Consider the following 84,632-nt stretch of genomic DNA (forward strand, 5'->3'; position numbering starts at 1 on the left):
CGCCGGCCGGGCCTGGCCCTCCCCGCCTACTCGGGCCCCGGCCCGCACCGGCCGGGGGGGCGGGGCGCCCCCCGCTTCGCGTTCGGCCGATGCCGCCTGTCACACTGATCCCATGCTGCTTGCCCTCGACACCACGACGGAGATCCTGCACCTGGCGCTGATCCGGGGGGATCAGGTGTGGGCGCGGCGGGTGCTGTCGGGCGTCGGGCGGGGGCACAGCGAGCGGCTGATCCCCACGCTGGATGAGCTCATGGCCGAGGCCGGGGCCGCCCCGACGGACCTGACGGGCGTGGCCGCCTGCCTGGGTCCTGGCGGGTTCACCAGCCTGCGCATCGGCGTGGCCACGGCGGAGGGCTTCGGCCTCACGGGCCTGCCCACCTGGGGCTTCTCCGCCTTCGCCTTGCGGGCCGAGGCCCTGCGCCAGACCGGCGTGGCCGGGCCCGTCTGGATCCTCCTGGACGGCCAGCGCAGCGAGGCCTTCCACCAGCGGTGGGTGGAGCGCGGCCCCACGGAACCCGCCGCCAAGCACCCCCTGGCCACCCTGCCGGAGCGCCTGGGCGGAGAGCCCTGGTGGGCCCCGGAGGCCTTCGCCCCCAAGGTGGAGCCCCTGCTGCCCGCAGCCCCCCGCCTCCCCCTGGCGGACGAGGGCGCCGCCACCCTGGCGGGTCTGGTGGCTCTGGCGCGGCGGGTCTCCCAGGGGCCTTCCGAGGCTCCCCTGGTGCCCTTCTACCTGCGGGAGACCGATGCCGAGGTGAACTTCCCCCACGCCGCCGCCCACCTGCCCGAGGCCCTGCGGAAGGGCGTGGCGCGATGAGCGGGGACCCGGAACCCGAGGTCCGGAGGCTGGCGGAGGGGGCGCCGCTGCCGGACTGGGTGACCCGACTGGATCGCCAGACCTTCGGCGAGGCCTGGCGCGGACTGGCCGCCCATGAGGCCCTGTGGGTGATCCCCGAGCTGGCGTTCGCCCGCTGGTCGCGGGTGCCCGCGGCCGGGGAGGCGGAGCTGCTGCGCATCGCCGTGGCCTCCGAGGCGCGGGGCCAGGGCCTGGGCCGCGCGGTGCTGGAGGCCTGCCAGCGCGAACTGGCCGGGGAGGGACTGGTCCACCTGTTCCTGGAGGTGCGGCCCACCAACCTCGCGGCCATCCGCCTCTACGAACGCTGCGGCTGGGAACCCTGCGGGTGCCGGCCGCGGTACTACAGCGACGGTGAGGACGCCCTGCTGTTCCAGCGCGGGGGCGGAGCGCAGGGCTGATTCAAGTGACCGATGGCTCTCTTAAATTGACGACCAAAGGGTATTGACCAAGGTGACCAGTGGGGTAATGTTATCTCCACGGTCACATTCGAGGTCCCATGGTCGGCATCTCCAGACAGACGGATTACGCGGCGCGGCTGGTGCTCCATCTGGCTTCGCTGCCGGAGGGGACGCGGGCCTCCATCGCGGAGATCGCCGAGGCCCGCCTCCTGCCCGCGCCCTTCGTCCGCCGCCTCATCGGCGGCCTCGCCAAGGCGGGCATCCTGCAGACGACCCGGGGCACGGGCGGTGGCATCGCCCTGGCCCGCCCCGCGTCGGAGATCTCCCTCCTGGACGTGGTGACCGCCCTCGAAGGCCCCATCGTCCTCAACCAGTGCCTGGACGGACACCACCACTGCCCGCTGGCCCACGGCTGCCCCATCCAGGCGGCCTGGGCCGAGGCCGCCCGCACCCTTGAGACCTACCTGGCCGGCGTGCGCTTCGAAGCGCTGGCCCGCTCCCCGGAGACCCACCTCGCCGCCCACCTGCGCTGCCACTCGGCACTCAGGACCAAGGCGGCGTCCAGCTGTTCCTGATCGCTTCACCCCGTTTCCAACCCAGACCTGAAGGAGGAGTCCGTGGACGCCTTGACCTTGTCGCGCCTGCAATTCGCAGTGGCGACCTACTTCCACTTCCTGTTCGTGCCCTTGACCCTGGGGCTGTCGATGCTCGTCGCCCTCATGGAGACGCAGTACGTGCGCAGCGGCGACGAGGACTACAAACGCATGGCGAAGTTCTGGGGGAAGCTCTTCCTCATCAACTTCGCCGTGGGCGTGGTCACGGGCCTCACGCTGGAGTTCCAGTTCGGCACGAACTGGTCGCGCTACTCCGCCTACGTGGGCGACATCTTCGGCTCGCTGCTGGCCATCGAGGCCACGGCGGCCTTCTTCCTGGAGTCCACCTTCATCGCCGTGTGGCACTTCGGGTGGAACAAGCTCTCGAAGAAGGCCCACGTCACCGCCATCTGGCTGGTGGCCATCGCCTCGAACCTGTCGGCCTTCTGGATCCTGGTGGCCAACGCCTGGATGCAGCACCCCACGGGCTTCGTGCTGCGGAACGGCCGCGCCGAGCTGGCGGACTTCTTCGCCGTCATCACCCAGCGCTTCGCCATCCTGGAGTTCATCCACACCCTGGGCGGCGCCTACCTCACGGCGGGCTTCTTCGTGCTGGGCATCTCCGCCTGGCACCTGGTCCGCAAGCAGGAGACGGCCTTCTTCAAGAAGTCCTTCCGGCTGGCGGCGGCCTGGACGCTGATCTTCGCGCTGTTCGAGATCGCCCAGGGCCACATGAACGCCGAGATCCTCAGCACCGCCCAGCCCACCAAGCTGGCGGCCATGGAGGCCCACTGGGAGACTGGCCGGAGCGTGCCCATGCACCTGCTGGCCTGGCCCGACGCGGCCAACGAGCGCAACACCGTCCAGTCGCTCTCCGTGCCCAGCGGGCTCAGCCTGCTGGCCACCTACTCGACCGGCGGCGAGGTGAAGGGCCTGAAGGACTACCCTGCTTCGGAGCGGCCCCCGGTGCTGCCCGTGTTCCTGAGCTTCCGCGCCATGGTGGGCCTGGGCGTGCTGTTCCTGGCCCTGGGCCTCTGGGCCTTCCTCAAGCGCCACCAGATCACGGAGCAGCAGCGGTTCCTGCGGGTGCTGCCCTGGCTCATCCCGCTGCCCTACCTGGCCAACGAGCTGGGCTGGACCATCGCGGAGCTGGGCCGGCAGCCCTGGATCGTCTACGGCCTGATGAAGACCTCCGACGCGGCGTCGCCCCTGGCGGCCTCGCAGGTGGGCACCTCGCTAGCGGCCTTCTTCCTGGTCTACGCGCTGCTGGGCGCCGTGGACTTCTACCTGTTGTTCACGTTCGCCCGCAAGGGCCCTGACGCCGCGACCGCGGCCGCGAAGTGAGGGAGGCGACCATGCTGGAATCCATCTGGTTCGTGATCTGGGGCGTGGCCTGGGCCGTGTACTTCATGCTCGACGGCTTCGACCTGGGCCTGGGCACGCTGTTCCCCTTCCTGGCGAAGGACGAGACCGACAAGCGCATCCTCGTGAACGCCATGGGCCCGTTCTGGGACGGCAACGAGGTGTGGCTCATCACGGCGGGCGGCGTGACCTTCGCGGCCTTCCCGCGGGCCTACGCCATCATGTTCTCGGGCCTCTACACGCCGCTGATGCTGCTGCTCTTCGCGCTCATCCTGCGCGGCGTGGCCTTCGAGTTCCGGGGCAAGGTGGATAGCGCCCGCTGGCGCGCCACCTGGGACGCCTGCCTGGTGGCGGGCTCCTTCCTGCCCGCGCTGCTGCTGGGCGTGGCCTTCGCCAACATCTTCAAGGGCCTGCCCCTGGACGCCGCGGGCCTCTTCCACGGCAACCTGCTCACGCTGCTGAACCCCTACGGCCTGCTGGGCGGCGTGCTCTTCGTGCTGATCTTCGCGGTGCACGGCGCCCTGTGGCTGACCACCCGCACCGAGGGCGAGCTGCAGGCCCGCGCGGGCCGCATGGCCACCTCGCTCTGGTGGGCCGAGGCCGCCGTGGCCGTGGCCTTCCTCGCCCTGACCTGGTTCAGCACGCGGCTCTGGCAGCACGTGCTGGCGAGGCCCGTCCTCCTCGCCCTGCCCCTGCTGGCCGTGGCGGGCCTGCTGCTGACGCGGGTCTTCGCGGCACGGGGCGCCTGGTGGAAGGCCTGGTTCGCCTCCTCGGCCCTCATCCTGGGCGCGGTGCTCTTCGGCGTGGCGGGCCTCTTCCCCGATCTGCTGCCATCGAGCCTCGATCCTGCGGCTTCGGTGACGGCCTTCAACGCCGCCTCCAGCCCGCTGACGCTGAAGATCATGCTGGGCGTGGTGCTCTGCTTCCTGCCCGTGGTGATCGGCTACCAGCTGTGGGTATACCTGGCGTTCCGGGACACGGTGACCGCCGAGAGCATCGAACGCGGACCTTCCTACTGACCTGATCCCTCGCGCTTGAACCGGCTCCCCGTCCCATGGCGGGGCGGGGAGCCTTTGTGTCCCATGCCCCGCTTCCGGGGCGATGCCAAGGAGATGTCCCATGAAGTCCCTCATCCTGCCGGTGGCCCTGGCCGCCGGGTTGCTGAGTTCTGCCCCGCTCCAGGCCCAGGAGGGCCCGTGGATGGTCCGCCTGCGCGCCGTCTCGCTCCAGCCCGCGAACCAGTCCGACGCGGCCTCCGGCCTCCCGGCAGATGCCATCCACGTCAGTTCGAAGACCATCCCCGAGGTGGACTTCAGCTACTTCTTCACGAAGCATGTCGCGGCGGAGCTGGTGCTCACGGTGCCCCAGGAGCACGATGTCACCCTGTCTGGCACGAAGATCGGCACCTTCAAGGAGCTGCCGCCCACCCTCACGGCCCAGTGGCACTTCCTCCCGGGCCAGACGGTGGATCCCTATGTCGGCGCGGGCCTGAACCTCACCTTGATCTCCGACGTGAAGCTGGCGGACGGCGCGCTGGACCTGGACAAGCGCAGCGTCGGCCTGGCCGCCCAGGCGGGCGTGGACTTCAAGGTGGCCCGGAACTGCTACATCAACCTCGATGTGAAATACGTGCAGATCCGGAGCGATGTGAAGACCGCCGCCGGCGCCAAGGTCACGACCGTGAAGGTGGATCCCATGCTCTACGGCGTGGGCGTCGGGTACCGGTTCTGACCGCCTCCGGGCCTGCGGTGGCGATCGGCCTGACACGGGGGCGCTCTGCGCCTCCGTGTCAGTGGACGCCGGTGGGCTCCACCAGTGTCATCGAGAGGGCATTCAGCAGAGACGCGCCATCGCCGCGGAAGGAGCTGCCGTGCATGGTGGCGAGGGTGTGGGGGCGCAGCTCCGCCAGACGGGTCAGGGCGGTCTGGGCTTTGTCCCGACAGGCGTAGTAGTCCATGCCCGCGCGCATGGCCTCGCTGGGACCGAGGATGTCCCCTTCGGTGACCGGCGGGAGCTCCGCGCCGGGCTGGGTGAACAGGTCCCCGCAGAGGAGGGTGCGGGCCGTGGCGACCCAGATGAGGCCCGCATCCCACCCGTGGGGTACATGGGGCGTGTCCAGCCACTGGATCCGGTGGCGTCCCAGGGCCAGTTCCTCGCCGTCGCCCATGGCGCGGGGCGGCCGGTCGGCCATGTCCCCCATGGACACCAGGGCGCTCACCCGGCTGCATAGCGGGACGGCCGCAGGGGCCACGGCGAGGAAGTCATTCATGGCTCCGCACTCGTCGGCTTCGAAGTGGGAGTAGCCCAGGTAGCGCAGCGAGGACACCGGCAACACCCGCTCGATGGCGGTCCGGGTGGCCTCGAAGAGGCTGCGCAGGCCCGTATGGAACAGCAGGGGCGCCTCGTCCCGGATGAGGATCTGGTTGAAGGTGAAACCACCCGGGATGGCGGGGATGGCGACCGAGGTGCTGATGCGGAAAATGCCATCAGCGATTTCATCAATGCGGGTAGTCATGGCAGGCCTCGTGGGTCAGATGGAATCTAATCGGACTATCTGGTTATCGGCCTGACTCAGCAAAAAGAACAAGCCGCCGCGAATGACACGAAGGGACGCGAAACGCGGCGGAGATGGGCCGCCCGGGCCTTCGCCCCCCAGCCGCGCCATGCGCGGCTGGCCACACGCGGGGCGGGCATGCCGGCTCCTGGAGGCCGCCAGGCCCGCCCCGCGCGTGGAGGCGGAAACAGGGTCGTTCGCGCGCCCGCAGGGCGATTCGCGTCATTCGCGGTTCGATCATTCCAGGCGGAGGCAAGCCGATAACCCGGTCGGACTATTTCTTCGCCGCGGATTCGGCTTCTTCCGGCACCACGTCCCACTTCCCGCGGACATCCACGGAAAGCACGCAATCAGCGCCGGGCACGCACTTGGTGATGTGTTCCTTCTTCCCCTTGAATACGAAGAACGAGCCCGCCGGCAGCAGGGTCTCCTTGCCATCGACGGTGAATGACATGGTTCCCGAGAGCACCGTGGCGAAGTGATCGGAGGTGTGGTGGTGCAGGGGTGCGACGAAACCATCCTTGAGCTTGATCAGGAAGTGGCCCGCCCCCTTGGCGGGATCCCCGTCGAGGACCGCCATCTGCACGCCCGGGAAATCAGGCACGTCGGTCCACTTGAGGTCATCGGCGGGCAACAGGACGGCGGTGCCGGCCTTCTTGCCGTCCTTGGCGAGGGCGGGTGGCGCGAATGCGGCAAAGGCAAGCGTCAGGGCGGATACGGCCAGGATGTGTGTCTTCATGGAACCCCTCCTTGCGGATGTTGTGGTTTGGATGGACGGCCCAGGGCATGCCACTATTCGGGGCTGCTACTGCGGCATCAGCACCACCGGAACTTCGATCACGTCATCGGCAGGGATCTTGTTCGCGACCGCCGCGTCCCGGATCGCTTGTTCGCTGGGTGCCTCGTAGATGCAGAAGGTCTTCGTCCTGTCCGCATTGGCGTAGGAATAGACCCAGCGCACTCCGAACGTGGCGTTGCACTTGTTGACAGCCTTCTTGCCATCGGCGTCGAGGCCGGCCAAGGCCCCCGCCGGGAAGGTGCGCACGACGATGAAGCGGCGCAGGCCCGATTCGGGTGCGCGCACAGCCGGCGCCGGATCAGCGACCGCAGCGGGAGTGACCTTGGGAACTTCCCAGGCCCCCAAGGTGGAGGTCAGCAGAGCCAGCGCCGCGAGCACAGGCAAGGTGTTGGGTCGAAACGTCATGAACTCCTCCTTGTGGATGTGGTGATTCGATGGCTGGAGAGGCGAATTGCCTCCAGACACAAAATCTCGACCAGCCGCCCACTCGGGGAAGCTGCAACGCGGCGCCCTTCGAAGGTACGGCCCAGACGAACCTGACCCCCCGGGAGGCGGTCCTCCAACATGGGTTGTTGCGACGGCGAGTCAATGCGTCGAAATAAAATTCAATGTCTGTTTTTTACTTTGTCCATAGGGTTGCGTCGGGCCGACGCGATGCGGACCGCGGTGGCCAGAACCTGCGCAGGGGGATCAGGCGAGTCAGCCCTGGATCGGGACCTCAGGGGCGAAGCGCGAGAGGTTTTCCTCCAGGCTGGCCCGGAAGGCGGCCACAGCGTCGTCGGCGTAGGCGCGGAAATCCCTGGGCAGGCGCTGGTACCGGGCCTGCATCTGGCTCAGCGCCCGGTCGCGGAAGGCCTTCAGTTCGGCCAGCCGCTGCGGGAATTCCAGGGCCGTGACGGTCTGGAGCCGCGCCTCGAAGGCCTGCGCCAGATCCTGGAGGCCGGCCTTGAACCGCTCCAGTTCCAGCAGGCTGCGGGTGATCTTGAAGTAGTGGTGGCCCTTCACGGCCAGGGTGACGGTCTCGGGCACCATGAGGGGCCGGGCGAAGAAGCCCTGGACCAGGAAGCGCCAGTAGGACCAGCCGTAGCGCGAGAAGGTCTGGACGACGAGGGACCGGACGAAAGCGCGGAGCTCCATGATGTGGAGCTTCCGGCGAGAGGTCAGGGGCGGCTTCATGGTCTTCAGCAGCTGCAGGCAGCGCTCGAAGTAGCGGTCGGGGTGGTAGATCTCGGCGAGAATGCGCTTGTAGCCGTCGATGAGCTTCCGCGCGTCCATCCTCGGCAGGAAGTTGAGGCGCAGGTCGTGGGTGTTGTTGCCCCCGCCGGAATCGCCCGTGAGCCGGCCCTCGGCCTCGAGGCGGTGGTGCAGGCGGGTCTTGGGCAGGGCGGTGAGGAGGCCCACCATGGCGGTGGGGATGGCGGCCTCCTGGATGAAGCGCACCTGGCGGTCGAAGATGTCTCCGCCGTCGCTGTCGAAGCCCACGATGAAGCCGCCGGATACCTCCATGCCCTTGCGCTGGATCTTCCGGATGCTGGCGAGCAGGTCGGCCTTGAGGTTCTGCTGCTTGCCCGCGGCCTTCAGGGCGCAGAGGTCGGGCGTCTCGATGCCCAGGAACACCATGTTGAAGCCGGCCTGGACCATCTGGTCCATCAGAGGCTCATCGGCCGCCAGGTCGAGGCTGGCCTCGGTGAAGAATGTGAAGGGATGGTGCCGCTGCTGCTGCCAGGGGATCAGTTCCGCCAGCAGGGCCTTCACCTCGCGGCGGTTCCCGATGAAGTTGTCGTCCACCAGGAAGAGCGGGCCGCGCCAGCCTTCCGCGTAGAGGAGCTCCAGCTCGTGGAGGAACTGCGCCGGGCTCTTGGTGCGGGGCCGGCGGCCGAACAGCTCGATGATGTCGCAGAACTCGCAGTCGTGCGGACAGCCGCGGGAGAACTGCAGGGCCATCTCCGCGTAGTCCTTCCGCCGCACCAGGTCGAAGCGCGGCGCAGGGGTGCGTGCGAGGTCCGGCTTTTCCGGGCTGGTGTACAGGGGCTTGGCCTGCCCCAGAGCGTAGTCGTGCAGGAACAGCGGCAGCGTGACCTCGGCCTCGTTCAGCACGAAATGGTCCACGCCCTGGATCTGGTCATGGCAGCTGGTGGGGTAGGGACCTCCGGCGACCACGGGCGTCCCGAGCCGGTTGCAGAGCCCGACGACCCGCGCCATGGACTCCTTCTGGACGATCATGGCGGAGACGAAGACGAGGTCGGCCTGCGCCACGGCGGCCTCCCGCAGCGGCGCCACGTTCAGGTCCACCAGGGAGACCTGGCAGTCCTCCGGCAGCATGGCCGCCACCGTGAGCAGGCCCAGGGGCGGGAACACCGCCTTCTTGCCGATGAAGGGCAGGGCGTAGCGCATGCTCCAGTACGTGGGGGGCATTTCCGGATAGACCAACAGGACTTTGAGTCCCAATCCCGCCCCCTTCCTGGTTCAGACAGCAGGACAAGGGTCGGTTCTTCTCAGATGGGGACAAGGACCATTTGCTAGGCGCGGACCGCCACCACCTCGAGATATTCCGCCTCGACCTGCGTCGAGCCGTCCCGGGCCTGGTTGTGCTCGGACCAGAGCCGCTCCAGGTCCTGATGCAGCGCCTCCTGCCCGTCGGCCTCCAGGGAGGCGAAGGCCCGGTTGATGGGGCCGTAGTAGGCCTGGAAGAAGTCCACCACGTCCCCGGGCGGGAAGGGGTAGCGCATGGGGTACAGGTGCTTCCGGGTCTCCAGCCCGGCCACGCCGTCCCGGAAGCGGGCGCGGACCGTCGCCTCCTCGCCCCATTGCACGGGGGGCGCCATGAGCGGGGGTGGCGGCACGTGCCGGCCGATGGCCTTGAACATCTCGCCGACGAAGCCTCCGGGGGTCCAGTTCGCCATGGCGATGCGGCCGCCGGGCCGGCACACGCGCACCAGCTCGGCGGCCACCCGCTCGGGGCGGGGCGCGAACATGGCGCCGATGAGGCTCACCACCAGGTCGAACTCGCCGTCTTCGTAGGCGATGGCCTCGGCATCGCCCTCCTCGAACCGTGCCTCCACGCCCTCGGCCCTGGCCCGGGACCGCGCCGCGGCAATGGAGTTGGTGGCGATGTCGATGCCCGTCACGCGCACCCCGGCCCGGGCGGCCGGGATCGCGATCTGGCCGGCCCCGCAGGCCACGTCCAGCATCCGCGTGCCGGGCTCGGGCCCGAGGCGGTCCAGGAACGCCAGGGCGCCCGGCTCCAGGTAGGTGGCGAAGTGCCCGTAGTTGCCGGCCATCCAGACGGCCTTGAGGCGGGCCTTGAGGGCGGCCATCTCGGGGGACGGCGGGGGGGACAGGGTCCGGGTCATGGGAACTCCTCTCTTCAGGCCAGGGCGGGGGTTCGGGTGAACTGCAGGGATACCGCGCCCTCCACCACCTGCGGCGGATGGAGCTTCAGGTCCGGCAGGTTCCGGCCCAGCCACGCCGCCGCGCGCCGGGTGGACTCGTCGCAGCTGCGCGGATCCTCGCAGATGGTGATCGACAGGGCCCCGTCGTCGGTCTTGAGCAGGTAGTAGGCGATGAAGCCCGGCACGGAGCTCAGTTCGGCCTCGATGTCCTTGCCCCGCCGCTTCAATTCGTCGGCAAGCCCCTGATGACCGGCATAGCCGCGGATCACCGTGTGCATGGAACCTCCCTGGAGGAATGGCTTCCTCGTCTGATCCAGACCTTGCCTGCGCGTCCGCCGGACCGGGCGGCCACGGCACCCTTCCGGCAATGGACCAGGAACGCCTGGAATGCCAGGGGCAGACCCCCAAGATGGGATTTCCTGAATCTGAGTCAATGAATCAAATTCATTTTTTATGTCGACTTTTTACCGCGACGGAAGCGGACTCCAGGCCGGGGCCAGGGCGGTCCTCAGGCCTTCTCGAACAGCACGATGCGGTTGCTGTTGGTGCCCTTGCCGTTGTTGTCCACGCCCCAGATGTGGGCGGTCTTGGTGAAGGTCTGGCGGTTCACCAGGACGCCGTGGGCGCGGAAGCCCGCAGCCAGGCCCAGGGGCAGGGCGATCTCATCGAGTTTGAGCCTGCCGCCGCGCACCTCGCCGACCTCGAAGGCCACGAAGCCGCCGGGGCGGGTCACGCGGAACAGCTCGGCGAAGACCTCGCCCATGGCCTGGGACCAGGCTTCCACCGTGCGGTGGGTGCTGAGGCCCCGGCCGATGGCCGCGGCATCCAGGCCGTTGAACCAGCAGCGCAGCCAGTTGTCGCCCACGTAGTCCACCACGTCGAGGAAGGGCGGCGAGGTCACGGTGAGGGCCACGGAACCGTCCTCCAGGTCGGGCGTGATGCGGGCGTCCCCGGTGAGGAACCGGGCGTCTTCGGCGGCCTCGGCCAGATTCCGCAGGGCCAGGGCATCCAGGCCCGTCAGCAGCTGCCGTGTCTTCTTCAGGATGAGGGCGCGGGTGTCCCGGTAGGTGGGCGTCTGGTTCCGCTGGGCATTGATCAGCCGCTGCTTGTCGGCGCTCACCGCCTGGTTGGGGGGCAGGGTGTAGACCGAGAAGAAGCCCGGGCTGTGCCCCGTGAGGCGGTTGGTGGCCACCATGCGGATCCAGGCGTCCAGGGCGTCGAGTTCGCCCGAGGCCTCGCGGTCGAGGCACCACTGCCGGAGGCCGCGGATCTCCGCCTCCGTGTCGGGGTGGAAGAACATGGCGAGGTCCAGTCCGTCCGAGGGGGCCGTGCGCGGGATCTCCGCCAGGCGGCGGGCCACGGCGGCGGGATCGGGCGGCGTGAGCCGGGGTTCCGCCAGCAGCCGCGACAGGGGGTTCAGGTCGTTGGCGGCCACGCGGCGCCCCATGAGGGCCGCCTCCAGGGCGGTGGTGCCCCGGCCGCTGAAGGGGTCGTAGACCCGCTCGCCGGGCAGGGTGAGCCGCTCGATGAAATGCCGGGGCAGCTGGGGCTTGTAGCAGGCCCGGTAGGAGATCTCGTGGAGGTTGGCGGCCTGCCGCTGGCGGGAGGTCCAGAACTCCGCCGACAGGCGGGGGTGCCGCCCCGAGGCGGTCTCGACCTCGTCCCAGGCCGCGTCCTCCACCGGGGCGAGGTCGGCCAGGAAGGCCCGGCTCGCGGCTGTCTGGGCGTCCATGCTCTGCCTTTCGGGGAACATCCAGGATAGCCTGCTGGGAATGGTTCCCTCGCCCCCGAAACGGCATCCCGAACTGACCCGCCTCTACGTGGCGGTGGCCCTGGGCGTGGTGATCATCATGATCATCCTGGCCTACAAGGCCGTGGGGAACCGCATCGCCGAGGGGGGGCTGGACGCGCCCACCCGCTGGGCCCTCATCGCCGTGGGAACGGCCAACGTGCTGGCCATCGGCGCCCTGCTCTTCATCGTGGCCCGCAGCCTGGCCAAGCTCTACTTCGAACGCAAGAGCGGCATCCTGGGCTCGCGCCTGCGCACCCGCATGGTGCTCACACTGTTCATCGTGGGCATCGTCCCGAGCCTGATCCTCTTCCTGGTGGGCCGGAACTTCATCAACAAGAACGTGGAGCGCTGGTTCAGCCCCGAGACCGAAGTGACCATCCGGGACGGGCAGAAGGTGGCCGGGGACCTGCGGGCCGCCGCCAAGGCCCGCCTGGACTTCGGCGCGGGCCGTCTGCTGGCGTCGGCCTCGGCCGAGGCGCCGACCATCCGTGCCGCCTCCGACCTGGACCTGGTGGCCTTCCTGGGCGCCAAGGGCGGCGAAGGTCCGAAGGCCCTGGACCTCCGCGCGGGCCTGGAGCCGCCGGACCTGTCCACCCTGGGGGCCGAGGGCACGCAGGAGACCCGGGAGGGCCTCTGGCTGCTCCGCCGGGTGCCGCGCGGGGACGGCGCCTGGGCCGTGGGCATCCTCATGCCGCGGGAGACCCTCGACCGCGTGGTGGCCCTGGAGCAGCGGTACCGGGAGAGCCAGCAGATCCGGTCCGCGCGGGAGACCCTCGAGACCCTGCCTCAGAGCACCTTCCTGTTCCTGACCATGCTGACGCTCTTCTTCGCCGTGTGGTCGGGGCTCGCCCTGGCGCGGTCCCTCAGCGAGCCCATCCGGGCCCTGGCCAAGGCGGCCCAGCGGGTGGGCAGCGGCGACCTGGAGGTGCAGCTGCCGGAGATGGGCGAGGACGAGCTGGCCTTCCTGGCCCGCACCTTCAATGCCATGATCCGCGACCTCAAGGCCAGCCGGGCCGCCATCGAAGCCCAGGCCAGCCGCATCGAGCAGCAGCGCGCCTACCTGGGCCAGATCCTGGCCGCCCTGCCTGTGGGCGTCATGAGCTGGCGGGCCGACGGCGAGCTGCGGACCTTCAACGCCGCGGCCCGGGGCTGGATGGGCCTGGAGTCCTTCGACCCCTCGGAGGACAGCTGGAGTTCCGTGGCCACCCTGCCGCGCCTGGGCCGCCTGCCGGAGCTGCTGGCCGCCGTGCGGGAATCCGGCCGGGGCGTGCAGGAGGAGCTGCGCCTGGGCGGCGAGGGCGAGGGCCGGCCCGTGCGGGCCATCCTCGAACCGGTCCAGGGGGGCGGTGTGCTGGCCGTGCTGGAGGACCTGTCCCTGCTGGCCCAGGCCGAGAAGCGCGCCGCCTGGCAGGAGGTGGCGCGGCGCATGGCCCACGAAGTGAAGAACCCCCTCACGCCCATCCAGCTCACGGCGCAGCGCCTGCTGCGGCGCACCCGCGAGGGGCGCCTGGACCTTGCGGCCGTGCAGGAGGGCGCCGAGACGATCCTCACCGAGGTGGCCAGCCTCTCGCGGCTGGTGGACAGCTTCAGCCGCTTCGCCCGGCTGCCCTCGCCCCAGTTCTCCCCCTGCGACCCCGCCGAGCTGCTGCGCCAGGTGCTGGCCCTCTACGAGCCCAACCAACCCGGCATCCAGTGGTCAATCCGCTTCCAGCTGGAGCCCCTGGGCGTCCTGTGGGACGGCGACATGGTGAAGCGGGCGCTCATCAACCTGGTGGACAATGCCGTGGCGGCCGTGGACGGCCAGGGGGCCGTGTCCCTCTCGCTCACGGGCGAGGACGGCAACCTGCGCTTCGACGTGGAGGACGACGGCACGGGCGTGCCCGAGGCGGACCGCGACCGGCTCTTCGAGCCCTACTTCTCCACGAAGTGGAAGGGCACGGGCCTGGGCCTCGCCATCGTCCGCCGCATCGCCCAGGACCACGGCGGCGATGCCCGCTACCAACCCCTGGCGCGCGGCAGCCGCTTCACCCTCACGCTGCCGAGGGCGCCGAAGGTGTGAGCCGCGATCAGGCCCGGGCGGGAGCCTTCTCCTTGAAGGCCTTCGCGCAATCGGGGCAGATGCCGTGGGTGAACTCCACCGCCGAGTGCTGGCGGATGTAGGACTCCATCTGGTTCCAGGCGCCCCGGTCGTCCCGGATCTTCTTGCAGGTCGCGCAGATGGGGAGGATGCCCCGCAGCACCTGGCATTCCTCCACGGAGTTCTGGAGGTCCCGCTCCACCCGCTGGGCGTTCACCACCATCAGGCCCCCGTAGACGCAGGCCTCGCCAGTCAGGAAGAGGAGCAGGGCCACGACCTGGGACATCGAAGGCGCGAGAAAGTCTTCATGGGGAGGGGGCGCGGCGAGGCTGGCGACTCCGCGCAGCACATAGACGGTCCCCATCACGAACAGGGTGGCGGTCACCAGGACGTTGGCATCCGCCAGAACCACCGGCAGGCGGCGGCGGGCGATCTGCGCGGCGCGGAGGCAGAGCCCGCCGGCGGTGAAGGAGAAGACGATCTGCCGGAACCGGAGGCTGGGGTGGACATAGGCGAAGACCACGATGAGCGCCATGACCAGGCCCACCAGGGCGGCGTACCTCGCCGCCCGCACCCGGGCGCCCGTGAAGGTGACGAGTCCGGTCAGCACCAGGGTGGTGGCGAGGTAGAGCGCCAGATTGGCGATCACGATGCTGAGGACATCCGGAAGGTGGCCCCGCTCGCCCAGCAGGATCGTGCCGAGGCACGCGCTCCAGGCGGAGAGGGTCCATTGCCCGAACCCGGCGTAGGTCCGCCGCTGCCGCCAGACGTAGGTCATGACGAGGGCCAGGGAGAGGACCGCTGCGCCACTCGCAAAGCACAGGGTGCGCACATCGAGGGGCATGGGCATGGGTTGTGTACCCTCCGGTCAGCTTCGGTGGATCCAGTCTACCTGTGGACCGCGGCCCAACCAGGGCCTGGGTTTCAGGCCCCAGGCGCCGGGGCCGCCGCCGGCACGCGCCATCCCGCTTCCGACCGGGAGCCGCTCCACCTGATGGGATCAGGCTGCCCGCCGTCTCCGGCGCCGCAGCCAGAGGCCCACGGGGCCCAGCACCAGCCAGGCCAGCAGGACGATCTTGAACAGCGGGGACACGGGAACTCCGGGCAGGCCTGGGCCTCGAACCAGCCTCTCACGCCCAGGCCCGGGAGCGACACGGCGGTATGCTGGCCCCATGGCGACGGGGGATACGGCTTCGATGGGCACCTGCCTTCTGGCGGGCTGCGGCTACACGGGGGTGCGGCTGGCCCGGCGCCTGATCCCCCGCCGGCCGGTGGTGGCCCTGGTGCGCTCGGCGGCGTCCGCCGCGGCGCTGGCGGCTGCCGGGATTCCGGCCCGCGCCGCGGACCTGGATGGACCGGGGGCCGTCGAGGTGCCGCCCGACCTCGCCGCGGTGGTCTACCTGGCCCCTCCGCCGGCGACGGGAGAGGCGGATCCGCGGTTGCGGCGGTTCCTGGACAGCCTGGCCGAGGCCCGGCCCGAGGTCCTGGTCTACCTGAGCACCACGGGCGTCTACGGGGACACGGGCGGGCGCCCCGTGGATGAGGCTTCACCCACCCCGCCCGCCGAGGCGTCGTCCCGCCGCCGCCTCGCCGCCGAAGGCCTGGTCTCGGCCTGGTGCGGGGCGCGGGGCCTCCGCTGCGTGATCCTGCGCGTGGCGGGCATCTACGGCCCCCATCGGCTGCCGCTGGAGCGGCTGCGGGCGGGCGAGCCGGTGGTGAACCCGGAGGGATCAGGCCCCGGCAACCGCATCCACGTGGACGACTTGGTGGCGGTCTGTGAGGCGGCGCTGGACCGGGCCGTGTCGGGCGTGGTCAACGTGGCGGACGGGGACCACCGCAGCATCGGCGCCTTCCTGGAGCTGGTGGCGCGGCTGGCGGGACTCCCCGCTCCCCGCCGGGTGACGCTGGAGGAAGCCCGCCACGAGTTGAGCCCCGGCATGCTGGCCTTCCTCCTGGCCTCCCGGGAGGTGCTCAACCGGCGCCTGGTGGAAGACCTGGGCGTGCGCCTGCGCTACGCGGACCCGGAGGCGGGCGTGCGCGAAAGCCTGCGGGAGATGGGCCTGATCAGTAGCGCAGCACGCTGAACACGGGCAGCCCCTCGACCTTCTCGCGGCCGGGCAGGGAGGTGAGCTCGATGAAGACGGTGAGCGCCACCGGCTGGGCGCCGGTCTTCTGCACGAGGCGCTGGGCCGCCGCCGCGGTGCCGCCGGTGGCCATCACGTCATCCACGATGAGCACCCGGTCGCCGGGGCCGAAGGCATCCGTGTGGATCTCCAGGGCGTCGCTGCCGTACTCGAGGCCGTAGGCCTCCTTGTGGGTGGCCATGGGCAGCTTGCCGGGCTTGCGGGCGGGCACGAAGCCCACGCCCAGCTTCTGGGCCAGGGCGCTGCCGAAGATGAAGCCGCGGGATTCCAGGCCCAGCACGTGGGTGGGCTGGAGGGTGAGCACGGGCTGCGCCATGGCCTCCACGGCCTCGGCGAACGCCTCGGCGTGGGACAGCAGCGGCGTGATGTCGCGGAAGAGGATCCCGGCTTTGGGGAAGTCCGGCACGTCACGGACGAAGGCGCTGAGGGGAGTCGTAAGAGTCATGGCTACCTGATGATCTGGAAAGGGAAGGGAAGCGAGGATCGCACATCCAGGGGCTCCCAGTCCAGCCGTCGTACGGCGGCGCAGGTCGGGCCCTCCGCCAGCCGGGCCCGGAAGGCTGCCAGGGCGGCCGCGGAACCCTCCACCTCGCCGCTCACGGAGCCGTCCGGCTCGTTGCGCACCCAGCCCGCCAGAGCCAGCGCCTCGGCCTCCCGGGCGGCGAAGCGGCGGTAGCCCACCCCCTGGACCTCGCCATGGACGTGGAACCGGGCGGGCACCGGGCTATCCCCGGGCCGGCCTGTTGAAGGCCGCGTCGAAATCGGCCTGCCGCGCCAGGGTCTCGGGGCAGCCGAGGTCGAGCCGGAGGGGCGTGACGCTGGCGAAGCCCTCGAACACGGCTCCGGCGTCGCTGCCGGGGGCCTTGGCGTAGGTGGGGCCTGCGTCGCCGCCGATCCAGAAGTAGGGGGTGTTCCGGGGATCGGTCCGGCGTTCCACCAGGTCGTGGTAGGCCCGGCTGTCCTGACCCGTGAGCCGGAACCCCTTCGGCTCGCCCTTGGGGAAGTTCACGTTCCAGATGCGGTTGGCGGGCAGCTCCATGGCCTCCCAATGATCGAGGAAGCGCCCGATCCAGGGCTCCGCATCCTCCAGGCGGCCCTGGGGATGGATGGAGAAGGCCGCGGCCCGGGCGCCCTGGAGCCGGCCTTCGAAGGCGGCGCCCACGGTGCCGGAGTAGAACACGTCCTCGCCCAGGTTGAAGCCGTGGTTGATGCCGGAGAGCACCCAGTCCGGCCGGCGGTCCAGCACCTCGCAGACGCCCAGCAGCACGCAGTCCACCGGCGTGCCGTCGCAGGCGTGGCGGTCGGGTCCGATCTCGTGCAGGCGGAGGATGTTGTGCAGGCTCAGGGCCGAGGAGATGGCCGAGCGGTTGCGGTCGGGCGCCACGGTGACCACCCGGCCGAAGCGGGCGGCCACCCGGGCCAGGGCCGCCAGGCCCGGGGCCCAGAGACCATCGTCGTTGGTGAGCAGGATCAGGCGTTCGGGCATGGGGCCAGTGTACCCCGTGGGTCCGGCCTTAGAGTGCCTAACAGAACCCCGACGAGGTCGCGAGAAAGCCAGGTGGGATGCACCGCAAGGAAGGGCCCGCAGGGCGATGCGGGACATCGTTCAAGGGCCGTGACGCCGCGGGGCGCCCACCTGGCTTTCTCCCTCCGGGCGAGGGCCGGCGGGCGTCACGATGCCGCGTCACGCTCGTCGCGCGTAGTACCCGCTACGCATCTCCTCGCGTTCCTCGCCTCGCTCGCCCGGCGGCCCTCGCGCGGCCCCGTGGGGGTTCTGTTAGGCACTCTTAATCGCTGTCAGGATGGAATTCACCTTCCCGTTCCATGGATCCCGACGCCCTGACCCCTCCCGCCCTGCCGCTCCCCCTGGGGGAGGCCTTCGTCGCGGAGGCCGGGATCGGCCGGACCGCCCTCCTCGCGCCCCTCCGTGAAAGGATCGTGGCGTTCGCGGCATCCCGGGGTGCAGGCGCCCATGCGGAGGACCTGGCGCAGGAGGTGCTGGTGCTGCTCCACACGAAGTACGGCCATCTGGACACGGCGGAGGACCTGGTCCCCCTGGCCTTCCAGATCCTGCGCTTCAAGCTGGCGGCCCTGCGGCGCAAGGCGGCCCGGCGGGGCGAGTATGACGCGGTGGACGTGGACGCCTTCCCGCCGCCCTCGGACGCCCCGGATCCCGCCACGGTGCTGGAGCGCAAGGAACTGCTGGCCCGGCTCCTGGGCGGGATCGCCCGCATGGGGGAGCGCTGCCGGGAGCTGTTCCGGCTCAAACTCCAGGGCCGCACCTTCGCGGAGATCCAGGGCCTCATGGGCGCGGCCAGCCTCAACACCATCTACACCTGGGACCACCGCTGCCGGAAGCAGCTGCTGGAAACGCTGGGCGGGCGCTGGGACGGAGCTTCCGGAAGGGGGGCGCCATGAAGCGCGCCGAGGCCGAGAAGCTGCTGGGCGGCCATGCCACCGGGAACCTGACCGCCGAGGAGCGGCGGAGGCTGTTCGAGGCGGCCCTGGCGAGCCAGGACCTGTTCGACGCCCTGGCCGACGAAGAGGCCCTGCGGGAGCTGCTGGCGGATCCGGCCGCCCGGACCCAGGTGCTGGCCGCCCTCGCTGCTCCGGCTGGGCCGAAGGTCGTGCCCTTCTGGCGGCGGCCCGGCCTGATCGGGGCCGCCGCGGGGCTTATCGTGGCCACTACCGCCGGTCTGGCGATCCTGCGCAGCCCCGAGGCCCCACTGCCGGCCGCCAAGGTGGAGGCGGCTCCGGCGCCCGCGGCGGCGCCCGCAGCCGAGGCCAAGCCGGGCCCCGCGCCGGCCGCGAAGACGGCCCGGTTCCGGGAGGCGGCCGAGCCACGCCAAGCGCAGACCGCCCCCGCCTCGGGGAACCTGGCGGCGCCTGCCCCGACCCCAGTCCCATCGTCGGCCCCGCCGCCAGCCCCGGTCCAGGCCGCCGGGGCCGTGGCGCCTTCGGAAGCGGCCCGGCGCCAGCTGGAGGTCCGCGACCAGGTGGCCCGGAAGGAGGTCTCGGTGGGCCAGCGCCGGGCCGCCGCGGTGGCGGAGGTGCTGGGGTCCGTGTCGACCGCGCCCGGCCTGGCCGTGACGGCCGCGCCCGCCGGCGGGCCTCCGGCCTCCCTGACCGTGGCGCCGGTGTGGACCCTCGACCCGCTGCCGGATGGCTCCACCCGCGTGACCGTGCGGTCCGCTCCGACGCCCCATGTGGTCCTGCTCCGACGCGGGGAGGCCGGGGTCGAGGTGCTCGTACCCGCGCCCACGGGCGGCTCAGGCCCCTGGCGGTTCCAGGTCCGCCTGGCGCCCGGCGACGCCTTGGACCTCTACGTGATGAACGATCCGGTGACCGACGCGGCGAAGCTGCCGGAAACGGGGCCTGTGAAGGGCTTCCGGGCCCGGATCCAGCCGCCCGCAAAAAAGGATCCGCCCCGCTGAAAGGGACGGGCCTCCCGCGGCATTCCCTCCTGAACCGCGCCCTCTGGCGCGACCCCTCCGGGAGGAACCCATGCCGCTGCGCCGGTCCACCACTGCCCTGTTCGCCTGCTGCGCAGGTCTCGCTGTGTCCTTCCAGGGGGATGCGCAGGCCCGCAGCCGGCCGATCTTCCATCCCCCGACCCAGGCCGCCGGAGGCGAAGCGCCTGATGCCACCCTCTCGCCCTACTTCTTCGTGAAGAGCGAGGACGCCTCGGTGGACCAGCTCCCGCTGAAATCCACCTCCGCCAAGGTGGCCATCGCCGGCGTGATCGCCGACGTGACGGTGACGCAGGTGTACCGCAACACCGGTACGAAGGCGCTGGAGGCGGTGTATGTCTTCCCGGGCTCCACGCGCTCGGCGGTCTACGGCATGACCATGACCATCGGCGCGCGGGTGCTGAAGGCCCAGATCAAGGAGCGCGGCCAGGCCCGGGCCGACTACGAGCAGGCGAGGCAGCAGGGCCGCAGTGCCTCGCTGCTGGAGCAGCACCGGCCCAATGTCTTCCAGATGAACGTGGCGAACATCCTGCCCGGCGACGAGATCCGCGTGGAGCTGTGCTACACCGAGCTGCTGGTGCCCACGGAAGGCACCTACAGCTTCGTCTATCCGACGGTGGTGGGCCCGCGCTACGCCGGCAAGGCGGGCACGGCGTCGAGCACCGGCGAGCCCTGGGTGGCCAACCCCTACACCCACGCCGGCGAGAAGCCCGCCACCACCTTCGACCTGGAGGTGAAGCTGGCCGCGGGCCTGCCCATCCAGCGCATGGCCTGCGACACGCACAAGACCTCCATCGCCTATGACGGCAAGGCGGACGCCACGCTGCGCCTGGATCCCAGCGAAGCCCAAGGCGGCAACCGCGACGTCATCGTGAAGTACCAGCTGGCTGGGAATGCCGTGCAGTCGGGGCTGCTGCTGGACCAGCGCAAGGAGGGGAACACCTTCCTGCTCATGGCCCAGCCGCCCAAGCGCGTCACGCCCAAGGACCTGCCGCCCCGCGAGTTCGTCTTCATCATGGACGTCTCCGGCAGCCAGATGGGCTTCCCCATCGAGGTGTCCAAGGTGCTCATGAAGGAGATGATCCAGGGCCTGCGGCCCCAGGACCTCTTCAACGTGATGGTCTTTGAGGGCACCTCGGCATTCTGGTCGCCGAGCGGGTCGCAGCACGCCACGCCCGAGGCCACGGCGCAGGCCCTGACCTTCGTGGGCTCCCAGCAGGGCGGTGGCGGCACGGAGCTGGGCGCGGCCCTGCGGAAGGCCCTGGGCCTGCCCCGGGTGCCCGGCATCTCGCGCACCTTCGTGGTCTCCACGGACGGCTACATCAGTGCCGACGGCCAGGTGTTTGACCTCATCCGCCAGAACCTGGGCTCGGCGAATCTCTTCGCCTTTGGCATCGGCAGCGCCGTGAACCGCCACCTCATCGAGGGCATGGCCCATGCGGGGCAGGGCGAGGCCTTCGTCATCACGAAGCCCGAGCAGGCCGCTGCCGAAGCGGAGCGCTTCCGCGCCTACGTGTCCTCGCCGGTGCTCACGAATGTGAAGCTCACCACGATCGGCTTCCGCATCCAGGACCTCGAGCCCCTGCAGCTGCCGGATGTGCTGGCGGACCGGCCGGTCATCTGCCTCGGCAAGTGGAGCGGCGAGGCCGCGGGTTCCGTCACGCTGTCCGGTGTGAGCGGCAGCGGACCCTGGAGCCAGACGTTCGAGGTGGGGAAGGTGAAAGACCGCGACCACGGCGCCCTGCGCCAGCTCTGGGCCCGCCAGCGCATCCAGGCCCTGTCGGACTACGACCAGTTCGGCCAGGACGAGGGCCGCAAGGCGGAGGTCACGCGCCTGGGCCTCGCCTACCACCTGCTGACGGCCCACACCTCCTTCGTCGCGGTGGACACGGTGGTGCGCAACACGGGTGGCGCCAGCACCACCGTCACCCAGCCCCTGCCGCTGCCGGAAGGCGTCTCCGACGCGGCGGTGGGCGGCCTGAATGCGCAGTCCGTGGCCTATGCGCCGGCCCCGAGGATGAAGTACGCCTCGGCGCCTTCAGCCGGAATGGCCGTGGTGACCCAGGACCGCGCGGCCCGGCGGGAATCCAGCCGCGGCGTCCCGGCCGAACCCAAGGCCCGGCTCTCCCTGCGCATCCTCGCCTTCTCGGGCTTCACGGGAAGCTCGGATCCGGCCTCCCTCCGGCGCGAGCTCGAGGCCCGGCTCAAGGACCCGGCCCTCCTCGCCGCCCTGGCCCACCTGCCGGCCGGCACCGAGCTGGAGCTCAAGGTGGATGCCTCCGGTCAGGTGGTGGCGGCGACCTTCAGCCAGGCCTTCCCCGGACTGGCGCAGGCCAAGGCTCTGATCCAGGTCTGGCGCCTGCGGACCTGGACCGGTGGCCTGGGCGGGCAACTCGACCTCACGCTGAGCCTTCTGCCCTGAATCCAAGATTTTACCCTACGCGGATCCCTGGCTTGCCGGGGATCCGCGCTGGCGTGGGGGTCGGTTTGGGGTACCTTCGTACCCATGCGAAAGCATCTGGGAGTGACCTTGATGCTGACCCTCGGGGGCTGCCACCCGGATCCGGCCCAGCCCGCCTCCCCTCCCCCGGTGGCGGAGCCGGTCCTCGTCGAGGCCCGGCTCCGCATGGTGCGGGAACAGATCGTGGCCCGGGGCATCGCCGATCCCCGGGTGCTCGAGGTCATGGGCCGGGTGCCCCGGCATGAATTCGTCCCCGCCTCCCGCCGGGCGGAGGCCTACGAGGACTGCCCCCTGCCCATCGGCTACGGGCAGACCATCTCCCAGCCGTACATCGTGGCCTTCATGACGGCGGTCCTGAACCCCAGGCCCGGGGACCGCGTGCTGGAAATCGGCACCGGCTCCGGCTACCAGGCCGCGGTGCTCGCGGACCTGGTGGCCGAGGTCTACACCATGGAGATCATCGAACCGCTGGCGAAGCGCGCCGAAGCGGACCTCAAGCGGCTGGGCTACGCCAACGTGAAGGTCCGAGCCGGGGATGGCTACCGGGGCTGGCCCGAGGCCGCGCCCTTCGATGCCATCATCGTCACCTGCGCCCCGGAGGACGTGCCGCCGGCCTTGGTGGATCAGCTCAAGGAAGGCGGCCGGATGATCCTCCCCGTGGGCTCCCAGTGGGGGGCCCAGGAACTGTACCTCCTCCGGAAGACGGCCACGGGGATGAAACGGCAGGGGATGCTGCCGGTGCGGTTCGTGCCGATGGTGAAGGGCCCTGGGTGAGGCCGTCTGGCGCGGCCCGATCAGGAACCGGGCGCGGCGGGGGCCTTGGCTGGTGCCGGGGACCGGTCCGTCGGCTGCCAGCCGCCGCCCAGGACTTTATAGAGGCTGACCAGGTTGCCGGCCTTGGCCTGGCGGAGGGCGATGAGGCCCTGCTGCGCGGCGTAGAGGGAGCGCTGGGCGTCGAGCACGCCGAGGTAGCCGTCCACGCCGGCCGAGTAGCGGGCCTGGGCGAGGCGGTAGGTCCCTTCCAGGGCTTGCGTGAGCGTGAGCTGGGCGGCCAGCTGGTCGTCCAGGGTGCCGCGCTGGGCCAGCGCGTCGGCCACCTCCCGGAACGCCACCTGGATGGCCTTCTCATACTGGGCCAGGTAGATGTCGCGGTCGGCCTGGGCGGCCTTGAGGTTGGACCAGCGTGACCCCGCATCGAAGATCGGCAGGACGACCTGGGGCGAGAAGGCCCAGGCGTAGGAGCCGGACTTGAACAGCCCCGACAGCTGGTTGTCCATGGAGCCGAGGCTCGTCGAGAGCGAGATGCGCGGGAAGAAGGCGGCCCGGGCCGCGCCGATGTTGGCATTGGCGGCCTTGAGCTGGTTCTCGGCCATGAGGATGTCGGGGCGCCGCATCAATACCTCGGAGGGCAGGCCGGGGGCGATGTCCCGAAGCGCCTGGATGCCGCCGAGGGCCTCCGGAAGCAGGTCCGCCGGGACGGACGAACCGACCAGGAGGCGCAGGGCGTTCTCGTCCATGGCCACCGTGCGGGTGTAGCGGGCCACATCCCCCCGGGCCGTCTCCACGCTGACCTGCGCCCGGAAGGCGTCGATCTCGGAGGAGGCGCCCACCTCGAATCGGCGCTGGACGAGTTTGTAGGCGGCCTCCTGGTTCACCAGGGTGTCCTGGGCCAGCTTCAGCGCCTCCCGATCGGCCGCGAGGGCGAGGTACACGTTCGCGACTTCGGCCAGCAGGGAGACCTGCGCGCTGTTGCGCGCCTGCTCCGTGGCGAAGTACTGCTCCAGGGCCCGGTTCTTCAGGCTCCGGACCCGGCCGAAGAAATCCAGCTCCCAGGCGGTGATGCCCACGCTGGCGGCATCGGTCTCCGCCACGATCGACCGGCCGGTGCCCGAGACGCTGGCGGGCAGCCGCTGCTTGTTCCCGTAGGCGACTGCGTTGACCGTGGGCAGCAGCTCGGCCCGCTGGATGCGATAGTAGGCCCGCGCCTTCTCGGTGTTCAGCGCCGCGATCCGGAGATCCCGGTTGTGGCGCAGGGCGAGGTCGAGGACTTTCCTCAGGCGCTCATCGAGGTAGAACTCCTGCCAGGCGGTGTCGGCGGCGGCCTGCCCGGAGGCGCCGGCTGGGGCCTTGTACGAAGGTCCTTCAGGCCAGGCCTTGGGCACCGGCGGCTCAGGGGTGCGGTACCTCGGCGCCATGGAGACGCAGCCGGTCAGCGCCAGGGCGAGAGGAAGGATGGACCAGGCTTTGGGCGACATCATGGCTGCCCCTCCTCGGAAACTGCAGCCTGCGCCGGGGCGGGCTCCTGGGCCTTCTTCTTGAACAGCTGACTCACCAGGACGAAGGACAGGGGGATGTAGAAGATGGCGATGAAGGTGGCCGTCAGCATCCCGCCAACCACCCCCGTTCCGATGGCGTTCTGGGCCGCGGCTCCGGCGCCGGTCGTCATGGCCATCGGCAGCACGCCGAAGGTGAAGGCAAGGGAGGTCATCAGGATGGGGCGCAATCGCATTCGGGAAGCCTCGATGGCCGCCTCGACGAGCCCGCTGCCCTGGGAGATGAGTTCCTGTGCGAACTGCACGATGAGGATGGCGTTCTTTGCGGCCAGGCCCAGGGTGGTCAGCAGGCCGATCTGGAAATAGACATCGCTGGACAACCCGCGGCCCCAGGTTGCGGCCACCGCGCCGAACACCCCGATGGGGAGGATCAGCAGGACGGAGAAGGGGATGGACCAGCTCTCGTAAAGGGCGGCAAGGCACAGGAAGATGACCAGGATCGAGAAGGCGTAGAGGGCCGGGGCCTGGGATCCCGCCTGGCGCTCCTGGTAGGAGAGCCCCGTCCACTCGAAGCCGATGCCGGCCGGCAGCTTCGCGGCGATGGCCTCCATGGCCAGCATGGCGTCCCCGGTGCTCTTGCCGAGGGCCGGCTCCCCATTGATGTTGATGGCCGGATAGCCGTTGTAGCGCTGAAGGTTCGGAGAACCCTGGGTCCATTCCCCCTTGGCGAACGCCGAGAAAGGCACCATCCCGCCGGATTTGTTGGGGACGTAGATCCTGTTCAGGTCCTCCAGCTGCATCCGGAAGGGGGCATCGGCCTGCATGTAGACGCGCTTGACCCGGCCCTGGTTGATGAAGTCGTTCACGTAGGAGCCACCCCACGAACTGGACAGGCCGTCGGCGATGGCCGCGGCCGAAACCCCCAGGGCGCCTGCCCGGTCCTGGTCGATCTGGACGTTGTATTCCGGCTGGTCGTCCGCCCCGACGGGCCGCACGCTCTTCAGGTTGGGGTCCTTGGCGGCCATGCCGAGGAGCGTGTTGCGGGCCTCCATGAGCTTCGCGTGGCCGACGCCACCACGGTCCTCCAACTGGAAATCGAATCCGGTGGCGCTGCCCATCTCGAGGATCGCCGGGGGGGCGAACACGAAGGCCAGGGCATCCCGGCGGGCCATCAGCTTGCCCATGGCCCGCTTCACCACGGCGGCAACCCTGAGGTCCTGGCGATTGCGCTGCTTCCAGTCCTTCAGCTTGAGGAAGGCCATGCCATTGTTCTGTCCCACGCCGGCCATGCTGAAGCCGGACACGGACATGATGGAATCCACCGCATCCTTCTCGTTCTCCATGAAGTGCTTCTGGACCTCCTTCATGACCGCTTCGGTGCGCTCCAAGGGCGCTCCCGCTGGAAGCTGGACCATCGCCATGAGGATTCCCTGGTCCTCCTCCGGCAGGAAGGCTGTGGGGAGGCGAAGGAACAGCAGGCCCGTCACCAGGACGATCGCCGCATAGATGGCTAGATAACGAGCGCGCTTGCCAAGCACCCGCTCCAGCTGGCCGGTGAAGATGTCGCGGAATCGGTAGTAGGTCCGGTCGAACCAGATGAAGAAGGGCCGGGTGACCTTCCAGCCACTCTCCGCCGCCTCGTGGCCCTTGGGTACGGACTTCAGGAAGGTGACGCAGAGGGAAGGGGTCAGGATCAGGGCCACCACCACCGACAGCAGCATGGCGGTGATGAGGGTGAGGGAGAACTGCCGGTAGATGACGCCGGTGGACCCTTCGAAGAAGGCCATGGGGCCGAACACAGCCGACAGCACCAAGCCGATGCCGATCAGGGCGCCGGTGATCTGGGCCATGGATTTGCGGGTGGCCTCCTGCACCGGGAGGCCCTCGTCATGCATGATCCGTTCGACGTTCTCCACCACCACGATGGCATCGTCCACCAGCAGGCCGATGGCCAGCACCATGGCGAACATGGTGAGCATGTTGATGGACATGCCCGTGTACTGGATCACGGCGAAGGTGCCCAGCAGCACGACCGGAACGGCGATGGTGGGGATCAGGGTGGCCCTGAAATTGCCAAGGAAGAGCAGCATCACCAGGAAGACCAAGACCACGGCCTCGATCAGGGTCTTCACCACCTCCTCGATGGCCACGCTCACGAACGGGGTGGTTTCGTAGGGGTAGGCCACCGTCACGCCGGCCGGGAAGAACTTGGACATCTCGTCCATCTTGGCCTTGATGAGTTTGGAGGTATCCAGGGCGTTCGCTCCGGAGGCCAGGCGGATGATCATGCCCGCCACGGGCTTTCCGTTCAGGCTGGTCTCGGAACCGTAGTTCTCGGTGCCCAGCTCGATCCGGGCCACATCCCGGAGATGGACCGTGGAGCCATCCGGATTGATGCGCAGGGGGATGTCCCCGAATTGTTCCGGGGTCTGCATGAGTTCCTGGACGTTGACGGTCACGTTCAGCTGCTGGCCCTTCACTGCGGGCAGGCCGCCGGCCTGCCCCGCGGAGATCTGGGCGTTATAGGCCCTGACGGCGGTCCGGACATCGTTGGGCGTGAGGCTATAGCTGGCCAGCTTGTCCTGGTCCAGCCAGAGCCGCATGGCGTACTGGGATCCGAAGGACATGACCTCCCCCACGCCTTCGACCCGGGCCAGCACCGCTTCGATGTTGGAGGACATGTAGTCGCGCAGATCGTCGGAGTTGAGGCTGCCGTCCTCGGAACGGATCGCGACGATCATGAAGAAGTTCCGGGTGGACTTGGTGACCTGGATGCCCATCTGCTGGACCGCTTGGGGCATGAGGGGCTTGGCCGTTTCCAGCTTGTTCTGGACCTTGGCCCAGGCCACGTCCGGGTCGGTGCCCGGCTTGAAGGTCAGGGTGACGGTGCCCCGGCCCGAAGAGTCGCTGGTCGCGGAGAAATAGAGCAGGTTGTCGAGCCCGGTCATCTTCTGTTCGATGATCTGGGTGACGGTGTTCTCCACCGTCTTTGCCGAGGCTCCCGGGTAATAGGCGGCCACCGTGATCGAAGGCGGAGCCACAGGAGGGTACTGGGAAACGGGCAGGGCCCGGATGGCGAGGACTCCGGCCAGCATGATGATGATGGCCACCACCCAGGCGAAGATCGGCCGGTCGATGAAGAAATTGACCATGGTGCGGCTCCTCTACTTCGCAGCCGCGGGGGCGGGGGCCGACGCGGGTACGACTTTCACGGCCACGCCCGGGCGGATCTTCTGCAGGCCTTCCACGACCACGCGGTCCCCGGCGTTGAGGCCTTCAAGGATCAGCCACTTCGAGCCGATGGCGCGGTCCACCTTGAGCGTCCGCTGCTCGATCTTGTCGGACGGGTCGACCACCATGGCGATGGCGTTGCCCTTGGGGTCGCGGGTGACACCTTGCTGCGGCACGAGGATGGCGTGCTCGGCCACGCCCTCTTCCACGATGGCGCGAACGTACATGCCCGGCAGCAGGATGTGGCGGGGATTCGGGAACACCATGCGGAGGATCTGCGAGCCCGTGCTCGGATCCACGGTGACATCGGAGAACTTCAGGACCCCCTGCTGGGCGTAGGGGGTGCCGTCCTCCAGGAGCAGCTTCACGCGGGCGGAATCCGCGCTGCCCTTGATGCGGTTGGCGGCCAGGTTCCGCTGGATGCCGAGCAGGATGGCGCTGGACTGGGGCGAATCCACATAGACCTGGTCCAGCTGCTGGATGGTGGTGAAGGCCGGGCCTTGGTAGGCCGCCGCCAGGGCGCCGGGGGTCACGTTGGACTTGCCGATGCGGCCCGAGATCGGCGCCGTGATGCGGGTGTAGCCGAGGTTGATCCGGGCGGACTCGGCGCCGGCCTTCAGGGCCTGGACCTCGGCTTCGGCCTGCTTCTGGGCGGCGGCTGCGTCCTCATAGTCCTGCTGGCCCACGGCATTGATGGCGACCAGTTCCTTGAACCGCTCGGCGCGCTTCCGGATGGCGGGCAGGTTGGCTTCGGCCCGGGCGAGGGCGGCGGCGGCCGTGTCGTAGGCGGCCTGGTAGGGCCTGGGGTCGATCTGGTAGAGCACGTCGCCCTGCTTCACGTCGGCTCCCTCGGTGAAGAGCCGCTGCTGGACAATGCCGTTCACCTGGGGATGGACCTCGGCCATGAGGAAGGCGGAGGTCCGTCCCGGAAGTTCGGAGGTGATCGCGACCTTTTCAGGCTGCAGGGTCACCACGGAGACCTCAGGCGCGGGCCGCGCCTGCTCCTTCTTGCCGCACCCGACAGTCAGCGCACCTGCCACCAGGGCGCCGGCGACGAAGATCATTCCACCTCGATAGGGGGTCTGCATGGGAGTGCTCCAGGAAGGGCTGAGAAAAATCTGGCGGCCTGAGGGGGGAATCGGGACGACGGACCGTCAGTATCAACGCTGGCGGAGGCCCTGATAAGCGAAATCAGCCAGGCGGTCCGCCATGGCATCGAGGGACAGCGAAGGGTCGGCCGAGGTCCAGGCCAGGCCGTTGATTTCGCTCATCAGGGCGTGGTGGATGCAGCTGCCATGCAGGGTGATGCCCCAGAAGTCGACCTCTTCGGGGGATAGGTCAGGGCGAATGGCGCGGAGGCAGGCGCGGGCCTCCCGGACGAACGGCTCCATGCGCGTCTGCAGGAGATCCCTGACCTCGTGCCTGGGGGACTGAAGCTCGCTCAGCCACAGGCGCGAAGCCGGTTCCCGCAGAGGGTCCGAGCCGTCGAAGTGGGCGTCCACCTCGCGGAGGACCCTGCGGATGTGCGCGCGGAGCCGCGCCCGCCCGTCCATGGGGCTCGCCGCGGCCTGGGGCGGTTCCTGAGCGTCCTCGCCCGCTGTCTTGGCCGAGAAGTGGGTCAGCAGGTAGCGGAAGACTTCCCGGTACAGCCCTTCCTTGCCCTTGAAGTAGTAGGAGATGAGCGAGGAGTTCTTCCCGGCCATGGAGGCCACCAGGCGGATGGAGGTGGCGTCGTAGCCGTACTTGGCGAAGCAGGCCAGGGCCGCTTCGAGCAGTGCCTCGCGGGTATCAGGGGAGAGGGTGGTTTCGGAGGGGCACACGGGATATCCACGCCTTAATCGTTCGACCGAACAATAGAATTGATCGATCGGATGATTCTGGCAATCAATTTTTTTAGATAATATAAATAAAATAAAACATTTTTTATATTATATAAAATGAAATTAATGCAATTAAAAAAATAAACGAATTATAATAAATGGCACTCATGATAGGTCACTCGACCGATGTATCCTGCTGCTTCGGGAGGGATACCCATGAAATCGAGCCTGGGTTTGGTCGAGCTTCCCCCGGCCGGTCCCCCGGTGATCCGGCGTCCACCCTCTGCGCGGCGGCAACCCGAGGCTCTACCCTTCGCGCGGGGGCGGCGTATCGGCCCGCAGTCCGTGCAGGCAGACGTCCACCAGCATCTCCGCCTCCTGGAAATGGCTGCCGAACGGGGGGTACTCGCCCCAGACCACCTTGTTGAGGCCCAGCATCGTACCGTGGCCCGCCACCTGGCCCATGATCGTGGCGCCGAGGAAGGCCACCTGGGCGGCGCTCAGCTCGGGGCGGATGATCTGGATGCACTCCCGGATCAGGTCCGCGGTCGGGCCGAGGTACTGGTGGATGATCGGGTGGAGGCTGGGGCGCGGGGCGCGGAACTCCCGGACCCAGAGGCGGGCCCGGTGATCCTGGAAGGGCCTGGCTTCCGACGCGTCCGGAGCCGCCTGCTGGTACATGAAATGGATCTGCTCGCGCAGCAGGCGAATGGCTCCCAGCCGGTCCTTCGGATCCAGTCCCGAGGCGAGCGAGCGCTGGGCCGCGGGCGGCGTGGAGGTCTCGAAGATGTGCTTGAACACCTCCAGGTACAGCCCCTCCTTGTTCCTGAAGTAGTGGGACAGGAGCGAAAGGGGCCGTCCCGCCTTCTCCGCGATCATCCGCATGCTCGTGCCGTCGAATCCATGGTCGGCGAAGCACACCAGGGCGGCCTGGAGCAGGGAGGTGCGCGTGTCGGGGGTTTTGGCTTCCATGGCGGAACCCAGGATATCCCTACTTGCCTCCGATCCGCGGAGCCGAATGGCGGTGTGCCATGCGGGTTCCCGCCGTCTGCGGGGGATCGCGCCTCCAACGGGGAAGGGGCATGATCCGAAGGCGTGCGCTGTACCTCCTCCTTGCGTTGGCGCCGGCGCTCATCGCGGCCTCGGAGGAACCCTGGCCGGATCCCGGCCCGCCCGCCAGCCGGGATCTCTTCCCGTTGAACCTGGTCCCGCTGAGCTACCGGCCCCTGGGTGCCAAGACCGTGGGTGCAGGCCAGTGGCGCATCTCCCTCCAGGCCACCCGCTCCAACACCTTCGAGTTCTCGGATCTGATCAAGGAACGCCTGCCCAGGGATCCCTCCGGCCGGATCACGGTGGACCGGTCCGGTGCGACCCAGTTCGCCGCGTCCATGCCGAACGAGCCCCTGATCTATTTCTTCGATGCCGAGGTCCAGCGGACCGAGTTCGGCTTCCGGTATGGCCTCACCCGGGACACGGACCTGGCGTTGACGCTGGGCTGGCAGAGCCTCGAGGGCGGCTTCATGGACGGGCTGATCGAAGCGGTGCATCGCCTCGGCTTCGAGCAGGCTGGACGCAGCGCCATCGCCCGGAACCAGCTGACCTTCGCCATCATCCAAAAAGGGCAGGTGATCTACTTCTCGCAGGAGCCGGTCCGGTTCCATGTCGTGGATCCCGTGGTGGCGGTCCTCCATCGCTGCTACGAGGATCCCCGGTTGACGGTCAGCTTCATCGGGGCGGTGCAGATTCCCGCCACCCGCTTCGCGGGGGAGTTCCGTTCGGACTGGGATTCGAGCGCGGGCCTGACCTTCCAATGGGAGCCCTCGTCCGCCCAGGCCATCCATGGAGGCGGCGCCTACCTCCGCCGCAGCATCCGGGGAGGTGTGGGCGCGACCCCCTTCCTCATCAAGGATCAGATCGCCGGGCACCTGGGCTGGGAGTGGCGCGGCTGGTCCCGGGTGCGCCCGTTCCTCGTGCTCGTCTACCACGATGCGCTCACCTCCCAGGGCCCGGGGGCGACCCTGGACAAACCCTCCGTGATCCACGACCTGGGGGTGCACGTCCGGCTGGGACCGCGCACGGCCCTGACCTTCAGCTACCTCAACAACCTCACGCACAACGAGAACACGGCCGACATGGGCCTGGCAGTGCGGCTGGCCGTGAGGCCGTAGGCGAAGGCCCGATGGGCCATTCAGGTCATTCCGCCTCAGGATCGGGACCCGACCGATCAGGAGGATTCGAACTGCGTCTGGCTGCACCAGCCGCCAGTCTTGCTCCGGCCTGCCATCAAGGCACGCCTCGGGCGATCCCACTCGGAGGTTCGCCGTGCTCCGTATTTGGGGCCGACCCATCAGGGCGGGATCCGAACTGCGTCTGGCTGCGCCAGTCGCCGGTCTCGCTTCGGCGTGCCATCAAGGCACGCCTCGGGCGATCCCACTCGGAGGTTCGAATCCTCTCGACCCGAAGGGTCGAAGCACCAGAAAAAGGGGCCCGATTGGGCCCCGTTTTCTGGTGATTTGGTCGGCGCGAGAGGATTCGAACCTCCGACCCCTACCACCCCAAGGTAGTGCGCTACCAGGCTGCGCCACGCGCCGTGAATCATTGACTCTAGACCGGACGGGGCCTCAGGTCAAGGTTTGACTGGATGGGACAGGCGCTCGTACAGGGCCCGCACGGATTTGAGGATGGGTTGGAGGTCGGAACTGGTGCGGAGAAGCCTTGGAATGGTGGGTTTGGGCTTCGCGGCCGGAGCGGCGGGAAGGTCGTCGGCGTCGAGACCCAGGTCCAGGCGCTGCACGAGGTGACCGTGGGCCAGCAGCTCCGCGCAGTCGGCCACGGTGAGGCCTTCGGCCAGCCAGGCCTTGATGCGCTTCAGGCGCGGCAGCTCGTCCACATGGTAGTAGCGGAGGTTGCCCTTGCTGCGCCGCGGCTTGATGTCCGGGATGACGTCTTCCCAGTAGCGCAGATCCTTGGGCCCCACGCCGATGAGGGTGGCGGCTTCACCGATCTTGAACCACTTCTTGTCACTCACGGTCTGCCTCCGACCGTCGCGATTCGCTCCCTGTGGGGACCCCGCTCCGCAGGCTCCCCCGGAGCCTGCTCCGCGACCCACATGGCCGCGAGATCTTGAACCACTTCTTGTCCGCCATCGGGGACCCCGCCTAGCTTTCCCTGGGCTCGATGCCCAGGGCCTTGAGGCGCTTGTAGAGGTTGGAGCGGTCGACGCCCACGCGCTCGGCCACGCGGGTCATGTTGCCGCTCTGGAGCTTCATCTCCCGCTGGAGGTACTGGGCCTCGAACCAGTCGCGGGCCTCCTTGAGGCTGGGGAACTCGGGGAAGGAGAAGGGGTCCTGGTCACCCAGGTGGCGGGCGGCCAGGGCGCCCAGGTCGCGGGGGCCGATCTCCGCGCCGCGGCCCAGGATGACGGCGCGTTCCATGAGGTTCTTCAGCTCGCGCACGTTGCCCGGCCAGTCGTGGCGCAGCAGGGTGTCCTTGGCCTCCGGGCCCAGGTGCTTGGGTGGCCGCCCGTACTGGTGGCCGATGCGGCTGATGAAGGCCTCGGCCAGGGGCAGGATGTCCTCGGGCCGCTCGCGCAGCGGTGGGATGCGCAGGGGCACCACGGCCAGGCGGAAGTACAGGTCCTCGCGGAACCGGCCCCGGGTGATCTCGCCGGCGAGATCCTTGTTGGTGGCGGCGATGACGCGCACGTCCACGCCCACGGCCCCGCCGCCGCCCACGGGCTCCACGCGGCCCTCCTGGAGGGCGCGCAGGACCTTGGCCTGGGTCTTGAGGGACATGTCGCCCACTTCGTCGAGGAACAGCGTGCCGCCGTCAGCCTCGCGGAACTTGCCCTTCTGGTCGCGCACGGCACCGGTGAAGGCGCCCTTCTGGTGGCCGAACAGCTCGCTCTCGATGAGTTCCTCGGGGATGGCGGCGCAGTTCACCTCGACGAAGGGGGCGTCCTTGCGGGGGCTCTGCAGGTGGATGAGCCGGGCGACTTCCTCTTTGCCGCTGCCGTTCTCGCCCGTGAGGAGCACGCGGCCCTCGGTGGGCGCGACCAGGGCCACGTCGGCCATGAGGCGCTTCATGGCGGGGCTGTCCGCGAGGAAGAAGCGGCCGCCCTCGACCTCCGCGTGGAGGCGCTGGTTCTCGCGCTCCAGCTTCGACTGGCGCAGGGCGTTGCCCGTCACCAGCAGGAGGCGGTCCAGGTCGATGGGCTTCTCGAGGAAGTCGAAGGCGCCCAGCTTGGTCGCCTGCAGGGCGGTGTCGATGCTCGCGTGCCCGGAGATCATCACCACCGGCAGGTCGGGCCGGATCTGCTTGGCCTGCTTCAGGGTCTCCAGGCCGTCCTGGCCCGGCAGCCAGACATCGAGCAGCATGAGCTGGATGCCTTCGCCATCGGGGTTGTGGAGCAGGTCGATGGCCTGCTCGCCCCGCTCGGCCTTCACCACGTGGTAGCCCTCGTCCTTGAGGGCTTCGCCCAGGGACCGCCGGATGCCCGGCTCGTCATCCACCAGGAGGATGGTCGTAGGGACAGTCATGAGTCCATGCTGGGCATCAGCCAAGCCTTTGTCCAGCAGGTGGTTGCCTAGAATTCTGCGAGCGCCTTCTCGGTTTCGGGGAGCAGGGCGGCGGCCAACTCCGAGGCGGCCAGGTAGTACGGGTGCGCCTGGACCTGGGGCAGCTGCTCAGCCACCACCTGGAGGAACGGGCGCAGGTGCTCCCGGAGCAGGCGCCGGGCCAGCTCCACGAACCGGTCCCGCTCCGCCAGGTCGCCTTCGATGACCTGGTCCAGGAGGTAGCTCAGGCAGGCGAACTCCAGCCCCAGATGGTCGGGCGGGATGCCCAGGTCCTCCTGGAGGCTGATGTCGGCCTCGTCATAGATGGCTTTGAGGGGTTCCAGCACCTCGGGGGCCATGTGGTGGCCCCGGGCCTGGACGGATTCGAACAGGTGGACGATGTCGGTGTCCCGGGCCTGGAGGAAGAGGCGGGCGTACTCCACCGGCTGGTCCCCACCCGGGAGCGTGTGCTCGATCATCCGGCCCAGGGGCGCCGCGAGCGAAGGGCTGGTGCAGCCGTCCAGCAGCTGCCCCAGCCCCTCCTTGAGGTCGGCATCGGGCTCCAGGAAGGCTTCGGCGAGGATTTGGGCGAGGTCTGCCAGGAGCGCGAGCGACATGTGTGGTCCCTTCAGTGGAGCATCCCCATCTGGTGGAAGCTGCTCACCTGGCCAGCGTAGACGAAGATGTAGCGCAGCAGGAAGCCGCCGATGAGGACCAGGCCGGCCGCGGTGAGGGCCAGGTTGCGGCTGCCGTGGAACTCATGCCCCTTGAAGATGTTGGGGGCGAGTTCGTAGACCTCGATGGCCAGCGGCACCAGGAGGCCCATGACGAGGAAGGGGCCCCAGAAGACGAACGTGTACGGACCGCCCAGGATCAGGCCCAGGGCCTGCTTCACCGCCAGGGACGAGAGCTGCCCGTGGATCAGGTAGGGCAGGATGATGAACAGCTCCAGCGAGATGAACACCACGTCCAGGGTGACCAGGAACTTGATCTCGTGCTTCTCGGCGGGGCTCTTCTTGTTCAGGACCATGGCCAGCATGAGGGCCGCGGCGCCGCTGGAGAGGGCGGAGAACAGGAACATCTGGGCCACCAGGTTGGTGTTCCAGAAGGGGCGCGCGGAGACGGCGCCCAGCAGCACGCCGGTGTAGATGCCCACCCCGATGGAGAAGGGGAAGCCCACCATGGCGATCTTCCCGCGCCAGGAGGAGAGGTCGACGTTCAGGCGGTGGACCTGCTTCCAGGTGGCGGGCACCTTGCTGAAGAGCCACTGCCGCTCGTCCGCGGTGAGCCAGGCGAAGAGGTAGAGGAAGGCGATCACCGTGAAGATCGTGAGGAGGTACGACCCGATGGACATGGGGCTCTCCCACCGGAAGTGGATGAACAGCTTGTAGAAGCGGTACCAGTTCCCCAGGTCGAGGATGAGCAGGCCGGACCCGATGGCCACGGGCCACGGCGCCAGGAAGGCGCCCATGCGGGCCACGCGGGCGTAGACGGGCTTGTCGTCCACGGTCATGTAGTCCGCCAGGCCGGCGGCGAAGAAGAGCCCGGCGGAAAGCCCGCCCAGGAAGAGGTAGACGACGATGAGGAGGCCCCAATTGAACTCGTGCATGTCTTCCTCCTAGAGCAGGTAGTAGAGTTGGGGGCCGTTGCCCGTCTGGGGTTCCTTCACGCGGTAGCGCCGCGTGGAGAGCAGTTCGTGGACCCGGCTGGTCGTGTCCTCCAGGTCGCCGAAGACGCGCACCTTGGAGGGGCAGGTCTCGACGCAGGCCGGAATGTCGCCCTTGTCCACCCGGTGGCGGCACAGGGTGCACTTGTCCACCACGCCCTCCGCCTCGTTGAAGTAGCGGGCGTCGTAGGGGCAGGCCACCATGCAGTACCGGCAGCCGATGCACTCGTCGTAGTTGACGAGGACGATCCCGTCCTTGCGCTGCCACGAGGCGCCGGTGGGGCACACGCGGACACAGGAGGGATCCGCGCAGTGATGGCACTGCTCGGGCTCGAAGTTGATGCTGAGCTTGGGGTATTCCCCCTTCCGCTCCTCATTGATCCGGTTCCTGAAGTTCCCGATGGGGACGTTGTTCTCGGCCTTGCACGCGACGACGCAGGCTTTGCAGTTGATGCATTTCCTGGAATCGATGACGAGGGCGTAGCGCTTCTTCTTCATGGCCATGGTTCACCCCCCTCAGGCGTTCGCGACTTTGACGAAGGTTTCGTGGAAGGCGGCGTTGCCGGACACCTTGTCCCAGGCCGTCTCGAGGATCACCGCATCGCTGGCGCCCACGTTGTAGACCAGGCTCTGCATCTTCGACTTCTTGCCGAAGCCGTGGAGCATGAACACGCAGTCGGGGCGGATCTCCCCCGTGACGCGGGCCTTGAGCTTCACGCTGCCGACGCTGCTGCTGACGCTGACATAGGCCCCATCCCGGATGCCCAGGCGTTCCGCGGGCTTGGGATTGATCCAGAGGTCGTTCTCCTTCATGAACTCGTGCAGCCAGACGTTGTTCGACTGGTTGGCGTGGGTGAAGTAGCCCACGCGGCCGAGGATCAGGCGGAAGCGGTCACCGGGCGGCTGCACCGGCGCGGCGTAGACCGGCAGCGGGTCGTAGCCCGCCTCCTGCAGGCGCTCGGAGAAGATCTCGATCTTGCCGGTCTTGGTGACGAAGCGATGGTCGGGCGTCAGGGTCTTGCCATAGCTGGGCTGGCCGCTGGCGGCCCAGACCCCGTGCTTCTTCATGTGCTCGGAGGCCATGGGGATCGGCAGATCCTTGAACTCCGCCTCGACCCACTGCTCGATGGTGTAGTCGAAGTAGTCGCCGAGCCCCAGGCGCTTGGCGAGGCCCTGGACGATCTCGAGGTTCGGCTTGGTGTCGTGGATGGGCTTCACGACCTGTTGCCGGAAGACCACGGCGGGCCAGATGCCGGGCATGACCTCGACCGGGTCGGTCCGCTCCAGGTAGGCGCTCTCGGGGAAGACCACGTCGGCATACCAGGCCATGTCGCTCATCTGGACGTCGATCACTCCGATGAAGTCCATCTGCTCGATCATCTTCAGCGTCTTGGCCTGGTCGGGCAGGGAGTTCATGGGGTCCTGCTTGTAGACCATCCAGGCCTTGATCGGGTAGGGCTTCCCGCTGAGCACGTTCTCGCGCAGCTTCAGGTAGACGCCGTCGCCGGCGGCGGCCAGGGGGAACTCCTTCTGGACTTCGTCCACCCGGGGCGCCTTCGGCTCGTCCCAGGGCATGAACAGGAACTCGCCCTTGGGGAGCTTGGCGTTCGGCACCATGCCGCCCATCTGGTCCCAGTTGCCCACGATGGCGTTGAGGATGGCCTGGGCGCGGCGCATCTGGAAGTCGTTCTGGTACCAGGAGGACCGGCGCCCGGCGTAGTAGAGGGCCCGGGCGCCGGCGTCGGCGAACTCGCGGGCGATGCGGACGATGTCCTTCGCCGGGATCTCCGTCTCCTTCTCGGCCCACTCCGGCGTGTACTGCTTCACGTGCTCGGCCAGCTGCTCGAAGCCGGTGGTGTAGGTGGCGACGAAGTCCTTGCTGTGGCGGCCCTCCGCGATGATCACGTGGATCATGGCGAGGATGAACGCCAGGTCGGTGCCGGGCTTGATGGGGTACCACTCGTCGGCCTTGGCGGCCGTGACGGTGAAGCGGGGATCGAGGTAGACCAGCTTGGCCTTGCGCTCCATCACGCCGCCGATGAGGTCCATGGTGTCGGGCGTGATGATGCTCTCGAAGCGGTTCGCGCCGGACATGATGACGAACTTGCTGTTCAGCAGGTCGAAGCTCGGCACGGTGCCGAAGGTGGCGCTGTAGGCCAGGTTCACGGAGGCCAGGCAGAGGGTCGGGTGGCGCACGAGGTTGGGCGAACCGAAGGAGAGCCCCAGGTTCTTGAAGAAGACTTCCTGGAAGCCTTCGGTGGAGGACCAGAGCGACGCCTGCGGGCCGTACTTGTCCTTCACTTCCGAGAGCTTCTTGGCGGCGAAGTCGAAGGCCTCGTCCCAGCTCACGGGCTTCCACTTGCCCTCGCCGCGGGCGCCCACGCGGATCATGGGCTGCTTGAGGCGGTCGGGGTCGTAGACCTGCTTGATGGCCGCATTGCCGCGGGCGCAGAGCATGTCACGGGATTTCGGGTTCTCGGGGTTGGGGTTCAGCTTCTTGACGAAGCCGCCCTCGACTACGGCGATGGCGGAGCACTTGTTCGGGCAGAGCTCGCAGGTCGTGGGGATTTCCTTCGTGTCTCCGGCGGAGCTGCGCCCCTTCTTGAAGTATTTGAGGCAGCCCACCTGCAGTGCGGCGACGGCCCCTGCGGTGGCGCCCGCGCTTTTCAGGAACAGCCGGCGATCCATGCGAATCGTACCCATCGAGGTCTCCCTTGGTGATGCGAGGAAGGTTGTAAGAGCCGGGCCGGAGGGTTGCCCCCCCGGCCCGAGTGCTTCAGGAGCTAGAAACGCACTTCGAGGGAAGTGTAGAAATTCTTGACAGTGGCCGGGTAGGCGTACTGGAGCATGGGCGTGTTGGCCAGGTTCATGGCGGACTCCCAGTTCTGGCCAGGCTGCGCGGAGGGGCCGATCTGCCAGCCACTCATCGCGGTGGTGTACTTGTAGTCGATGTAGCCGACCCGGATGGCTGCGTTGTGGGCGAACTTCCAGTGGATGTAGCCTTCCCACACATCGCCGCGGGCGCCGAGCTTGTCGGTGAACTCGCCGGTGGCGGGGGTGTAGGTCCACCAGCGCGGGGAGCCGTGGTTGAACTCCACGCCCATGCCGAAGGTCGAGGTGGGGTCATAGCGCATGCCGGCGTAGTAGGCCGTGGCCGTTTGGCTCTTGGTGGGATCACCCATCAGGCCGCCGAAGCCGGACACCTGGATCTGGTTTCCACCCAGGGCCGCAGGCATGGTCCAGTAGGCGCCATACTGCGAGACCTGGCCGTTCGGGTGGCTCTTGAGGTATCCGCCGCTCACGAAGTAGGTGAAGGCGTCGCCGATCTTGTGCTTCCAGGTGGCGGTGAACTGATCCATGTCGCCGAGGTTGGCGGTGGCGGTGACGTACTGGGTCGAGGGCGTCTGGCCGGGGATCGGGAAGTTGATGGTGTTCCCGAAGGGGATGTCCGTCATGTTGCCCATGCGGTTGTAGCCCAGGTAGAGGTTCGCGCTCTGGACGGACTCGCCGATCTGGAAGAGCAGGGGCATGTCGAACATGGCGCCCAGCACGGTGGTGTCCTTCAGGGGACCGATGTTGCCCACGACCGGCGTGATGGCCGAGGGGTTCGTCCCGTTGAAGTTCGTGAAGTTCATGCCCACGATGGTCTGGTTGGACTTGACGCTGCCGCCGCCGCCGAAGCCGCTCTCGTAGCCCACGCCGTAGCAGAAGCCCAGCAGGGTGCCTTCGGGGAGGCCGAGCTTCTCGAGCTGGAACTTCCAGCCGATGCCGTCGATGGTGGCATTCACGGCCAGGGCCTGCGGGGTGGCCTGGCGCTCGCCGCCTTCGCGGACCTCGAATGGCGGGCCATCAGACGTGTTCTGGCGGCCGATGGACAGGATGCTGGCGACGGAGTTGAAGTGGTAGACCAGGCTGGCCCGCTCCACCAGCAGCGCGTCCGTGGCGGGCGTCTGGCCGGCCGTGAAGGAGGTGCTGATGGTGTTCGGGGTGCCGTTGAAGGTGGGCACGTCCGCCCCGCCATGGACCTTGTACATCACGAGCCGGCCCATGATCTTGGCGTTCTCGTTGATGGTGATGCCCATGTTCAGGCGAAGCCGGGTGGACCACTGGACGGAGTTGGTCCAGTCCTGGGCGCCGACCGACTGGAAGGCGGGCGCGAAGGGGTAGGTGTTGGGATTGGCAGGATTGAAGCCGGCCAGGGTGTAGCCAGGGTTCTGGTAGAACCCCATGAACTGCGTGTAGGGCTTGAAGTGCTCCTGGGTGCTGTCGAAGCGGGTGCGGAGATCGCCGCCCCACTGGATGTTGTCGCCGGCGACCTTGGTCTCGACCTTGGTCAGGCGCGTGTCGACTTCCTGGGCGGCGGCAGCCTTCTCTTCGACGGCCTTCAGCTGGATTTTCAGCTGCTCGATCTGCTTCTGCAGGTCCTGGTTCGACTGGGCGCTGAGGGCCGCGGGCGCCAGCATGGCGACGAGGGCAAGCGCGATTCGGGAGTTCATGGTGTGAGTCTCCGGGGTGGGGGATGAGGGGTAGGGGGTTGAGGGGAGAGGAAAGATGTGGGGAAGGATCAGCCGCCGCAGGTTTCGGGCTGCGGGGAGTCGGACGCGTGGTTCACCAGGAAGGTCTGCACATCCTTGACCTGCTCGGGCTTGATGACGGAGTCGATCTTCTCGGTGCCCTTCTTGTGCTTGCCGGCGGCGAAGTAGGCCTTCCACTGGGCCTGGGTCTTGGAGAGGGGCGTGATCTCCTTGGCGTTGCCGCCGGCCGAGTGGCAGGACTTGCAGGTCTTCTTGAAGAAGAATTTGCCCTTCGTGTCACTGCCGCCCTGGGCGGCCAGCGACGCCGACAGCGTGGCGATCACGGCGAGAAGCTTCAGGGTGTTCCGCATGGAGCACGTCCTTTCTGGGGTTGGGTGGGAGGGGCTGGCGCCGGGCCGGGCAGGCCGAAGGCACCGGATCTTGGGGATCCTGTCGTGGGTGGTACGGGCGCAGAACACGCGCCGCTGGATAGAGGATGAATGGGTGGTCAACGAGGTCAAGTCGTTCGTGACTATGGTCACCAATAATTAAATAACCACTGAGTAATTTGATCTGAAACCCTCGATTGGCATGGATCTGGAACCTTCGAGGGGAGCCCTGAAGGGGCTGCTATCGTGGGGATGGGAGGCTATCCATGGATTTCCCAACCCCCGTACCGACGCCAGAGGAAGACGCCGCGGTGACCCCCGTGATGGGGACCGCCATGAAGCGGCAGGTGCTGGTCTGCACCTCCAAGAGCTGTGCAGCCAATGGCTCCGAGGCCGTGCTGGAGGCCTTCAAGGCGCATCTGATCGACGAGAAGCTGCTCTTCTACAAAGGCAACCGGGAGGGCGAAGTGCAGTGCATCCACTGCGGCTCCGTGGGCTTCTGCGCCATCGGACCCGCCGTGCTCGTCTACCCCGATGGCATCTGGTACGCCCACGTCACCCCGGCTGACGTGCCCGAGATCATCGAGAGCCACCTCAAGGGCGGCGTGCCGGTGGAGCGGCTGGTGCGGAAGCGGCTGGGCTAGCCTTCATCCTCAAACGCCCGCCGTTCCTCCGGCGTGTCCACGTCCCGCCACTCAGGGCCATCGCAGGGCAGGGCCAGATGGGGCAGGGACTCGGCCAAGGCTGTGAGAGCGTGCACGGTCGAGACGGCCAGCCCCGGCCGAAGGGCCGAGGGAAGCCACCCGCCGAGGGGTTGGAGGTGCCCGCCGTGCTGGGCCACGATCCAGCGGTCGGCTTGCGGATCCGCGGCTTCGGCGCGGATGGCCCAGGCCGCCAGGCCCGATGGCGTCCACCGAACCTGGTCGCAGGCGACCACCCACCAGCGGCGCACCGCGGGCGCCTCCAGCGCGGCCCAGGCGCGGAGCGCCTTGGCGGGGCCTTCGCGGGCATCCTCGAGCACGGCGAGGTCGGGGCGGTCCGGCAGTGGCTCCCCGAGCACCTGGATGGGCGCTCCCGGAAACACGGCCTCGAAGACCCGGACGAGGTGTCCGCCCCAGGTGCCACCCGCCGGGTGCGCCAGGGCGTGCTTGGCCGTCCCCATCCTGCGGCCCTGACCGCCGCTCAGGAGCAGCAGGCCGGCGCTGCCGGGGTTCACCCGCCCACCTGCCACATGCCGTTGGCGAGGTCGGGGTTCTGGCCGCGGCGCATGGGATGGCAGTCCAGCTTCTCGGTGAGGGCCTGGCGGATGAGGCGGGCCAAGTCCTCATGGGAGGCGTGGTTCCGCAGGGGCTGCAGCAGGTCCACCGGCTGGTTCCCGAAGAGGCAGGCCTGCAGCTCGCCCCGGCTGGTGAGCCGGACGCGGTTGCAGCGATCGCAGAAATCGGCGCTGAGGGTCGAGATGACGCCGACCTTGCCCTCGCTGCCGGGCAGGCGGAAGATTCGCGCGGGACCTTCCTCCAGGCCGACCACGGGTTCCTCCTCCAGCGGGGCTCCGAGGCCTTCCTGGACGGCACCCAGGATCTCGGCGGCCGGCATGAACTGGTCCTTCCCCCAGCCGTTGCCCTGGTAGGGCATGAACTCGATGAAGCGGACCTGGATGCCCTCGGTCTGCGCGAGGCGGACCAGGGGGAGGATCTGGTCCTCGTTCCAGCCCCGCAGCACGACGGCATTCAGCTTGGTCTTGAGGCCGGCCGAGCGGGCCGCCTCGATCCCGGCCAGCACGCGGGAGAAGCCGTCCTTGCGGGTGAGGCGCTCGAAGGCGCCGCGCTCGGCAGCGTCCAGGCTCACGTTCACGCCGCAGAGGCCTGCGTCGCGCAGGCCCCGGGCGCGGCGGGCCAGGTGGATGCCATTGGTGGTGAGATGCACGCGGCCCTCCACCTCGGGGCTGATGCCGGCGACGATGGTCTCCAGGTCGCGCCGCATCAGGGGCTCGCCACCGGTGAGGCGCACCTTCCGGATGCCCAGGCTGGTGAACACCTGGACGGCCTGGACCAGCTCATTCCGGCTCATGGTCGGCGCCTCGGCGCGCGCCATGGCTCCGGTCCGCGGCTTGCAGTACACACAGGCCAGGTTGCACTGCTCCGTGACGGAGACCCGCAGGTAGGTGATGTTCCGGCCGAGCCCGTCCTTGAGCCCGTCCCGCAGCCTCAGCATGCGGGGCGGCTGGTTGTTGACGGGCATGGGAAAGGAGGAGGACACGGGATCTCCAAGTCCACCCAGGATGCGCGGAATGGCCCGGTCCCGCCCGGGGATTATGCCCTTGGTCACAGCGGCGGTCAGGGCTCCCGCAAGGGCAGTTCCACCCTGAACCGGGCTCCCCGGCCGGGTTCGCTGTCGATCTTCAGCTCGCCCCGATGGGCTTCGATGAGGCTCTGGCAGATGGAGAGCCCCAGCCCCCATCCGTGGGCGGCATCGCCGACCTGGGTCTGCCGGAAGGGCTGGAGCAGCTCCTGGATCTTGGATGCGTCCAGCCCCCGCCCCGTATCCCAGACTTCCAGGCACCATATCCCGGCAGCCCGGTCCACGGTGGACCTGATGCCGACCTCGCCGCCGGTCGGGGTGAACTTCAGCGCGTTCTCGAAGAGGTTCAGCATGACCTGGTGCAGGGTGGCGGTGTCGGCCTGGATGTGCGCCCGCTCGGCGTCCGGTGAGACCTCCAGGTGGAAGGCGATGCCTTTCGCTTCCGCCTTGAGGCGCAGCACCTCCTCGAAACCCTCCGTGACCTCGGCGGGTACGGTGGATACCAGCTTGAGGCTCTGGAGCAGCGCTTCGGAGCGGCTCTGGTCCAGCAGGTTCCGCACGAGGATCTCGATGCGGTTGGCCTCCCGCTCCATCACGTCGAGGAGCTTGATGCTGGCGCTGGGAACCAGTTCGCGCAGCCGGTCGAGGGTGAGGAGGATGGTGGTGAGGGGGGACCGCAGGTCGTGGGTGACCATGTCCAGCAGCTTCAGCCGGCCTTCGAGGCTGCGCTTGATCTGCTGGTGGGCATGTTCCAGGGCGCGGTTCTGCCGGTCCAGCATGAGCGTCCGGCTTTCGATGGTCTCTTCGAGTTCGCGGGAGCGGAGGGCGAGGCTGTGGCCGCGCCACCAGAGCACCCAGGCGAGCAGGCCCACCAGAGCCAGGCTGAGCAGGCTCCGCACCAGCCAGCGTTCATGCCAGGCGGGCCTCACCTCGAGCAGCACGGGGGCCGCCTCGGCCCAGTTCACCCCATCGGTGGAGGCGCGCAAGCGGAAATCGTAGCGGCCGGCCTTGAGGTTCCGGTACTGGAGCGTGAGCCCCTGGCTCACGGGCCGCCAGTCCTCATCCACGCCCTGGAGATAGGCCTGGTAGTGGAGCTGGGAGGGCACCAGGGGGTCGCCCGTGTCGAAGCTGAGGTCGAGGAAATCGGGCCTGGGGGGTACTTCCACACTCTGGGAAAGGGCCTCGGATCCGCCCGGCCAGCGGGCATCCAGCAGCGTGGGGGGGCGCAGGGGCGGGTTGTGGAAGCCCTGGGCATCCTGGAGGATGCAGACGCCGCCGATCATGCCGATCCAGAGACGCCCCTTGGAATCCAGCAGGAACCCGTCGTGGTTGGTCTCCTCCGAGATGAGCCCCTGGCTGCGGCTCAGGTGGTGGAGGTTCCTGCCCTCCAGCAGGGTCACGCCCTTGTTGTGGCCGAAGGCCATGCGCCCGCGCCCCACGTCGGCGATGAAATTGATCCCCTCGTCCGGCAGTCCCTCGCTGAGGCCGAAGGTGGCCCACTGGCCGTCCCGCCAGAGATGGAGGCCCTTCATGGTGCCGACCCAGAGGTGCCCGCGGGCGTCGATGGCCATGGCGGTCACGGTGGAGGTGGCGAAGGGGCCATCCGGGTAGGCCTGCCGGAGCTTGCCGTCGGCGAGCTCCCACAGCCCGAAGCCCGTGGCGAGCAGCAGGCGGCCTTCGTAGCGGACGATGTCGGAAACGGCCTCGCTGCCCGATTCGGGGGGCAGGCGATGGTGGGCCAGGAGACGTCCGCGGGCGTCGAGTTCGAACAGACCCTGGTCGGTGCCCGCCAGGATGCCCGTTCCGTTCCGGACCAGGGTCAGCACCGCGGCCTTCGACATTTCGCGGGGACCGGCCGCGGAGACGCGGCCATCCTTCCACCGGGCGAGCCCGCGGTCCGTGCCCACCCAGACAGTGCCCGGGCCGTCCGCGAGCATGCCCCAGGTCTCGGTGGCCGGCAGGCCCTCGTGATGGGTCCAGCGGCCGACGATGTTGCGACCCTCCTCCACCAGGTACACCCCGGTGCTCGCGGCCAGCAGGTACCGGCCGGGGGCCAGCTCGAGGATGCCCGATACCGCGGCCAGGTCCCTGCCTCCGGTCGTATTGGAGCTGTCCAGGGTGAGCAGCTCCGGCAGGGCCTGGGCTGCGAGCCCGTCGCCGTCGGAACCGACCCACAGCACCCCCCGGCGATCTCGCAGGGCGATGAAGATCCGGTCACGCGGGAGTCCGGTCTCCACGGTGAGCACGCGGGTGCGCCCATCGGGCTCATGCACCAGCACCCCATCGCCACCCAGGGCGATCTGGAACCCCTCGCCCTGGGGATTGAACCGGAGGTTGACCATCCTCGGGATGCGCGGCAGCCCCTTCAGGGGCTCGTTCACCCACCTGCCTCGGTCCATGCGGAGCAGGGCCGCATCGAGCAGCACCCAGGGCAGCCCGTGGGCATCGACCTGGAGGTCGCGGGCGCGGCCGCCGGGGTGCTTCGTGGACAGGGAATACAGGCTGAGTCCGTTCGGGTCCCAGCGGGCCAGCAGGTTGTTCTGCCCGAGGATCCAGACCCCTTTGGCGTGGTCCCGGGCCAGGCGCAGGATGGGTCCTCCCGGCCAGGGCGCCGGCAGCCGGACGGGGACGAACCGCCCGGCCTCCTGCCGGAACAGGCCCTGGCGATTGCCCACCAGCACGCGGTCCTGATCATCCAGGCCGAGGGTCTGGCCCTCGAAGGCGCCCCCATCCTGGTCGAGGCGGTAGTTCAGGACCGTCTCGCCGCGGATCTCGGAGACCCCTTCCTGGCTGCCCACCCAGATGCTGCCGGAGGGGGACTCCATGAGCGCATGGACGAACAGCGCCTTGAGGCCCTGGGGGCCGGCGAAGGTGTGGAATCCGGAGGCTCCCAGGCGGGCGACGCCGCCGGTGGCGGTGCCCACCCACAGAAAGCCGCGCCGGTCCTCCAGGAGGGCCGTCACCTGGCTCTGGGGCAGGCCGTCCCTCAGGCCGAACCGCCGGAACGCAGGCTGCTGCCCCGCGAGCGGCGCAAGGGCGCTGGCCAGGCCCAGCCAGAGCCAGAGCCAGACGAGCATGGAGTGGAGTGGGCGCATAGAGGGCAGAATCCGTCGTCAAGAGAACCATCGGCGCGGTGGGCGCTTACCGTGATCCTTGGGAGGCATGGGACTATGAAAGCATGCTTGTGGACGCGCATTGCCATCTCACGGGGACCTACCTGGCCGGAGACCAGGTCGAGGACACCCTTGCACGCGCCCGCGCCGAGGGCGTGACCGGCTTTATCGCCGTGGGTACCGACCTTGAAGATTCCCGCACCGTGCTCGACCTCGCGCGGCGCCTTCCCGGCGTCCAGGCCAGCCTCGGTGTGCATCCCCATGAGGCCAAGACCTGGTCTCAGGATACGGGCGCGGCCCTGGCGGCCCTGGCGGCCGACCCGGCGGTGCGCTTCGTGGGCGAGACGGGCCTGGACTGGCACTACGACCTCAGCCCCCGGAATGAGCAGGAGGCCGTGTTCCGGGCCCAGATCCGCCTGGCGAAGACCCTGGGCAAGCCGCTCATGATCCACACCAGGTCCGCGCCGGAGGCCACGCTGAGGATCCTGGAGGAGGAGGGCGCCGACGCCGTCCGTGGCATCATCCACTGCTTCAGCGAGGACCAGGCCTTCGCGCAGAGGGCCCTGGACCTGGGTTTCTACCTGAGTTTCTCCGGCATCGCCACGTTCAAGAAGGCCGAGGCCGTGCGGGATGTGGCGGCCTGGGCTCCGGCGGACCGCATCCTGGTGGAGACGGATGCACCCTTCCTGGCGCCGGTCCCCTACCGGGGCAAGCCGAATGAGCCGGGCTTCGTGCGCTTCACCGCCGAGGCCGTGGCCGGGCTGCGCGGGATCTCCTCCCTGAAGCTGGCTGAACTGACCACACGCAATCTGGAGGCCCTGTGCGGCTGGGCGCCCTCTTCCTGACCGGCGCGGCCCTGGCCGCCGCCCCGCCCTTGCCGAGCCCTTCGGCGGCGGCTGCCCAGGGGCACCAGCCCCTGCCCTGGGAGCAGGTCTCTCCCCTTGCCTGGCAGGCGGAACCCTGGGTTCCCCCGGCCGAGGCAGCGGGACTGCCGGCTGCTTCCCAGGGGCCCATGACGGTGCTGCTGACCGGAGATGGCACGCTGCGGGTCAGCGATGCCCGGGGTCTGGTCCTCCTCCTGGCGGGCCTGCCGGGGCGGCCCCTCCGGGCCTGGCGGGATGGCGGGGTGCCGCTGGCCGTCCCCCGCGGCAGCTGGGGTTTCCCCACGGATTCCCCCTTGGCCCAGGGGCTGGGGGGACTCCGCTGGGGCGCGGAGGACTTCCGGCCCTTCCTGCGGGGTCTGCTCTGGGTGCTGGAGGATGGCGAGGGCTTCCTGACCGTGGTGCATCCCGCCACGGCCAGGCTGGTCCACCTGCCGCTGCCGCCGGGGCGCGATCTGCGGATCCGGTTCCTGCCGGACCGCCTGGAAGTGGCCGCCGGGGATGTGGAGAAGGGCGCTCCGCGCCAGTGGTCCATCCCCTGGATGGGCCTGCTGCCGCGCCTGGCGGCCCTCGGCCCCCGGCCGAACCCCCCGAAGGTCGGGACCGCCCTGGCACCCTTTCCCAAGGACTGAAGGCAACCTTTGTCGACCCTGAACGGTCTTTTGGCATGACCCTGGCTGTCTACCCTTCCGGAACCGACCCTAGGGGCACCGGCATCCAATCCAGCGGAGGCCCACCATGAACGCGACCTTCACCCATTCCCGACTGGCTGCGGTGCTCCTGCTGCCCGCGGCGCTCGTGAGTGCCGCACCCCAGGCTCCCGCCGACGATGAGACCTACCAGGGCGAGGCGCCGGAGCGCTACGCCATGGTGCGGGTCCTGGAGGGGGATGTCCGCATCCACAAGGGGGACCTTGACGAGAGCCTGAGCCGCGGCACGCCCATTGCCGAAGGCGATGTTGTGGAAAGCCGCGGTCGTGGCGTTCTGCAACTGGGGGATGGCACCCGCATTGCGTTCGGCGGCGCGACCCGCTTCACGGTGGCGGCCCTCTTCACGAATCAGAAGGGCGAGAAGCAGGTCCTGCTGCGCCTGGATTACGGCCGGCTGCGTGTGCTCCTGGGCGGCCAGTCCGAAGCCCGGTTCCGGGTGGATACCCCTTCGGGCACCGCCACCTGCCTTGACAAGGGCGCCTTCACCATCGAAGCGGAGCGGGACCGCGTGGTGCGCCTCAAGGTGCATAGCGGTCGCGTGACCTTCTCCAACGAGCGCGATGAGAACCGCATCGTCGCCGGGGAGCGCCTGACGGTCTACAGCCCCCAGGACAACCTGGACCGGGTGCGCGGCTTCAACACCTACGAGGGCGATGACTTCGACCGATGGAGCGAGCAGGCCGTGGTGATCCGTCGCGGCGAGAGCTGGGACCGGGTGCCTGCCGAGATCCGCTACTACGCCGATGACCTCGATGGTCACGGACGGTGGGTCCAGTCCTCGGAGTTCGGCTGGGTCTGGCAGCCCGACGGCGTGGCCGAGGATTGGCGCCCCTATTGCGAGGGCCGCTGGGCCCCGTATTCGGGCGGCATGACCTGGATTTCCGACGAGCCCTGGGCCTACGTGGCCTACCACCACGGCCGCTGGCACTGGAGCCTCGGCGTGGGCTGGTTCTGGATCCCCGGCATCTACTACAGCCCCGCCTGGGTGGCCTGGAACTACACCCCCGGCTACTACGGCTGGGCGCCCCTGGGCTACTACAACACCCCCTGCCACTGGGGCTACGGCGCCTGGGGCGGCGGCTACGCCTGGAACGTGGTGTCGGTGAACTACATCAACGTGGGCAACGTCCGCCGGCACATCTATTCCGACGGCACCGTCATCCGCAGCTTCAACGGGGCCACCGGCGCCACCACCTGGACCGGTGGGGGTGGCCGCGACCTCAGGGCGCCCTGGCAGCGGTCCCCGCTGGTCGTCTCCCAGGCCGAGTTCCGCAACCCGGGTCAGATGCAGTCCGCCTTCCAGCGCGACGTGAATCGCCAGCGCCTGGCAGCCTACGAACGCCAGGCCCAGGCCACCACGGGCCGGACCATCATCCGCCGTGAGGCCGCGCCCGTCTCCGCCCCAACCGCCGCCCGCCCCGGCACCCCCGCCGCCGGCCCCGCCCGCATCCCCTTCGAGAACCGGGGCCGGGCCCAGGGTGCGGATCGTCCCGCCGCACCGGCGCCGGCCTCGCCCCGCGAGCGGGGCTTCGAGGATCGGCCGCGAGATCGCGCCCGCGAGCTGCCGTCGCCCCAGGACCGCAAGGCTGATCCGGCCCCCAGGACGCGGGGTGTGGAACCTCGCGGCCAGGTCGAGGATCGCCGTCCGGATCCCGCTCCGCGGGAACGGCCCGTGGAACCCCGCCCCCGGGTGGATGAGCGGCGGGCGGACCCCGCGCCCCAGGAACGCCGCTACGAACCGGCCCCCCGGGAGCGCGCGCCTGAACCGCGGCCGCGGGTCGAACGGGAGGAGCGCCGCCCGGACCCTACGCCTCGGCCCGCGGAGCGGGAATCCCGTCCCGCGCCTCGGGTCGATCCGCCCCGCGAGGAGCGTCGAGAGGAGCGGCGCGAGTCAGCCCCCGAGTCCCGCCCCGCGCCAGCGCCCACCCGGCCGTCCGGCGGTGAGGGCCGGGGTGGAGGCCGCGAGATCCGGCGCTGAATCCACACCCTGACATGCAGAATGGGCCCCAACGGGGCCCATTCTGTGTTGGCCGCCGCGCAGCGGCAGCGCAGGCGTCAGATCACTTCGACCGGGTAGCAGCCCTTCTGGATCAGCTCCGAGGCGATGCGGCCCCGCAGGCGGGCGCTGCTGGTGGGGTGGAACTCGGTGAAGGCCTTCACGCCGGCCAGGGCGTGGCGCAGGGCCTCGCCCTCGACTACGTCCGCGCAGAGCATGCGGGCGTCGCCGTGGACTTTGTGCCAGCTCTCGTTCACGTAGAGCTCGGTCATGTCGCGGGCGATCTGGGCCCAGCGGTGGCCGGACTCCACCATGCGCTCGGCCCGCACGACGGCGCTCTCCATGGCGTAGATCTCCATGAGCATGTTGCTCATGCGGGCCATGACCTCCTGGTTGTCGATGAGCTTCTGGCCCAGCACCTGCACGGCCAGGCCCGCGGCCAGCATGCACTGGCGCTTGCTCAGCTCCACGCCGTGCTTGAGGCGGGCGAGGGGGCCCGTGAAGCTCTCGGCCTTGATCGGGTTGGAGATCTCCTTGGCCACCTGCTGGCCGAACTGCATGAGGGGCAGCTCGCCCTTCATGGCGCGCTTGAGCAGCGTGCCGGCGATGAGGAGCCGGTTGATCTCGTTGGTGCCCTCGAAGATGCGGTTGATGCGGCAGTCGCGCTGGGCCTTCTCGGGCGGGTACTCGGCGCTGAAGCCGTAGCCGCCGAAGGCCTGGACGGCCTCGTCCGCCACCCAGAACAGGGCCTCGCTGGCCCACACCTTGGAGATGCTGCACTCGATGGCGTACTCGTCGATGGCGGCCATCTTGTCGGCGCCGGCCGTGGGGCTGTCCCAGCTGGTGGCGTGGAGGGCATCATCCAGGTAGCCGATGGTGCGGAAGTTGAGGGCCTCGGCCACGAAGATCTTGGTGGCCATGTCCGCCAGCTTCTGCTGGATGAGTCCGAAGGAGTTGATGGGCTTGCCGAACTGGAAGCGCTCACCGGTGTACTTGATCGTGTATTCGAGGATGCGCTTCATGCCGCCCTGGCTGCCCACGCCAAGCTTGAAGCGGCCGATGTTCAGGATGCCGAAGGCGATCTTGTGGCCCTTGCCGATCTCGCCCAGCAGGCGGTCCTTGGGGATGCGGCAGTTCTCCAGGATGACGGTGCGGGTGGAGCTGCCCTTGATGCCCATCTTCTTCTCTTCGGCGCCGGTGCTGAGGCCGGGGTCGGTCTTCTCGACGATGAAGGCGCTGAAATCCTTCCCGTCCACCTTGGCGAAGATCACGAACACATCGGCGAAGCCGGCGTTGGTGATCCACATCTTGGTGCCGTTCAGCACCCAGTGGTCCCCGTCGAGCACGGCGGTGGCCTTGGCGCCCAGGGCGTCGGAGCCGCTGCCCGCCTCGGTGAGGGCGTAGGCCGCCAGCCACTCGCCAGTGGCCAGCTTGGGCAGGTAGGCCTTCTTCTGGGCCTCGGTGCCGAAGTAGACGATCGGCAGGGTGCCGATGCCGGTGTTGGCGCTGTAGCTCACGGCGAAGCTGCCCTGCTTGCTCATCTCCTCGAGCACGAGCATGGCCGTGCGCTTGTCCACGTCCATGCCCTCGAAGGCCTCGGGGATCTCCAGGCCCAGCAGGCCCAACTCGCCGGCCTTCTTCATGAGCTCGATGGTGAGGGGGAGGTCGAGCTTGTCGATCTCCTCGTCCCGGGGGATGACCTCGCCCTCGATGAAGTCCCGGGCGGCCCGGGCGAATTCCTTGGCGTCGTCGCCGAATTCCTCGGCGGTGAACTGGGGCATGGCCCCGATGGGAGTCAAAAGGAAACTGCCTCCCTTGACCTGCTCTGCAGCGGTGGTGCTCATCTCTGTCCTCCAGATTGGGTAGGGATCACGATGGAGGCCCACGCGGCTCTTGCCTAGCCTCTACCTCCGGTCAATGCCGGGGATACCTCAGGTAGGCCTCCTCTCTGGTTCAATGGAGGCTCGGAGTGTGTCCGAGCCACGGATGGAGATTGGATGCCGGAAGGCCGCCAAGTGCAGCAGATGTTCTCGGCCATCGCCGGGAGGTACGACGTCCTGAACCATGTGCTCTCCGGTGGGGTGGACTTCTGGTGGTGGTGGCGCATGGCCCGCCGGTCGGGCGCTGCGCCCGGGAAGCGTTTCCTGGATGTGGCGGCGGGCACGGGGGATTCGAGTCTGGCCCTGGCCCGGCGCGGGGCCGAGGTGGTCAGCACGGACTTCACCCACGCCATGCTGCGCCTGGGGCCGGAGAAGTTCCGGCGCAAGGGCCTGGCGGAGCGGATCTGGGCCTCCAGCGACGCGGACGCCCAGCGGCTGCCCTTCCGGGACGCCAGCTTCGACGGCATCACCATCTGCTACGGCATCCGGAACGTGGAAGCGCGGACCCGCGCCTACGCCGAGTTCCTGCGCGTGCTGAAGCCTGGGGGCCAGCTGACCATCCTGGAGTTCAGCGCCCCGGTCTTCCCATGGTTGAGGGCCTTCTACGACTGGTACAGCCACCGGGTGCTACCCCGCGTCGGCGCCTGGATCAGTGGCGACGCCTCCGCCTACACCTATCTGCCGGAGAGCATCCGGGCCTTTCCGGATCAGCAGGCCCTGGCCGCCGAGCTGGAAGCCGCGGGGTTCCGGAGCGTGGGCTGGACGAACCTCACGGGCGGCATCGTCGCCCTGCACACGGGCATCCGGTAGCTGATCAGCCGATGGGGTACCGCCCCTGCTCCATGAGGGCGAGGGTGATGCGGTGGCGCAGGGTGGAGAGCGGTGCCGGTGCCGGGGCATGCATGGCGAGCAGCTCCGCCATGAGGGTGTCCAGGGCCTCCCCGCTGGCCAGCTCGCCGGCCAGCATGCGGGCCTCGGACTGCACGCGGTTCCAGGCCTCCTGGGCGTAGACCTCGGCCATGTCCCGTGCCAGCGCGGCCCAGCGGTGGCCGGAGGCCTGCATCTTGCCGGCGCGGACCGCGGCGGACTCCATGGCATAGAGCTCCAGCAGCAGGTTGCTGATGTGGGCCGCGGCCTCCTGGTTGTCCAGGATCTTCGGCCCGTGGTCCGTCTGGGCCCGGGCGATCACCTTCAGGGCGCGGGCCTTGGCCAGCGCCACGGTGGCCTGGAGGGAATCCGCTGGAACCTGTGGCGTGGCCGAGGCGGCTTCCGCCAGAGGCAGGCCCTCCGCACCGCTGCACCGCTTCAGGAAGGTCTGGGCGATGAGGAGGCGGTTGATCTCGTTGGTGCCCTCGAAGATGCGGTTGATGCGGCAGTCGCGGTAGATCTTCTCGGCGGGGTACTCGGTGCTGAAGCCGGCTCCGCCGAAGGTCTGCACGGAGTCGTCGGCCGTGGCGAAGAGGGCCTCGCTGCCCCACACCTTGGACATGGAGGCCTCCATCGCATACTCATCGATGGCCTTCATCTTGTCGGCGCCGCCGGTCTCGCTCTCCCAGCTGGTGTGGGCCAGGGCGTCGTCCAGGTAGCCGATGGTGCGGAAGCTCATGCTTTCGCCCACGAAGATCCGCACGGCCATGTTCGCCAGCTTCTGCTGGATGAGGCCGAAGGCGGTGAGAGGCTTGCCGAACTGGGTGCGCTCCCCGGCGTATCTCAGGGTGTATTCCAGCACCCTCTTGCCGGCCCCGACGGAGCTGGCGCCCAGCTTGAAACGGCCCACGTTCAGGATGCCCAGGGCGATGCGGGCGCCCTTCCCCTTGCCGCCCAGCAGCCGGTCCTCGGGGATGCGGCAGTTGTCGAGGATGACGGTGCGGGTGGAGCTGCCCTTGATGCCCAGCTTCTTTTCCTCGGCCCCGGTGCTGATGCCGGGATCGGTCTTCTCGACGATGAAGGCGCTGAGGTGGCTGCCGTTGATCTTGGCGAAGATCACGAAGACATCGGCGAAGCCGGCGTTGGTGATCCAGGCCTTGGTGCCGTTCAGCACCCAGTGGCCGTCCTGCAGCACGGCGGTGGTCTTGGCCCCCAGGGCGTCGGAACCGCTGCCGGCTTCGGTCAGGGCGTAGGCCGCGCACCATTCGCCGCTGGCCAGCCTGGGCAGGTACTTGGCCTTCTGCGCGTGGCTCCCAAAGTAGACGATGGGCATGGTGCCGATGCTGGTGTGCGCGGTGTAGCTGGTGGAGAAGCTGGCGTGCCGGGCCATCTCCTCCAGCACCAGCAGGGCGGTCTTCTTGTCCAGGTCCAGGCCACCGTAGGCCTCGGGGACCTCCATGCCGAGGATGCCCAGGTCGCCGGCCTTGGCCAGCAGGTCGCGGGTGAGCTCCAGGTCGAGACGGTCGATCTCCTCGTCCCGGGGCATGATCTCGCCGTTCATGAAGTCGCGGGCGGCCTCGGCGATGGCGAGGGCCTCCTCGCTGCTCTCCTCGGCGGTGAACTGGGGCAGGGTGCCCGCGGGGTGGAACATGAAGCTGCCGCCGCGCACGGACAGGATGCTGGTCTCGGCCATAACGGACCTCCCGACCTCCTGATCATCTACCCGGAGTCAGGGCCCCTCCAGTGGGGAGTGGGGGATCTGGGTCACATTCTGCTTAAAGCAGCCGTTTCTGCCCCTTGGGATGGTTCAGGACGACCTCCTTGACCCGGTGGATCCAGTTCGGCCGATCCTTCGGATCCAGCCGCTCATGGGCCAGGTGCCGCTCCTCCAGCAGCTGGTCCACCAGCTGGTCGATGGATTCGGCGAAGAAGGTATCCGTATCCCGGACGCCATCCGCCGCTAGGTGGCCGGAAAAGGGCACCTTGAACAGCAGGTCGTAGCTTTTCATCCAGTGGTGCATGAAGCGCTCGATGGGCAGCTGGCGGCCGAAGGCCAGCATCATGTAGGCGTAGTTGTCCAGCACGCTCCGGTCGCAGACCACCGCATCGTGCTGGCTGCCGGAGCGGATCTCCTCCGCCATCTGCGTGAAGAAGATCCAGGTCTGGGCCTCCAGGGAGGTCTTCTGGTTGATGGGCAGCGGGGAAAGCCGCGCCACCTCCTTCACGATGTCCACGTGGACACCCTCCCGTTTGAGGGCCGCGGCCAGTTCATAGCAGAGCGTGGTCTTGCCCACGCCGTGGGTGCCGATGAAGGCGATCTTCACTCGGTACCTCCGGTGCCTCGCCCTTCGGGCTTCGCCTGCGGCAAAGTGGCCCTCTGCTTTCGTTGTGTGCTCACAAACCTTCCCCTTCAGACTTCTGGGTGCGCCGCGCCTGGATATCTTCCCGGAATGCCTGGGCGCACTCGGGACAGACGCCGTGGGTGAAGGTGGCCTCCGTGTGCTCGGACAGATAGGTCTCGATCTGGCTCCAGTAGCCGTGGTCGTCGCGCACCTTCTTGCAGTTGCTGCAGATGGGCAACATGCCGCTGAGCTGCTTCACATCGGCCAGAGCCTGGGTGAGGTTCTGGATCAGGCGCTCTCGCTCCACCTCCAGGCGCCTCCGTTCCGTGATGTCCCGCGTGACGCCCTGGAAGCCGAGCAGGCGGCCGTCCTCGCCCCAGACGATCCGCCACTGGGCCTCCACCTGGATCTCCCGGCCATCCTTGCACTTCACGCTCGACTGGAGCAGGTCCTGCTCGAAGGGCTGGGAGCCGGGAGGCAGCTGGCGGGCCTTGACCATCCGTTCCCGGAAGGTTTCGCTGCCCTTTCGGGAGAGGGCCCGGCTCTCGGGGTTGAGCGTCATGAACTCCTCGGGGGTCCAGCCGCGCTGGCGGAGGATCGAGGGGCTGACGTAGGTGAGGCGGCCATCCGGATCCATGGACCAGATGAGGTCGGTGGCGTTCTCGGCCAGCAGGCGGTACCGGGCCTCCTGGGCGGCCACGCGCTCCTGATCCGTCAGCTGGCGGATCCAGGAGGCCCGGGCCTGCCAGCCCAGGGCCAGGGTGAGCAGGGCCAGGGCCAGGACCGCGGCGATGGCGAAGGCGACCTGGTGACGCCAGACCTGGAGGTACTCCCGCTGGGCCAGGCCCACCAGGATGTAGAACGGGGGATGATCGGTCCTCCGCAGGCTGTAGGTGCGCCGGAGACCGTCCAGGACTGAATTCTCCGTGAACTGCATGGAAGGGCGGTTGGCCTGGACCGCCTGCAGGTAGGCGCCAGTGATGTGGGTGTCGCCGGTCATCTGCTGCTGACCGGTGAAATCGGGATAGCGTGCGAGCAGGCTGAGATCCACGCCCCGCAGGGAGACCGAGCCCCACCGGCCCACGTTCACCTGGGACATGGTCCGGGCCAGCTGTTCCGTGGGAAGGAGGGCGAAGACCACGCCGGCGAACCCGCCCCCGGCGCGTTCGATCCGGCGGGCCAGGATGAGATCCCAGGTCCCATCTGGGCTGCGGGCGGGCCTGGAGATGAACAGATCCGGCGCCGGGCTGGCCTGCAGGTGGCGGAAGAAATCCCAATCAGCCACGCTCCGGGCGGTGGGGGCCGGGGCGGCGTGGAGGACCCTGCCCGTCGCGTCGGCGACCTGGAGGGAGTCGAGGATACCGGCCCGCTTGAACTGCAGCCGGACGAGGCTGCCGAGTCTGGGATTGCGGAGGTCGTGCTCGCCTTCATCCTGAAGCGCCTGGATGGCCAGGTCGATCCCCCGGATCGTGTCCTCCACGTTGTTTTCCATGACCTGCGCCAGGTTCTGGGTGGCGGATTCCGCCCGCTCCACATAGTGGCGGCGGCTCAGGAGCAGCACCCAGACGGCGGAGGCCACCAGCCCCAGGTTGAACAGGGCAAGCAGCGCCCCCATCGCCTTGATGAAGGTCGGGGCGGTGATGGGCGATGGTCGCGGGGTGTCGCTCATGGGGTCGCCTAGAAGAGGCTCTTCCCGTCCATGACCTCGGGCTGAGGCAGGCCGAACAGTTTCAGGAGGGTGGGCGCCACATCGTTGAGCGCGCCGCCGCTGCGGAGCTGCCGGGCTTCGAAGCCTCGGGCGACGAGGACCGCGGGGACCGGGTTCAGGGTATGGGAGGTGTGGGGATTGCCGCCCTCGTCCCGCATGCACTCGCAGTTGCCGTGATCGGCGGTGATGAAGAGGGCGCCGCCCGCCGCCAGGGTGGCGTCCACGATGCGGCCCACGGCCGCGTCCACGGCCTCGCAGGCGGTGACGGCGGCCTTCAGGTCGCCCGTGTGGCCGATCATGTCGGGGTTCGCCAGGTTGCAGACCAGCAGGCGGTACTGGCCGGAGCGGATGGCGGCCTCCAGTCCCTGGCTCACGTCGGCCAGGCTCATCTCGGGCTGCAGGTCGTAGGTGGCCACCTTGGGGGAGGGCACCAGGCGGCGCTCCTCGCCCTCGAAGGGTGCTTCCCGGCCGCCATTGAAGAAATAGGTGACGTGGGCGTACTTCTCCGTCTCGGCAGTGCGGAGCTGCTTCCACCCCTGCCCACTGATGAGTTCGCCCAGGATGTGCTCCAGGCTCTGGGGCGGGTAGGCCACAGACACATAGGGGTCCAGGTCGATGTCGTAGGCCGTGAAGGTGACCAGCTCCACCTTGGGGCGATGGTCCGGGGCGAAGCCCTTGAAGTCCGGGTGCACCAGGGCGTGGCACATCTGGCGGGCCCGGTCGGCGCGGAAGTTGAACCACAGCACCCCGTCGCCGTTGGCGATGGGGTGGAAGGCCTCCAGCCTCGTGGGGGCCACGAACTCATCCGTTTCCCCCCGGGCGTAGGCCGCGGCGATGGCGGCCAGGGCGTCCGGCGCGGCCTGGGGGGCGTTGCCGTCCACATAGAGCTTCCAGGCCTGTTCCGTGCGCTCCCAGCGCTTGTCGCGGTCCATGGCCGTGTAGCGTCCGCACACGGAGCCGATGGTCACCAGGGGGGTGTTCCGCAGCTGGAAGGTCAGCCACTGGAGGTAGCCGTCGGCGCTCTTCTGGCCCGTGTCGCGGCCATCGGTGATGGCGTGGATGGTGGTGGGCACGCCCTCGGCCTGGGCCCACTGGGCCAGGGCGACGAGGTGGCTCTGGTGGCTGTGGACGCCGCCATCGCTCACCAGGCCCATCAGGTGCAGGCGCCTGCCGGAGGCCTTCAGCTTGGCCAGCAGGGCGCCCATGGCGGCATTCTCGCGGAAGGTGCCCCGCCGGATGGCGGCGTCGATGCGGGTGAGCTCCTGCCAGACCACCCGGCCCGCGCCCAGGTTCATGTGGCCCACTTCCGAGTTGCCGAACTGGCCGTCCGGCAGCCCCACGGCTTCGCCGCTGGTCTGCAGCTGGGTGGTGGCGTAGGTCTTCCGGAGGGCATTGAAGCGCGGCATGGCCGCCACGAAGGTGGCATCGAAGGCATTCCGCGGCCCATCGCCGAAACCGTCGAGGATGAGGAGCGTGATGGGGCCAGGGATCATGGAGGGGGTCATCCCTTCTTCGCGTCCCGCTGGCCGGACTTCAGGCCATGCGGGAGGTTCTGGTCCGTGATGAAGCCGATGGGGCGCTGTTTGGGAACACCTTCGACCTCCTCGCCCTGGAGGAGCTTCAGGACCACTTCCAGCTTCTGCTCCAGGGCGGTCACCCGCAGGGACAGTTCCGCCTGGGCCGTGAGGACGTGCCGGGCTTCGGCGAAGGCGGGCAGGAGGGTCAGCAGAGCCGGCTCATGGCCGGGGACGAGGCCCGTCAGCAGGGCGGCCCCGGCCTCTGTGAAGGCGAGCACGGGGGCGTCCGGGATGTGCTGGCGCTCCTCGGCCGTCAGGTGGAAGACGAGGGTTTCGGGGAACCGGTCGGGCTGGGCCGCCACCAGGGTGGTGAGCGCCTTGACCTCGAGCCCCAGCTGGTCGGCCAGGGCCTTGTCCGGCAGGGCCGCCGCGTCGCGGACCCAGAGCAGGCGGGAGAGGATTTCGACGGGGGCTGCCATCAGGGCACCTGCTCGCCATGCGGATGGGACAGCAGATAGAGCACGGCCATGCGGACGGGCACGCCGTTGGTCACCTGGTCGAGGATCAGGTTGTTGGGGCCGTCGGCCACGTCGCTGGTGATCTCCAGGCCGCGGTTGATGGGGCCGGGGTGCAGCACGACCACGTCACGCTTGGCCTGCTTCATGCGGGCGGGGTTCAGCTGGAAGAAGCGGCTGTACTCGCCCTGGCCGGGGATGTAGGCGCCGGTGCCACGCTCGAACTGGGCGCGCAGCATCATGATGGCGTCCTGCTCGGGGATCACGGCGTCGAAGTCGTGGCTGATGTCGATGGAGGGCCAGGTGGCCTTCATCTCCTGGGGCACCAGGGTGGGCGGTCCCACCAGGGTGACCTTGGCGCCCATGCGGGTGAGCAGCCAGAGGTTGGACCGCACCACGCGGCTGTTGCGGATGTCGCCCACGATGGCCACCCGCAGGCCCTCCAGGCTGCCGAAGTGCTTGCGCAGGGTGTAGGCGTCCAGCAGGGCCTGGGTGGGGTGCTCATGAGCGCCGTCGCCCGCATTCACGATGCTGGCCTTCATGTGGCGGGAGAGGAGGGCGTGGGCGCCGGGTGCGCTGTGGCGCATGACGATGAGGTCGGGGTGCATGGCCTCCAGGTTCATGGCCGTGTCGATGAGCGTCTCGCCCTTGTTCAGGCTGCTGGTGTCGGCGTCGAAGTTGATGATCTCGGCCGAGAGGCGCTTCTCGGCGATCTCGAAGCTGTTGCGGGTGCGGGTGCTGTTCTCGAAGAACAGGTTCACCACCAGCTTCTTGCGCAGGGCCGGCACGATCTTGATGCTGGGGCGCTCGCAGACCTCCTCGAAGGCCCGGGCCTGGTCCAGAATCGCCGTGATGTCCTGCGGGCTGAGGGGCTCGATGCCCAGCAGGTGCTTGTGGGGGAAGACGTAGCGTTCGGACGTCATCAGCAGGCCTCCACGGTCACGCCGTCTTCACCATCGATTTCCTTCAGCCGCACCGCCACTCGGTGGCCCGGGGGCACCTCCACCCGCAGACCTGCGAGGTCCGCCTGGATGGGCAGCTCCCGGCCGCTGCGGTCCGCCAGCACCAGGAGCATCACCCGGCGGGGGCGGCCATGGTCCAGCAGGGCGTCCAGGGCCGCGCGGACGGTGCGGCCCGTGTAGAGCACGTCATCCACCAGCACGACGGTCCGCTCCTTCAGCGTGAAGGGGATCTCCGTGGGCCGGACGATGGGGCTGCCCACCATCTCGGTGAGGTCGTCGCGGTAGAGGGTGATGTCCAGGGAGCCCACGGGCACCGCGGCCCCGGTGCTCGCGCGGAGGAGGGTGGCCAGCCGCTCGGCCAGGGGCAGGCCCCGGGAGCGGATGCCCAGGAGCACCACTTCCTCCTCCGGTTGCAGGCGGGCCACCAGGTCCGCAGCCAGGCGCCGGAGGGTGGCTTCCAACTGGCCGGGGTCCATGGGGCAGGGGCCTTGGGCTTCGGGCATGGAACCTCCGGGGGGCGCCCCCGCGGAGCGCGCACACGGGTTCAAGTCTAGCCGAGGCCGGTCCTGGGCCGGGGCCTTCCCCGCGCCGATTTGAGGCCGTTCCCAACCCGCCGCGGCGCGGTGACAATGCCGGAGGGTTCCCCATCGCCAGCCCGGGGCGGGGCTGTCCGACCCGAGCCCATGACCTGCCCCTTCCAGGAGACCCCGTGAAGATCCTCGTGGTGGACGATTCCCCGACGATGCGGCGCATCATCATCGGCAACCTCGTCCGCATGGGCCACGCCGAGGTCGTGGAGGGCGAGAATGGCCGGGCTGGCCTGGAACAGGTCACCCGGGGTGGCGTCGACCTGATCATCACGGACTGGGACATGCCCGAGATGGATGGGCTCGACTTCGTCAAGGCGGTGCGGGCCGGGGGGGGCGCCATGCCCATCCTCATGGTGACCACCCGCGCGGCCACGGAGGACATCCTCCAGGCGCTCCAGGCCGGCGCGAACACCTACGTGGTGAAACCGTTCACCCAGGAGTCCCTCAAGGCTAAGATCGACTCCCTCATCGGGTAGGATCGGCCCGCGGGCCAGCGCAAAAGCGGCCAGGGCCTGTCCAGGCGCCCCGGCCCTGGAGCCGGCCCGCCGCTCCGGGCACAATAGAGGTTTGGCCCTGGAGTCCCCGTGAGCAGCCAGCCCTTCACCGAAGTCCGATTCCTCGCCGGCCAGGTCGGCGAGACCGTCCGGCTGCGGGGCTGGGTCCGCAATGCCCGCACCAGCAAGACGCGCTTCATCGAGCTGCGCGACGGCTCCGGCTTCGTCCAGTGCGTGGTGGGGGCCGCCGAGGCCGACCCCGCCAGCTACGAGCTGGCCGGGAAGCTCACCCAGGAAGCTGCCATCACGGTGACGGGCGTGGTGCAGCAGCACCCCAAGACCGGCCAGCCCGAGCTGCTGGTGAAGTCGCTGGAGCTCGTCGGCGGCAGCGCGGACTTCCCCATCACGCCCAAGGAGCACGGCACCGAGTTCCTGATGGAGAACCGCCACCTCTGGCTGCGCAGCAAGCGCCAGTGGGCCATCCTGCGCATCCGCCACACCCTGGTGAAGGCCATCCGCGACTTCTTCGACGGCGACGGCTTCACCCTGCTGGATGCGCCCATCCTCACGCCCAGCGCCTGCGAGGGCACCAGCACCCTGTTCGGCACCGAGTACTTCCACGAGGGCATGGCCTTCCTCAGCCAGTCGGGCCAGCTCTACCAGGAGCCGGGCATCGCGGCCTTCGGCAAGGTCTACTGCTTCGGCCCCACCTTCCGGGCCGAGAAGAGCAAGACCCGGCGGCACCTCACGGAGTTCTGGATGGTGGAGCCCGAAGTGGCCTTCGCCCACCTGGACGACGTGATGGCCCTGGGTGAGCGCATGACCAAGTTCCTGATCCAGCGCGTGCTGGAGGGCCGCCAGGAGGAGCTGAAGATCCTCGAGCGCGACCTCGCGCCCCTGGAGACGGCCCTCGCCACCACCTTCGACCGCATGACCTACACCGAGGCCGTGGACAAGCTCAAGACCCTGGGCAGCGACATCCAGTGGGGCGAGGACTTCGGCAACGACGACGAGACCATCCTCATGAACGCCACGGACCGGCCCCTCTGGGTGCACCGCTTCCCCAAGGCGTTCAAGGCCTTCTACATGGAACCCGATCCCCAGGATCCCCGCCTGGCCCTGGGCGCCGACCTGCTGGCCCCCGAAGGCTACGGCGAGGTCATCGGCGGCGGCGAGCGCGCCTCCAGCCTCCAGTACCTCCTGGACCAGATCGAGCACGAAGGCCTGACCCGCGCCGACTACGAGTGGTATCTGGACGTGCGCAAGTACGGCAGCGTCCCCCACGCCGGCTTCGGCATGGGCCTGGAGCGCGCCGTGGCCTGGATCTGCAAGCTGCCGCACGTGCGGGAGACCATCCCGTACCCGCGGATGATGGGGACGCTGAGGCCGTAGAAAAGACCTCCACGAAGGACACGAAGAAAGAATCTAAGGGCACCAAGATCGTCTCTTGGTGCCCTTGCTTTTTCCCTTCGTGTCCTTCGTGGAGATCCTTTTCCGGAGGGGAGCTACAGCTGCATCACCACGCCAGGGAGCTTCTGGATCGCCTCCCGCAGGGGCGTCTCGGCTTGGCCGTGAGGCAGGGTGACCCAGAAGGTGTAGCTGATGAAGGAGCCCTTGCAGTTGGTGGTGTGCTGCTCGTCGCCCTCGGCCTGGGGGCCCAGGTGGGCGAGGATCAGCTCCATGACCATGTCGGGGCGCAGTTCCTCCTGGCGCCCGATGATCTTCATGGGGATGCGGGTGGGGTAGGTGATCTCGGGGCGGCGGCAGGCTTCCATGGCTTCCATCTTACCGTTTGCTAGGCTGGAGGGTCGGAGGACCGCCGTGCTGGATCGTCTGAAGGACCTGGAAACGCAGTCCCGGAGGCTGGATCCCGGCGCGGAGGCGCGGGCGGCCCTGTGGGAGGCCTCCCGGGCCTACGGCGAGGCCTTCCTCGGCGCCTTGCCGGAGGCTCCTGCCTTCGTGCAGAAGGAGCGGCCCGGCGCGGGCCTGGCGGACTTCCCCATCCCCGAGGCGGGGCGGCCCTTCCCCAGCATCCTCGACACCCTGGCCGAACAGGTGGATGGCGTGGGGGCCAACGGGGCCTCGGGCCGCCACCTGGCCTTCATTCCGCCCTCGTCGCTCTTCGCGGGCGCCCTGGGCGACCTGCTGGCGGCGCTCACCAACCGCTACGCGGCCTACTTCTTCGCCGGGCCTGGGGCCGTGCGGATGGAGAACCAGGTGATCGCCTGGCTGGCCAAGGAGATGGGCCTGCCCGAGGGCAGCTCGGGCAACCTGGCGGCGGGGGGCAGCATGGCCCACCTGGTGGGCCTCTGCACGGCCCGGGAGGCCGCGGGGCTCAAGGCGGCGGACTACCCGAAGGCCTGCGTGTACCTGTCGGACCAGGCCCACCACTGCCTCGTGAAGGCCCTCCGCGTGGCGGGCATGGGCGAGGCGCCCGTCCGGGAGATTCCCACGGACGGGGACTTCCGCCTGCGGCCCGAGGCGCTGGAGACCGCCATCCAGGCGGACCTGCGCGCCGGGCTCCGCCCCTGGCTCCTGGTGCCCACGGCCGGCACCACCAACACCGGGGCGGTGGATCCCCTGGAGGCCTGCGCGGACCTCGCCGAGCGGCATGGCCTGTGGCTGCACACGGACGGGGCCTACGGGGCCGCCTTCGCCCTGACAGACCTGGGGAAGGCCGCCCTTCGGGGCCTGGATCGCAGCGACAGCCTGGTGCTGGACCCCCACAAGGGGCTCTTCGCACCCCTGGGGCTGGGGGCCCTGCTCACGCGCCACCTGGACCCCCTGCGGAAGGCCCACGCCTTCCAGGCCGACTACCTGCCCTCGCCGCCGGAGGACCTGGAGGAGCTGAGCCCCTCGGAGACCACCCTGGAGTTCAGCAAGCACGCCCGGGCCCTGCGTCTGTGGCTGCCCCTGCAGCTCCACGGGGTGGCGGCCTTCCGGGCCGCGCTGGAGGAGAAGCTCCTTCTGGCCCGGTACGCCTACCAACGGCTCCAGGCGATGCCCGGCGTGGACCCCGGCCCCGCGCCCCAGCTGAGCGTCCTGGCCTTCCGATTCCAGCCCCGGGCCGGCGACGCGGACGCCTTCAACCGGGCCCTGCTCCAGCGCCTCACGGCGGCAGGCCGGGTCTTCCTCAGCGGCACGAAGCTGAATGGCGTCTTCCATCTGCGCCTGGCCATCCTCGCCGCCCGCACCCACAAGGACCAGGTGGACGAAGCCCTGGACCTGCTCCAATCGGAAGCGGCCAGGTTGGCCTGATCAAAGCCTCTTCCGCCGCGCCACGCGCCGGCGTGGCGCGCGGGCTACCCGACCTCGATCTCCCGCAGGTCCTTCCCGGGCTTGAAGCGGATGCTCTTGCCCTTGGGGATCTGGACGCTGGCGCCGGTCTTGATGTTCCGGCCCATGCCGCGCTTGCGGGGGCGGGGCTCGAAGACGCCGAAACCGCGGATCTCGATGCGGTGGCCGTTCAGGAGGGCATCCTTGAGGCGCTCCGTGAGGAGGTCCACCACCTGGAGGGCGGTGGCGCGGGAGCAGGGGTGGACTTTCATCAACGAATTGGCGATGTCGATCTTGATCATCTGCGACCTCGGGCCATGGGAGTGGGAGAGCCAGGATAAGGGATAAGGGGAAGAGTAGCTAGCGGGCCAGCGTGATTTTTACGTCCGTGGACTGGGGCATGGCCATGGGCATGCCCGGCGCGGGCGGGTGGACCTGGGGGGGCTGCCCCCCGCCTTCCCGGCCGGTGCCCTGGGCGATGGACATGCTGCGCTCCATGTTGGCCTTGGCCAGATCGGAGGACGCCATGACGCCTTCGAGGCGCAGCTTGAACTCGCCCACGTTGGTGGCGCGGAGCAGGGCCTCCTCCTCGGTGATGAGGCCCTGCTTGAGCAGGAAGTAGAGGCTCTGGTCGAAGGTCTGCATGCCGTATTGGGCCGTGCCCTGGGCGATGACGTCCTTCAGCATCTTGGTCTTGTCCTTGTCCTCGATGCAGGTCCGCACCGTCTCCGTGGCCACCAGGACCTCCACGGCCGGCACCCGGCCCTGGCCATCGGCCCGGGGCACCAGGCGCTGGGAGATGATGCCCTTGAGCACCGCCGCCATCTGGAGGCGGATCTGCTTCTGGTGGTGGGGCGGGAACATGGAGATGACGCGGTTGATGGTCTCGGTGGCATCCAGGGTGTGCAGGGTGCTGAAGACCAGGTGGCCGGTCTCGGCGGCATGGAGGGCCGTCTCGATGGTTTCCAGGTCGCGCATCTCGCCCACGAGGATCACGTCGGGATCCTGGCGGAGGGCGGCCCGGAGGGCCGTGGCGAAGGTCTTGCAGTCCGCCTCCACTTCGCGCTGGTTGATGATGCTGAGGTTGTCCCGGTGCAGGTACTCGATGGGATCCTCGATGGTGAGGATGTGTTCGGACCGGGTGGCATTGATGAGGTCGATCATCGCGGCGAGGGTGGTGGACTTGCCCGAGCCGGTGGTGCCTGTCACCAGCACGAGGCCCCGCTGCTCCTGGCAGATGTTCTTCAGCACCTTGGGGAGCATCAGGTCGTCGATGGTGTAGATCTTCCGCGGGATCACGCGCAGCACCAGGCCCACGGTGCCTCGCTGGTTGAAGATGTTGCAGCGGAACCGGCCCAGGCTGGGCACGGAATAGGCGATATCGAGATCCAGGTTCTCCTTGAACTTCGCCTTCTGCTTGTCGCTGGCCATGATGGCGTAGGCCATGGCGATGGTGTCCTCCTGCACCAGGCGCTTGAACTGCGGCATGGGCGTGAGCTTCCCCTTGATGCGGGCGATGGGGTGGTTGCCGACCTTGAGGTGGAGGTCGCTGGCGCCCTGCTCGCAGACAACGGTGAGCAGTTCGTTGATATGCATGGGGTTCCCCCGGTGAGAGTGGGCTTATCTTAGACCCCTGGCGCGACAATGGAAGGGGTTGCAATCAATGCTCGGAAATCGGCTCCGCATCTGGTAAAATCGCAGGTTCTGCCTGGCTTGTGCCCGGGCTGCCCGGGAGCAAGATGACCCCCCTCGAAAAGATCCGCAACATCGCCATCATCGCCCATGTCGATCACGGCAAGACCACCCTCGTAGACGCCCTGTTCAAGGGCGCCCACATGTTCCGGGACAACCAGCGCGTCCAGGAACGGGCCATGGACAGCAACGACCAGGAGCGCGAGCGCGGCATCACCATCCTGGCCAAGACGACCTCCCTGCACTGGGGCGGCTACCGCTTCAACATCGTGGACACCCCCGGCCACGCGGACTTCGGCGGGGAAGTGGAACGCGTGCTCTCCATGGTGGATTCCGTGCTGCTGGTGGTGGATGCCTTCGACGGCCCCATGCCCCAGACCAAGTTCGTCACCCGCAAGGCCCTGGCCCTGGGGCTGCGGCCCATCGTGGTCATCAACAAGGTGGACCGCCCCGGCGCCCGCCCCGTCTGGTCCCAGGACCAGGTCTTCGACCTGCTCATCGAGCTGGGCGCCACCGAGGAGCAGCTGGACTTCCCCTGTGTCTTCGCCAGCGCCAAGATGGGCTACGCCATGCTGGACATGAACAATCCCAGCGACAGCCTGGATCCGCTTTTCGACACCATCGTGAAGCACTGCCCCCACCCCAAGGGCAGCCCCGATGCGCCGCTGCAGATGCTCATCACCCTCATGGAGTGGAGCGACTTCGTGGGGCAGATCGGCATCGGCCGCATCGTCAACGGCCGCATCAAGGTGGGCGAGGTCGTGGCCCTGGTGAAGCGCGACGGCAGCATCCAGCAGCACAAGGTGACCCAGCTCTACGGCTTCGAGGGCCTCTCCCGCATCCAGCAGACGGAAGCCAGCGCAGGCGAGATCGTGGCCATCGCGGGCATCGAGGACATCCGCGTGGGCGAGACCATCGCCGATGCCGCCGCCCCGGCCGCGCTGGAGTACGTGGACATCGACGAGCCCACCATCACCATGATGTTCATGGTGAATGCCGGGCCCTTCGCCGGCCAGGACGGCAAGTTCATCCAGAGCCGCCGCATCCGCGAGCGCCTCCAGAAGGAACTGCAGCACAACGTGGCTCTGCGCGTGGAGGACACGGACAGTCCTGATTCCTTCAAGGTGAGCGGCCGCGGCGAGCTGCACCTCTCCGTGCTCATCGAGACCATGCGCCGCGAAGGCTTCGAGCTCTGCGTGAGCCGCCCCGAGGTGATCCTCCACACCGATCCCGTGACCGGCGAGAAGCTCGAACCCTACGAGGACGTGACCATCGACATCCCCGAGGCCTACATGGGCGTGACCATGGAACACATGGGCAACCGCAAGGCCGAGATGCAGGACATGGGCAACGAGGGCGGCCGCCTGCGCCTGCACTTCAAGATCCCCAGCCGCGGCCTCATCGGCTTCCGCAACGAGTTCATGACCGATACCCGTGGCGAGGGCCTCATCCACAGCCTCTTCAGCCACTATGGCCCCCACAAGGGTGAGCTGGTCAGCCGCAAGAACGGCGTGCTCATCAGCATGGACCAGTGCGAGGCCGTGGGCTTCGCCCTCATGAACCTGGAGGAGCGCGGCGTCATCTTCATCCAGCCCGGAACCAAGTGCTATGAGGGCATGATCGTGGGCGAGCACGCCCGCGAGAACGACCTGGTGGTGAACGTGGCCAAGGCCAAGAAGCTGTCGAACATGCGCTCCAGCGGCAGCGACGAGGCCACCCGCATCACGCCTCCCCGGGAGCACACCCTGGAGCAGGCCCTGGAATACATCGAGAGCGACGAGCTGGTGGAAGTCACGCCCAACTTCATCCGGATGCGCAAGCGGGTGCTGGACACCAACGAGCGCAAGAAATCGGAAAAGCGGACCGAAGCCTAGCCGCCCCCCTTCATGTCCCAGCCCTTCCACGCCCCGCCCCGCGCCCGCTTCCACCAGAAGCTGGGACCGGGCGGGGCGGCTTCGCTGGGGCTGGCTCTGGCCACGGCGCTGGGCCTCCTGTTGCTGCCCGTGGGCTTCCGCCTCCGGCGGGTGGTGGCAGAGACCGGCGGCGATCCCCTGGAGCCCGCCGACGCCATCCTGGTGCTGGGGCGGCGCCTGGAGGAGGACGCGCCCACAGCCATCTACGAGGCCCGCCTGGCCCACGCCGAGAATCTCTGGCGGCAGGGGCTTGCGCCCCGCATCCTTGTCGCCGGGGGCACCACGGGGCGGGCCACCCGCAGCGAAGCGGAGGCCGGCCGCGACTGGCTGACGGCCCGGGGCGTCCCGCGGGAGGCCGTCCTGCTGGAGGACCGCAGCCAGCACACTCTGGAGAACCTCTTCAACGTGCGGATCCACCTGCGCGCCGAGGGCTGGCGGACACTGCTCCTGGTCTCCGATCCCCTGCATCTGGCCCGCGCCCGCGCCACGGCCCGGGGCCTGGGCCTGGAGGTGCGGTGCAGCCCCGCACCGGGCTGTCACGCGGCGTCCGGCCGCCTGGCCTGGTGGCGGCGGGCCCTCGCTGAGGCCTTCTTCCTGCACTGGTACCACACCGGCATGCTCTACAGCCGGCTGATCCGTTCCCCGCGCCAGCTGGAGCGCGTGACATGAATCTCGTCGGCCAGCACGAACAGTATGTAGCTACAGGCATCGATCGTTTAAAAAAAGATAATTAAAGGGTCGGATCGGCGTAGCCTCATGGGCCTCACTCAAGGAGGAGCTCATGGATACCCGAATCCTGCTTTGCCTCTCCCTCGGGGCCACCCTGGTGGCTGGCGAACCGCCGGCCCTGACCTGGCCCAAGGTCCTGCGCATCGGCGTGGAGGACGTGAAACCCGGCAAGGAGGCCGCCCACCAGAAGAACGAGTTCGCCTGGTCCAAGGCGTTTGCCCAGGCGAAGAGCCCCTACCACTACCTGGGCATGGTGCCGGTGGCCGGCTTGAACCAGGCCACCTGGGTGTGGTTCTACGACTCCCTGGCGGGCCTGGAAGCGCATCAGACCTACATGGACCAGCATCCCGCCCTCAAGGCCCAGGTGGAGGCGCTGGCCATCAAGGATGCCGAGTTCATCACGAACTACAGCAGCGTGGCCTACATGCTGCGCGGCGACCTCAGCCGGGACATCGGGACCATGGTGCCCCGCTTCTATTGGACCTCCACGATCCAGGTGAAGCCGGGCCACGACGCCGAATTCGCGGCTGGCGCGAAGAAATACGCGGAACTCTACGAGAAGGCGGGCCTGAAACCCCGTTGGGCTGTGTACCAGGCCCTGGCCGGGACTGCCAACCCCACCTTCCTCTGGGTGGTGCCGCTGCACAGCCTGGCGGATGCGGACGCCACCATGGCCGACGACGAGAAGATGGCCAAAGCCGCGGGGCCCGAGGAACTCAAGGGCCTCTCCAAGTTCGTGGCCGACTGCTTCCTGCGGGAGGACGCCCAGCTGCTGGCGGTGGATCCCAAGATGAGCTATCCGCCCGCCGGCGACATGGCCGCGGACCCTGAATTCTGGAAGGTCTGGACGGCCAAGCCTGCCGCCAAGGCCCCCGCCAAATAGCCACCGGCCGAGCGCGGGCGCCGCGGTTGGCGGCGCCCGCCGTTCCTCCTGCCAGAATGGGGTCATGGCTGGCCACTTGATCCTCGTCCCCACCCCCATCGGCAACCTGGGCGACCTCACGGATCGCGCCAAGGAGGCCCTGGCGGAAGCCGACCTGGTGGCCTGCGAGGACACGCGCCGCACGGGCGGGCTGCTGAAGCACCTGGGGATCGACAAGCCCCTGCTGCGCTTCGACGATCACGCCGGCGCTGCGGCCTACGAGCGCATCGGCCTGGAGCTGGCCTCGGGCCGCACGGTGGCTTACTGCAGCGACGCGGGGATGCCCGGCATCAACGACCCCGGTTTCGAGATCGCCCGGGCCGCCCGGGCCGCCGGGGCGAAGGTGACGGTGCTGCCGGGCGCGTCCGCCGTGCTGCTGGCGGTGGTGGCCTCGGGGCTGCCCAGCCACGCCTTCAGCTTCTGGGGCTACCTGCCCAACCGCAGCGAGCCGCGGCGCACCCTGCTGAAGAAGCTGGGCGCCGAGGAGGAGACCGTCGTGGTCTTCGAGACGCCCCACCGCATCCACGAGACTCTGGCGGACCTGGAGGCGCTGCTGCCGAACCGGGAGATCGCCCTGGGGCGGGAGCTGACCAAGCTGCACGAGACCTGGTACCGCGGCACGCCCGCCCAGGTGAAAGAGCAGCTGGGCCGGGAGGATCGGGGCGAGATGGTGCTGGTGCTGGCCGGAGCCGGCGCCAAGCGCCTCGTCACCGAGCTCGTGGCGGACTTCGACGGCACCCTGCCCGAATGGGCCAAGGCCTACCTGGCCGCCGCCCGGGAAGGCGGCATGACCCTGCGCGAAGCCGTGAAGCCCCTGGCCAAGCACTTGGGCGTGTCCGCCTCCGAGCTCTACCGGATGGCCACCGAGGTCTGATGCCCGATGCCACGCGATCCCCTTTCCCGCCTCCAGTGGCTGGTCTTCGCGCTGGTCAGCGCGGTGTTCACCACGGTCTACATCCCCCAGCCGGTGCTGCCGGTCCTGCGGCAGACCTTCGGGGTCGGCGAGGGGGCGGCCTCCATGACGGTGTCGGCGGTGGTGCTGGGCATCGCCCTGGCGAATCTGCCCTTCGGCGCCCTGGCGGATCGCCTGGCCATCCGGCCCATCCTGCTCACCGGCGGGCTGGTGGTGGCCGCCGCCGGGGTGATGTCGGCCCTGGCGCCGACGCTGCCCCTGCTGGTGGGCGCCCGGTTCGTCCAGGGGCTGTTCGTGCCGGCCCTCACCACCTGCCTGGCCGCCTACCTCGCCAAGGTGATGCCCGCCGAGCGGCTCAACGTGGTGATGGGATCGTATGTCTCCGCCACGGTGGTGGGCGGGCTGTCGGGCCGGCTGCTGGGCGGGTTCGTGCTGCCACCCGCCCACTGGCGCTGGGCCTTCCTGGTGGCCGCGGCCCTGCTGCTGGCTGCCACGCTGGCGGCCTATGCGGGACTTCCGGCGGAGGATCATGAGGCCGCGCGCCAGGCTGAAGGGGTGCGCTTCCGCGACGTGCTGTTCCGGCACGACCTGTTCCGCATCTACTGTGTGAGCGCCGGCGGGTTCTTCGTGTTCTCGTCCGTCTTCAACTACATGCCCTTCTACCTGCACGGAGCGCCCTTCCACTGGTCCACCCGGGCCGTGACCCTGCTGTACCTGTCGTACATCGTGGGCGTGGTGGCCGGACCCCTGGCGGGCCGCCTCAGCAACCGCATCGGCAACGGCACGGCCATGGTGGCGGGTTCCCTGGTGTTCGGGGCCGGCCTCGCGGTCACGCTGGTCCCCCGGGGCTGGGCCATGGCCGTGGCCCTGGCTCTGGTCTGCGCGGGCTTCTTCACCATCCACGCCTCGGCGGCGGGCGCCCTGAACCGCAAGCTCAGCACCGGTCGCGGGCGCGCCAACGCGTTCTACACGCTGTTCTACTACCTGGGCGGCGCCGCGGGCATCACCCTCAGCGGCCACGCCTACCAGGTCGGCGGCTGGCCTGGCGTCGTGGCCCTGGCTGGGGGCGTCCTGCTCGTGCCTCTGACCACCGGTGCGGTGGAGATGCGGGCGGCTCAGCGGGTATGAGGCCGTCGCCAGGTCGAAGGCGGCAGGCTGTACCAGACGATGGTGCCGAGGATCGTGAGCCCGCCCGCCAGGGCCCAGGCGGAGGGACGCTCCCCGATGCCCAGGAACACCCAGATGGGGTTGAGCACGGCCTCGAGCGTCCCGGTCACCACGGCGCCGGTGGCGGAGAGATGCTTCATGCCGGCGTTGAACAGGAGGTAGGCCACGCCGATCTGGAAGACGCCGAGGTAGAGCAGGATGCCGGCCTGGGCCGGTGTGGGCCGGAAGCCCGGCAGGGCCAGCGGCGCGCACAGGAGGGCCACCAGCAGGTTCCCGAGGATGATGGCGCCGATGGGATCGGTCTCCGGCCGGCGGTCCCGCTGCAGCTTGAGGGTGAGGGAGAAGAGGGCCAGGCAGAGCCCCGAGGCGACGCCGAGGAGGTTGCCGGACAGGGTGCCCGCGCCCAGGCGGCCCACGAAGAACAGCGCCATGGCCCCGAGGCAGACGACCACCGCCGTGAGGTCCCGGGCCGCGACCCGGCGGCCGGCCAGCCGCGGCTCCAGGAACACCAGGTAGATGGGCGCGGAGAACTGCAGGAAGATCGCGTTTGCGGCGGTGGTGAGCTTGGTGGCGGCCACGAAGAACACGAGCACCCCCGCGTATGACACGGCGCAGGCCAGCGCGAGCGCATCCGGCCGCGGGAAGGGCCGGCCGCCACGGCGTTTCACCACCAGGGCGATGGTGAGGGCCGCCACCAGGCTCCGGGCGAAGGCGATCTGCAGTGCGCCCAGGGGCAGCACCTTGATGAAGAGCCCGCTGGAGCTCCAGAGCAGGGCCGCGAGCGCCACCAGGGCCGCGCCCCGCATCCTGTCGCCATGTCCGGTCATGACCCCATTGGATCATGGCCGCGACGGATCACTCCTGGGGAAGAGGCCTCGTGGCCCTTCACCTTGCCGGAATGGAAACCCGCTCAGCCCACGGCCCCCAGGACCCGCCGCCAGCCTGTGAAGCGGATGCCGCCTTCGATGCGGAGGAGCGTCCAGCATTCGGCGTCCGGACCCGCAGTGGGTCCGTGCTGCAGCCCGGGGCCGCAGGCCAGCCAGTCGCCGGGGCCCAGGTGCGCAGGGCCGTCCTGGAGCGAGCCGGAGATCACGAGGGACACCTCGAGTCCGCCGTGGCTGTGGACGGGCATGCTCATCCCGCCCGGCATGCGCGCCAAATTCAGGGTGGCGCCGGTGGCGGGATCCCGCAGGAGCTGGGCCACGTGGGCGCCGCCGAGGCCGCGTCGCGTCCAGCGCCAGCGCTCCTCGGGAGGCAGGTGGGGACGGAGGAAGTCCAGGGCGCCCGCCCCTGCGGGGCCGCTGGAGGGGATGGCCTCGCCGGTGGTGCGCTGGTTCCGGCAGGCGCCGCAGTGCCCCAGGTGCACCCGCAGCAGCAGGGCCGTGAGCGGGTCCCCGCCGGGCTCCAGGGCCGCCCAGGCGCCATCCTCGGGATGGTGGACGGGCCCCCGGGGCACGGCGCCTCGGCGCAGGGCCGCCAGGGCGCCGTCCAGGGCGCGTTCGGCGGCGGGCGCGGGGGGGTCGGGCCAGAGCTTCCGCAGCAGGTCCGGTGTGCGCTCGAAGCTGTCCAGGAAAGCGCGGCAGGGTGGGCAGAGACTCAAGTGCAGTTTGAGGCCGAGCCAGCCCAGGGGGCCGAGGGCGCCTTCCTCGTAGTCCGTGAGCAGGCCGACGACTTCGGCGCAGGTGGGCATGAGCAGCGTCATGGGTCCTCCACCGGTCGCGGGGCGAATTCAGGCAGCAGGGCCCGCAGGGCCAGCCGGGCACGGTGCACCCGCTGGCGCACCAGCTCGCGGGTGATGCCCAGGTGGCGGCTGATCTCCTCGGTATCCCAGCCCTCGAGGTCGCGCAGGACGAAGACGGCCCGCTGGTCGTCGGACAGCCGGTCGAGGCCCTGCCGGACCCTGGCCTTCAGCTCATCCTGTTCGACCTTCATCAATGCCTCCGCGTCCTCGCTCCATTCGAGGAGCAGGTCCACGTCCTTGTGATGCCCGTCGTCGCCGAAACGTGGCATCAGATCTTCGATGGCGTCCTCCCGGCGCCGGACCCGCTTCCGCCGGGCCATGAGGGCCTGGTTGACGCAGATGCGGTAGGCCCAGGTGCTGAACTTGCTGGCGCCCTGGAAGCCCGGCAGCTCCCGGAGGATGGTGAGGAGGGCGTCCTGGAGGGCGTCCTGGCTCTCGGCCTCGTTGCCGAGAATGCGGTCGATGACCCGGAAAAGCATGCCCAGGTGGGGGCGGACCAGGGTTTCGAAGGCCTCGGGGTCGCCCGTGGCCGCCGCCTGGACCAGGACGGCCTCGGAGGGACCGGCGGGTGCAGGGCTCATGGGGCCTCCGGGATGGTCCGGCGGGGCAGGCGGATGGTGAAGGCGGAGCCGAAGCCGGGGCCCCGGCTGGACACGCGCACCTCGCCCCCGTGGCGGGTCACGATCTCCTTCACCAGGAACAGGCCCAGCCCGGTTCCGGCCACCTGCCGGGTCATCTCATCGCCCACCCGGAAGAACCGGTGGAAGACCCGGGGCAGGTCCTTGGCGCTGATGCCGTGGCCCTGGTCGCTCACCACGATCAGGGCGTCCTCCCCGTCCCCATCGAGGGTCACGGTGGTCTGCCGCGGCTCGGCCGCGTACTTGTAGGCGTTGGAAAGCAGGTTCTCCACGACCGTGCTCAGGGCCTTGGGATCCGCGTCCACCCACAGGGGATCGGAAGTGCACTCCAGCTTCAGGCCGAGGGCGCCGGGACCCAGGCGGTGGTCCATGCCCTCGCAGACGCCCGCCAGCCAGGGCCCCAGCTCCAGCGGGGCGAGGTGGAGGACCAGGCTGCCCGATTCGGCTCTCGCCACATCCAGCAGATTGCCCACCAGCTCGTTCAGGCGCTCGAGGTCCTTCTCCATGAGGCCGCGGATGCGCTGGCGCTGGTCCGGCCCCAGCTCCCGGGTGAAGAGGGTCTCCGTCCACACCCGCAGGGAGGCGATGGGGGTCTTCAGCTCGTGGGTGACGGCGGAGGTGAAGTTCCGCTGGCGCAGCTTGAGGTCCAGCTCCTCCGAGAGCTTCCGGTAGAGGAGGACGAAGCCGAACAGCACCGCGAACACCATGAAGGCGCCTTCCGTGCTGGCCCGGAAGACCGCGTGCCAGCGCTGATCCTCCAGATCCTTCAGGGGGGCCGGGCGCAGGGTGAGGAAGGCCGCCCCGTCCAGCAGCATCGGGTCGTCCGGCGCCATGGGCCGGGGCACCAGCTCCACCTGGGGATAGGCCTCCTGGATGGCCTGCCGGCGCTCGGCCAGGCTGGGCATGGCCGGAACCCGCCCCTCCACCGAGCCGTCGGGGGAGGACGGATCGGGCTGAGTGTGGAGGATGGTGAGCAGCTTCATGCTGTCCATCTGCCAGGCCTGGGCCCGCCCGGCCCTCAGGGCCTGGGTGCGCGCTTCCAGCAACCGCCCGGAATCGCGGATCTGCAGACGGATCCACCAGCCCACCTGGAGGCACAGGACCACGGACACGGACAGGAAGATGATCCGTTGCAGCGGGAGGGGCTGGGCGCGAGGGGCCATGCCTCCATCTTGGCAGTGTCCCCGCATGGGGCCATCCTGGAGTCCGATGCCCACCTTCGACCCCCCCTCCGGTCCCAAGCCGAGCCCGCCGCCCCTGAAGCCGGGGCCGACGGGGCTGGGTGCGGGTTCCGCGCCCAAGCAGCCGCCCCCGCCGGCCCAGCGCACCCAGGGTGCGGAGCTGCTGGCGGAGCTCATGCAGGCCCAGCGCCAGTTCACCCAGGCCATGCAGGAGATCCGCGACCTGCGCGGCAAGCTGAGCCGCCGGTCCCACCAGATGCAGGTCCTCCAGCACGTGTCCGAGATCCTGGCGGCCACCTCGAAGGGGGGCCAGGTGGTCAGCGTGGTCCTCGACGCGCTGGCCCAGGAATTCCGCTGCCCCCGGGCCGTGGTCTGGACGCTGGAGGACGGGGGCTCCGGCTACGTGCCCAAGGAAGGGGCGGGGCTCACCCGTCCCGAGTGGTCGGCCATGCGGCTCCCCGCCCCGAACCCCTTCCCGGACACGCCCCTGGTGCTGTTCCAGAGCCAGTGGCTGGACCCGCCCTGCGGCGGGACCACCTTCGCCCGGCTCCGGGGCCCCGAAGGCGCCCCCCTCTACTTCGTGCCGTTCGAACACCAGCTGCTCCTCATGGGTTTCGTGGTCTTGGCCATGCCCACCGACCGGCGGGTCGAGGAAGAGGAGCTGGATTCCATCGCCATCCTCCAGCGGCAGACGGCCATCTCCCTCTACAACGCCTGGCTGTTCCGGGACCTGTCGGAGCAGCGGGATGCGCTGCAGCGCCAGACCCTCGAGCTGGAGCGCGTGAACGATGCCCTGCGGGAGGCCGACCAGCTCAAGAGCGAGTTCCTCGCCCTCACCAGCCATGAGCTCCGCACGCCGCTCACGGGCATCCTCGGGTTCACGCGGCTGGTCATGGATGGCCTCTACGACGATGCCGAGGAGATGCGGTCCATGCTCCAGGACAGCTACACCTCGGGTCAGCACCTGCTGGGCCTGCTCAACGACATCCTCGACCTCGCGAAGATCGAATCGGGACGCCTGGAGGTCCATGCCGAGCCCACCTTCATCGGCCAGCTGCTGGAAGAGGTGAAGCCCATCGCCGAGGCCTACCCCCGCAAGGCCGGCGTGGAGCTGCTCTGGCCTGACGCCGGTGGCCTGCCGGAAGTGATGGTCGATCCCAGCCGCCTCAAGCAGGTGCTCCTCAACCTGCTGTCGAATGCGCTGAAGTTCACCAAGGAGGGCAGCGTCAGCGTGGTGCTGGAACGGCACCCCGGCCTCATCGCCCTCATGGTCGTGGATACGGGCATCGGGGTGAGCCCCGAGGGCCAGGCCCGCCTCTTCCAGAAGTTCGCCCAGGCCGAAGGCGGCCATGCCCGGGAATACGGCGGAACCGGCCTCGGCCTGGTGATCTGCAAGCACCTCATGAGCATGATGGGCGGCACCATCAACCTCCAGAGCGAGGGCCTGGGGCACGGGAGCACGCTGAAGATCACGATGCCGATTGCATGAGCTATCAGCTGTCAGCTCTCAGCTGTCAGTGGGCCGCTTGGGGGTTCGGGTGATCTGGGCTTTGCGGGCCAGAGATGAAGCCATTTTCTTGATGACCTGGACTTGATCCAGGAGCGAACCGCCTGTTGCTGGGAGGAGATAGCCGAGGTCCGAGGCGAGCAGGATCTGGTACTCCAACTCGGAGGCTGAGCCCAGGGCCATATGGAGGAATCGCGCGAAGTCAGCATCTGAGCCCCGCCCACATCCCTCGGCGATGTTGGTCGGTATCGAAGCGGCGGAGCGGCGCATCTGGTTGGCCAGACCGAATCGTTCCAAGTCGGGGAACCCGGCGGTCTCTCGATAGACCGCCAGCGTTAACTCGTGCGCATGCCGCCAGACGGCGAGATTCCGAAAATCCTGCATGGTCTGTCCTGGGTAATGCCCCGGATCATACCCAGCCCCACCCTGGTTTATTCTGAAAAGGCCACGGAATCACGCCCCCTGGCCGCCGATAGCAGATAGCCGATAGCCGACAGCCAAACCCCTGGAGCCTCCATGTCCTACGTCCGCCGAACCCACTTCCTCCCCTTCACGCGCCCCATGGTCGGCGAGGAGGAGATCGCGGAGATGATCGACACGATCCACAGCGGGTGGATCACCACGGGCCCGAAGTCGGCGGCCTTCGAGGAGAAGCTCAAGGCCTACAACGGTGTGCCCCACTGCCTGGCCATGAACAGCGCCACCACGGCCCAGGAGATCACCATGCAGGTGCTGAACCTGCAGCCCGGTGACGAGGTCATCACCACCTCGCTCACCTGGGTGAGCACCCTCAGCACGGTGGTGCTGCAAGGCGGCGTGCCCGTGCTGGTGGACATCGACCCGGTGACGCTGAACCTCGACCCCGCGAAGCTCGAAGCCGCCATCACGCCCCGCACCAAGGGCATCATCCCCGTGCACCTCACGGGCCTGCCGTGCCCCATGGAGGCGATCTGGGCCGTGGCCGAGAAGCATGGCCTCTGGGTCATCGAAGACGCGGCCCAGGCCATGGGCGCCCACTACAAGGGCACCAAGATCGGCGGCGACCCGCGCTCGATCATGAGCGTCTACAGCTTCCACCCGAACAAGAACATGACCACCGGCGAGGGCGGCGCCATCGCCTTCTTCAACGACGAGTACGAGAGCCGCATCAAGCGCCTGCGCTTCCACGGCATCGACCGCGACGCATGGAAGCGCTTCGCCAAGGAGGGCAGCCCCCACACGGAGGTCTACGAGCCCGCCCGGAAGGCCAACTTCATGGACCTCCAGGCCGCCATGGGCTTGCATCAGATCGACAAGCTGGACGGCTTCAACGAGCGGCGCGGCGTGCTGTTCCACCGCTACCTGGAGCTGATGAAGGACATGGACGAGGTGATGCTGCCCTGGCCCGGCGATGCCGACCACGGCCACTGCTTCCACCTCTTCGTGCTGCGCATCCACCCCGAGAAGGTCGGCCTGGACCGGGACGCCTTCGTGGCGGCCCTCAAGGAAGAGAACATCGGCACGGGCATCCACTACCGCCCGGCCCACATCCACCCCTGGTACCGAGATTTCTACGCCGCGAACCCGCAGCACCTGCCCAAGGATGGCCTGCCCCACACCGAGTGGAGCGGCGAGCGCCTCATGAGCTTGCCCCTGTGGCCCGGCCTCAGCGAAGCGGACCAGGACCAGACCGTGGGCGCCATCCGGCACGCGATCACCCAGGCCAAGGCCCGGAGCCGCGTCACCCGCTGATCTCCGCCCCCGGAGATTTCGCGGTGCTCCTCGCCCCGGAAGCGGGTCGGATCACCCCATCCGTTCGTGAGGCAGGGTGGGCAGGGGGGCGTACACCGTTGCGTGGGGATCGTACATGTAGAGGTTGCCCACGCGGCCGGTATAGGCGCAGGCGAACTGCTGGATCTGGTCCGCGAAGCGGGTCTGCTCGTCCCGGTCGCGGAACATGGGCCCCCAGGTGGGATTGAAGGCGGCTTCCACGGATTTCGTGAGGGTGTCCAGCTCCAGGCTCTGCAGCTCCGCCCGCCGCTGCAGGGCCTCGGCACTGCTGGCCAGGTGGGCGGCCTCGTGGTCCAGGGCGATGGCGGCTTCGGTGCTGAGGCGGGGCCCCAGCACGTGGCGCCGCACCCGGTTGCGTTTCCACTGGTCCATGAGCACCGAGGCCCGGCGGAGGGTGCGCCGGCGGATGGTCTCCAGGCGCAGGAGGTCGCGCATGTCCTGGTTCCGGGCTTCGAGCAGCTTGATCTCGTGTTCCAGCTCCGGCACCAGCAGCAGGGTCCGCCAGGAGGCGTTCTTCTTGGACCGCAGCACGTCGCCGTAGATGTGGTCGCCCACATAGAGGATCTGCTCGCCCTCGGCCCCCAGCTGGGCCTCCAGCCAGGCGGCATGGCCGCCCGTGAAGCACCGCGGCCAGCCCGCAACGGGAAGGGGCTCCGGCGTTTCGGTGAAGAAGGCCGGCTTGCGGCTGCTCACCACCACCAGGTCGAAGTAGTCCGTCCAGCGGGGCCGGGCCTCGTCCTGGCCGTCCAGCAGGTGGCCCAGCACCCCGGCGGTGAAGCTCCACTCGCTGTTGGTGAGGAGGAAGAGCTTTTTCCCCTCGCGCTTGAGCCGGTCCAGGGCCAGGGCCAGCTGGGGATCCTGCGGGATGAAGAAGTGGCGGTGCTCCAGGATCTCCGCCTTCATCTCGCCATTGCGGTGGGCGGTGTCCACGGCCCAGCGCACCTCCCGGAAGAGCTGGAGGTAGTTCTCGGCCTTCAGCAGGCCCTGGTCGAAGCCGTCGACCAGGCGGGCGTAGAGATGGCTCTCGGGGATCTCGAAGAGCGTGTCGATGTTGCGGAAGCCCTTGGCGGTCGTGGAGAGGCGCCGCCGGCCGTACACCGCCTCCACTGCGGGCCGGGGCAGGACCCGGGTGCCGTGGCAGGCGCGCACGACCTGGCGCTCGCGGTTGAGCTTGAGCAGGTTGCCCCGCAGGCCGTCCAGCACCAGGCCGCGCACCGCGAAGGCGGGGTCGTAGTCGATCTCCAGGAGCCAGGGCGAGTAGCCGTGGTCGCGCACGAGGAGCCGGGCGGCCTTCTTGAAGGCCAGCTCATCGATTTCCGGTGCGCGGTAGCGCGCCAGGGTGTGGTCCATGTCGAAGCCGATGGCCCGGATCTCGCCCAGGGGCAGGGTGCGCAAGGCGAAGAGCTTGTGTTCCGGCGGCAGCCGATCCTCCCCGTCCAGCAGCGGGGGCGTGGCCAGCAGGGCGAGGTCCCGGGCAGTCATGGAGCGAGTCTACTCTTCAGTCCCGATGCCATGCGTGATGCTCTGGTGCCCGAACACTTCCCAGGCCAGCTGGCGGAAGCGCTCGGTGTGGCCCCAGTCCTTCTCCCGGTCCATCCAGAGCTTGTAGTGGATCAGCTCGTGCTCGAGGATGCGCTGCTGCACCTGCTCGGGGTCGTGGCAGTTCATCCCGCACACCTGCTGCGGCCAGGGCCAGTCCCGGCGGCGCAGCAGGGGGATGCTGAGCCGGATCTCCGGATGCCACTTGCCCCGAGAATCCTTCTCGATCACGAAGAGACCCGCGCACCGCGCCATGCGGGGCGACCAGATCACCGGAGGCGGCGCGAGCTCCCACCCCGCCTCGCGGAGGATGGCCTGGGCCCTGTGGCGGAGCGTGAGGTTCATGCTTTGATTTTGGCGGATTTCAGCTTGGGTTGGGTCACGGCCGGGCCATCAGTCAACAGCTGAGCCTGTAACTGAATCTGTCCAAGGTGACCCGCGATGGGTCGTCCGTGGGTCGCCTCGAGCGGTTTCGCTCCCCCGCGAGCATGGGAATATCCCTTGGCCCGGACCTACCTCACGGGGTCGATGGCCTCGGGTATCACATCTTTACAGGTTCCGAAGTAAATCATTGTGGTTAGAACTGTTTGCCTGGAGGTCGAGGGTGGGGGTCGCCCCCTTACCCACTTCTTTCCTTCAATGGGGCCATCCAGTAGAATTCCGATATCCATATCATCTACATAGCCGAGGAGCCGCCGTGAGGGCCTTCAAAACCAGGCTTACGAAAATCAAGAAATTGATCACCGAAAAGATTCCGGATGGGAAGGATGTTCTCGGCTTTGCTGGAGTCACCCGGGAGATGCTCCAGAACACCTGCCAGGAAATCTATGACCTGTCGGATCAGATTGAGGCGAAGGACGACGACCATCATTTCGAGGTCATCGCCCTAAAGAGATTTGAGAGCGATCTCCACGAGAAGCTAAACGATTTTCTTGAGCACGGCGTTTCGTCCGACAAGGTGAAGGAGAAGTTCGACAAGTTCCTGACAGATCTCAGCAAGCTCTACGAACGGACGAAGCTCGTCTACTTCATCGTGAACAAGAACGGCCTCCGCGATGACCTGGAACTGGCGAACCTTCGGGCTCAGGTGGAGGCACTGAAGGCGCAGAAAATCGAGTACGAAAAGCTCATCTCCGACCTGGCCACTCAGGCAGAGGCCGCCAAGACCCTGCACGGCACAATCACGACTGAACACGCTGCGGCCCAGACGGCCATTTCCGGATTCAGATCGCAGGCTGAAACGGATTCCAGTGAGGTCGCCACTGCCAAGGGCGAGGTGATCACCTGGCACAAGTCCATCTCTGAAACCCATGAAAAAATGGTGGGCTGGGACAAAGACATCGAAGGCACCCTCAATGATGCGAAGGCGAATGAGGGCCTGATGAAGGGACATCTCGGCACGATGAGTGCGTCTCTCACGACTCTAAACGAAGCCATTGTTGGTAGTGCCAAGCTCACCGAAGAATCCAGGGCCACCGCAGACAAAAACACAAACCTCATCTCTCAGATCGAGGCAACCCTGGGAGATGCAAACCGCACGAGCATGGCTGCCTCCTTCAAGGAGCGCATGGAGGAGATGACAGAGGTTCGTGACTCCTGGAGAAACATCTTCATCGCAGTGATGGGTGTATTCGTCGCTGCTTCAATTGGCATCATCTATTTCCACCTGAGCAGCGTAACTGTGAGCCTACAGGCTCTCGTGGCGAGACTGACCATCCTCACCCCTGTGGTCTGGTTGGCCTGGTTCGCCGCTCGCCAGTACGGCTTCGCGAACAAATCACGTGAGGACTATGCCTTCAAGTACAGTTCCGCGATGGCCTACGAGGGTTACCGAAAGGCCGTGAGGGAAACCCAGAACAAGGAACTCGAACAGGTTCTCATCGAGATCGCCATGTACAACATGGCGCTCCACCCCATCCGCTTGTATGCCGCAGCCCAGTCAGACCACGCGAGCCCCTTTTCCGCCTTCCTAGATCAGGTATTCGAGCGCATTCCGGGACTCAAAAAACTCAAAGTCCAGACTGCCGCCATCAGTGGTGAGGCTGAGATAGCTTCAGCACCCTCGGGGGTGGGTAAGAGCTAAGGGATTCGATCCATCTTCGATGGAGCGATGAACGTTTAACCCACGAGGTTGATCGCCTCGCGCATCTCCTCCTCGCGAGTTTCGATGTAGATCATCGTGGTCTCAACCTTCGAGTGCCGCATGAGCTTCTGGATCGTCGGGAGCGGGACGCCACGCTTGTTGAGAATGTTGGCGAAGCTTGAGCAAAGTAGATCGAGGCGATTTGACCCGTGTGACCCATATGGCTCTTGCCGGTGTTCTAGAAGATGATGCCGTGGTCTGGGCACCTGGGGGGCTAATGCTTAGTCGGGGGGTGGATGTATTCACCTACGACCCTCTTCAGCGGTTGTCCACTGCTCACGTTTTGAATCCTCAAACCGGCGCTTTCGTTGATCAGTCCTTTGCCTATGATCGATACGGTAATCGTGCCTTCACTTCCACAAACGCCGCAGCAGGAACTTTGGCTACGGATTCGGAAGCTCTTTCATGGTCAGCTAGTTATGTGTCAGGGAATGACCTTCCATCCTCGGTGAACACGGATGGGGGGAGTCTTCCAACTGGTGTGATCTATGATGACCTGGGCCGCATGTCCCAAATTTGGACAACCCCTGGACAAAGTGCTACCCAGACCAACTGGAATTACGATCCAAGCGGACGCATCGTTCAAGAAAATGGAACCACGTACCTGCTTGATTCTCAAGGTCTTCGCTTCAGGCGAAAGAAGACAGATGGTTCGATCCAATACACAGTATATGGATTCAACAGGGAACCGTTATCTATCTTTTCGGGCTCTACTTGGGCTCGGAGCATGGTGTACGGTTTCGGGCAGTTGGTGAGTGAGAGCCTACCTACCGGTAATATCTACATTCAAAGCGACCAGGTTGGGAGTCCTAATCTCACGACAGACTCATCTGGCGTTCTGGTGAACCGAACAAAGAACCTTCCATATGGTGAGCGGTTGCTAAATGCTTCCCCGGACGCTCCCAAAAGTATGCGCCGCTACACAAACCACGAAGACGATCCCGATTCAAATGCCATCTACATGCAGGCCCGTGAGTATCTGGCTGCCTACGGTAAGTTTGCTCAAGTGGACCCTGCCTATGACCAGACAAAAGATGATCCTGAATCCTGGAACCTCTATAATTACGTCACGAATAATCCAGTGACTAAGACGGACCCGGACGGACGAAGGTATGCTGACTCAGTCGCAGATGAATCATTCGCTAAGACTCAGGCACTTATGTATGATTTTTTTGCGAATTCTGGGGGAGTCGGGGCTTGGCATGCTGAGCACGATTTCGAACCCGCCCAAATTGCCGAGACTGCTCAGAACCCTCAACCGGCCGCAACAACTCCCACAATTGCCGGTGCCCAAGGTAACAATTCAACTCAACTAGAGGCCAAGGCTCCGGAGCCAACTACAACAGGTAACGCGCAAACAAATGCTTCTACATCTGGAGTGCTTGTAAGTCGCTCAGTAACAACGACACTAAGCATCGTGGATGGAGGCAGTGGTGATTACAATGCTTCATACACATTGACTCAAAGCACGACTTCTACTTATTGGGTTCCAAGTAGCAATGAAATGGTTGAACATACTGTCGACACGGTTTTAGCGCACGGTGATATAAGGACAGTTCCAGACAATTCGGGCAATGGTTCACCAACATTAAATGGAACTTATACATGGGTTAATCATGCGCACAATGGCGGTTTCCCAACTGTTCAGGTGAGGGGCGCTGATGGCTCAGGAGCGTTGGCGACGACAGGTCTTAACCCAAATACCGGAACATTCAGGCAAACAGGAATTAATATCCATCCCCCGAACCCAAATTCGAGTCGCGTTTGGCAAGAGCCTGGAGCCTCTCTAAGTAGCGCCTCTGCTCGTGAGCGCCCATTCAGCATGGGTTGCTGGCAGCCGCGTCCAGATGCCAACGGCAGAGCTTTAATTGATGGAATGCGGAATGCCAGGGGGAGCCGAGAGATTTACTTGAATACGAGTTGGAACGAGGGGCGCACCTTTGATTGAGGAGCTTGTGAGATGAGAAGTAATATTTCCCTTGCGCTGTCTATTAGCTTGCTTGCGGCTCCCCTAGGTGCGAACCAGCCTTCACCTCGTTCCCAAATAGGTGTTCATCAAATTACGCAGAAGGCATTGACAACGCTGGTGGTGAAAGCCGACAAAACCCTAACCCTCGATCAACTGTTGGGAGATTTCAAGCTGGTCAAGCGCATGGAATCTCCGGACAAAAAAATCTGCGTTTACTATGCAGAGCCATCGAAGCATCCTCGATGGACAGCGATCATTGGATGCTTGAGGGACAGCAATGAGGTCGCATTTTTAGAACTGAGGCAACGAACCAACGCGCCAGCTTCTAAGCTGGAATATGGCGATCAAGAGGCATGGATTCCGTTGGACAATGAGAAGGTTCTAATTTGGGCACCTTACCTGAAAATGGCATACCTACTTGAAGCAAGAAATGCTTTTAAGCGGAAGGAAGGCAAGAGCCTGAACGAATCGTTTATCGATATTGATCTGACATCCGCCAGCGTCTCAGATGCTTTAGTGCCGTATAAGGTGGTTCCTAGGAATGACGGGACAGATGAGCTAGATATAGTTCTCAACGGGCATCGGCTTCAGATGGATAGACGACCCTATTATTTCTGGAAGTGAAGCTCGCTCTCTGTGATTGACCACACTGAACTCATCAGCCCCCGCTAACCCCGGGGGCTTTTTCGTGCCCACGCCCGTGAGTGCGTTCCTACAGGAAAGGCGGCGGCGTGTGCTGCTGTGCGTGCCTGCGTGCGCGTGTGAGGCTGGCGAACCGGCATCCCCGTGACCTGGTGCCAGTGTTGTCCATCCGCCCCATCAACCCGACCATCCCCGGTGTACATCTTCGCTCTCGAGTAGGACTGACCGTGGAATCTCTTCTTTCTACCCCAACTCGGAAATGCCGGTCATCGGTGAGGTTCCTCATAGCAGTTTGGCCCAAAGGTTGCGCCTGTCACCGAGACTGTCCGGGCTCTTTCTAGCGGCATTGAACTAGCTGATTCAAGAAGAGTTCAAACCCAAGCGAACTTGTAGTGGATCAGCTCGTGCTCGAGGATGCGCTGCTGCACCTGCTCGGGGTCGTGGCAGTTCATCCCGCACACCTGCTGCGGCCAGGGCCAGTCCCGGCGGCGCAGCAGGGGGATGCTGAGCCGGATCTCCGGATGCCACTTGCCCCGAGAATCCTTCTCGATCACGAAGAGACCCGCGCACCGCGCCATGCGGGGCGACCAGATCACCGGAGGCGGCGCGAGCTCCCACCCCGCCTCGCGGAGGATGGCCTGGGCCCTGTGGCGGAGCGTGAGGTTCATGC

78 protein-coding genes and 1 tRNA gene are annotated in these 84,632 nt (G+C 68.0%); 31 read left to right on the forward strand and 48 right to left on the reverse strand.

What is annotated here, in order from left to right; genetic code table 11:
- Positions 1 to 112 precede the first annotated feature (112 nt).
- The 6 genes from tsaB to MLE43_RS10775 all read left to right on the forward strand — a co-directional run bounded on the left by tsaB (position 113) and on the right by MLE43_RS10775 (position 4,937).
- The gene (tsaB, locus tag MLE43_RS10750; protein ID WP_243303835.1) at positions 113 to 814 is read left to right on the forward strand and encodes a tRNA (adenosine(37)-N6)-threonylcarbamoyltransferase complex dimerization subunit type 1 TsaB; all 702 of its coding nucleotides are present in this window, start codon (positions 113 to 115) and stop codon (positions 812 to 814) included.
- The gene (locus MLE43_RS10755) at positions 811 to 1,251 is read left to right on the forward strand and encodes a GNAT family N-acetyltransferase (protein WP_243303837.1); all 441 of its coding nucleotides are present in this window, start codon (positions 811 to 813) and stop codon (positions 1,249 to 1,251) included. The genes tsaB and MLE43_RS10755 overlap by 4 nt, the downstream gene beginning before the upstream one ends.
- A 98-nt stretch (positions 1,252 to 1,349) precedes the next feature.
- On the forward strand, positions 1,350 to 1,826 hold the full coding sequence (locus MLE43_RS10760; protein WP_243303838.1) for an RrF2 family transcriptional regulator: 477 nt from the start codon (positions 1,350 to 1,352) through the stop codon (positions 1,824 to 1,826).
- Between the two features lie 42 nt (positions 1,827 to 1,868).
- A complete protein-coding gene (locus MLE43_RS10765) occupies positions 1,869 to 3,188 on the forward strand; it encodes a cytochrome ubiquinol oxidase subunit I (protein WP_243303840.1) in 1,320 nt (439 codons plus the stop codon).
- An 11-nt stretch (positions 3,189 to 3,199) separates the two neighbouring features.
- A complete protein-coding gene (gene cydB, locus MLE43_RS10770) occupies positions 3,200 to 4,225 on the forward strand; it encodes a cytochrome d ubiquinol oxidase subunit II (protein ID WP_243303841.1) in 1,026 nt (341 codons plus the stop codon).
- A gap of 100 nt (positions 4,226 to 4,325) precedes the next feature.
- Positions 4,326 to 4,937, forward strand: coding sequence for an OmpW/AlkL family protein (locus tag MLE43_RS10775; protein ID WP_243303843.1), 612 nt, complete (start codon positions 4,326 to 4,328; stop codon positions 4,935 to 4,937).
- A 58-nt stretch (positions 4,938 to 4,995) separates the two neighbouring features.
- On the opposite strand, the gene MLE43_RS10780 is transcribed toward MLE43_RS10775, so the two are convergent.
- The 7 genes from MLE43_RS10780 to MLE43_RS10810 all read right to left on the reverse strand — a co-directional run bounded on the left by MLE43_RS10780 (position 4,996) and on the right by MLE43_RS10810 (position 11,683).
- Complete coding sequence (locus tag MLE43_RS10780; RefSeq protein ID WP_243303845.1) at positions 4,996 to 5,721, reverse strand: oxygen-binding di-iron domain-containing protein; 726 nt, start codon at positions 5,719 to 5,721, stop codon at positions 4,996 to 4,998.
- Between the two features lie 313 nt (positions 5,722 to 6,034).
- On the reverse strand, positions 6,035 to 6,499 hold the full coding sequence (locus MLE43_RS10785) for a cupin domain-containing protein (protein ID WP_243303846.1): 465 nt from the start codon (positions 6,497 to 6,499) through the stop codon (positions 6,035 to 6,037).
- 66 nt (positions 6,500 to 6,565) lie between these two features.
- Positions 6,566 to 6,964, reverse strand: a complete 399-nt coding sequence (locus tag MLE43_RS10790; protein ID WP_243303847.1) for a DUF4242 domain-containing protein — start codon at positions 6,962 to 6,964, stop codon at positions 6,566 to 6,568.
- A 294-nt stretch (positions 6,965 to 7,258) separates the two neighbouring features.
- Entirely contained in the window at positions 7,259 to 8,953 is a 1,695-nt protein-coding gene (locus MLE43_RS10795; protein WP_243303849.1) for a B12-binding domain-containing radical SAM protein, read from the reverse strand.
- Positions 8,954 to 9,078: 125 nt separating this feature from the next.
- Entirely contained in the window at positions 9,079 to 9,912 is an 834-nt protein-coding gene (locus MLE43_RS10800) for a class I SAM-dependent methyltransferase (protein WP_243303852.1), read from the reverse strand.
- A gap of 14 nt (positions 9,913 to 9,926) precedes the next feature.
- The gene (locus MLE43_RS10805; RefSeq protein ID WP_243303853.1) at positions 9,927 to 10,229 is read right to left on the reverse strand and encodes a hypothetical protein; all 303 of its coding nucleotides are present in this window, start codon (positions 10,227 to 10,229) and stop codon (positions 9,927 to 9,929) included.
- A 230-nt stretch (positions 10,230 to 10,459) separates the two neighbouring features.
- A complete protein-coding gene (locus MLE43_RS10810; RefSeq protein WP_243303855.1) occupies positions 10,460 to 11,683 on the reverse strand; it encodes a DNA methyltransferase in 1,224 nt (407 codons plus the stop codon).
- Positions 11,684 to 11,723: 40 nt separating this feature from the next.
- Between MLE43_RS10810 and MLE43_RS10815 the strand changes: the two genes are divergently transcribed.
- On the forward strand, positions 11,724 to 13,802 hold the full coding sequence (locus tag MLE43_RS10815; protein ID WP_243303857.1) for a sensor histidine kinase: 2,079 nt from the start codon (positions 11,724 to 11,726) through the stop codon (positions 13,800 to 13,802).
- Between the two features lie 7 nt (positions 13,803 to 13,809).
- On the opposite strand, the gene MLE43_RS10820 is transcribed toward MLE43_RS10815, so the two are convergent.
- Entirely contained in the window at positions 13,810 to 14,670 is an 861-nt protein-coding gene (locus tag MLE43_RS10820; protein WP_243303859.1) for a hypothetical protein, read from the reverse strand.
- A 346-nt stretch (positions 14,671 to 15,016) separates the two neighbouring features.
- Here MLE43_RS10820 and MLE43_RS10825 point away from each other — a divergent pair, with 346 nt between their 5' ends.
- Positions 15,017 to 15,904: an NAD-dependent epimerase/dehydratase family protein gene (locus MLE43_RS10825; RefSeq protein WP_243303861.1), complete on the forward strand. Its 888-nt coding sequence runs from the start codon at positions 15,017 to 15,019 to the stop codon at positions 15,902 to 15,904.
- On the opposite strand, the gene MLE43_RS10830 is transcribed toward MLE43_RS10825, so the two are convergent.
- Genes MLE43_RS10830 through surE form a run of 3 tightly spaced genes read right to left on the reverse strand, consistent with a single transcriptional unit; the run spans position 15,885 to position 17,450 of the window.
- Positions 15,885 to 16,409 (reverse strand): adenine phosphoribosyltransferase, encoded by a 525-nt coding sequence (locus tag MLE43_RS10830; RefSeq protein WP_243303863.1) that lies wholly within the window; start codon positions 16,407 to 16,409, stop codon positions 15,885 to 15,887. The genes MLE43_RS10825 and MLE43_RS10830 overlap by 20 nt on opposite strands.
- A 2-nt stretch (positions 16,410 to 16,411) precedes the next feature.
- On the reverse strand, positions 16,412 to 16,684 hold the full coding sequence (locus MLE43_RS10835) for an acylphosphatase (RefSeq protein WP_243303865.1): 273 nt from the start codon (positions 16,682 to 16,684) through the stop codon (positions 16,412 to 16,414).
- 4 nt (positions 16,685 to 16,688) lie between these two features.
- A complete protein-coding gene (surE, locus tag MLE43_RS10840) occupies positions 16,689 to 17,450 on the reverse strand; it encodes a 5'/3'-nucleotidase SurE (RefSeq protein WP_243303867.1) in 762 nt (253 codons plus the stop codon).
- A 338-nt stretch (positions 17,451 to 17,788) separates the two neighbouring features.
- Between surE and MLE43_RS10845 the strand changes: the two genes are divergently transcribed.
- From MLE43_RS10845 to MLE43_RS10860, 4 genes are all read left to right on the forward strand, one after another.
- Entirely contained in the window at positions 17,789 to 18,382 is a 594-nt protein-coding gene (locus tag MLE43_RS10845; protein WP_243303869.1) for an RNA polymerase sigma factor, read from the forward strand.
- Entirely contained in the window at positions 18,379 to 19,398 is a 1,020-nt protein-coding gene (locus MLE43_RS10850) for a hypothetical protein (protein WP_243303871.1), read from the forward strand. The genes MLE43_RS10845 and MLE43_RS10850 overlap by 4 nt, the downstream gene beginning before the upstream one ends.
- A gap of 70 nt (positions 19,399 to 19,468) precedes the next feature.
- Positions 19,469 to 21,856, forward strand: coding sequence for a VIT and vWA domain-containing protein (locus MLE43_RS10855; RefSeq protein ID WP_243303874.1), 2,388 nt, complete (start codon positions 19,469 to 19,471; stop codon positions 21,854 to 21,856).
- A gap of 111 nt (positions 21,857 to 21,967) precedes the next feature.
- Positions 21,968 to 22,669, forward strand: coding sequence for a protein-L-isoaspartate(D-aspartate) O-methyltransferase (locus MLE43_RS10860; protein ID WP_243303876.1), 702 nt, complete (start codon positions 21,968 to 21,970; stop codon positions 22,667 to 22,669).
- 20 nt (positions 22,670 to 22,689) lie between these two features.
- Here MLE43_RS10860 and MLE43_RS10865 read toward each other — a convergent pair whose 3' ends face one another.
- The 5 genes from MLE43_RS10865 to MLE43_RS10885 form a co-directional block, all read right to left on the reverse strand.
- Positions 22,690 to 24,153, reverse strand: coding sequence for an efflux transporter outer membrane subunit (locus tag MLE43_RS10865; RefSeq protein ID WP_275976160.1), 1,464 nt, complete (start codon positions 24,151 to 24,153; stop codon positions 22,690 to 22,692).
- Entirely contained in the window at positions 24,150 to 27,320 is a 3,171-nt protein-coding gene (locus tag MLE43_RS10870; RefSeq protein ID WP_243303878.1) for an efflux RND transporter permease subunit, read from the reverse strand. Before MLE43_RS10870 ends, MLE43_RS10865 begins: the two co-directional genes overlap by 4 nt.
- 12 nt (positions 27,321 to 27,332) lie before the next feature.
- A complete protein-coding gene (locus MLE43_RS10875; RefSeq protein ID WP_420843188.1) occupies positions 27,333 to 28,487 on the reverse strand; it encodes an efflux RND transporter periplasmic adaptor subunit in 1,155 nt (384 codons plus the stop codon).
- A 72-nt stretch (positions 28,488 to 28,559) separates the two neighbouring features.
- Positions 28,560 to 29,219, reverse strand: coding sequence for a TetR/AcrR family transcriptional regulator (locus MLE43_RS10880; RefSeq protein ID WP_243303881.1), 660 nt, complete (start codon positions 29,217 to 29,219; stop codon positions 28,560 to 28,562).
- A 306-nt stretch (positions 29,220 to 29,525) separates the two neighbouring features.
- A complete protein-coding gene (locus MLE43_RS10885) occupies positions 29,526 to 30,191 on the reverse strand; it encodes a TetR/AcrR family transcriptional regulator (RefSeq protein WP_243303884.1) in 666 nt (221 codons plus the stop codon).
- Positions 30,192 to 30,301: 110 nt separating this feature from the next.
- Here MLE43_RS10885 and MLE43_RS10890 point away from each other — a divergent pair, with 110 nt between their 5' ends.
- On the forward strand, positions 30,302 to 31,387 hold the full coding sequence (locus tag MLE43_RS10890; protein WP_243303886.1) for a DUF3187 family protein: 1,086 nt from the start codon (positions 30,302 to 30,304) through the stop codon (positions 31,385 to 31,387).
- A gap of 346 nt (positions 31,388 to 31,733) precedes the next feature.
- Here MLE43_RS10890 and MLE43_RS10895 read toward each other — a convergent pair.
- The 9 genes from MLE43_RS10895 to MLE43_RS10935 form a co-directional block, all read right to left on the reverse strand.
- Positions 31,734 to 31,810, reverse strand: a tRNA-Pro gene (locus tag MLE43_RS10895).
- Between the two features lie 35 nt (positions 31,811 to 31,845).
- Positions 31,846 to 32,247, reverse strand: coding sequence for a MerR family transcriptional regulator (locus tag MLE43_RS10900; RefSeq protein WP_243303888.1), 402 nt, complete (start codon positions 32,245 to 32,247; stop codon positions 31,846 to 31,848).
- Positions 32,248 to 32,377: 130 nt separating this feature from the next.
- A complete protein-coding gene (locus MLE43_RS10905; RefSeq protein WP_243303890.1) occupies positions 32,378 to 33,757 on the reverse strand; it encodes a sigma-54-dependent transcriptional regulator in 1,380 nt (459 codons plus the stop codon).
- Between the two features lie 47 nt (positions 33,758 to 33,804).
- Entirely contained in the window at positions 33,805 to 34,392 is a 588-nt protein-coding gene (locus MLE43_RS10910; RefSeq protein WP_243303892.1) for a molecular chaperone TorD family protein, read from the reverse strand.
- Between the two features lie 11 nt (positions 34,393 to 34,403).
- Positions 34,404 to 35,384 (reverse strand): NrfD/PsrC family molybdoenzyme membrane anchor subunit, encoded by a 981-nt coding sequence (gene nrfD, locus MLE43_RS10915; protein ID WP_243303894.1) that lies wholly within the window; start codon positions 35,382 to 35,384, stop codon positions 34,404 to 34,406.
- Positions 35,385 to 35,393: 9 nt separating this feature from the next.
- Positions 35,394 to 35,945 carry a 4Fe-4S dicluster domain-containing protein gene (locus tag MLE43_RS10920; protein WP_243303896.1) on the reverse strand — a complete coding sequence of 184 codons (552 nt, stop codon included), beginning with the start codon at positions 35,943 to 35,945 and terminating at the stop codon, positions 35,394 to 35,396.
- 12 nt (positions 35,946 to 35,957) lie between these two features.
- Positions 35,958 to 38,144, reverse strand: a complete 2,187-nt coding sequence (locus MLE43_RS10925; RefSeq protein WP_243303898.1) for a molybdopterin-dependent oxidoreductase — start codon at positions 38,142 to 38,144, stop codon at positions 35,958 to 35,960.
- 80 nt (positions 38,145 to 38,224) lie between these two features.
- Positions 38,225 to 39,937, reverse strand: a complete 1,713-nt coding sequence (locus MLE43_RS10930) for a DUF3373 family protein (protein WP_243303900.1) — start codon at positions 39,935 to 39,937, stop codon at positions 38,225 to 38,227.
- Between the two features lie 68 nt (positions 39,938 to 40,005).
- Positions 40,006 to 40,326 (reverse strand): c-type cytochrome, encoded by a 321-nt coding sequence (locus tag MLE43_RS10935; RefSeq protein ID WP_243303902.1) that lies wholly within the window; start codon positions 40,324 to 40,326, stop codon positions 40,006 to 40,008.
- A gap of 284 nt (positions 40,327 to 40,610) precedes the next feature.
- On the opposite strand from MLE43_RS10935, the gene MLE43_RS10940 reads away from it, so the two are divergent.
- A complete protein-coding gene (locus MLE43_RS10940; protein ID WP_243303904.1) occupies positions 40,611 to 40,988 on the forward strand; it encodes a (2Fe-2S) ferredoxin domain-containing protein in 378 nt (125 codons plus the stop codon).
- Here the strand turns inward: MLE43_RS10940 and MLE43_RS10945 are convergent.
- The 3 genes from MLE43_RS10945 to MLE43_RS10955 all read right to left on the reverse strand — a co-directional run bounded on the left by MLE43_RS10945 (position 40,985) and on the right by MLE43_RS10955 (position 45,740).
- Entirely contained in the window at positions 40,985 to 41,560 is a 576-nt protein-coding gene (locus MLE43_RS10945; protein ID WP_243303905.1) for an NTP transferase domain-containing protein, read from the reverse strand. The genes MLE43_RS10940 and MLE43_RS10945 overlap by 4 nt on opposite strands.
- Positions 41,557 to 42,603 carry a GTP 3',8-cyclase MoaA gene (moaA, locus tag MLE43_RS10950; RefSeq protein WP_243303907.1) on the reverse strand — a complete coding sequence of 349 codons (1,047 nt, stop codon included), beginning with the start codon at positions 42,601 to 42,603 and terminating at the stop codon, positions 41,557 to 41,559. The genes MLE43_RS10945 and moaA overlap by 4 nt, the downstream gene beginning before the upstream one ends.
- Before the next feature lie 77 nt (positions 42,604 to 42,680).
- The gene (locus tag MLE43_RS10955) at positions 42,681 to 45,740 is read right to left on the reverse strand and encodes a sensor histidine kinase (protein ID WP_243303910.1); all 3,060 of its coding nucleotides are present in this window, start codon (positions 45,738 to 45,740) and stop codon (positions 42,681 to 42,683) included.
- Positions 45,741 to 45,823: 83 nt separating this feature from the next.
- Between MLE43_RS10955 and MLE43_RS10960 the strand changes: the two genes are divergently transcribed.
- The 3 genes from MLE43_RS10960 to MLE43_RS10970 all read left to right on the forward strand — a co-directional run bounded on the left by MLE43_RS10960 (position 45,824) and on the right by MLE43_RS10970 (position 49,327).
- Positions 45,824 to 46,603 carry a TatD family hydrolase gene (locus tag MLE43_RS10960; protein WP_243303911.1) on the forward strand — a complete coding sequence of 260 codons (780 nt, stop codon included), beginning with the start codon at positions 45,824 to 45,826 and terminating at the stop codon, positions 46,601 to 46,603.
- The gene (locus MLE43_RS10965; protein WP_243303914.1) at positions 46,579 to 47,271 is read left to right on the forward strand and encodes a hypothetical protein; all 693 of its coding nucleotides are present in this window, start codon (positions 46,579 to 46,581) and stop codon (positions 47,269 to 47,271) included. The genes MLE43_RS10960 and MLE43_RS10965 overlap by 25 nt, the downstream gene beginning before the upstream one ends.
- A gap of 106 nt (positions 47,272 to 47,377) precedes the next feature.
- A complete protein-coding gene (locus MLE43_RS10970) occupies positions 47,378 to 49,327 on the forward strand; it encodes a FecR family protein (RefSeq protein WP_243303916.1) in 1,950 nt (649 codons plus the stop codon).
- A 77-nt stretch (positions 49,328 to 49,404) separates the two neighbouring features.
- Here the strand turns inward: MLE43_RS10970 and MLE43_RS10975 are convergent, their stop codons facing one another.
- Entirely contained in the window at positions 49,405 to 51,189 is a 1,785-nt protein-coding gene (locus MLE43_RS10975) for an acyl-CoA dehydrogenase family protein (RefSeq protein ID WP_243303918.1), read from the reverse strand.
- Positions 51,190 to 51,342: 153 nt separating this feature from the next.
- On the opposite strand from MLE43_RS10975, the gene ubiE reads away from it, so the two are divergent.
- Complete coding sequence (ubiE, locus tag MLE43_RS10980; RefSeq protein WP_243303920.1) at positions 51,343 to 52,035, forward strand: bifunctional demethylmenaquinone methyltransferase/2-methoxy-6-polyprenyl-1,4-benzoquinol methylase UbiE; 693 nt, start codon at positions 51,343 to 51,345, stop codon at positions 52,033 to 52,035.
- Between the two features lie 4 nt (positions 52,036 to 52,039).
- On the opposite strand, the gene MLE43_RS10985 is transcribed toward ubiE, so the two are convergent.
- The 7 genes from MLE43_RS10985 to pyrR all read right to left on the reverse strand — a co-directional run bounded on the left by MLE43_RS10985 (position 52,040) and on the right by pyrR (position 59,639).
- Positions 52,040 to 53,785 (reverse strand): acyl-CoA dehydrogenase family protein, encoded by a 1,746-nt coding sequence (locus MLE43_RS10985; protein WP_243303922.1) that lies wholly within the window; start codon positions 53,783 to 53,785, stop codon positions 52,040 to 52,042.
- An 82-nt stretch (positions 53,786 to 53,867) separates the two neighbouring features.
- Positions 53,868 to 54,416, reverse strand: a complete 549-nt coding sequence (locus tag MLE43_RS10990; protein WP_243303923.1) for an AAA family ATPase — start codon at positions 54,414 to 54,416, stop codon at positions 53,868 to 53,870.
- A 70-nt stretch (positions 54,417 to 54,486) separates the two neighbouring features.
- Positions 54,487 to 56,103 carry a PAS domain S-box protein gene (locus MLE43_RS10995; protein WP_243303925.1) on the reverse strand — a complete coding sequence of 539 codons (1,617 nt, stop codon included), beginning with the start codon at positions 56,101 to 56,103 and terminating at the stop codon, positions 54,487 to 54,489.
- Between the two features lie 8 nt (positions 56,104 to 56,111).
- Positions 56,112 to 57,635: a 2,3-bisphosphoglycerate-independent phosphoglycerate mutase gene (gpmI, locus tag MLE43_RS11000; RefSeq protein ID WP_243303927.1), complete on the reverse strand. Its 1,524-nt coding sequence runs from the start codon at positions 57,633 to 57,635 to the stop codon at positions 56,112 to 56,114.
- A gap of 8 nt (positions 57,636 to 57,643) precedes the next feature.
- Positions 57,644 to 58,138 (reverse strand): ORF6N domain-containing protein, encoded by a 495-nt coding sequence (locus MLE43_RS11005; protein ID WP_243303930.1) that lies wholly within the window; start codon positions 58,136 to 58,138, stop codon positions 57,644 to 57,646.
- Positions 58,138 to 59,097, reverse strand: coding sequence for an aspartate carbamoyltransferase catalytic subunit (locus MLE43_RS11010; RefSeq protein WP_243303932.1), 960 nt, complete (start codon positions 59,095 to 59,097; stop codon positions 58,138 to 58,140). The genes MLE43_RS11005 and MLE43_RS11010 overlap by 1 nt, the downstream gene beginning before the upstream one ends.
- Positions 59,097 to 59,639, reverse strand: coding sequence for a bifunctional pyr operon transcriptional regulator/uracil phosphoribosyltransferase PyrR (gene pyrR / locus MLE43_RS11015; RefSeq protein WP_243303934.1), 543 nt, complete (start codon positions 59,637 to 59,639; stop codon positions 59,097 to 59,099). The genes MLE43_RS11010 and pyrR overlap by 1 nt, the downstream gene beginning before the upstream one ends.
- A gap of 206 nt (positions 59,640 to 59,845) precedes the next feature.
- On the opposite strand from pyrR, the gene MLE43_RS11020 reads away from it, so the two are divergent.
- Together MLE43_RS11020 and asnS are read left to right on the forward strand one after the other, a co-directional pair.
- Complete coding sequence (locus MLE43_RS11020) at positions 59,846 to 60,202, forward strand: response regulator (protein WP_243303936.1); 357 nt, start codon at positions 59,846 to 59,848, stop codon at positions 60,200 to 60,202.
- A gap of 108 nt (positions 60,203 to 60,310) precedes the next feature.
- Positions 60,311 to 61,612 (forward strand): asparagine--tRNA ligase, encoded by a 1,302-nt coding sequence (asnS, locus tag MLE43_RS11025; RefSeq protein ID WP_243303938.1) that lies wholly within the window; start codon positions 60,311 to 60,313, stop codon positions 61,610 to 61,612.
- 113 nt (positions 61,613 to 61,725) lie between these two features.
- Here asnS and MLE43_RS11030 read toward each other — a convergent pair whose 3' ends face one another.
- Positions 61,726 to 61,995 carry a DUF493 family protein gene (locus tag MLE43_RS11030; protein ID WP_243303939.1) on the reverse strand — a complete coding sequence of 90 codons (270 nt, stop codon included), beginning with the start codon at positions 61,993 to 61,995 and terminating at the stop codon, positions 61,726 to 61,728.
- A 46-nt stretch (positions 61,996 to 62,041) separates the two neighbouring features.
- On the opposite strand from MLE43_RS11030, the gene MLE43_RS11035 reads away from it, so the two are divergent.
- The gene (locus MLE43_RS11035) at positions 62,042 to 63,478 is read left to right on the forward strand and encodes a pyridoxal phosphate-dependent decarboxylase family protein (protein ID WP_243303941.1); all 1,437 of its coding nucleotides are present in this window, start codon (positions 62,042 to 62,044) and stop codon (positions 63,476 to 63,478) included.
- A gap of 44 nt (positions 63,479 to 63,522) precedes the next feature.
- Here MLE43_RS11035 and MLE43_RS11040 read toward each other — a convergent pair whose 3' ends face one another.
- Complete coding sequence (locus tag MLE43_RS11040; RefSeq protein ID WP_243286548.1) at positions 63,523 to 63,798, reverse strand: HU family DNA-binding protein; 276 nt, start codon at positions 63,796 to 63,798, stop codon at positions 63,523 to 63,525.
- 58 nt (positions 63,799 to 63,856) lie between these two features.
- Positions 63,857 to 65,092, reverse strand: coding sequence for a type IV pilus twitching motility protein PilT (locus tag MLE43_RS11045; protein ID WP_243303945.1), 1,236 nt, complete (start codon positions 65,090 to 65,092; stop codon positions 63,857 to 63,859).
- A 143-nt stretch (positions 65,093 to 65,235) separates the two neighbouring features.
- On the opposite strand from MLE43_RS11045, the gene typA reads away from it, so the two are divergent.
- From typA to MLE43_RS11070, 5 genes are all read left to right on the forward strand, one after another.
- Complete coding sequence (typA, locus tag MLE43_RS11050; RefSeq protein WP_243303947.1) at positions 65,236 to 67,062, forward strand: translational GTPase TypA; 1,827 nt, start codon at positions 65,236 to 65,238, stop codon at positions 67,060 to 67,062.
- A 12-nt stretch (positions 67,063 to 67,074) separates the two neighbouring features.
- A complete protein-coding gene (locus MLE43_RS11055; protein WP_243303949.1) occupies positions 67,075 to 67,770 on the forward strand; it encodes a YdcF family protein in 696 nt (231 codons plus the stop codon).
- A 112-nt stretch (positions 67,771 to 67,882) separates the two neighbouring features.
- A complete protein-coding gene (locus MLE43_RS11060; RefSeq protein ID WP_243303951.1) occupies positions 67,883 to 68,713 on the forward strand; it encodes a hypothetical protein in 831 nt (276 codons plus the stop codon).
- Positions 68,714 to 68,777: 64 nt separating this feature from the next.
- On the forward strand, positions 68,778 to 69,626 hold the full coding sequence (rsmI, locus tag MLE43_RS11065) for a 16S rRNA (cytidine(1402)-2'-O)-methyltransferase (RefSeq protein WP_243303953.1): 849 nt from the start codon (positions 68,778 to 68,780) through the stop codon (positions 69,624 to 69,626).
- Positions 69,627 to 69,632: 6 nt separating this feature from the next.
- Positions 69,633 to 70,793: an MFS transporter gene (locus MLE43_RS11070; protein ID WP_243303955.1), complete on the forward strand. Its 1,161-nt coding sequence runs from the start codon at positions 69,633 to 69,635 to the stop codon at positions 70,791 to 70,793.
- Here MLE43_RS11070 and MLE43_RS11075 read toward each other — a convergent pair.
- The 4 genes from MLE43_RS11075 to MLE43_RS11090 all read right to left on the reverse strand — a co-directional run bounded on the left by MLE43_RS11075 (position 70,781) and on the right by MLE43_RS11090 (position 74,374).
- Positions 70,781 to 71,659: a DMT family transporter gene (locus MLE43_RS11075; RefSeq protein WP_243303957.1), complete on the reverse strand. Its 879-nt coding sequence runs from the start codon at positions 71,657 to 71,659 to the stop codon at positions 70,781 to 70,783. The genes MLE43_RS11070 and MLE43_RS11075 overlap by 13 nt on opposite strands.
- A gap of 83 nt (positions 71,660 to 71,742) precedes the next feature.
- Complete coding sequence (locus tag MLE43_RS11080; protein ID WP_243303959.1) at positions 71,743 to 72,534, reverse strand: cupin domain-containing protein; 792 nt, start codon at positions 72,532 to 72,534, stop codon at positions 71,743 to 71,745.
- A complete protein-coding gene (locus MLE43_RS11085) occupies positions 72,531 to 73,154 on the reverse strand; it encodes an RNA polymerase sigma factor (RefSeq protein ID WP_243303961.1) in 624 nt (207 codons plus the stop codon). The genes MLE43_RS11080 and MLE43_RS11085 overlap by 4 nt, the downstream gene beginning before the upstream one ends.
- Positions 73,151 to 74,374 (reverse strand): sensor histidine kinase, encoded by a 1,224-nt coding sequence (locus MLE43_RS11090; protein WP_243303963.1) that lies wholly within the window; start codon positions 74,372 to 74,374, stop codon positions 73,151 to 73,153. Before MLE43_RS11090 ends, MLE43_RS11085 begins: the two co-directional genes overlap by 4 nt.
- A gap of 46 nt (positions 74,375 to 74,420) precedes the next feature.
- On the opposite strand from MLE43_RS11090, the gene MLE43_RS11095 reads away from it, so the two are divergent.
- Positions 74,421 to 75,881, forward strand: coding sequence for a sensor histidine kinase (locus MLE43_RS11095; RefSeq protein WP_243303966.1), 1,461 nt, complete (start codon positions 74,421 to 74,423; stop codon positions 75,879 to 75,881).
- Between the two features lie 18 nt (positions 75,882 to 75,899).
- Here the strand turns inward: MLE43_RS11095 and MLE43_RS11100 are convergent, their stop codons facing one another.
- Complete coding sequence (locus MLE43_RS11100; RefSeq protein WP_243303968.1) at positions 75,900 to 76,283, reverse strand: four helix bundle protein; 384 nt, start codon at positions 76,281 to 76,283, stop codon at positions 75,900 to 75,902.
- Positions 76,284 to 76,415: 132 nt separating this feature from the next.
- On the opposite strand from MLE43_RS11100, the gene MLE43_RS11105 reads away from it, so the two are divergent.
- Positions 76,416 to 77,630, forward strand: coding sequence for a DegT/DnrJ/EryC1/StrS family aminotransferase (locus MLE43_RS11105; protein ID WP_243303969.1), 1,215 nt, complete (start codon positions 76,416 to 76,418; stop codon positions 77,628 to 77,630).
- A gap of 51 nt (positions 77,631 to 77,681) precedes the next feature.
- Here the strand turns inward: MLE43_RS11105 and MLE43_RS11110 are convergent, their stop codons facing one another.
- Together MLE43_RS11110 and MLE43_RS11115 are read right to left on the reverse strand one after the other, a co-directional pair.
- On the reverse strand, positions 77,682 to 79,151 hold the full coding sequence (locus MLE43_RS11110; protein WP_243303971.1) for an HAD-IG family 5'-nucleotidase: 1,470 nt from the start codon (positions 79,149 to 79,151) through the stop codon (positions 77,682 to 77,684).
- A gap of 9 nt (positions 79,152 to 79,160) precedes the next feature.
- Positions 79,161 to 79,553, reverse strand: coding sequence for a SprT-like domain-containing protein (locus MLE43_RS11115; protein ID WP_243303973.1), 393 nt, complete (start codon positions 79,551 to 79,553; stop codon positions 79,161 to 79,163).
- A 352-nt stretch (positions 79,554 to 79,905) separates the two neighbouring features.
- Here MLE43_RS11115 and MLE43_RS11120 point away from each other — a divergent pair, with 352 nt between their 5' ends.
- Complete coding sequence (locus tag MLE43_RS11120; protein ID WP_243303975.1) at positions 79,906 to 81,291, forward strand: coiled-coil domain-containing protein; 1,386 nt, start codon at positions 79,906 to 79,908, stop codon at positions 81,289 to 81,291.
- 35 nt (positions 81,292 to 81,326) lie between these two features.
- Here MLE43_RS11120 and MLE43_RS15100 read toward each other — a convergent pair whose 3' ends face one another.
- Entirely contained in the window at positions 81,327 to 81,557 is a 231-nt protein-coding gene (locus tag MLE43_RS15100) for a tyrosine-type recombinase/integrase (RefSeq protein ID WP_420843190.1), read from the reverse strand.
- Here MLE43_RS15100 and MLE43_RS11125 point away from each other — a divergent pair.
- Positions 81,503 to 83,299: an RHS repeat protein gene (locus tag MLE43_RS11125; RefSeq protein ID WP_243304004.1), complete on the forward strand. Its 1,797-nt coding sequence runs from the start codon at positions 81,503 to 81,505 to the stop codon at positions 83,297 to 83,299. The two genes, MLE43_RS15100 and MLE43_RS11125, sit on opposite strands and share 55 nt — an antisense overlap.
- Positions 83,300 to 83,311: 12 nt before the next feature.
- Positions 83,312 to 83,944: a hypothetical protein gene (locus MLE43_RS11130; RefSeq protein WP_243303977.1), complete on the forward strand. Its 633-nt coding sequence runs from the start codon at positions 83,312 to 83,314 to the stop codon at positions 83,942 to 83,944.
- Positions 83,945 to 84,333: 389 nt separating this feature from the next.
- Here the strand turns inward: MLE43_RS11130 and MLE43_RS11135 are convergent.
- Positions 84,334 to 84,632: hypothetical protein (locus MLE43_RS11135; RefSeq protein WP_243303979.1), on the reverse strand; the 299-nt coding region annotated here is incomplete at its 5' end.

It is taken from the genome of Geothrix oryzisoli (genome assembly GCF_022808865.1).
Taxonomy (GTDB): Bacteria; Acidobacteriota; Holophagae; order Holophagales; family Holophagaceae; genus Geothrix; species Geothrix oryzisoli.

Excerpts from the sequence above, each read along its gene's own strand:
- tsaB (WP_243303835.1), top strand. The coding sequence starts at position 113 with ATGCTGCTTGCCCTCGACACCACGACGGAGATCCTGCACCTGGCGCTG.
- MLE43_RS10755 (WP_243303837.1), top strand. The coding sequence starts at position 811 with ATGAGCGGGGACCCGGAACCCGAGGTCCGGAGGCTGGCGGAGGGGGCG.
- MLE43_RS10760 (WP_243303838.1), top strand. The coding sequence starts at position 1,350 with ATGGTCGGCATCTCCAGACAGACGGATTACGCGGCGCGGCTGGTGCTC.
- cydB (WP_243303841.1), top strand. The coding sequence starts at position 3,200 with ATGCTGGAATCCATCTGGTTCGTGATCTGGGGCGTGGCCTGGGCCGTG.
- MLE43_RS10775 (WP_243303843.1), top strand. The coding sequence starts at position 4,326 with ATGAAGTCCCTCATCCTGCCGGTGGCCCTGGCCGCCGGGTTGCTGAGT.
- MLE43_RS10780 (WP_243303845.1), bottom strand. The coding sequence starts at position 5,721 with ATGACTACCCGCATTGATGAAATCGCTGATGGCATTTTCCGCATCAGC.
- MLE43_RS10785 (WP_243303846.1), bottom strand. The coding sequence starts at position 6,499 with ATGAAGACACACATCCTGGCCGTATCCGCCCTGACGCTTGCCTTTGCC.
- MLE43_RS10790 (WP_243303847.1), bottom strand. The coding sequence starts at position 6,964 with ATGACGTTTCGACCCAACACCTTGCCTGTGCTCGCGGCGCTGGCTCTG.
- MLE43_RS10795 (WP_243303849.1), bottom strand. The coding sequence starts at position 8,953 with ATGCGCTACGCCCTGCCCTTCATCGGCAAGAAGGCGGTGTTCCCGCCC.
- MLE43_RS10800 (WP_243303852.1), bottom strand. The coding sequence starts at position 9,912 with ATGACCCGGACCCTGTCCCCCCCGCCGTCCCCCGAGATGGCCGCCCTC.
- MLE43_RS10805 (WP_243303853.1), bottom strand. The coding sequence starts at position 10,229 with ATGCACACGGTGATCCGCGGCTATGCCGGTCATCAGGGGCTTGCCGAC.
- MLE43_RS10810 (WP_243303855.1), bottom strand. The coding sequence starts at position 11,683 with ATGGACGCCCAGACAGCCGCGAGCCGGGCCTTCCTGGCCGACCTCGCC.
- MLE43_RS10815 (WP_243303857.1), top strand. The coding sequence starts at position 11,724 with ATGGTTCCCTCGCCCCCGAAACGGCATCCCGAACTGACCCGCCTCTAC.
- MLE43_RS10820 (WP_243303859.1), bottom strand. The coding sequence starts at position 14,670 with ATGCCCATGCCCCTCGATGTGCGCACCCTGTGCTTTGCGAGTGGCGCA.
- MLE43_RS10825 (WP_243303861.1), top strand. The coding sequence starts at position 15,017 with ATGGGCACCTGCCTTCTGGCGGGCTGCGGCTACACGGGGGTGCGGCTG.
- MLE43_RS10830 (WP_243303863.1), bottom strand. The coding sequence starts at position 16,409 with ATGACTCTTACGACTCCCCTCAGCGCCTTCGTCCGTGACGTGCCGGAC.
- surE (WP_243303867.1), bottom strand. The coding sequence starts at position 17,450 with ATGCCCGAACGCCTGATCCTGCTCACCAACGACGATGGTCTCTGGGCC.
- MLE43_RS10845 (WP_243303869.1), top strand. The coding sequence starts at position 17,789 with ATGGATCCCGACGCCCTGACCCCTCCCGCCCTGCCGCTCCCCCTGGGG.
- MLE43_RS10850 (WP_243303871.1), top strand. The coding sequence starts at position 18,379 with ATGAAGCGCGCCGAGGCCGAGAAGCTGCTGGGCGGCCATGCCACCGGG.
- MLE43_RS10855 (WP_243303874.1), top strand. The coding sequence starts at position 19,469 with ATGCCGCTGCGCCGGTCCACCACTGCCCTGTTCGCCTGCTGCGCAGGT.
- MLE43_RS10860 (WP_243303876.1), top strand. The coding sequence starts at position 21,968 with ATGCTGACCCTCGGGGGCTGCCACCCGGATCCGGCCCAGCCCGCCTCC.
- MLE43_RS10865 (WP_275976160.1), bottom strand. The coding sequence starts at position 24,153 with ATGATGTCGCCCAAAGCCTGGTCCATCCTTCCTCTCGCCCTGGCGCTG.
- MLE43_RS10870 (WP_243303878.1), bottom strand. The coding sequence starts at position 27,320 with ATGGTCAATTTCTTCATCGACCGGCCGATCTTCGCCTGGGTGGTGGCC.
- MLE43_RS10875 (WP_420843188.1), bottom strand. The coding sequence starts at position 28,487 with ATGCAGACCCCCTATCGAGGTGGAATGATCTTCGTCGCCGGCGCCCTG.
- MLE43_RS10885 (WP_243303884.1), bottom strand. The coding sequence starts at position 30,191 with ATGGAAGCCAAAACCCCCGACACGCGCACCTCCCTGCTCCAGGCCGCC.
- MLE43_RS10890 (WP_243303886.1), top strand. The coding sequence starts at position 30,302 with ATGATCCGAAGGCGTGCGCTGTACCTCCTCCTTGCGTTGGCGCCGGCG.
- MLE43_RS10905 (WP_243303890.1), bottom strand. The coding sequence starts at position 33,757 with ATGACTGTCCCTACGACCATCCTCCTGGTGGATGACGAGCCGGGCATC.
- MLE43_RS10910 (WP_243303892.1), bottom strand. The coding sequence starts at position 34,392 with ATGTCGCTCGCGCTCCTGGCAGACCTCGCCCAAATCCTCGCCGAAGCC.
- nrfD (WP_243303894.1), bottom strand. The coding sequence starts at position 35,384 with ATGCACGAGTTCAATTGGGGCCTCCTCATCGTCGTCTACCTCTTCCTG.
- MLE43_RS10920 (WP_243303896.1), bottom strand. The coding sequence starts at position 35,945 with ATGGCCATGAAGAAGAAGCGCTACGCCCTCGTCATCGATTCCAGGAAA.
- MLE43_RS10925 (WP_243303898.1), bottom strand. The coding sequence starts at position 38,144 with ATGGGTACGATTCGCATGGATCGCCGGCTGTTCCTGAAAAGCGCGGGC.
- MLE43_RS10930 (WP_243303900.1), bottom strand. The coding sequence starts at position 39,937 with ATGAACTCCCGAATCGCGCTTGCCCTCGTCGCCATGCTGGCGCCCGCG.
- MLE43_RS10935 (WP_243303902.1), bottom strand. The coding sequence starts at position 40,326 with ATGCGGAACACCCTGAAGCTTCTCGCCGTGATCGCCACGCTGTCGGCG.
- MLE43_RS10940 (WP_243303904.1), top strand. The coding sequence starts at position 40,611 with ATGGATTTCCCAACCCCCGTACCGACGCCAGAGGAAGACGCCGCGGTG.
- MLE43_RS10955 (WP_243303910.1), bottom strand. The coding sequence starts at position 45,740 with ATGCGCCCACTCCACTCCATGCTCGTCTGGCTCTGGCTCTGGCTGGGC.
- MLE43_RS10960 (WP_243303911.1), top strand. The coding sequence starts at position 45,824 with ATGCTTGTGGACGCGCATTGCCATCTCACGGGGACCTACCTGGCCGGA.
- MLE43_RS10970 (WP_243303916.1), top strand. The coding sequence starts at position 47,378 with ATGAACGCGACCTTCACCCATTCCCGACTGGCTGCGGTGCTCCTGCTG.
- MLE43_RS10975 (WP_243303918.1), bottom strand. The coding sequence starts at position 51,189 with ATGAGCACCACCGCTGCAGAGCAGGTCAAGGGAGGCAGTTTCCTTTTG.
- ubiE (WP_243303920.1), top strand. The coding sequence starts at position 51,343 with ATGCCGGAAGGCCGCCAAGTGCAGCAGATGTTCTCGGCCATCGCCGGG.
- MLE43_RS10985 (WP_243303922.1), bottom strand. The coding sequence starts at position 53,785 with ATGGCCGAGACCAGCATCCTGTCCGTGCGCGGCGGCAGCTTCATGTTC.
- MLE43_RS10995 (WP_243303925.1), bottom strand. The coding sequence starts at position 56,103 with ATGAGCGACACCCCGCGACCATCGCCCATCACCGCCCCGACCTTCATC.
- gpmI (WP_243303927.1), bottom strand. The coding sequence starts at position 57,635 with ATGATCCCTGGCCCCATCACGCTCCTCATCCTCGACGGTTTCGGCGAT.
- MLE43_RS11005 (WP_243303930.1), bottom strand. The coding sequence starts at position 58,138 with ATGGCAGCCCCCGTCGAAATCCTCTCCCGCCTGCTCTGGGTCCGCGAC.
- MLE43_RS11010 (WP_243303932.1), bottom strand. The coding sequence starts at position 59,097 with ATGACGTCCGAACGCTACGTCTTCCCCCACAAGCACCTGCTGGGCATC.
- pyrR (WP_243303934.1), bottom strand. The coding sequence starts at position 59,639 with ATGCCCGAAGCCCAAGGCCCCTGCCCCATGGACCCCGGCCAGTTGGAA.
- MLE43_RS11030 (WP_243303939.1), bottom strand. The coding sequence starts at position 61,995 with ATGGAAGCCTGCCGCCGCCCCGAGATCACCTACCCCACCCGCATCCCC.
- MLE43_RS11040 (WP_243286548.1), bottom strand. The coding sequence starts at position 63,798 with ATGATCAAGATCGACATCGCCAATTCGTTGATGAAAGTCCACCCCTGC.
- MLE43_RS11045 (WP_243303945.1), bottom strand. The coding sequence starts at position 65,092 with ATGCATATCAACGAACTGCTCACCGTTGTCTGCGAGCAGGGCGCCAGC.
- typA (WP_243303947.1), top strand. The coding sequence starts at position 65,236 with ATGACCCCCCTCGAAAAGATCCGCAACATCGCCATCATCGCCCATGTC.
- MLE43_RS11055 (WP_243303949.1), top strand. The coding sequence starts at position 67,075 with ATGTCCCAGCCCTTCCACGCCCCGCCCCGCGCCCGCTTCCACCAGAAG.
- MLE43_RS11060 (WP_243303951.1), top strand. The coding sequence starts at position 67,883 with ATGGATACCCGAATCCTGCTTTGCCTCTCCCTCGGGGCCACCCTGGTG.
- rsmI (WP_243303953.1), top strand. The coding sequence starts at position 68,778 with ATGGCTGGCCACTTGATCCTCGTCCCCACCCCCATCGGCAACCTGGGC.
- MLE43_RS11070 (WP_243303955.1), top strand. The coding sequence starts at position 69,633 with ATGCCACGCGATCCCCTTTCCCGCCTCCAGTGGCTGGTCTTCGCGCTG.
- MLE43_RS11075 (WP_243303957.1), bottom strand. The coding sequence starts at position 71,659 with ATGACCGGACATGGCGACAGGATGCGGGGCGCGGCCCTGGTGGCGCTC.
- MLE43_RS11080 (WP_243303959.1), bottom strand. The coding sequence starts at position 72,534 with ATGACGCTGCTCATGCCCACCTGCGCCGAAGTCGTCGGCCTGCTCACG.
- MLE43_RS11085 (WP_243303961.1), bottom strand. The coding sequence starts at position 73,154 with ATGAGCCCTGCACCCGCCGGTCCCTCCGAGGCCGTCCTGGTCCAGGCG.
- MLE43_RS11090 (WP_243303963.1), bottom strand. The coding sequence starts at position 74,374 with ATGGCCCCTCGCGCCCAGCCCCTCCCGCTGCAACGGATCATCTTCCTG.
- MLE43_RS11095 (WP_243303966.1), top strand. The coding sequence starts at position 74,421 with ATGCCCACCTTCGACCCCCCCTCCGGTCCCAAGCCGAGCCCGCCGCCC.
- MLE43_RS11100 (WP_243303968.1), bottom strand. The coding sequence starts at position 76,283 with ATGCAGGATTTTCGGAATCTCGCCGTCTGGCGGCATGCGCACGAGTTA.
- MLE43_RS11105 (WP_243303969.1), top strand. The coding sequence starts at position 76,416 with ATGTCCTACGTCCGCCGAACCCACTTCCTCCCCTTCACGCGCCCCATG.
- MLE43_RS11110 (WP_243303971.1), bottom strand. The coding sequence starts at position 79,151 with ATGACTGCCCGGGACCTCGCCCTGCTGGCCACGCCCCCGCTGCTGGAC.
- MLE43_RS11115 (WP_243303973.1), bottom strand. The coding sequence starts at position 79,553 with ATGAACCTCACGCTCCGCCACAGGGCCCAGGCCATCCTCCGCGAGGCG.
- MLE43_RS11130 (WP_243303977.1), top strand. The coding sequence starts at position 83,312 with ATGAGAAGTAATATTTCCCTTGCGCTGTCTATTAGCTTGCTTGCGGCT.